The following is a 99,261-nucleotide window of genomic DNA, read 5'->3' on the forward strand; positions in this document are numbered from 1 at the left end:
CGCCGAGCTCGGCGAGGACGGCCGGCGGCTGCGGCCCGGCTTCACCCATCGGGATGCCCTGAAAGGCGCGCTGGACCCAGACCATGCGCTGCTGACCCTCAGCATCCGCCACGTTCTGCCAGAAGCGCTTGCCCTCCGCGGGGAGGAGGTGCGGCAGCGGCAGGGTCGGATCGGCGGCGAGCGCATGATTGATCGCAGCGCATTGCTGCTCGACGAGGGCAGGCTCGCCCTGCGGGCGCATCGCCTTGACGATGACGTCGCCCTCGCTGGTCCGGCCACGGAAGTTGAGGTCGTATTCGCCGCCAACGCGACTCAAATCGCCCACAATGCCAAACTGCGCACAAACGCCACCCAGCCAACTCTCGGTCATGCTTACTCTCCGGGCCCCATCGACCGGCATTGATCGAAGCGCCACCATGCGTGCGGCGGCGCCAGCAAGGCTGGACGCTTAGCGTCGCCTGATCACGGCAGTTCAACTCGCGGCGGACAGTCTCGCCAGGGCATGGCCGTGCAGGCTGCGATCGCCGGCTGCGGCGATCTGGCCCTTCCAGTGCAGATCGATCGGCCTGCCGGCCCAGTCACTCACGACACCGCCGGCGCCCTCGATGATCGCCGCGGTGGCGAAGACGTCATAGGGATCGAGGCCGCCATCGACGGCGAGATCCGTATTGCCGCGCGCGAGGCAGCCATAGGAGTAGCAGCTGCCGCCATACTGGGTGAAGGCGACCGTCCGGTCGAGGCGCCCGACGGCCGCGCGCTCCGCATCGGTGAGGAAGCGCGGGTTGGAGCTCGTCAGGAAGGCCCGCTCCAGGCCGTCGCAGGGCTTGCAGCGCACGGGCTTGCCGTTGTGATCGGCCGAGACGCCGGCGATGCCGGACATGCGTTCCCGCGTCGCCGGCAGATCCATGACGCCGAGCCAGGGACGGGCGGCGCGCGCCACGCCGATCAGGATTCCATAGACCGGAATGCCGGCAATGAAGGCGGCGGTGCCGTCGATCGGATCGATGACCCAGACGAATTCGCGGTCGAGACCATAGGAGCCGAACTCCTCGCCGAGAATGCCGTGATCCGGATAGGCGGCCTCGATGCGTTCGCGCAGGCGCTTCTCGATGGCGCGGTCGGTCGCGGTGACGAAGCTCTGGTCGGCCTTGTAGTCGATCGTATGAGTCGCCTGCACGGCTTCGGCAACGATGGCGCGGCCTTCATCGGCAAGCCGGCCGGCGAAGGCCAGGAGTTCGGTGGCGATGGCGTCGGTCATGTCGGTCACTCAGTGCGAGAGGATCTGGCCGAGGAACTGGCGGGCGCGCTCGCTTCTCGGCTTGGAAAAGAAGTCATGGGGCGTGGCGGTCTCGACGATCTCGCCGGCATCCATGAAGACGATGCGGTCGGCCACCGAGCGGGCAAAGCCCATCTCATGGGTGACGCAGACCATGGTCATGCCGTCGCGCGCGAGATCGGTCATCACGTCCAGAACCTCCGAGATCATCTCGGGATCGAGCGCCGAGGTCGGCTCGTCGAAGAGCATGATCTGCGGGTTCATGCAGAGCGCGCGGGCGATTGCGACGCGCTGCTGCTGGCCTCCCGAAAGCTGGATCGGGTATTTGTCGGCCTGGTCTGCGATGCGGACGCGCTTGAGATAGCCCATGGCGGTCTCGCGGGCCGACTCCTTGTCCTTCCGGCGGACGAGGCGTTGGGCCAGCATCAGGTTCTTCACCACGGACAGATGCGGGAAGAGGTTGAAGCTCTGGAACACCATGCCGACCTCGCGGCGCACGGCGACGGCGCTGCGTTCGTCCGTCAGCGCGGTGCCGTTGACGGTGATGCGACCGCTGTCATGGCTCTCCAGCCCGTTGATGCAGCGGATCATCGTCGATTTTCCGGAACCGGAGGGGCCGCAGACGACGAGCTTCTCGCCCTTGGCGACGTCGAGGCTGACATCCTTCAGCGCCCGGAAGCTGCCGAAATTCTTGGACACCTTGTCCAGCGTGATCTGCGCGGGCGATGTCATGCCGAGGCATCCCTCTTCACATAGCGGCTGGCATAGGCTTCCAGATGGCCGAAGCAGAACTGGAAGAACCAGGCCATGACCAGGTAGATCAGCGCCGCCGCGATGAAGATCTCGAAAGGCGCGAAGGTCTTGGAGACGATGGTGCGTGCGACGCCGGTGATCTCCATCAGCGTCACGGTGCTGGCGAGCGCGGTCGCCTTCATCATCGAAATGAATTCGTTGCTGTAGGCCGGCAATGCCAGGCGCACGGCGATCGGCGTGGTGATGTAGACGAAGCGCTGGCGCGGCGAGAGGCCGAGCGCCCGGGCGGCCTCGTTGACGCCCTTGTCGACGCCGAGCACGCCGCCCCGCAGGATCTCCGATATATAGGCCGAGCTGTTGAGCGTGAGCGCAAGGACGCAGCAGCCGAAAGGCTGGCGCAACAACGGCCAGAAGATGCTTTCCCGCACCGCCTCGAACTGCGGCAGGCCGTGATAGATGATGAAGAGCTGCACCAGGATCGGCGTGCCGCGCAGGAAGTAGATATAGGCCTTCGCCGGCCAGGTCAGATACCAGCGCCCGCTGATGCGCAGGAGCAGGATGACGATGGCGAGCATCAGCCCGAAGAACATCGACAGGAAGAGCAGCTTGAGAGTCAGGCCGATGCCGGCGGCGATCTGCGGCAGGCTCGACAGGATCAGGTCGACATCGAAGCTCATCGCGCCGCCTCCATATGGCGGTTCGCGTAGCGCTCCAGCGCCCAGACGACCAGGGTGATGGCCGTCGTGATGGCGAGGTAGATCGCGGCGACCGTCATGTACATCAGGAAGGGCTTGTGCGTGACGGAGGTGGCCATCTCGCCGACGAACACGATCTCCTCGAGGCCGATGACCGAGATCAGGGCCGTATCCTTCATCACCGACAGCATGTGGTTTCCGAAGTTCGGCAAGGCGAGGCGCCACATCTGCGGCATCCGCACGTAGAAGAAGGTCTGACTCCTGGTCAGGCCGAGGGCCAAGGCGGCCTCGACCTGGCCGTGCGGGACGCCGAGAAAGGCGCCGCGGAAGGTCTCGGTCATGTAGGAGCCGACGATCAGGCCGATCGCGAGCGCGCCGGCCCAGAAGGGCGGCATGTCGACGAATTTGATCTGCGGATCATAGAGATGGGCGAGCTTGGTCAATACGACGGCGATGCCGAAGTAGAACAGCAGCAAGACGACCAGTTCGGGCGTGCCACGGAAGACCACCGTATAGGCCTTCGCCAGCGTCCGCGCGAGGCGGCTGCGCGACAGCTTGGCGCTCGAGCCGACCAGGCCGAAGATCACCGCCAGGATGAGAGCGGCCACAAAAACCCTCAGAACCGTCAGGGTCCCGAAGAAGAAATCATCCCACCAGCCGGAAAGCGCGGCCATTATCCCTCCCCTTCATCCGGAAACGAGCCGGCATTGCCGGCCCGCTGAGCCCGTTGGCGTCAGTTACTGGCCGACGCCCTTCCAATTGTCCGGGCTGATGGAGAAGGGGAAATATTTGCGGCTGTACTTCTCGAGCGAGCCATTCTCGATCAACGTCTTCAGCGCGCCGTCGATCCGGTTCTTCAGCTCGTCCTGGCCCTTGCTGATGCCGATACCGACGCCGATGCCGAAGAATTCGCGCTCGTCGATGGCGGGCGAGACGAACTCGAACTTGGCACCCTGATCGGTGGAGAGAAAGTCGAGATAGGCCTTCATCGGATTGGTGATGGCGATGTCGACGCGGCCGTTGCGCAGGTCGAGCAGCATGGCCTGGGCGCCGTCATAGAGCTGGATGGTGGCGCCCGGCAGCTTGGCTTCGATCCATTTCGCGTAGGTCGAGGCGCGTTCGACGCCGACCGTAAGCCCCTTGAAGGCGGCCGGGTTTGGCTTTCCGGCCTCGTCGAAGAGCTTGAGGTTCTTGCCCTTGGGACCGAGGAAACGGCCGATGGAGACGCGGTAGGGGATGGAGAAATCCATCTTCTGCAGGCGTTCGTCGGTGATCGACATCGACGCGACGATGATGTCGAACTTGTTGGCGAGCAGAGCCGGGACCATGCCGTCCCATTGCTGGCAGACATACTGCAGATCGACTTTGATCAGCTCGGCGACGCCTTTGGCGACGTCGACGTCATAGCCGGCCATCTGGCCGCCGGGCGTGCGGTAGTTGAACGGCGCGTAGGTGCATTCCATGCCGACCCGAAGCGTCTCCGCCTGGGCCGTCACTGCGTTGAGCGTGCCGAGGGCCATGAACGCCGCCGACAGAAGCCAGTTTTTGATCGCCATGCCGCTTCCCCTTCTCGGAATTGTCTTTTCATCTCGATCGTCAGACGGGTTGCGTCTCCTGCGCGCCCTCATCTAGCCGGCGCAGTTTCGACCGATCGAAGAGGGGATGTTATCCCCCTGAGGGAGGATGGTGCGGGGCCGGCGAGGCTGCGTAGGTTTCGGGCAAAGCGATCCGTTGCCTGGGGAGGCAGATCTTGAAATTCGTGCGCATGCCGATTGAAATCGAAGCACCGGAACAGCTCGGTTACGAGACGATCCGGCGCAATCTCTCGGAAAGTTCAGTCGCGGACCGGCGGTTGGGCGATCTCAACGTCAACCTCAACGACGTGCTTCTCTGCTATGGCGACCACAAGGGCAGCATCGACCTGCGCGACACGGTGGCCGGCCTTGGCACGGACCTCGGGGCCGAGGATGTGCTGATTACGGCTGGCGCTTCGGCGGCGCTCTTCATCGTCGCGACATCGCTGCTCGACGCCGATCAGCACCTCGTCGTGGTGCGCCCCAACTACGCCACCAATATCGAGACGCCACGGGCGATCGGCTGCGACATCAGCTTCATCGATCTCGATTTCGAAGCCGGCTTTCGCCTCGATCTCGATAAGATCGAAGCCGCCATTCGGCCGAATACCCGATATGTTTCCGTCACCTACCCGCATAATCCGAGCGGCGTGATGATCAGCGAGGCGGAGCTTCGCGCGCTGGTCGCCCTGGTCGAGCGCAAGGGCTGCCTGCTGCTCTTCGACGAGACCTATCGCGAGATGACCTTCGGACCCGTTCTGCCCGTGGCGGCGTCGCTGAGCCCGCGCGTGATCAGCGTCTCGTCACTGTCGAAGACCTACGGCATTCCCGGCATCCGCATCGGCTGGCTGATCTGCAAGGACCCCGTCCTTATGCAGACCTTCCTGGCTGCGAAGGAGCAGATCGGCATCTCCGGCAGCATGATCGACGAATATGTCGGCTATGTCGCCCTCACCCAGCGCCAGGATTGGCTCGGACCGAACAACCGCCTGATCCGGCAAGGATTCGAGATCGTCCGCGACTGGATCGCGCGCGACGAATTCATGGAATGGGTCGAGCCCGAGGGGGGTTGCGTCTGCCTGCCGCGCATCAGGCCCGATGTGAAGATCGACCTGCCGGCCTTCTACCAGCGGCTCTACAGCGTTCATGGCACCTATGTCGGCGCGGGGCACTGGTTCGAGATGCCCGACAATTATTTCCGCATCGGCTTCGGCTGGCCGACGCTGCCCCAGCTTTCGGAAGGGCTGGACGGGATTTCGGCCTCGATCCGCGAAACCTTGCGGTAAGCCGGCGGCGCTGAGCGCCGCCCCCCGGAGGGCTCCGATCAACCAGACTCCGCTTGGCTCGGAGCCTGGCCACTGCCGACCAACGCTGTTTCCCTCTGCTTCTGCAGGGACATCAGGAACAGCGAGAACAGCTCCTGCTGCGTCGAAAGGCCGAGCTTGGCATAGAGGTTCTGGCGGTGCGTTTTCACCGTCGTGACGGAAATGCCGAGGTTGCGGCTGATCGACTCGCTCGAATGCCCCTTCAGAATCATGTGCGCGACATTGCATTCGCGCGGGCTGAGCTGGCCCTTGCCGAAATCACCGAGCAAGGCGTCGAAGGAGGTCCAGCGCGCCTCGGATTTGCTGTCCTTGCCGCAATGCTGCCAGATGCGCCGGTAGATCGCGCTGACCAGTGGCTCGATGGCGCACAGCGTGTCGCAATCGGTATCGGAGAAGCCGCCGAGGCTGACGCGCCGATAGAAACTGATCTCGGCGAGCTCGTTCTTCGGCAGCTCGATGGCGATGACCACCTCCTCCATGCCGGCCGGCCAGCCATAGGTACGATAGCCTAGCTCTTCGTCGGCCTGCTGCTGGACCTTGAACTGCCGATAGTGATCGGAGCTGAAATAGGCGTCGGGAGCGAGATCGCGCAGGCGATAGACACCGGCTTTCAGGCCGCCGAGATAGGCGTTGTAGACGGGATTCAGGAGGTAGGTGCCCTCGATGTAGAGCTCGAGCGCCCTCTTGCCCGTCCGGTCCGGGAATGTGTCGGCGACATAAACCGGCGCCGCGTCGCGCCGATAGACCACCGACATCGCGAATTTGAACGGCACGACGTGGTTGATGGCGTCGAGCAGGAGATAGGGGGCGTCGGAACGGTCGCAGCGATCGATCGCCTTCGCAGCGCTCGCGTTGAACGCCACGACCTTTTCCGCCAGATGATTCAACGCGACATACCCCCGTTCCGGTGCGCCGCCCGCCGCTTCAGGCTAGCATGCAGGCATCCGCCCCAACAATCTCGGCGATGGCGGCGAGCGTCCGCTCGATCTCCTCGGCCGTGTTGTAATGAGCGATGCCGAGCCGCACCACGCCCTCGTCCTCGTCGAGCCCGAGCAGGCGGGCCGGCTCGAGCGCGAAATTATGGCCCGACCAGGCATAGATCTCGCGCTCGGCCAGGGCCTTGGCGAAGACATGGGTCGAGATCGTGTCGTGAGTGAAGGAAATCGTCGGCACGCGATGGGCGAATGCGGCGGGGTCCGATATGCCCATGATGGTGATGCCGGGCAGCCCCCGGAGCCCGCTGATCAGGCGATGCATCAGCCGATTCTCATAGGCCTCGAAGCTGCGATAGCCCCCGAGGAGCTTGTCACGGCGTGAGCCGCCGTGGCCGGTGATGTCTCCGAGCCAGGCGAGATAGTCGACCGTCGCGGCCAAGCCCGCCAGCAACTCCGTCTGCGGCGTGCCGGTCTCGAAGCGTTCCGGCAGGGCGTCGCTGGCGCAGCGCACCTTGTAGGGTTCGAGCTGCGCCAGAAGCGGCTCGCGCCCCCAGACCATGCCGAGATGCGGGCCGAAGAACTTGTAGGACGAGCAGGCGAGCATGTCGCAGCCGAGCGTTGCGACGTCGGGCAAGCGGTGTGGGACGAGCTGCACGGCATCGACATAGACGAGCGCTCCGGCCTTCCGCGCCATGGCACTCAGGGCCGCGACATCGTTGACCGATCCGGTCATGTTGCTGGCGAAGTTGAGCGCGAGCAGGCGCGTGCTGCTGCTCAGCAGCGGGGCGAGGTCCGCCGGCTCGATGCGCCAGGTCTCGCGGTTGAACGGCAGCCACTTCACGGTCAGACCGAGGTCGCGCGCGAGCAACAGCCAGGGCGAGACATTGCCCTCATGCTCCATGCGGGTGAGGATAATCTCGTCACCGGGGGCGAACAGGCGGCCGATCGAGCGCGACAGATGCAAGGTTAGCGTCGTCATGTTCTGGCCGATGACGATTTCGCGTTCGCTGGCGGCGCCGAGCAGATCGGCGACAGCGCGGTGAGCCGCCAGCCAGATCGCGTCAGCCCGCTTCGAGCCGGCGAAGGAGCCACCGAGATTGCTGCTCGCTTCCGCCATCGCCCCGGCGACGGCATCGATGACGGGCTGCGGCACCAGCGTTCCGGCCGGGTTGTCGAGATAGATCGGCGGGCGGGATGTCTGCGACAGCGCCGGAAAGCGTGCGCGCACGGTCTCGACGGGGAATGTCTGGGGCAGCGCTTGGGAGTTCATTCGATCGCCTCGGACGAGATCTGGAAACCGCATCGGCCTTCGCCATGCTCCTTCCAGCTAGTCCGATCGCGAGGCGGCTGACCATCATCCCCGGGGGGGAGGTCCATGGTGAAGCACCCCGAGCCGCCTTCAGGCCAGATCCAGAATGCTGGCAGGATCGTCATGACCGCGAACGGCAGCATCGCATGCGCGGCCACGCCGAGGCGTCGACGATGCCGAGCGCCAGCGGGAGCTGGTTGGCCGCTCGGTTCCGCCCCGGAAGGATCATCCAGGCGAAGGTCCGAAACTCGTCCAGAACGGCAGGAGGACCCAGATGACCAGCGCGTTGCGGCTTTGGGGTGCGGCGTTGGCGAGGTCCGGTATCGCGTGTTTGCTGCCGACACGAGAATCGGCTTCCCAGAAGCTTCCTTTTTCTTAGAATGTGTAAAATATTGATTTAATTGATATTTTTCCTCGCCCTGCTATTTTGGCCGGGTTACGAGGATATGATGGTTCCCAATCCGCTTCCGTTTCAGCGTCCCACCCCGGCGACGCCGCTTCAGCTCTTCTCGGATAACCTGGCCCTGTCCGCCGGGGCATTCCCGGTAACCTCGGGCGAGCGCATCATCGGGCCGATGCGGCGCGGCCTCAAGATCGCGGTGATGCTCGACGGCCGCCAGTCCCTCGAACTCGACGATCGGCCGCCGCTGACGATCGAGGGCCCGGCCTTGCTGATCGCGGCCAATAGCGGCGAGCACCTCCAGCAGCGCACGGGCATCACCGGCGGCTCGCTGCGCTGCGCGCTGATGCAGCTCGAGCTTAATTTCGTCGAGCAGGAATTTTCGGTGCCGATGAAGCGCCTGTTCGCCCTGGCCGGCTGCGTCGATGCCGGCATCTGGGTGCGCCCGGCCGGAACGGTGCTGCGCGCCCTCGCCCAACAGATGGCCGATTGCCCGGTCGCGGAACCGCTGCGGCCACTCTATCTCGGCGGCAAGGCGCTGGAGCTGGCGGCGCATGCGCTCGACGAGTTGCTCGGCCCGCCGGCCCAGCGCACGCGGCGCCTGCCCGGCCGGACGCGCGAGCAGGTGCATCTGGCGCGCGATCTGCTGCTGGCCGCGATGCGCGAACCGCCGAGCCTCGCCGAGCTGGCGCGCGCCAGCGGCCTCAATCCGACGAAGCTGACCGCCGCCTTTCGCAGCGAATTCGGCGCCAGCGTCTTCGGTTACCTGCAGGAGCAGCGGCTTCAGCATGCGCATGCATTGATCGCGAGCGGCGAGGCAAGCGTCGCCGAAGCGGCCTTCCGGGTCGGCTATACGCCGGCGCATTTTTCCGGGCTGTTTCGCCGCCGCTTCGGCTTGCAACCGAGCGCATTGCGATAGTCGTGCAATGCCGGAATTCGGCCGGCTCTTTGCATTCGAGCCATTCGAAACTGCCCCGAAAGAAATACTGCCGCGAGCGAAAGTCGAACGCATTGCGAGCACGTGCCGGTTCTTGAAAGAAACGCGGTCGGTGGGCCGCGATCCGGCGGCGGGCAAGGATTTGATCATGACAGGAGTTCCGGTCCGGGCGCGTGCAGCGCTGATGTTCGGCGTCGCGGCCGCTGCGATGACGATCGCGGACGGCGCCAGCGCGCAGCAGCAGCAGGCCGGCACGGTCAGCCTCGACACCATCGAGGTGCAGGGCGAGCGCGCCTCCGGCCCCGTCGACGGCTATATCGCGCGGCGCAGCGACACGGCGACGAAGACCGACACCCCTCTGATCGAGACCCCGCAGGCCGTCAGCATCGTCACCCGCGACCAGATGGACGACCAGGCCGCAACCACCGTCAGCCAGGCCCTGCGCTATACGCCCGGTGTTCTCGGCGAAACCCGGCTCTCCTCCGGCGGCCGCTATGACAGCGTCTTCATCCGCGGCTTCGGCGGCGCCGGCACCGGTGCCGGCTTTGTCAATTATCTCGACGGGCTGCGCTATCAGCGCGGCGTCAACTTCCTGGTGCCGAGCTACGAGCCCTGGGGGCTCGAGCGCATCGAGGTGCTGCGCGGCCCGTCTTCTGTCATTTTCGGGCAGGTGAAGCCCGGCGGCCTCGTCAACCTGGTCTCGAAGCGCCCGCTCGACGTACCCCATGGCGAGATCCAGTTCCGGTACGGCACCGATCAGCGTGCGGAGATGGCCTTCGATGTCGGCGGCCCCATCGACCCGGCCAAGACCTGGCTTTATCGCGTCGTCGGCCTGGGACGGGCCGCGGACACCCAGGTCGACTACACCCGGGACGAGCGCATCTTCATCGCTCCCTCCGTGACCTACCGCCCGAACGGCGCCACCAGTTTTACCCTGCTCACCTCGTTCCAGCGCGACCCCGAAACCGGCTTCTACGGCTTCATCCCGGCGATCGGCACGGTGTTGCCGAGCAGGGCCGGCCGCATCCGCAGCGAGTTCTTCCCCGGCGAGCCGAATTTCGAAGGCTACAGCCGCAACCAGCTCAATATCGGTTACACCTTCGAGCACCGCTTCAACGACGTCTTCAGCTTCCGCCAGAACGTTCGCTATTCCGATCTCGAATCACGTTTCCGGACAGTGGCGGTCGGCGGCATCGCAGCGGACCAGAAGACGTTGACGCGCCGCGTCACCATGTCGAACGAGAAGGCGCGCACCGCGGGCGTCGACAACCAGCTCCAGGCCGACTTCCGCACCGGCCCGCTGACGCACACGCTGCTGCTCGGGGCTGACGGCTACTGGACGGATGGCAATGCCTGGACAGGCGCCGGCGGCACGGTCCAGAACCTCGACTTCACCAACCCGGTCTATGGCCGCACGCCCTTCGCCCTGCCGGCACTCGCCGGCACCGACCAGACGACGCAGCAATACGGCCTCTACATCCAGGACCAGATCAAGCTCGACCGGCTGTCGCTTCTGGTCGGCGGCCGCTTCGATCGCGCCATGGCGCGCACCCGCGCGCTGAGCACCGGCGTCCTGACGAAGCAGGATGACGATGCCCGCACCGGCCGCATCGCCCTGATGTACAATTTCGACAATGGCCTTGCGCCCTATGTCAGCTACTCGACCTCCTTCGAGCCGCAGGCGGGCACGACCTTCGCCGGTGCGCCCTTCAGGCCGACGGAAGGGGAGCAGTATGAAGCCGGCCTCAAATACGAGCCGCCGGGCAGCAACATCCTGTTGCAGGGCTCGGTCTACCAGCTCACACAGAGCAACGTGCTGACGACCGACACCGCCCATGTCGGCTTCTCTGTCCAGACCGGCGAGGTGCGTGCCCGGGGCGTCGAGCTCGAAGCCCGCGCCCGCCTGTTCGAGGATCTCGACCTCGTCGCCGCCTATACCTACACCGATGCCGAGGTGACGAAGAGCAGCGGCGTCGATCTCGGCAAGCGGCCTCCGGTGGTGCCGCGCAACATGGCCGCGCTCTGGGCTCATTACACCTTCAGGACGGGCCTCTTCGCCGGCCTCGGCCTGGGAGCGGGCGTGCGCTATGTCGGCGGCGGAGCCGGCGATCCCGGCAACACCTTCTGGACCGACGCCTACACGCTGGTCGATGCCGCGATCAGCTACGAGTTCGGGATCGCGAACCCCGCGCTCAAGGGCTGGAAGCTGCAGGTGAACGCGCAGAACCTCTTCGACAAGGAATATATCTCCGGCTGCTACGCCGCCGTGCAGTGCTCCTTCGGCCTGCGCCGGACCGTGCTGGCGACGCTGTCCTACAAATGGTGAGGGTCTCGCGTGCCTTTGGACGATAATCGGGTTGCCCGGGCGGAACTCGCGCCATTCGCACTGGCGCAGACCGGAACCTTCGACCTGACCGCGCGGGACGGCTCCCCCTATCGCATCCTCGTCGCCTGGCCGGATGCGCCACCGCCGGCCGCGGGCTATCCCACAATCGTGCTGGTCGACGGGCAGGCTCTGTTCGCCACGGCTGTCACAGCGGCGCGGTTGCAGGCCATCCGCACCGACGTGACCGGTATCGAGCCGGCCGTGATCGTCGGTATAGGCTATCCGGGCGAGGCTCCCTTCGATGCCGAGCGCCGGCAGCGCGATCTGCTGCCGGTCGAAGGCGGCGCCGACCGCTTCCTGGCGACCATCGTCGATGAGATCCTGCCGGCAGTGGCCGAACACATTGCGGCCCTCGATCCGAACCGCCGCACGCTCGTCGGCCATTCCTATGGCGGCCTGTTCGCGCTTCATACGCTGTTCACGCGCCCCGGCCTGTTCGGCGCCCACGTCGCCGGCAGCCCGTCGATCTGGTGGAACGAACGGGCGATCCTGCTGGCGGAAGAGCGCTTTCGCTCCGGCACAGGCTTCGCCGGCCGGCTGATGATCGCGGTCGGCGGGGCGGAGCAGGACGAAACTGGCAACGACGATCCGCGCCGGCGCGAGCGGCGGGCCATGGCGCGCATGCGCGACAACGCCGCGGAAATGGCCGCGCGCCTCTCCGCCTCGGGCCGGGTGGAGAGCTCGTTCGTCGAATGGCCCGGCGAGAACCATGTCTCGGTGATCCCGGCCATGCTCTCACGGGCCGTCGGCTTCGCACTCGCCGCACCAGGCTCCTCCGGACGGAGGGCGGCATGAGCTTCGCGCTTTCCCGCCGCTCGCTGATGCTCGGCGCCATTGCTGCGTCGGCGCTGATCCACGCCGCCCGCGCGCAGGCCGTCACCGCGTCCGACGTGCTTGGCCGCACCATCACGCTCAAGGCACCGGCCAAGCGCATCGTCCTTGGGCAGGGCCGGCAGATCAATGCGCTGGGCCTGATCCATCCGGACCCGGTCAGCATCCTCGCGGGTTGGGGCAGCGACTATCGCCGCCAGAGCCCGGACACCTTCGCACGCTATCAGGCACGCTTTCCCGCCATCGAAGCCCTGCCGCTGGTCGGCGACGGCGCGACGCAGGGCGGTTTCTCCTTCGAGCAGGCGATCGCGCTGGCGCCCGACCTGATGGTGCTGAGCCGCTCGCTCGCCGGCACCCGGCGCGGACCGGGCGATCTGGTCGAGCGCTTCGAGGCCGCCGGCATTCCCGTCGCAGTGATCGACTTCTTCCTCGATCCGCTCAAGGACACCGTGCCGAGTCTCAGATTGCTCGGCACGCTGATCGGGCAGGAGAAGCGCAGCGAACAGCTGATCTCCTTCTATCAAGGGCGGCTGCGCATGATCGCAGAGCGCATCAAAGGTGCGCCGGTTCCCGACGTCTTCATCCACGCCCATGCCGGCGGCATCGAATGCTGCATGTCGCCGGGCCGCGGCACGCTCGACGATTTCATCACCGCCGCAGGCGGCCGCAATATCGCGACCGCGCTCGTGCCCGGCGCGACCGGGCAGATCAGCCTCGAACAGCTCCTCGTCTCCGATCCGCAGTTTTACGTGGCGACGGGCGGGACGCATCTGGCGAAGCAGGGCGGGCTGGTGCTCGGCCTCGGCGTCGACCCTGCCACAGCGCAGGAGAGCTTCCGGCGCCTGCTCGCGAGCCCCGGCATCGCGACGCTCAAGGCGGTGTCCGAACGCCGCGCCTACGGGCTCTGGCATCTGTTCAACGACACCCCGCTGCATGTCGTCGCAATCGAGCGATTGGCCAAATGGCTGCACCCCGCCCGCTTTGCCGACATCGACCCGGCCGCGACGATGGCCGAGGCCGCCGCCTTCTCGGCGATCCCGCTCGACGGCACGCTCTGGATCGAGCCTTGAGCCATCCAGCCGCCGCCCCCTCATTCCGCACCTGATGGAGACCGCGATGCTCGCAACCCGCGCCCGGATCGCCCTGGCCGATCCTCTTGCGGTCCTGACGCCGCTCTGCGCCCATCTGGTCGAACACGACGCGATCGTCGAAGCCGGCCCCGAGACGATGCGCATCACGTTGGAAGGTGCCACGGCCACGCTGAAGCCGCATGCCGACGAGCTGGAGGTCATGGTCGAGGCGCCCGGCCTCGCAGCGTTGCGCGCCCTGCGCTCCGCCATCGCCAGCCACGTCATCGCGTTCGCGCAGAACCAGGCCCGACCGGAAATCCGCTGGAGCGGCGACACCACAGGTCCCTCGCTCGCGCCCGATTTCCGAATCCTCGCGGTGACGGCGGTCGAAACGCTGACGCCGCATATGCGCCGCATCCATTTTGCCGGCGAAGCGCTTGATCGCTTCGATTCGCTCGGAGCGTTGCATGTCCGGCTGTTCATCCCGCCGGCCGGGCTCGCCGAGCCGGTCTGGCCGATGCTGGGCGAAGACGGTCTGCCCATCGCCCTGCCGTCGGAGCAGCGCCCTGCGATCCGCAAATACACGATCCGCGCCATCGACCCCGCGGCCGGCACGCTCGCAATCGATTTCGTGCTCCATGACGATGCAGGGCCGGGCTCGACCTTCGCGGCAAAAGCCAGACCGGGCGACCGCATCGGCATGGCCGGCCCCGGTGGACGCGGACTGCGCGAGGCACAGCGCCATATCTTTCTCGCAGACGAGACCGGCCTGCCGGCCGTGGGCCGAATGCTCGCCGCCCTCCCCGCCGATGCCACTGGCCTCGCCATTGTCGAAGTCGCTGGTGCCGCGGAGGAACAGGCCCTGGCCAGGCCCGCCGGCATGGCCCTGCGTTGGTTGCACCGCGGGGCCCAGACTGACTCGCGTCTCGCCGAGGCTTTCGAGGAACTGTCCTGGCCCGTCGACGGCCCCGACGTCTATCTCTGGGCGGCGGCGGAGCACGCGACCTTCCTGCGCCTCCGCGCCGGCGCCCGCACGCGGTTGCGGCCCGACCGGGACCGGCATCTCGTCGTCAGCTACTGGCGCGCCGGCATGGCCGAGGAGCAGCACGCTGCGGAAAAGCGAACGGCGGCCGATTCCGGGAAAGTGACAGCCCCTTCTTAAGTAATCGACCGGCGGATGGAGGTTTTCTGGCTTCGAAGCTCAAGAAAGCACCTGATCGCGCTACCGAAATCCAAGGCGATGCGAGGCGCTCCCGACCTGCGGAAGCGGTCCAACCCGCTGCTCGCTCTCGGCGTAGCCTGTGCCCGAGATCGCGCAGCCTCCGGCGCGGGCAGGGGGTGGTCACGGCCCTACTGCCCTACAATATCGGCGTGGTCGCGGTCCTCGCCATGGCCTGGGGGGGGGTCGGGGCCGGTCGGCGTCGCATTCTGGCCAGTGTTGGCTCACGCCGGGCTAGCGATCTGGTGCATCGCCGGCCTGCTGATGCGTCCCTGGTTCTGTGAGCGGAGTTCGTTCGAATGTCTTGTGCTGGACCGAGAACGGGTCCGCCGATACTCTGCTCGTAACGTCAGCACAGGCAACGAGTTTCCCCAGCGGGGCGCCCCACAGAATGCGGGGATTGCAATCGAGTTGATGTCAGAAATGGGACAGATCGCGAGCAGGCGACGGTGGTGGATCGTTCTGACAGGTGTGCTCGTCGGCTACCTGCTGCTTGCCTATCTGATACTGCCCCTCCTTTGGCGTCACCATGAACATGAGCCGGGCCTCGCCTCCTTGCCCATGGTGACACGCACCGCAAGCGGTATCCCAGGCGACGCGCTTAATGTCGGGTTCGTCGGCAGCAAGGATGATGCCCTCCGCGCCATGCATGCGGCAGGCTGGTATCCGGCAGACCCGATTACGTTGCGGACGAGCATCGAGATTGTCGGCAGCGTGGTACTCGACCGGCCCTATCATGAGGCGCCTGTCAGTCCGCTGTACTACGATGGAAGAAAAGAACAGCTCGCGTTCGAAAAACCCGAGGGTACGAGTGCGGACCGCCGACACCACGTGCGCTTCTGGATGGTCCTTGAGAAGGGGAATGGCGGGCGGCCGGTCTGGCTCGGCTCAGTCACTTTCGACCGGGGCGTCGGCTTCAGCCATGACACCGGTCAGGTGACGCACCACATTGCACCCGACATCGACGCCGAGCGCGATATGCTGATGCGTGACCTCGGCAAGGCCGGCATGGTCCAGGACTTCTTCCAGATTTCCGGAGTGGGCCCAACCTTGTTCGGCCGGAATGGGGAAGGCGACCCCTACTATACCGATGGGGAGATCCACATCGCCACTCTGGTGATCGATGGCATTAGGCGAGTCGAGCCGCCTGTGACGATTCCCGCGCCCCCGCTCATAACGCTCAAGGATCAGATCTGGCACGGCGTCAGCGATGCAATCGCAGATTGAGCTCGGCCTTCGGGTCGAGAGCCGATCTCAGTTCGTGGATGCGCGCGCGGATCAAGCTTTTCAGGTGGTCTTGTTCAGATCAGCCTGATCGAGACGTCTATGTTTCCGCGTGTGGCCTTGGAGTACGGGCAAATCTGATGCGCCTCATCGACCAAGGACTGAGCGACCTGCCGGTCCACGCCGGGGATGCCGACATTGAGGCGTGCGGTCAGAGAATAGCCGTCCTCGTTCGAAAAATTCAGGTCGACCTCGGCGTCGAGCGTGACGTCACCCTCGATCTTGATGCGCTTTTTCTGGGCGACGATTGCGATCGCGCTTTCGAAGCAGGCCGACCACCCGGCCGCGAATAATTGCTCGGGATTCGTGCCCGTCCCGGGTGTGCCTGGCGTGGAAAGCCTGACGTCGAGGTGTCCGTCGGAGCTTCGCGCGACGCCGGCCTCGCGCCCGCCGCTGGTGTGGGTCCGGGCGGTGTAAAGGACCTTGGAATTGTTCATGATGCACTCCTCGTTTGGGGTTGGAATGAGCCATGCGCGGCCTGTCGTCAGGCACTTTCGATCCTGCTTCTGCGATATCCATGATCGCGTCGGCGAAGGCTTCCCGAGGCGTTCATGCGAGAACTCTTCGCTCGGCGCATTGCGATGATGCCGGTGCCCGATTGAACGGTGAGGGAAGCGGGCCGGGCTCTAAAGATCCGCACCTCGCCGGCCGCCCTGCTCGGGCCTAATGAGCGACGGCTTCGGCAGTCGCAACCGACAGAGCGGCGAGGATCTCCCTCGTCGTCACGATGGCGCTGGCGTAGTTGGGCATGTTGATCTCCAGCGCGGCGTGCATCATCTCGTCGGAGTAGTCGGCGACAGCGTCTTTGACGACCGTCACGTCGTAGCCAAGTTCGGCGGCGAAGCGGACTGTCGCCTCGATGCAGGTGTGGGCGACCAGCCCGATCACGATGAGCCGGTGAATACCGTGCCTCTTCAGTTCCAGATCGAGGTCAGTGTTGGCAAAGCCGCTGGAACACCAATGCTCGGATGCGACAACCTCGCCCGACGCCGGAAGGAACTCGGCTTTGAACTCGCCGCCCCAGGTGCCGTATTCGAAGCTTTTGCGCTGCCAGGCGAGACGTTGGACGGGGGCGATATATTTCCAGTTCTCGTAGTCGCCGGGACGATAACGGTGGTGCATGGCGAAGAACACCCGAAGCTTCGCTTCGCGCGCGGCCTTCAGGATCTGCTCCATATGCGGTACACAGTTGTTCGCCTCGGCCACAGCCTTGATACGTGGCCAGATCTTGCCGCCTTCGGAAATGAAGTCGTTGTATGGATCCACCACCAGGAGACCGGTGATGTTCGGGTCGTAGGATAGATCCGTCATGGCACTCTCCCCTCGCGGCGGCGGCCGCCCTGGATCATCAGTCGTTCTCGAGCGCGGCGCGTTCGATGCTGGCTGCGAACAAAGGCGTCTCGCCCTTGTTGTGCGCGATGGACATCGGCTGGCGCTGCATGCGGAAGATGTCGAAGGGGATCCCTTGCCGGTCCAGGAAGGCCAGCATTTCGGCGGTCGCGAACGACTGCACGCGATTGGTGAATTCGCACCGCTCCTTGTCGATCGCCTTGACGCTCAACTCCCAGGTCACATGGATGCTGGTTCGGCCGGTAGGCGTAAAGACGTCGGACTCGGAGTCGAGGATGAGATGGTCCTTGTCGCCACGGGTTTCGACGTAGTGCTGGACCATCAGGCTGCCACCGATCGTCTCGACATTGATCGACATGCGCCTGCCATCCGGCGCCGTCGTGAAACCAGCGGCGATGTGAGCCGGCGAGCATCCCTGATAGTCCTTCTCCGGAAGTGAGAAGCACCATGTCGGAAGGTCGATTTTCTCGATCGGCGCATTGATGATTGCTGAGAAGCTGGAATCGACGATCTGGTTGTCGCTCATGGTCTTTCTCCTTCGCGAGATGGGCGCGCATGCGTAGGAATGGCGGCGCGGATCGAACGCGCGGCTGCAGCCGTCAATTTGATTTGCGAAGCGGCCTGAAAGCGGTCCGCAGGTCGGCGGTCAGCAGCATTGGTTGCTCCCAGGCTGCAAAGTGACCACCCTTGTTGGGTCGGTTGTAGAAAATGAGGTTGGCATAGGCTTTTTCCGCCCAGCTTTTCGGCGCCTGGTAGATCTCGTCCGGAAAGGCACTGACCCCGACTGGAATCTTGATGCCACGCGGATCGAAGAAGCCGCCGCTGGGAAAATGCGCGTTATCCCAATAGAGGCGCGCCGACGAGATCGCGGTGTTCGTCAGCCAGTAGAGCGTGATGTTGTCGAGCACATCTTCGGGGGTCAGTCCCTCTTTTTGGCCATCGAAGGAACGAGCGATCATCTGGTAGCTGCGGATGTCGTGGTCGAGCATCCAGGCGGCGAGGCCGATCGGCGAATCCACGATGCCGTAGAGTGTCTGCGGCCGGTTGTTCATCTCGATCGCATAACCCAACCCGTTCTTGTTGAAATCGTCGAGCTGGTCCCAGGCCCGCTTCTCGTCAGGCGACAGCTCGGCCGGCGCCGGTCCTCCTGCGGCAAGAGCCTTGGAGATCTCGGCTGGCACGGTGGCCGCCATGTTGGTGTGGATGCCTACCAGTCCCGGCGGTTCCTGCACCGCCATCAGTTCAGTGATGGCATTGCCCCAATCGCCACCCTGGGCGACATATTTCGTGTAGCCGAGGCGCTGCATCAGCACGGCCCAGGCCTTGGCGATGCGAGGTGGATTCCAGCCCGGCTCCCGCGGTTTGCCAGAAAATCCATAGCCCGGCAGCGAGGGAATCACGACATGGAACGCATCGGAGGCGCTGCCGCCGTGGGCCGTCGGATTGGTCAGGGGCTCGATGATCTTGAGCTGCTCGATGATCGAGCCCGGCCACCCATGCGTGATGATGATCGGAAGCGCATTATCGTGCCTCGACCGGACATGGATGAAGTGGATGTCGAGACCGTCTATCTCGGTGATGAACTGCGGCAGAGCGTTGAGCCGAGCCTCCACCCGGCGCCAGTCGTAGTCATGCGCCCAATAGGCGGCGAGCTTGCGGGCGGTTGCCAGCTGCACGCCCTGCGTGTCGCCGGCAACCGTCTCCCGATCGGGCCAGCGCGTCGCAGCAACGCGCCGACGCAGGTCGGCAAGCTGCGCCTCCTCAAACTTCACGTGAAATGGACGAATAGCGTCGCGTGCCGGCGCTGCGGAGAGCGGCGACGGCAGCAGGCCCGCCGAGCCGACGGCGGCAATTCCCATCGCGGCCCCCAGAACCATGCGGCGGTCCTGATCGATCTTGCCGATTGAATCCTCAGACATGGCCCGCTCCTCGGTTGGGAAATGCCACCTGCACCCTGGTGCTGCCTGGACACTGCAGGAGAAGGCCGCGCCTGGCTCGTTATGGCTTGTGAGGAACTATTAGGTCTTCGGAGTGGGGGCCAATCTTCCGCCGCGCGGCGACTAACGAAGAGCACTTGCCATCCGGCCGTATCCGGCTCCTAGTTTCTCCGGCCAAAATTTGGCCGGGCGATCGCCCAAACCACGCCAAAGCAAGCGCCGACGCGAAAGATGACGCCATGGCAAGCGCGGTGAGCGGAGACAGCGCGGGATTTCTCTTCGGTCCGTTCAGGCTGTCCGTCAGCGAAAGGTTGCTCACCAAAGACGGCGTGCCCGTCAGAATGGGCGGGCGCCCTCTGGACCTGCTGATTGCGCTCGTGGCCCGGCCCAACGAGATCATCAGCAAGAAGGACCTGATGGCTGAGGTCTGGCCTGATGCGCGTGTCGAGGAAGGCAGCCTGCGGTTTCACATGACGGGCCTACGCAGGGTGCTCGGAGACGGCCAGCACGGGGCACGCTACATCACCACCGTTCCGGGCCGAGGTTACTGCTTCGTCGCTCCTGTTACAGGCAGGCCCGTTGACCGTAACGGCGTGAAGGCCCGCCCACTCCATTTCTCACACGCCAACCTGCCGCCGCGTCTCGGGCGGATGATCGGCCGGGATACCGATGTTCTTGAACTGACCGAGCAACTGGCGCAGTGCCGTTTCGTCACCATCGTCGGCCCCGGCGGCGTCGGCAAAACCACTGTCGCGATTGCCACGGCCCATCGGGTGGCGGAGAGCTTCGCAGAACATGTGCTGTTCGTAGACTTTGGCGTCATCAGCGATCCCAGATTGGCTGCGACGTCTGTAGCGTCCCTGCTGGGCCTGCCGGTGCAGGCCGAGGACCCGACGCAGGACCTCATCCGATTTCTGAAAGACAAGCGTCTCCTGCTGGTCCTCGATACGTGCGAACATCTCGTCGAGGCGATAGCCGCGATGGTGGCGGCCATTCTGGAGGCCGCGCCGCAGCTGCAAATTCTCGCAACAAGCCGAGAGGCTCTGCGCGTCGGGGGCGAGCGCGTCTACAGGCTGGACGCGTTGGCCTGTCCGCCCGAGGCGCCAAGGCTTGCGGTGAGCGATATGCAGCAGTTTCCAGCGACGCAACTTTTCCTCGAGCGCGCAGCGGCAAGCGGCGCGCGCCTCGACGTGGGAGATTTGGAGGTCGCAATCGTCTGTCACATCTGCCGCAAGCTCGATGGTGTCGCGCTTGCCATCGAGCTTGCAGCCAGACGTGTCGAGACGTACGGGCTCGAGCAGACGGCGGCCCTGCTGGAGCAGCGGCTGACGCTCCTCTGGCACGGGCTGCGCACCGCCCCGCCGCGCCAGCAGACGCTGCAGGCGACGCTCGACTGGAGTTATGGCCTCCTCTCCGACCTGGAGCGCGCAGTGCTGCGCCGGCTCGCGGTCTTCGTTGGGCATTTCACGCTTGATGCGGCGTTGGAAGTGGTGACGAACGATACGCTCGACACGGCCGCAGTCTTTGCGGCGATCGACAGCCTCGTCGAAAAATCGATGGTCGCCACGCGTCCCCTTGGCGCGATGATGCGTTACCGTCTGCTCGATACGACACGCTCTTATGCGATTAATCTCACCACGGACAAAGCAGAGCGGACGGAGTTGGCCGCTCGCCACGCCTCGTATTACCGGAGGTGGCTGGAGCAGAACGGAAGCGAGTGGTCGTCGCTATCGACGGGGGTGGAGCGGGCACCGCATTACGCCGCCCTCAACAATGTGCACGCGGCACTGGAATGGTGCTTCACCGATAACGGGGATGCGCAAGTCGGGATTGGACTTGCCGCCGCCGCAGCTCCGGTTTTCCGCGCCATGGGCCTGCTGCCCGAATGCCATCGTTGGACCGAACGGGCGCTGCGGGCCCTCGACGAGACAAACCGGGGCAGCGGCGAGGAAATGCAGCTGCAGGCCTCATTCGGCGTGTCCCTGATGTTCACGCGTGGACACAATGAGGCAACACTTGCGGCGCTGGAGAGAAGCTTCGAGATCGCCGAAACGCGCGGGGACCACCTCAACGCGGTGCGCCTGCTGGGGCCACTGTTCATCTATCATCTGCGAAGCGGGGAGTATGGAAACTGCATGCGATGCGCCGAGCGCTGTTCGGATATCGCGGGCACGCTGGATGATGCCGTCGCGACCTCACTTGCCCATACTCTGCTCGGCCTCACCTTCAGCGTCACGGGTCGGCTTGCCGATGCGCGCTCGGAGCTAAAATCCGCTCTCGAACCTCAAAACCCGGCAACCAGCCGGCAAATTCATTTCGGCTTCGATTACTATAGCTGGGCCGAAATCGGCTGGGTGACTACGCTCTGGATGCAAGGCTATCCCGCACAGGCGCGTAAAGCCGTGGAACAAGCCTTCAGGGAAGCAGAAGCGATCCGTCACCCGATTGCATTCGGGATCGTGCTGAATGCCGTCGCTGCACTCTTGTGGCTCGGCGATCTCGATCTTGCGGAGGAACATCTGAACTCGTTTATTTCCCGCGCAGAAACGCACGCGTTTGAGCCGTATCTTCACATGGGCAATGCGTTCAAGGCCGAACTCGTGATCCGGCGTGGCGATGTCGAAGCGGGCGTGGCGATGCTGCGAAAGCACATCGAGAAGCTTCATGAGGCGCGCTTCGAACTCTTCACGACACGCTTCCAGATCGTCCTCGCCTCGGGGCTCAAGGTAGCCGGTCGCCATGCTGACGCTTGGAGGCTTGTGGAGGAAACGGAACGGATGATCGAAGTGAAGGGCTACAAATCCTACCTTCCCGAACTTCTGCGCCTGAAAGGCGGCATTCTCGCCGCGGCTCCCGAATTGAGCCACACGGAGGCGGAGGCTTACTTCGCGCGGTCCCTGGAACTATCCCGGACCCAGGGAACGAGAGCGTGGGAGGTCCGAGCCGCGACCGACCTTGCATCCCTCTGGGACCGGCAGGGTCGCGCGGCTGAAGCCCATGCGCTCCTGCGACCAGTTGTCGAGCAGTTCACGGACGGCGGCGATACTCCAGACCTGACCGCGGCTGCCAAAGTGCTCGAAAGGTTGGGGTAGCGGGCTCGTTCAGGTCTTCACGAACTCCGGATCTGATCCGGCCCCGGCCGTCGCATACGCTGCCCCGCTCCTGGCGAGAGGTCCGGCTTGTTCATCGGTGGATGGGTCGGCCTATCCCTCCGCCAGAAGCCGGATCCCCACCGCGCCTGTGATCCGGATGGGACGATGGCCCGGCCCGCAACGGTCGGCTTGGCACGAGCAAGGGGATTCCGACGAGCGGAGATTTGACGCAGCAACTGCGTTCGCCACGCCGTCATTCGTGCGGATGATCTGGCGGAGGATCTCCCCACTCCCGATATCTAATTCAGATGCCGGTGCTCGGCCTGTCTGTTCCAAGAACCTGACATGGCGAGACGATGTGCCTTGGCACGATGAGCGCGTCGGCGCAGCGAGAATGGGAACGAACCCAACTCCGAAAGGGGAGTAGCCATGAAGCAGCTGATCATCCGCAACCCGGACGAATGCGTCGCCGCGGTAAAACGCGTCCAGGCTCTGAGCGGCGCCACAGCGGGAAGCGAGCAGGAGCGAGAGCTTGAAGCGCTCTCCCATGCGATCAAGGTCTATGAGGATTCGATCGCGATGATGCGCGGCGTCGGGCGGAAGGCCTCCGAACAGCCGGAAGAGGGCGTCTCCGATATCGCCGGGCAGGAATGATAGCCGGAGCTCCCGAAATCCGCCGGCGGGTCGACGACGGGTCAACCGCCGTTCATATGCGCGCCTCGGGCAGGGACCGGCCCTAGCCGACCTTGATCGGCACGGCACGGCCCTGCCGTCCTCGGCGACTTTGCAGAGCTTGTCTTCTCTTGTCGGCGTTGCGCCATACCGCTTCGCTGTCGTCAACGGCAAGACGATCCCGAGCGAGCCGGGCACGCGCAAGATCATCGAAGTGGTCGAATGATCTCCCCACAGCAAAAGGCGCAATCCCGCTTCGTCTGGGCCAGGCTGACGACTTGCGGCTTGATGCGGTCACACGCTTTCTTGGCACCGCCGCCCGAGACATTCTGCCAGCGATACCCTGAGGACGGGTCGCTTGGGGCAAACAAAACAAAAGAAGGGGGCCGGGATAGGAAGGCCGGCTCCCTTCAGGTGGCGCGGTGCTAGGCTTGTACGCCGCGCAACCGAATAACGCGAATGGGGCGGCGGAAGTTCCCTTTGGGTAACGCTGATGCTCTGGCGACCCACACTTTTCCGGCCATCTCTTCGGCAAGTTGTGCTGCGTTCGATTTCCCTCGGAACCGATCAGTCTTCGAGGGCGAAAGCGCGACCGTTCGATTCAGAAGCAATCCCGGGGCACCGAAGCGGGACCCGGCTTTCGTCGTCCCATCGCGTCCTTGTTCCGGGCCCGGCCTGGCGAGACCGCCATCGGCGATTGACAATGCAAACGGCTATATTTCAAACTTAAAATATTAGACCCAGGGGAACGGGCATATGCGGGTGATCATCGTTGGTGGCGGCATCGGCGGGTTGACGCTGGCGCTGATGCTTCATGCGCGCGGGATCGCAGCAACGGTCTACGAGCAGGCCAGCGAGATCCGGGAGGTCGGCGTCGGGATCAACACGCTGCCGCATGCCATTCGCGAGCTGGCCGATCTCGGCCTGCTGCCGACGCTGGACGAGGCCGGCATCCGCACGCGCGAACTGATCTACATGAACCGCTTCGGGCAGGCGGTCTGGCGCGAGCCGCGCGGCCTGCACGCAGGCGCGCCGGTGCCGCAGTTCTCGATCCATCGCGGGCGGCTCCAGCGCGTCATCCGTGACGCCGTTGCGGAGCGGCTGGGCGAGGACGCGATCCGCACCGGCCGCCGACTGGTCGGCTTCCTGCAGGACGAGGGCGGCGTCACCGCCCATTTCAGCGATGCCCGCTTCGGCGAGGCAGGCGAGACGGCGCGCGGCGACATCCTGATCGGCGCGGACGGCATCCACTCGGCCGTGCGGGCCTTCTATTTCCGGAACCAGGGGCCGCCGCGCTGGCAGGGCGTCCAGATGTGGCGCGGCGCCTGCGAGTGGCCGACCTTCCTCGATGGCGAGAGCATGATCATCGCCGGCGGTATGGCCGGCAAGCTGGTGCTCTACCCGATCGGCAAGGGAGCGACCGCGAAGACGCGGCTGACCAACTGGGTCGTCAATATCCGCAATGGCGATCCCGAGCGACCGCCGCCGAAGGAGGCGTGGTCGAAGCCCGGTCGCCTCGAGGACGTGCTGCCCTTCGCGCGCCGCTTCAGCGTGCCGGGCATGGATATTCTCGGGCTGATCCGCGCGACCTCGACCTTCTGGGAATATCCGATGTGCGACCGCGATCCGCTCCCGCGCTGGACCCATGGCCGCGTCACGCTGCTCGGCGATGCCGCGCATCCGATGTATCCGGTCGGCTCCAACGGCGCCTCGCAGGCGATCCTCGATGCGCGCTGCCTCGCCGACTGTCTGGTGAAAGCCGAGCATCCGCGCCAGGCGCTGGCTGCCTATGAAGCGCAGCGTCTGCCCGCGACGGCCGAGGTTGTGGCGATGAACCGCGTCGGCGGGCCGGAACGTGTCATCGACGCGATAGAGGCGTTGGCGCCGAACGGCTTCGACGATGTCGAGCGCGTGCTCGGCTATGCCAAGCGCGAGCAGATCGTGAAATCCTATGCCGGCAAAGCGGGCTTCTCGGCCGAGCAGCTTGCGGCGCGCAAAGGGTAGAGCCGGTACCGCGCCGTCATTCCGGGGCGCCGCAAGACGGCGAACTCGGAATCCATGAACATGCGGTCCCCGTCATGGTCGGGCTTGCCCCGACCATCCACGTCGTCCTTCGTGCCATGCGGTGTTCAGGACGTGGATGCTCGCCACAAGGGCGAGCATGACTGCGAGGCTTCCCAAGAAGCCATTGTGGCGCCCTGCTCTCAAGCGCCGTCGGGCGGGGGCGGCAGGAAGTCGACCTCGTGCTTGGCCGAGAGCGCGACGACATCGGCCGGCTTCTGCTCGGCCATGGAATGAATGCCCCAGAACAGGTCGTAGAGCCGGCCCGTCGGCGAAACCCAGAACAGGCACTTCACCGTCGCATCGCCCTTGTTGAACAGGCCATGCGGCACGTTGCGCGGCAGGCGGATCAGGTCGCCGGCCGTCGCGAAACTCTCCTGCCCATCGAGGACGAGATCGAGCCGGCCTTCCAGCATGTAGATGAACTCGTCCTGCGTCGTGTGGATATGCGGCGGCACGAAGGTGCCGGGCGGAAGCGTCGCGTGCCAGGAGAAGCTGTCCTCCGTCAACGTCTTCGGCACATAGGTCTGGCCGAGGATGCTCCAGGAGATTCCGTCGAGGCCCTCATTGGCGCGCGTCACGCCGGCGGTCAGCGGCTTCATGGTCTTGCTCTCCTCGTCAGGCCGGCCTGCGGACCGGAAGGCGGTTGGGACAGTCTGCTAGAAATGCAGGAAGCGATCCTTCACGGCGCTGTCGCTGCGCAATTCGGCGCTCGTACCGCGCCAGACGACGCGGCCCTTCTCCAGCACGATATGGCGATCGGCGATCCTGACGAGCGCATCGACGTTCTTGTCGATGACGAGGATCGATTCTCCCTCTGCCTTGAGTGCCGTCAGGCAGTTCCAGATCTCCTCGCGGATTAGGGGCGCGAGCCCCTCCGTCGCCTCGTCGAGGATGGTCAGCCTGGGATTGGTCATCAGCGCCCGGCCGATAGCCAGCATCTGCTGCTCGCCGCCGGAGAGCTGGTTGCCGCGGTTCTCCCGCCTCTCCCTTAGCCTCGGGAAGAAGGCATAGATCCGATCGAGATCCCAGCGCTTCTTGCCGGAGCGGTCCGCCGCCGTGGCGATCAGGTTCTCCTCGACCGAGAGCGTCGGGAAGATCTGCCGGCCTTCCGGCACGAGGCCGATGCCGGCCTGGGCGACGCGGAAGGGCTGGGCGCCCGTCAGGTCGCGCCCGCCGAAAGCGATGCGCCCGGCCCGTGCCGGCAGCAGACCCATGATGGCGCGCACCGTGGTGGTCTTGCCCATGCCGTTGCGGCCGAGCAGGGTCACGACCTCGCCTTCGCCCACAGTGAGATCGATCCCGAACAGGATCTGCGCCTCGCCATAGCCGGCATCGAGCCCTTCGACGGTGAGCATCGCTAGCCCTCCTCGCCGAGATAGGCCTGCCGCACGGCCGGATCGGCCCGGACCGCAGCCGGCTCGCCCGAGGCGATCACCCCGCCATAGACCAGCACGGTGACACGGTCGGCCAGCGCGAAGACGGCGCTCATGTCGTGCTCGACCAGCAGCATGGCGAAGCGGCCTTTCAGGCTCTTCAGCAAGGCGATCAGGCGTTCGCCCTCCTCATGGCCGACGCCTGCGAGCGGCTCGTCGAGCAGGATGAGCTTCGGCTGCAAGGTCAGCGCCATCGCGATCTCGAGCGCGCGCTTCTCGCCATGGGAAAGGCTGCCGGCCGGGGCATGCGCGCGGCCGGCGAGGCCGACCGCTTCCAAGGCTTCCCAGGCGGGAGCGTTGAGCGCCTCGTCGCGTGCGGCGTTGCGGAACACCGAGAGCGGATGGGCGCTCCTCGCCTGCACGCCGAGCGCGACGTTCTCCAGCGCCGAGAGCGAGGCGATGGTCGAGGTGATCTGGAAGGTGCGGGCGAGCCCCGCTTGCGCCCGCTTCTGCGGCGGCAGGTGGGTAACGTCCATGCCGCCGAACAGGATCGCACCGGAATCCGGCCGCAGCGTACCCGAGATCTGGTGGACGAGCGTCGTCTTGCCGGCGCCGTTGGGGCCGATCAGGGCGTGGAGCTCGCCGGGCGCGATGGTGAGGTCGACACCGTTGGTGACCTTGAGCGCGCCGAAGGATTTTGCGAGCCCTTTCAGTGCAAGCGCCGGTTCAGCCATCGCGGCTCCCCCGGAGCTTGGCCATGAGGCCGGCAATACCGCCGCGAGTGAACAGCACGAAGAGCACGATCAGCGGGCCGAAGATCGCCTTCCAGTTCTGGGTCAGCCCGGAGAGCACATCCTCCACGGCAAGGAGAGCAATCGCGCCGACGATCGCCCCGTAGAGCGAGCCGACGCCGCCGAGCACGACCATGAAGATCAGCTCGCCCGAGCGCTGCCAGGACATGAAGGCGGGGCTGACGAAATCGGTCTGGTTGGCGAGCAGGAAGCCGGACAGCCCCGCCATCATGCCGCTGATGACATAGGCGCCGAGCCGGACGCGATCGACATCGTAGCCGGTCACCGTGACACGGACGGAATTCTCGCGCGCCGCCCGCAGCACGCGCCCGAAACGCGAGGCGACCAGCCGGCGCGCCAGCCAATAGCACACCGCCAGCGTGCCGAGCGCGATGTAGTAGAAGCCGGTGCGGTTGCTGAAGATCTCCCGCCCCAGGAACGTGCTCTTCTCGTAGAGCGTCAGCCCGTCGTCGCCGCCATAAGCCGAGAGCGCCTGGGCGAAGTAATAGGCCATTTGCCCGAAGGCGAGCGTGATCATGATGAAGGCGACGCCGCGCGTGCGCAACGAGACGTAGCCGGTCACCGCCGCGAAGACGGCGCAGACGATCAGGATCAACGGCAGCGCGACCAGCAGCTCGGTCTGGCCTTCGGTGATGAGGATGCCGGCGCCATAGGCCCCGATGCCGATGAAGGCAGCGTGGCCGAAGGAAACGAGACCGCCGACGCCGAGAATAAGGTCGAGCGAGAGCGCCGCGACCGCGAAAATCATCGCCCGCGTCACCAGTGTCAGCCAATGCGAGGGCAGGCCGAGCGAGGTCGCGAGGGGCAAGAGCGCCAGCAGGCCGAGGATGAAGAGCGGTGCGAGCCGGCGCAGCGGGGGCGCAGCCGGCCGTGCAATCGGGGGAGAGCCGGTTACCGCGCTCATGAGCGCCCCTTGGCCGGCAGCAGTCCCTCGGGCCGCACGAACAGCACCGCCGCCATGACCAGATAGATCAGCATCGAGGAGAGCGCCGCGCCGGTGGCGCGAGCCGAGGCCGGCGCCATGAACAACCGGAGCAGGTCGTTCATGAAGGAACGGCCGAGCGTGTCGACAAGCCCGACGATCAGCGCTCCGACGAAGGCGCCACGGATCGAGCCGATGCCGCCGACGACGATAACGACGAAGGCGAGGATCAGCACCGTATCGCCCATGCCGGGCTCGACGGAAAGGATCGGCGCCGCCATCGCCCCTGCGAAGCCGGCGAGCATGGTGCCGAAGGCGAAGACGACCATGAACAGCTTGCGGATGTCGACGCCGAGCGCCGAGACCATCGGTGCGTTCGAGGCGCCGGCCCTGAGCAGCATGCCGGTGCGGGTCTTCTCGACCACGAACCAGAGCAGCGCGCCGACGCCCAGGCCCGCCGCGATCAGGGCGAACCGGTAAGTCGGATAGAGGATGCCGTCCATCAGGCGGACATTGCCGGAGAGGAATTCGGGCACCGGCACCGAGAGCGGCGCGGCGCCCCAGATCATCTTGACCGCCTGGTTGAGCAGCAGGATCAGCCCGAAGGTCGCCAGGACCTGATCGAGATGGTCGCGTTCATAGAGATGCCGGAAGACCAGGAATTCGAAGGCAAGGCCGAGCAGCAGCGCGGCTGCGAGCGCCAGCACGAGCCCGAGCATGAAGGAGCCGGTGAGGCCGACGAAGGTCACGGCGAGATAGGCGCCCAGCATGTACTGGACGCCGTGAGCGAGATTGATGAAGTCCATCACGCCGAAGACCAGCGTCAGCCCGGCCGCCACCAGGAACAGCAGGATGCCGAACTGGAGCCCGTTCAGGAGCTGGACGATCAGAAGGCTGGTTGTCATCGCGCGGTCCTACGTCAGGGCCGGTCATGAGACGTCATGCTCGAGCCTGACCCGAGCATCTCGTGACGAAGAGATCCCCGGGCCGAAGCTTCGCTTCGCCCGAGGATGACGCTTTGCGTCACTTCAGCGCGCAATCCTTGGCGTGCGGATCGGCGTAGTCGGCAAACACCTTTTCCGCGATCTCCGTCTGGAACTTGCCATCGGGCCGCTTGGCGACCTTGACGAGGTAGAAGTCCTGGATCGGATAGCCGTTGGTGTTGAACTTGAATTTGCCGCGCAGCGAGGTGAAGTCGGCCTTCTTGATCGCCTCGCGCAGCTTGTCGGGATTGCCGGTGCCGCCGGCCGCCTTCACGGCCGAATCGATCAGCATCGCGGCGTCATAGGCCTGCTGGGCGTATGAGCCCGGCACGATCTTGTAGGCGGCTTCATAGTCCTGGACGAACGCCTTCGTCTGCGGGTTGTCCATGTTGGGCGCCCAGGTCATGCCGCCATAGAGGCCGACCGCCGCATCCTGCTGCGCCGGGAGGGTCGATTCATCGACCGTGAAGGCGGAGAGGAACGGGATCTTGCCCTGCAGGCCGGCCTGAGACCACTGCTTGACGAAGTTGACGCCGAGGCCACCGGGCAGGAAGGCGAAGACCACGTCGGGCTTCGTCGAAGCGATCTTGGCGAGGTCGGCCGAGAAATCCAGCGCGTTCAGCGGCGCATAGACCTCGTCGACGATCTCGCCCTTGAAGTAGCGCTTGAAGCCGGCGAGCGAGTCCTTACCGGCCTGATAGTTCGGCGCGATGATGTAGGCGGTCTTGTACTTCTGATCCTGCGCGTATTTGCCGAGGACTTCGTGCACCTGGTCGTTCTGGTAGGAGGTGACGAAGAAATTCTTGTTGCAGGCCTTGCCCGCCATGGTCGACGGGCCGGCATTCGGGCTGATCAGGAAGGCGCCGGAGTCGAGGACCGGCTTGGCGATGGCGCCAAGGATGTTCGAGAACACCGGGCCGACGACGAAGGCCGGCTTCTCGGTCTCGACATAGGTCCGCACCCGGTCCACCGCGACATCGGGTTTCAGTTCGTCATCGATCACCGTGATCTTGACCGGCACGCCGCCGAGCTTGCCGCCGTTCTTGTCGACCGCGAGCTGGAAGCCGTCTCGGACCTGCTGGCCGAGCGCCGCTCCGGGGCCGGTCAGCACGCTCACCACGCCGATCTTCATCGGCTCCTGCGCCTGCGCGGACGCGATGGAAAATGCCAGCGCTCCGCAGCCCAGCGCGAGTGCGAATTTGAGTGTCGTCATCGATGCCCTCCCGGGACGAACGAACGAGAAATGGATGCGCGACCCGGTTCCCTCAAACTTCTATGGCCTGCGCAGAGGCATATTGTTTCAAGCTTAAAATATCTGCAAGGGTCTGCCCCGCAGAAATTTTCCGCCGCCTCGCCCAAATGATTCACACTCTGGCGCCTGACGCCAGTGGGTCTCGCACATTCCAATGCCGCGGCTTGCGAATTCATGCGGCGCGAATAATCTCGAAAGTACCGTCCTCCGAGCCGGGTACCGCCGTGTCCTTTGTTACACAGCCCGTCGTCGCCCTCTTCATTTCGCTGGCTCTCGGCTACCTCATCGGAAAGATCAAGGTCGGGCCCGTCCGGATCGGCGGCGTCTGCGGGACGTTGTTCGTCGCGCTCGCCCTCGGGCAACTCGGAGTGACGATCAGCCCGGATCTGAAGAACGTAGCCTTCGCGCTGTTCATCTACGCGCTCGGCTTCACGGCCGGGCCGCAGTTCTTCAACAATATCCGCGGCGGGTTGCGCTATGGCGTCCTCTCCTTCGTCGAGGTCGGGACGGTGCTGACCCTGGTCGCGGCAGCCGTCCTGCTGTTCAACCTGGATGCAGGCACGGCATCCGGCCTGTTTGCGGGCGCGGCGACGGAATCGGCCGTGCTCGGTACAGCCTCTGACGCGATCTCGCGGCTGGCGCTGCCCGCAGCCGAGATTTCGCGGCTGCAGGCCAATATGGCCACCGCCTACAGCGTGACCTACCTCTTCGGGCTCGTCGCCATCGTGGTCTTTACGACGCAGATCGGCCCGCTGCTGCTTCGGATCGATCTGCGCGAGGAGGCCGCGGCACTGGCCCGGCAGCTTGGCGCCGAGGGCGACAACGACAAGGAGAACGGCGTCCCTGAGATCGTCTCGCGCACCTTCCGTGCCGGTCCCATCAGCGGCGGCACGGTCGGCGCCTTCGAGAACAGCGTCAATGGCGTCGTCACGATCGAACAGGTCGGGCGCGTCTCGGGCTTCATCAAGGCGACACCCGAAACCCAGCTCGAGGCCGATGACATCGTCCTGATCATCGGCCGGCGTCGCTCGGTCATCGCGGTCAGCGAGCGTCTCGGGGCCGAGGTCCCGATGCCCGCGGGCGACAATGTTCCGCTCGTCGAGCGTCAGGTCGTGCTCGTGCGCCGCGAGGTGGCCGGCCTGCGCATCCGTGACCTGCGCCGCCTCGCCAGTGACGAGCAGCGGCGGGGCGTGTTCATTTCCCGCGTGCGGCGCCTCGGCCAGGGCATCCCCGCTCTGCCCGGCACCGTGCTGGAGCAGGGCGACATTCTCACGCTCTATGGCTCGGAGGAGGCGATCACCCGCGCCGCGACCGAGCTCGGGCATCTGCTGCCAGCGACGTCGACGACGGATTTCGTCATGCTTGGTCTCGGCGTCGTCGCCGGCCTCCTGCTGGGCGAGCTCGCGTTGCAGATCGGCCCGCTCAATCTGACGCTCGGCACAGGCGGTGGCGCGCTGATCTCGGGTCTCGTCTTCGGCTGGCTGCACATGCACCGCCCCCTGCTCGGCGCCATTCCGCCCGAGGCGGCCGAGTTCATGAAGGATTTCGGCCTGGCGACCTTCATTGCAGCCATCGGTCTCTCGGTCGGCCCGGACGCCGTCGCGCTGCTCAAGCAGTACGGGCTGATGCTGCCGGTGCTGTCGATCCTGGTTTCGGCCGTGCCGGGCCTGGTCTCGCTCTATATCGGCCGCCATCTGCTGAAGATCGAGGCGCCGATCCTGCTCGGTGCGATCGCCGGCCAGCACTGCAGCACTCCTTCGATCACTGCACTGGTCTCGCTCGCGGGCAATTCGACCCCGGTGATCGGCTACACCGTGACCTACGCGATCTCGAACGTGCTGCTGCCGCTGATGGGGCCCGTGGTCGTCGGCATGGTCAAGCTGATCCACTGAGACCGCCCCGGCCGCAGCGCGGGAAGACCGGCCACGCGTGATCGTGGCCGGCCCGTCTGCCGCGAGCCAGCCTTGACCTCATTTTCCGTCTTCTCTTTAATTCTGCAGCGGGGGGCGCCGCAGGGAGCATCATGCTACGCGCCATCATTCTCGCCGCCGGGCTGCTGGCTCTTTCAGCGCCCGCGCAGGCTTACAGCAATCCGATCAGCCGCGGCCTCGCCGATTTCCTCAACATCTTCAGCGAACAGCCGATTCCGCGTCAGGTCGTGCCGTGGAGCGGCAAACAGGCTCCCGGCACCGTCGTGATCTCGACGAGTCAGCGGCGGCTCTACTACGTCCTCGGCAGAGGCCAGGCGCTGCGCTACGGCGTCGGCGTCGGGCGCCAGGGTTTCAGTTGGTCGGGCACCAAGACCGTCTCGATGAAGCGCGAATGGCCCGATTGGCGGCCGCCGGCCCAGATGCTGAAGCGCCGCCCGGACCTGCCGCGCCATATGGCCGGCGGCATGGACAATCCGCTCGGCGCGCGCGCGATTTATCTCGGATCGAGCCTCTACCGCATCCACGGCTCCAACGAGCCAGATACGATCGGCGCAGCGGTTTCCTCAGGCTGTATCCGCATGACCAACCGCGACGTCATGGATCTCTACGACCGCGTCCGGCCCGGCACGAAGGTGGTGGTGCTTCGATAGGGTTGCCTAACCGACCCGACGCCCGCTTCAGTGCGCAGCATTCTGCCGCCAGAGCCACCAGGAATAAGCCACACTTCCAGCGACGAGCAGCGCAAGCCCTCCGAGGCTGGCGGCGGCCAGCACATGGGGCGGGACCTTGATGAAGGCGAGCGCGACGAGCGCGAATCCAAGCCCCACCGATGCCCGGCCATAAAGCCTGTGGGTCTTCTGCCAGATGCCGGCATCTGCCAGCGTCCATGGCGTCCGGACGCCGAAGAGCCGCATCGGCCGCGTCTTGCCGGCGACATTGCCGGTCGCCACAAAAAACAATCCGAGCAGCGCAGTCATGAAGCCCGGCACGTCCCGGATCAGGCCGAGCGCATGGCCGATCAGAAGGGCGTGGCAGGCGGCGAGCAGCAGGATGACGGCCCGCCATGTCGCGGCATAGGCCGAGGCTGAGCGAGCGAGATTGCCGGCATGCGGTTCCCATCTCGGCAGGAGGACAAAGAGCACGGTCATCGCCATCGCGAAGCCCGGCATGGCGAGGAAGGCGATCAACGGATCGGCGAATCGGTCCGGCTGGCCGGCTACATCAAAATGGATCGCGATTCGTGCGTCGTGCGGCACCTGCCCGAGCGCGAAGGCGGACGCTGCGAGCATCGCGCCGATTATGAGGCAGCTTTCGAGGAGCGAAGAGCGGGTCACGGCTGGCCTTCCACTGCTTTGGCCGGATGGGAGCGGGCTTCCAGCGAGAAGCCGAAGCGGTCGAGGAACAGGCACATCGCTTCCTCGAGGACCGAGAGGTTCAAGCTGTATGTGACGGTCGTGCCGCGCTTGCCGCTCTGGACGAGATCCGCTTCGCGCAGGACTGCGAAATGGCCGGACAAGGTCGGCTTGGCCAGATCGAAATGCTCGGCGATCTCGCCCGCCGTCATGTCCTTCTCCCGCAGCAGCCGCAGGATCTCGCGCCGCGTCGGATCGGAAAGGGCTTTGAAGACCTGATTCATGTTCGTAATTTAGGCAAACACCAAAATATAGTCAATCGGTCTTCCGCCGAGCCATCCCGATGCATGAGGCAACCCGCTATCGCAGAACGCTCCATGCTTCGGGCCACTGGCGCCAGCATCGCTGTGAAGGCTGCCAATCTTTCCGGATCGCCGAAGACCAGCGGCCCCAGAACGCAAAAAACCAGCCTGCTAAGGGCTGGTTTCGGTCATCGACTAGGACTGATCGAAGAGTGTTTTGGTGGAGCCAGGCGGAATCGAACCGCCGACCTCTTGAATGCCATTCAAGCGCTCTCCCAACTGAGCTATGGCCCCACACGCGACGACCGAGTTGGGAATCGGCCGTCAAAACCGGGTCTTTCGAACCACCTCGGTGGTTCCGTCCGGGCCGCCGTCCAGCGACGCAGCGGTCTATAGGCGGCCCGGGCTGAAGACACAAGCGCTTAATGTCGCCTTGTCGTCATCTTTTTTCGAGGCTGTGGATCAGTTGTCCTCGTCGCCCTCGATATCCCCGTCGATCAGGTCGGCGACGTCGTCGTCGCCTTCCTCATCTTCCTCGAGGAAGGTGTCGTCGTCCTCACCGCCGATGTCGTCCTCGACCTCGATGTCGTCCTCGGTCGTGACCACGGCGTCCTTCTCCGAAGCCTCCGCATCGGCTTCGTCGAGCGAGACGAGCTCGACGGCGCCGTCGGCAACCTCGGTCTCTTCCTCCTCATCGGCCTCTGGCTTGGCCGGCACCTTGGCCTGCGGATCGAACATCGTCCGCGGGTAAGCCTGCCCCGTATAGGGGGAGACGATGGGATCCTTGTTCAAATCATAGAACTTGCGCCCCGTGACCGGGCAAACGCGCTTCGTTCCGAGTTCCGGTTTCGCCACTGCGTCGGACCCTTCAATCATCATGTTCTGAAAAGCAGGCGCGTCCGTTAGTCGGGGCGCGCCGCGCTGTCAAATATTGATTTGAGCCATGCGGCAACTGCGCGCAAGAGCGGGAGCCGTTTCACCCGCCCTCCAGACGGCAACGCGACCGTGCATTGGCGCGGCTTGCGCGAGCGTGCTAGAGCCGAATCCGGCCAGGTTGGAACAACCTGATCGGTATCCGTCTCTCACATACCGATAGAGAACGCGCGATCCGATCAGATTGCATTGCAATCTGATCGGATCGTGCTCTAGGCCGGGCACGCATACGTTCCTTCCCGAGCGCAGAGACCCCGATCCCCGTGTCCCACGACCACGCACCGGTCCCCGTCACCGCCCGCGCGGCAGGCCCGCTCAAGGGCCGCGTCCGGGTGCCCGGCGACAAGTCGATCTCGCACCGGGCGATCATCTTCGGCCTGCTGGCGATCGGCGAGACCAAGGTCAGCGGTCTGCTCGAAGGCGAGGATGTGCTGCGCACCGCCGCTGCGGCGCGGGCGCTGGGTGCGATCGTCCATCACGACGGCGCTGGGGCGTGGCGCGTGCAGGGGGTCGGCGTCGGTGGCCTGCGCGAACCTGCCGACGTGCTCGATTTCGGCAATGCCGGCACCGGCTCGCGGCTGATGATGGGGGTCTGCGGCTCGCATCCGATCACCACGACATTCGATGGGGACGCCTCGCTGCGCAAGCGGCCGATGCGGCGCATCCTCGATCCGCTCGAGCAGATGGGCACGGTCGTCGTCTCGCAGCAGGAGGGCGGGCGCGTGCCGCTGACCCTGCGCGGGCCGAAGGAGGCGATCCCGATCACCTACCGTCCGCCCGTCGCATCGGCGCAGATCAAGTCCGCGGTGCTGCTCGCCGCCCTGGCCGCGCCGGGCGAGACGAGCGTGATCGAGGCAGAGGCGACGCGCGACCATACCGAGAAGATGCTGGCTCATTTCGGAGCCGAAATCATCGTGACGCCGGAAGGCGAACATGGCCGGCGCATCGTACTGAAGGGCCAGCCGGAGCTGCAGGCAGCGCCGATCGCGGTGCCGGCGGACCCCTCCTCCGCCGCCTTCCCACTCGTCGCGGGCTTGATCGTGCCGGGCTCCGACATCCTGATCGAAAGCGTGATGACCAATCCGCTGCGCTCGGGCCTGCTGACGACGCTGCTCGAAATGGGCGCCGATATCACCGTCGAGCGCGAGGCCAATGAGGGCGGCGAAACCGTCGCCGACCTGCGCGTGCGGGCCTCGAGCCTGAAGGGCGTGATCGTGCCGCCCGAACGCGCGCCATCGATGATCGATGAGTATCCGGTGCTGGCGGTGGCTGCGTCCTTCGCCAGCGGCACGACGCGGATGCGCGGATTGCAGGAGCTGCGCGTCAAGGAATCGGATCGCCTCGCGGCGGTGGAGGCCGGACTGAAGGTGGCAGGCGTCACCTGCGCCATCGAGGGCGACGACCTGATCGTCGAAGGCTCGGGCGGCGGGCCGGTGCGCGGCGGCGGGCCGATCGCAACCCATCTCGACCATCGCATCGCGATGAGCTTCCTCGTCATGGGGCTGGCGACGCGCGAGCCGGTCGTGGTCGATGACGGACTGATGATCGCGACGAGCTTCCCGAGCTTCGTCGCCCTGATGAACGGCCTCGGAGGCCAGATCCGATGAGCCTAAACAAGGACGGCCTCGTCATCGCCGTCGACGGCCCTGCCGCATCCGGCAAGGGCACGCTGGCGCGCCGGCTCGCGGCCCATTACCGCCTGCCCTATCTCGATACCGGCCTGCTCTACCGGATGGTGGCCCGCGCCATGCTCGATGCCGGCCACGACATCCGCGACGCCGCAGCCGCCGAGCAGATCGTCAGCAGCTTCGACGAGACCGCCTTTCCGGAAGACCGGCTGCGCGGCCGCGAGATCGGCGAGGCGGCCTCCGTTGTCGCGGCCGTGCCGGCCGTGCGGGCCGGCTTGCTCACAAGGCAGCGGCGTTTCGCGGCGCAGACCGGCGGCGCCGTGCTCGACGGACGCGACATCGGCACGGTGATCTGCCCGGAGGCGCCGGCGAAGCTCTTCGTCACCGCGACGCCCGAAGTGCGCGCCGCGCGCCGGCACAAGGAGCTCGTCGGACGCGGCGAGGCCGTGACCTTCGACGGCATCCTCGCGGATATCCGCCGGCGCGACGCCCGTGATTCGGGGCGCAGCGACGCCCCGCTCAAGGCCGCGGAAGATGCCGTCACGCTCGACACCTCGGCGCTGACAGTCGAGGAGGCCGTCGCGGCCGCCATCGACATCGTCGAGAGGCGCCGCGCCGGCTGAGAACCTCCTGCTCGCGCATTTGCTATCGAAACAGGCGCCGTTAGCGGGATTTTCCGGCTTGGCGATCATCGCAGCCAGAGGCACACTCCTTTCCGCGACAGGACGAAGGAGGTGGCGATGCGGCGCTGGCTGTGCGGTCTCTCATGCCTGGGAGTGGCGGTGCTCTGGCAGCCTGCCCTGCCCCGGGCCCAGACGGCCGGCGCTCCCCCAGAAGAGGTCGATGTCGCGCTCGTGCTCGCGGTCGACGTCTCCTATTCGATGGACCTCGACGAGCTCGCCCTGCAGCGCAACGGCTATATCGAGGCCTTCCGCTCGAAGCAGCTCCACGACGCGATCGCCAAGGGCGCGATCGGCAAGATCGCCGTGACCTATTTCGAATGGGCGGGCAGCAGCTTCCAATACGTCGTGCGGCCATGGAAGGTGATCGATGGCCCGGCCGCGGCCGTCGCCTTTGCCGAGGAGCTGGGTGAGGCTCCGACGCGGCGCGGACGGCGCACCTCGATCTCGGGGGCAATCGATCTCGGCGTGCAAATGCTCGAACAGGTCAACGTCACGGCGATACGGCGCGTCATCGACATCTCCGGTGACGGCGCCAACAATGACGGGCGGCCCGTCACCGCGGCGCGCGACGAGGCTGGCGCCAAGGGCATCGCGATCAACGGCCTGCCCGTGATGCTGAAACAGGCCGGCTATTTCGACATCGACAATCTCGACGTCTACTACAAGGACTGCGTCGTCACCGGAATCGGCGCCTTCGTCATCCCGATCCGCGAGAAGAGCCAGTTCGTCGAGGCGACCAAGACCAAGCTGCTGCGCGAGATCGCCGAGGCACCGGCCGATGCGACCGTTCACAAGGCCCAGGCGGGCGACTCGGTCTCCTGCCTCGCCGGCGAACGGCAATGGCGTGACCGCATGGGGAATTGAGGATTTATCTCCTACCTCGCCGTCATCCCGGGCAAGCGAAGCGCAGACCCGGGATCCATGCCCGGACCCTCATCGGAATCGATCCGGAATGGATCCCGGATCGGCGCCGCTTCGCGGCTTGTCCGGGATGACGACGAGGGAACGGTAAGCCCTCACGTCCCGCGCGGCTTGGCTCGCGTTGTGGGCAATGCTGCAGCGGGATCATCCGGCCAGAGATGGCGGGGGTAACGGCCCTTCATCTCCGACTTAACCGCCGCCCAGGAGCCGCGCCAGAAGCCGGGCAGGTCACGCGTCACCTGGATCGGCCGGTGCGCCGGGGAGAGCAGTTCCAGCACCAGCGGCACCCGTCCGCCGGCCAAGGCAGGATGCGTCGCGAGGCCGTAGAGTTCCTGCACGCGCACCGAAATGGTCGGGCCGGCCTCGGCGGCATAGTCGACCGCGAGCGAAGACCCCGTCGGCGCGGTAAAATGGGTCGGCGCTTCCTGATCGAGCCGGCGCTTCAACTCCCAGGTCAGCAGCATCGCCAGGGCCGAATCGAGATCGGAAGGCTGGATCGAAGCGAGCGAGGCGCGGCCGAGGAGATGCGGCGCCAGCCAGAGTTCCGGCTCTTGCGCCAATCCTTCGTCGGAGAGATCGGGCCAATTTTCCTCCGGTTCCGCCTTGCGCAGGAAGGCGGCGCGCTCGCGGAGCTGGTTCTGGCCTTTCGTCCAGGGCAGGAGGCCGATGTCGAGCGACGCGATGCCCTTGGCCAACGCCTCGGCATTCCCCGGCGTATCCGCGACGGAGAGCGGCCGCTCGGACAGCGCGAGCCCGCCATAGCGGCGCACCGCCCGAACCCGCAGCGCGCGGGCAGTCCGGTCGAAATTCGCCTCCTCGCGCTCCGCGATGCCGAAGGGCGCAAGCCCATGGCCGACGAGCGCCGCGATCTCGGCTTCGGTGATCGCTGCGGCGGCCATGATGCGGGCCTGCTGGGCCGCACCGGTCAATTCCGCAACGACGATATAGGGCTCGCGCGCCAGACGCTGCGACGGTTCCACCGCGCCACCGCGGCCATTGGCGAGGAGATACTGCCCCGACCCCGGAGAGCGGGCCTTGGCGACGCGATCCGGATAGGCAAAGGCGAGCAGAAGGCCGGGCGACAGCGGTTCACCGGCGTCTGCCTTATCCCCGCGGGCGCTTCGCTGGGCGGTTCGTGCCCAGCCTTCGGCGAGGCGGCGCATGTCGCCGGCCCGGCCGCCGCGCTCACGGCTGAGCCGCTCCAGCCTTTCGGCCAGATCGACGGCATCGCCACCGAGCCCGCGCTCGACCAGCACGGCCGCGAGATCGGCCGCGGCGTTCGCCTGCCCGAAGCGGGCGGCAGCCACGACCATGCGCGCGAGCCGCGGCGGCAAAGGCAGCGCCTGCAAGGCTCGCCCGTCCGGCGTGATGCGGCCATCGCCATCGAGCGCACCGATATTGCTCAGCAGGGCGCGCGCTTCCTTGAGGGCCGGGGCGGGCGGAAGGTCGAGGAATGCCAGAGTCGTCGGATCGCCGACGCCCCAGGCGGCGCAATCGAGCAATAGCGGGCTCAGATCGGCCGAGAGGATCTCCGGCCGGGCGAAGGCTTCGAGCGCGCCGGTCGCGGCCTCCTCCCAAAGGCGGTAGCAGACACCCGGCTCGGTACGGCCGGCGCGGCCCCGGCGCTGATCGGCGGCGGCGCGGCTGACACGGCGGGTCTCCAGCCGGGTCACGCCGATATCAGGCTCGTAGACCGGGACCCGGGCGAGGCCGGAATCGATGACGACGCGCACGCCCTCGATGGTCAGCGAGGTCTCGGCGATGGCGGTGGCGAGCACGATCTTGCGCTTGCCGGCGGGCGCCGGCAGCACGGCGCGGTCCTGGTCGCGCTGGTCGAGCGCACCATAGAGCGGCGCGATCTCGACGGCGGGATCGCGTAGCCTCTCGCGCAGGCGCTCCTCGACGCGGCGAATCTCGCCCTGTCCCGGCAGGAAGACGAGTTGCGAGCCCGGCTGCTCGTTGAGCGCGAGCAAAACCGTCTCCATGACCTGATCCTCGATGCGCTTCAGCGGGTCGCGGCCGCGGTAGCGCGTCTCGATCGGAAAGGCGCGGCCCTCGCTCTCGATCACCGGCGCTTCGCCGAGCAGCTTCGCGACGCGGGCGCCGTCGAGCGTTGCCGACATGACGAGGATGCGCAGATCCTCACGCAGGCCGCCCTGCGCGTCGAGCGCAAGCGCAAGGCCGAAATCGGCATCGAGCGAACGCTCGTGGAATTCGTCGAAGAGGACGGCCGCGACGCCTTCGAGCGCCGGATCGTCCAGGATCATCCGCGCAAAGACGCCCTCGGTGACGACCTCGATGCGCGTCTTCGGACCAATCTTGGAGCCGAGGCGCACGCGCAGGCCGACGGTCTCGCCGACACGCTCGCCCAGGGTCTGCGCCATCCGGTTCGCCGCGCCGCGCGCCGCCAGCCGCCGCGGCTCGAGCAGGATGAGCTTGCCGCCCTTTGTCCAGGGCTCGTCGAGCAGAGCGAGCGGCACGCGCGTGGTCTTGCCGGCGCCGGGAGGGGCGACAAGCACGGCGTTCGGCCGACTCCGCAAGACAGCAGCGAGGTCGCCGAGAACGGCATCGATGGGAAGGGCGGTGTCGAAGGCGCGCATGCCCGGCGGATGTGGCGCAGGCTCGCCTCGCGCGCAAGCCACTCGCCAGCCCGCCCGTCCCATGCTAACCGCAAGCCCATGACAGAGACCGGCCAGACCCGCATCCAGAACCGCTTCCAGGCCTGCGCCCGCGAGGGCCGGGCGGCGCTCGTGACCTTCGTCACCGCCGGCGACCCCGATTTCGAGACGGCGAGCGCCATCCTCGCGGCCCTCCCCGCGGCCGGCGCCGACGTGATCGAGCTCGGCGTGCCCTTCACCGATCCGATGGCGGACGGCGTGCCGGTCCAGCTCGCCGGGCAGCGCGCGCTGAAAGCCGGGCAGACGCTGCGGAAGACGCTCGCCATGGTCGAGAGCTTCCGCACGGCCGGCCACGACACGCCGATCGTGCTGATGGGCTACTACAATCCGATCTACGCCTATGGCGTCGAGGCCTTCCTGGCCGAGGCACGCCGCGTCGGTGTCGACGGTCTCATCGTCGTCGATCTGCCGCCGGAGGAGGACGAGGAGCTCTGCCTGCCGGCGCTGAAGGCGGGGGTTTCCTTCATCCGCCTGGCCACGCCGACCACCGACGACAGGCGCCTGCCGAAGGTGCTGCAGAACACCTCCGGCTTCGTCTATTACGTCTCGATGACCGGCGTGACCGGCGGCGCCATCGCCGACTATGGCGCGGTCGGCGACGCGGTTGCCCGGATCAAGCGCCACACCGACCTGCCCGTCGCGGTCGGCTTCGGCGTGAAGACTGCGGCCGACGCCGCCACCATCGCCAAGAGTGCGGACGGTGTCGTCGTCGGCTCGGCCCTTGTGGAGCGCGTCCGGCTCTCGCTCGACAGCGACGGCAAGGCCACGGAAAAGACGGTTTCGGCTGTCACCTCGCTGGTCAGCGAACTCGCCCAGGGCGTCCGTTCGGCGGCCAAGGCGGCCTGAGGCCGGTTTCATTCAACGGTTGCGTCGCTTGCCCGCCGGCAGACGCGACCCCATTTTCGGCGTGACGGCGCCCCGGCGCTGAAAGCCCATCAGGGATTCATCCGATGAACTGGATTTCCGAAGTCGTCCGGCCGCGCATCAAGACGCTGTTCAAGCGCGAGACCCCGGAGAACCTCTGGATCAAGTGCCCCGATTCCGGGCAGATGGTGTTCCACAAGGATGTCGAGGCGAATGGCTACGTCATCCCCGGCTCCGAGCACCATATGCGCGTCACCGCGCCGGAGCGGCTGCGGCTGACCTTCGACGACGGCAAGTGGCTCGACGTCGCTTTGCCGGAGGTTTCCGTCGATCCGCTCAAGTTCCGCGACGAGAAGCGCTATGTCGACCGGCTGAAGGACGCCCGCGCCAAGACCGGCGCGCAGGACGCCTTCAAGATCGGCTATGGCCGGGTCAAGGGTCTGCCGATGACGCTGGCGGTGCAGGACTTCCACTTCATGGGCGGCTCGCTCGGCATGGCCGCCGGCGAGGCCTTCGTCAAAGGGGCCGAAACCGCGCTCGAGAAGAAAACCCCCTATGTCGTCTTCGCGGCTTCCGGCGGGGCGCGCATGCAGGAAGGCATCCTCTCGCTGATGCAATTGCCGCGGACGACCGTGGCGGTGCGCCGCCTGCGCGCGGCCGGCCTGCCCTATTTCGTGGTGCTGACCAACCCGACCACCGGCGGCGTCACCGCCTCCTACGCCATGCTGGGCGACATCCACATCGCCGAGCCCGGGGCGCTGATCGGCTTCGCCGGGCCGCGCGTGATCGAGCAGACCATCCGCGAGAAGCTGCCGGAAGGCTTCCAGCGCTCGGAATATCTCAAGGATCACGGTATGGTCGACATGGTCGTGCATCGCCGCGAGATCCCGGACACGCTGGCCCGGCTCGGCCGCCTGCTGACCAAGCAGCCGGCGGCGAAGAGCGAAGCCGCCGCTCCCGCGCGTCCGGTGGCCGAGGCCGTCTGAGGTTATTCACGGCTGGGGGCCGTCACGTCATGGGGTCTTCCGACGCCTTGCTCGCGCGCTTCATGGCGCTGCATCCCAAGCTGATCGACCTCTCGCTCGGCCGTATCCTCACCCTGCTGGAGCGGCTCGGCGACCCCCAGAAGAAGCTGCCGCCGGTGATCCATGTCGCCGGCACCAACGGCAAGGGCTCGACCATCGCCTTCATGCGGGCGATCCTCGAAGCGGCCGGCCTGTCCGTCCATGTCTATATCTCGCCGCATCTGGTGCGCTTCCATGAGCGCATCCGGCTGGGCGCGCCCGGCGGCGGCCGCTTCGTCGCCGAGGACAAGCTCGTCGAGGCGCTGGAGCGCTGCGAGGCGATCAATGCCGGCGACCCCATCACCTTCTTCGAGATGACGACGGCAGCCGGGCTCCTGCTCTTTGCGGAGAACCCCGCCGACGTGCTGCTGCTGGAGGTCGGACTCGGCGGACGCTTCGATGCGACGAACGTCATCGCGCACCCGGCCTGCACGGTGGTGACGCCGGTCTCGCTCGACCATTCCGAATATCTCGGCGACACCGTCACCAAGATCGCCGGCGAGAAGGCCGGCATCTTCAAGCGCGGCGCGCCGGCCGTGATCGCGCCGCAGGAGCCGGAGCCGACCGCGGTTCTCGAAGCCGCGGCCGAGCGCGCCGGCGCCTCCAAGATCCTCATCGGCGCGCAGGACTTCAACGTCCATGAGGCCGGTGGGCGGCTGGTCTACGAGGATGGCGACGGGCTGCTGGACCTGCCCTTGCCGCGCCTGACCGGGCGCCATCAGCACATCAATGCCGGGACCGCGATCGCGGCACTGCGCGCGGCCGGCTATAGCGCCCTGCCGACACGCGCCTTCGAGGAAGGCATGCGCCATGCCGACTGGCCGGCGCGGCTGCAGCGGCTGGCGCGCGGGCGCCTCGCCGAGATCGTGCCGGAGCGCGCCGAGCTCTGGCTCGACGGCGGCCACAACCCCGATGGCGGGCGCGTGCTGGCCCAGGCCATGGCCGACCTGGCCGACCGCAACCCGGCGCCGCTGGTGATGATCGCCGGCCTGCTCTCGACCAAGGACGCAGCCGCCACTCTCAGCCATTTCAAGGGGCTGGCGCAGGCGCTCTATGCCGTGCCGATCCAGAACTCGCTCGCCGCCCGCCCAGCCGAGGAAGTCGCCGATGCCGCCCGTGGCGCCGGCCTCGCGGCCGAGGTTTCCGGCTCGGTGGAACAGGCGCTCAGAACGATCGCGGCGCGCGACTGGCCGGCACCGCCGCGTATCCTGATCTGCGGCTCGCTCTATCTCGCCGGCGAGGTGCTCTCGGCCAACGGCACGCCACCGGCCTAGAGCCTATGACCCATGGAGAAAGCCGATCCGCTGCAGGAAGGCTTCGACGTCGCCGCGCCAGCTCTCGGTATCGCGGATATAGCGGTGCCCGTCCGTGCCATAGGCGGGCGCCGACACGAAGCGCGCGGCGCCGCCGGCCTCGGTGAAGGCCTTGAGCAGCCTGTTCGCCAGATCCGGCCCGAAGAAGCGGTCGTTGACGCTGTAGATCCAGAGCTCCGGCACATGGGAGTTTCGTCCATAGCGGGCTGCCGCAGCCACGAGTTCGTCAGGCTTGCAGACGTCATCCGGACCGCGCGAGCCGCGCCCGCCTGCGAAGTTCACGACCCCGATCAGCCCTTTGAGCGGCTGCGATGCGGCGGCGATCGACCCCCAGCCGCCGGCGGAGACGCCCATCAGCACGATCCTCGTCGGATCGGCATCGCGACGCGAGGCGACGCTCAACGCAGCGGCCCGGATATCCTCCGCCGTGGCCAGCCCCGCCTGGTAATAGCGCGCACGCTCGCAGCCGCCGTAATCCTCGGCCCAGCGCAAAGGATGCGGGCCGTAGCCGCGCCGGATGGGCACGGCGACCAGAATGCCGCGACGGGCCAGGCTTTCGGCGACCCCGCGGAGCGTGCCTCGGCCGAAATCGCTCCTGCCCGCCGCATCGCGGGGACTGCCATGCGACAGGACGAGCACGGGAAAAGGACCGGCTCCGCTCGGAACGTAGAGATGGACCGGGATCGGCGCGCCGTCGACATGCGCAACGGTGTCTTCGCGTGACTGCGCCCAGAGGGGCGCGCCGGCGAGTATCCACGCAAACGCCAGCGCGAAGGCGGCTGATGCTCTCCGGCGCCGATCAGCGCCAAACCGCCTGAAACGAAGCATATCGAGATTCTCGGGAGCGAGGCAGCGATGACGAAGCAGAATGACACCGGTTGGCGCGATGTCGCAAGGATCGGCCAGGGCAGCTGGTATATCGAGCAAGGCGACAAGAGCGAGGCGATCGCGGCGCTCAGGCGCGGCCTCGATCTCGGTCTCAGCCATATCGACACCGCCGAGATGTATGGCGACGGCCGCTCCGAGGCGATCATCGGCGAGGCCATCGCGGGCCGGCGCGACGAGGTCTTCCTGGTATCGAAGGTGCTGCCGCACAACGCCTCCCGGCAGGGCGTGCGCGCCGCCTGCGAGCGCTCACTGAAGCATCTGAAGACCGACCGGCTCGATGGCTACCTGCTGCATTGGCGCGGACCGCATCCGCTGGAAGAGACCTTCGCCGCCTTCGAGGCGCTTAAGCAGGAGGGCAAGATCCTCTCCTGGGGCGTCAGCAACTTCGACGAGGACGACCTCGACGAGGCACTCGCCGCCGCCGGCAAGGGCAGGATCGCCTGCAACCAGGTGCTCTACCATCTGCGTGAGCGTGCCATCGAGCACGCCGTGATCCCATGGTGCGAGCGGCACGGCGTCGCCGTCACCGCCTACAGCCCTTTCGGCCATGACGATTTCCCCGCCCCCGGGAGCGCTCAGGGCAAGGTGCTGTCCGAGATCGCCAGGGAGCACGATGCGACGCCGCGGCAGGTCGCGCTCGCCTTCCTGACACGGCGATCGAGCGTCTTTGCGATCCCGAAGGCGGGCAGGGTCACCCATATCGAGGACAATGCCGGGGCGCTGCGTCTTGCCCTCTCGGGGACCGACATCGCCCGCATCGACGCCGCCTTCCCGCGCGGCCGCAAACCACAGGCGTTGCCAATGATTTGATCGGTGCCGGAAACCACGTTCCGTCTTCCCACTTTACAGGCTCCGGCGCCCGCGCTTTCCTAGGGTCAAGGGCGACGGCCACCAGAGCCTCACGAGCGCCCGCTCAGCAGTAGCGTCTTCGGAGTTCGGGCGATGCGTCGCGTTCTCGGCATCTTGGCCGTCTTGTTCCTGTCCGTGCTCAGCGCCGCCCAGGCGCAAGCCGGCGTCGACGTCAGGGTCGACATCGCCGCCCAGCGCATGAAGGTCACCACCAGCGACGGCGAGGTCCATGACTGGAAGATCTCCTCCGGCCGCAGCGGCTTCCGCTCACCGAACGGCGTGTATCGGCCGACCCGTCTCGAGAGGAGCTGGTATTCGCGCAAATATGGCGGAGCGATGCCCTACGCGGTTTTCTTCCGCGGTGGCTACGCCATCCACGGCACGACGGCGGTCGGGGCACTCGGCCGCCCTGCCTCGCATGGCTGCATCCGGCTGCATCCCGCCAATGCCGCCAAGCTGTTCGCACTGGTGAAGAAGTATGGTGCCGGCCAGACCCGGATCGCGCTGAACGGCGCTGCGACCGACAATCTCTCGCGCTTCGCCAAGGCATCGACGACATCGAAGGCCAAGTTTGCGAAGGCTGCCCCGTCGAAGCAAAAGATCGCCAAGGCCAAGCCTCGCAGCCAGGACAGCACGATCGCGCAGCAACGCCAGGGCCATGGCTGGGAGGCGGCCCGCGGCCAGATCCTGCTGCGCCCGGCCCTGCCGGCCAATGCCTATGGCTACCAGCCCTATTATCCCAGCGGCTATGGCTACGGCTGGCGCTGAGGAGCAAGCCGAAAGCTAGAGCGCTTCCGGCACGATCCTGAGCCAGCCTTCCAGCACCTCGCCCGGCGCAAGCCGCTTCAAGGGAGCAGCCGCGCGTGCCGCCGGCTCGCTCGGCGCGCCGATGGCGTGGCTCTGCGGCTCGACGCAGAGGAAGTCGGCCCCGGGCGGTGCCCAGACGACCGGACAGTTCAGGCTTTCGCTCGCGGTCAGCGTCACGGAGAGTCCGGCCGAGGGCGTCTCGATCCGGGCGCAATCGTCCCAGCCGAGGAAGCTCCAGGCCGTTACGGCACCGGAACGGAACGGGCGCGGGTCGACAAAGGGGCCGCCCTGCACAAAGGTTTCCTGCCCTGTGGCGCGAAAGGCTTCGCCGAAGATGAGCGCACCGCTGGCGCGCATCACGAGGCGCGTATCGGCTGCGCAGGGGAACCAGGGATGGTGGCCGATCCCGAAGGGTAGTGCCGTTTCCGCCTCGTTCTCGATCGAGAGGCGGATGGTCATACCGGCTTCGTCGAGGGAAATGTCCTGGCGGGCGCGGTAGCGATACGGGTCCGCCCCCTCCGTTCGCCGATGCTCGATGAGGGTATGACCGCGGTCATACCGCAGCACCTCCCAAGCGGACTGCCAGCCGAAACCATGGATGGTGCCGGCCGGATCGTTGGCCGGAACCTGGAAGCGGCTCTCACCGTCATCGATCACGCTGCCGAAAGCCCGGTTGGCGAAAGGCAGCATGGCCCAGGTGCCGAAGAAGTTGGGGGAAGCGGTCGTGGCCTCGCTCCCCTGTGGCCGCAGAACATCGTGCCGGCGCCCATCCGGCCCGGTCCAGATCATGCGCGAGACGATGCCGCCGATCTCCGGAATGACCACGGCCTCCAGGCCGCCCGCTTGCAGCTCCAGCATCGCGCTTGTCCGATTCGTCCGTTATCCGAGGTCACAGCGTTGCCGTGATTGCAGGGCGGGCACAAGCCGGCACGCCTTGACCCGGTCCGGCATGGCGGAGACAGTCGCGCGCTAGATCGCCGCGCGTTCTACCGGACGCGGTTACGGCGATCTATATATTTGTTATCGCATCGGATTCTCCCGAGAAGTGGATTCCACTTTTCGGTCCGATGCTATTACCGGAGCCTAGCATGCCCAAACCTCTGATCGCGCTCGACTGGGGCACGACCCGCGCGCGCGCCTTCCTGATCGCGGAGACAGGTGAGGTTCTGCGGCGGCGGATCGCCGATCAGGGCATCCAGTCCGTACCGGCCGGCGGCTACCCCGCCGCCTTCGAGGCCCTCGCCGGGGATTTCCGGCGCGCCGCGCCCGATGCCGCCATCGTGCTCGCCGGCATGGTCGGCAGCCGCAATGGCTGGATCGAAGCGCCTTATGTCGCTTGCCCCGCCTCGCCGGCTGCGATTGCCGCCGCTGCGATCCGCGTCGAGCTCGACAAGGATACGACGGCAACCATCATTCCCGGCCTGAGCTACGACGACGGCGCCTTCGACGTCATGCGCGGCGAGGAAACTCTCATCGTCGGACTTGGTCTCGATGACGGCATCGCCTGCCTGCCGGGCACCCATTCGAAATGGGCAGAGATCAGAGACGGACGGATCACGCGCTTCGCCAGCTTCATGACGGGCGAGATCTACGGGCTGCTACGCAACGGCTCGATCCTGGGCCGCCTGGCGGAGGAAGCTGCCGAAGGCGATGCCGCCAGTGGCGCAGCGCGCGGACGGGCCGGCGCTTTGCGCCCCGGCGGCCTGCTCAATACGGCCTTCGCCGCGCGCACCGAGGTTCTCGCCGGGCGGATGCGCGGCGGCGAGGTCGGCCCCTATCTTTCCGCGCTTCTGGTCGGCCAGGAGATCGCGGGGGCACAGGCTATCTTCGGGAGGCGAAATCAGGTCCACCTCGTCGCCGACGGCGCTCTGGCAGAAAGCTATGGCGGCGCGCTGGCTGCGGCCGGGCTCACCGTGACCATGGTCACGCCCGAGCAGGCCTTTGTCGCGGGCATCCGGCGTCTTGCGAGCGATATCGCCGGATAATCGTCGCCGACGCGCCCCGCCACCGCTGTGCCAATTGCCGAAGCCTCGTGCCGGTAAGCGTGGATTAAGTCTGCGGACAATCCATACCCGGCGCCCGGCCATTGCGGAAAATCCTGCCGAACCTCTTCACCCTTCTTCAGGGCACCATGTTCATGGTCATGGCCTGGATAAGGCTGGGGAAAGATCGTGACATCGCACCCGATGGTATGGGCCTTGGGCGTGGCTGGCTTCGCCATTGTCGGCTCTCTCGGCTACACGCAATGGCTTGCTCCCCGGATCGGGGACCAGACACCATCGGTAGCGGTCGCCTCCGCCGAGCCAGCCGCGCCGGGGCCGCGCCAGCCCGTGACGCTCGCCGTGGCCGCCGACTATCGCGGGCACTACATCGTCCATCCGAGCGTCGAGAACTACCGGATCAAGATGATGGTCGACACCGGCGCCAGCATCGTCGCGCTGACCGCAGCCGACGCCCAGGCGCTCGGCATCAAGTCGGATGCCAATGCGCGCAAGATGATGCTGAGCACGGCCAACGGCACGGTTACGGGCTATCACACGGTGCTGCGCGAAATCCGCCTCGGCGACATCGTCGTGCGCAATGTCGACGCCGTCGTGCTGCCCGAACGCGCCCTTTCGATGAGCCTGCTGGGCAATTCATTTCTGAGCAAGCTACAGGGCTATGAGGTCCAGACCGGGCGGATGGTGCTGCGCGGCTAGAAAAGCGCGCCGGCCGCCCTGAACGAAGGCAGCCTGCCGGCGTCGGCGCTTAGCGTCAGTTGAACTTGGGGCAGCCCGTCACATCGCTGCGAACGATTTGCTCGATATTGTTGTCCCCCGCGGGCTTGCCGTTACGGGGGCGGGAATAGATCGGGTTGTCGCCCAGCGTGGCGTTCGCAATGAACGAGAAGGCATCCTTCCCGATCGGAGGCACGAAGTCATAGCTCGCGCGTGCCATGATCACGGATGTGCTGGGGACTTTGACGCTGCTCGGCAAGGAAACCGTGTCACCACGCGCCGGCACTGTGGCCCCATTGTATCCGCTGGCCCAGCAAATGCGGCCGATGCCGTTGGCATCGATGACGATACTGGCAATCATCATCTTCACTTTCGCGGAGCTGTAAGGCAGCATGATCGTCTCGCCCGCCTTGAAGATGTTGGTGATCTCGGCCGTCGGAATCGTCTGAAGACGTGCCGTCAAATCGCTCAAGGTCGACGTCAGCTGCGTCACTTTGCGATTGATCATGACCATCTGCGCAAGGTTGACCATGCCGAGATATGCCACAGCCAGCACAGGCAGCACCATCGCGAACTCGATGGCGGCCACCCCCCCGCTGTTGCTGCGAAAGCGGAGCCACAGGCCGGGCGATCCCTCGCGGCTCATCTTCGCTCCGAATCTGATCATGGAACGAACGGCTCCGCCCGGAAGGCCACACTCGCAACGATGCCGCGCCGGCCGGAATCCGCGCTGCCTATGTTGGCGAGGCTGGTCGACGCCCAGCTCGTGAGGAACAACTTGTAGTCGAGTACGGCCCGGACGACGACGATCTGGTTCGCGTCGGGCTGGCGGTAGGAAAAGCTGCTCGTATCAAGATTGCGGCCAGCGAGAGGGTTGCTGCTGGAAGTTCCCGTGCTGGCCGCGGAAAAGTCACCATAGGTGCGGACATCGATAGCCAGTTTGCTGCAGTCGATCATGTTCATCGCCCGCGCGCAGACATCGTCGCGGAAAGCGGCTGTATTGACGGAGGCGGTGGTCGAGCTATAGCGGCTACGCGACTCGCCGGTGAGCAGCACGCGCGACGCTTGCGACAGCGATTCCTCCAGGACCTGATTGGTCCAGAACATCAGCCCCGTCTCGATGATCGCCCAGATCAGCATGAAGAAGGGCAATGCGACGAAGCCGAACTCCACCGCCGTCGCCCCGTTCTCGGAACGCCGGAACCGCCGGATGACGGAATGCCCGGCGCGGCTCTCCCGCTCGGCTGCGATGCTCGCCTTCTCCGCTCGCGCAATAGGATGAAACATTTGCTGGCCTCGTCGAGCCCATTGCTCCGACCCGCCGATATCTACGGCAAAACAATTTCAGATCGGTTAGGAGCGTTTCGCCGGCACACCTGGCGAGGCAAAGGTTTCATTTACCTTGCCCGCGGCAAGGCGCCTACGCGCGTGAATCCACTATAGGACAGGATCGCCTGGCAGCGGCATCGCTGCAATTCCGCCGCGGCTCTCACGCATGGGATGCCGCTTGCCGGATCTCTATTTGGACCCAACGCCGGTTGCCTGAGCGTTGCGGCTCGTGGCCTGCGCCCCGACTTCGCCGAAATATTTCTGAGCGTCGCCCAGTTGGGCCGCAGGCTGGCATGTGGGCGTGCAGGAATAGCTTTCGCGCTCCATGCCGCGCTGCACTGTCAGGACCGTATCAGACGCCGCGCCAACCCGAACCACCGATTCCGCGAGCAATGCGCCGGTGCCATCGAGCGCGATCAGATTGGTCACGCCGAAACTCTTGCCGGTGACCACCATCACTCCGTTGCGCTGCACGGACACATCGGCGATGGCGGGATTGCCGACGATGACTGTCTGGGCCTTCTCGGGCAGGCGCACGACCTTGGCGTGATCGACCAGGACCAGTACGCTCTCGTTCTGGCCGTCCTGGGGCGCGGCGACCGCTGGAGCGATGGCCGGACCAACCATGGCGAGGATCATGGCGACCGCCCGAGGCGCGGACAGACGGCACCTTTCCGGCGGGTGATTGGTCGACATGGCGATGCCCCAAGCTCTGCGATGACACCAGACAAGCGCAAACTGATGAACCGAGTCTTAAAACCGCTGGAGGCAGCGAATTCCTGCGTTGTCATCGCAGTTGACGAAGCGGAATAAGCGCGGCACGCACGGCTCAAACGCCAAATCAATCCAAATACAACGAACGTATGTCGTCAGTTAAATATCTCATTTACCGATTATTTCATAGATCAAGTCTTGGATATTTTACAGAATACTTTCTATATATCCGTTAAATGGCCCGTTAACCACAGCGAAGACATCCCGATAAATCAATCAATTCTTGGGTCGCCTTAACCGATCAGCAAGAGGAGGGGGCTAATGTCGTTCTTGTCGCTGACCGAAGCCGCTTCAGAGCGAAGGCAGCCGTCAAACCGTGGTGTAAAGGAGTTCCATCATGACCAATGTTTTCGCTCGCTTCGTCAAGGACGAGTCCGGCGCCACCGCGATCGAGTACGGCCTGATCGCCGCCCTGATCGCCGTCGTCTGCATCACCGTCTGGACCAATATCGGCTCGAACCTCACCGCCAAGTTCCAGAAGGTCGACGACGCACTCAGCAAGTGATCAGAATTCGCGAGCGTAGAGCGCAGCGTCGCTCCCTCGCTTGAACGCCCCGGGTGACCGGGGCGTTCTGCCCTTTACAGCGTGGCTTTGCCATCGGCGTAAGGCTTTGGTGAGACAGTCCTGACAACATCGTCGCGAGGAATGGAGTAGTCGTCCCATGACCCTGTCGCAGATCGTGATCCTCGGCGTCTTTCCCCTCGCCATGGCTTATGCAGCGGCAAGTGATCTCGTCTCGATGACGATCTCGAATCGACTTTGCCTGTCCCTGGTCGTCGCTTTCGCCCTTTGCGCCGTGCTGTTGGGCCTCAGCCTAGAAGACGTCGCCTGGCATCTGGCAGCCGGCATGATCGTTCTCGTCGGGGCCTTCGGCCTGTTCGCGGCAGGCTGGATCGGCGGCGGCGACGCCAAGCTCGCCGCGGCGACCGCTCTCTGGTTCGGCTTCGACCAGCTCATGCCTTACCTCCTGCTTTCCAGCTTCGGTGGCGGCCTGCTGACGCTGCTGATCCTGCGCTTGCGCTCGCACCCGCTGCCTTCTCCTGCAGTGAATTGGGATTGGGCGCAGCGACTGCACGCGCCGAAGGAGGGCGTTCCCTATGGAATAGCTCTTGCGTTCGCCGCTCTGTTCATCCTGCCGGAAACGGCCATCTGGCGCGCCGCGATCGGCGTGTGAACGAGGATGGCGACGTAACGTTACTCCGCGTCAAAAAATATACGTCCGATTAACCATAAGTTGACGTTTCGCGACGACGATCCGGGATGAGGGCCAGCTCCGTCTGGCTGAGGATCGGACGTCGATGAGTCCCGCACGCATCATCATTCTCGTGGTCGCGCTGGCGGCAGGCGTCGGCGCCGCGCTGCTTGTTCAGCAGCCATCGCAGGCCCCGGCGCCGGTCGCCAAGGTCGAGCAGGCGCCAACCGTGCCCGTGCTCGTTGCAGCCAGCGACATCCCGATCGGCAACACGGTGACAGCCAATGATCTGCGGTGGCTGAACTGGCCGATCGCCGGCGTGCCAGGCGGCGTCATCCGCAAGGACGAAACCCCTGAGGCCGAGAAAGAGATCATCGGCCAGGTCGCCCGCTACGCCATTCTCGGCGCCGAGCCGATCCGTCGCGAGAAGCTGATCAGGACCGACGGAACAGGCTTCCTCTCCGCCGTGTTGCCCTCCGGCATGCGCGCGGTGGCGATCAGCACCGACAGCCGCGGTGCCAACACCGCAGGCGGATTCATCCTGCCCAACGACCGTGTCGACGTCATCTGCACCTGGCGCGGCGAGTCCACCTCCGGCCGCGGCGAGGCCCAGGTCAGCGAAACCATCCTCCGCAATATCCGTGTTCTGGCGATCGGCCAGAATGTGCAGGAGCGCAACGGCGAGAAGGTCGTGGTCGGCGAAACCGCGACGCTCGAGGTCGATCCCGGCCAGGTCGAAGTCCTGATCCAGGCGCAGAAGACAGGGACACTCTCCCTGGCTCTGCGCAGCCTGAAGGACGCCAACGAGCCGGCGCCGCCGCCTTCCGCCGACAACTCGATGACCCTCGTGCGCTACGGTGTCATCTCGAAGAGCGCAAAGCCATGACCAGATGCTCGTTTCGCCTCGCCACGGCTCTTGCGCTCGTCTTGATCGCCGACGGCGCCAGCGCGCAGTCGCCCGGCCGGGATGCCGCTCCGGTGCTCAATGTCGGCACCAGCGAGCACGCGATCTCACGCAAGCTCGACCTCTCGATCGGCCGCTCGCTGATCGTCGAACTGCCGCGCGACGCCAAAGAGGTGTTCGTCGCGAATCCGAAGGTCGCCAATGCGGTGGTGAGGACCGCGCGCAAACTCTTCGTCATCGGCATCGCCGATGGCGCGACCTCGATGTTCGTGATGGATGGCGAAGGCCGCCAGATCACTGCGCTCGAGATCAATGTCGGGCGCGATCTCAACGTCCTGCGCCAGACGCTGCGCACCGCGCTGCCGAACTCGCAGATCGAGATCAAGCCCGCCGGCGATTCGATCCTGCTGGTCGGGACTGTTCCCAATGCCTCTGAGGCGACGCAGGCCGTCGACATCGCCAACGCCTTCGTCGGCGTGTCCGACAAGAGCAACGCCAAGGGCGCGGTGATCAACTCGCTGACGATCCGCGACCGCGACCAGGTAATGGTCAAGGTGACGGTGTCGGAGATCTCGCGCAAGGCGATCAAGCAGCTCGGCATCAATTCAACCGGCGAGTGGAAGCTGGGCAAGTTCTCGATCACGCCGAACATCGACAACCCCTTCTCTCTGTCGCCGCAGGCCCTGTCCGCCACAGCGATCGGGGCCGGTATCGGCAATTCGCAGAACTTCACGCTGCGGGCTCTCGAGCGGGCGGGCCTTGCCCGCGTTCTGGCCGAGCCGAACGTCACCGCGATCTCGGGAGAGAGCGCGAAGTTCACGGCCGGCGGCGAAGTTCCGGTCCCCACCGGCTACACCTGCGACCCTGCCAAGGCCGTCTGCTCGCTCGGCGTCCAGTACAAGCCGATCGGCGTCGCCCTCAACTTCACGCCGATCGTGCTCTCGGCCAACAAGATCAGCATGCGTATCGCGACCGAGGTCACCGAGCTCGACTTCGAGAACCAGATCGTACTCCAGGGCGACCGGAACCAGCCCACCGTCACGGTCCCCGCTTTCCGCGTGCGCAAATCCGACACGACGGTCGAATTGCCGTCCGGCGGCACGTTGGCCACCGCCGGCCTGATCCAGCGCGTCTCCAAGACCTCGCTCAACGGCCTGCCCGGGCTGATGAACCTGCCGATCATCGGCGTGCTGTTCCGCTCGCGCGACTACCAGCGCGAGGAGACCGAGCTGATGATCACTGTCACGCCCTACATCGCCAAGCCGATGCAGCCGAACGAGGTCCAAAGGCCCGATGACGGCTTCGTGGAGTCCCATGACGCCCAGGCCGTCCTGCTCGGCCGCCTGAACAAGCTCTACGGCAGCGGCGGCGGCCCAATCCCGCAGGCCTACAAGGGCCGCGTCGGCTTCATCGCCGACTGACCGAACCGGATGGATAGCACCATGATGGATGGCCCGACCATGACGGTTCCTCTCCGGGAGAAAGCCACCGCCACGCACCTGCTGGCACTTGCGCTGACGTTGGGCGCCCTCGCTGGCGGCTGCGCCGGAAAGGGCGCGCAGGCGGACCCTCCTTCCATCTACCCGCCCGATGTCCGGGAAAGGCATCCGATCGTGTTGCGCGACGCGCCACGCTCGCTCGACGTGTTCGTCGGCCGCGCCGGCACCACGCTCGACAGCCGCCAGGCGGAGGACGTCGCGGATTTCGCACAGGCATTCCGCAAGTCCGGCAAGGGCGGCCTTGTCGCGGAAGTTCCGACCGGTTCGAGGCGCGAGCGGGCGACGCACGATACGCTCGCGGGAATCCGCGCGGCGCTGGCGCGCAACGGCGTCTCGCCGAACGCGCTGAACGTCCGCAGCTACCCGGTCCAGGATCCCGGCCTCGCCTCGCCGATCCGGCTGAGCTTCGCGTCGCTGCAAGCCGTCGTGCCACACCAGTGCGGCCAGTGGCCGACGGACCTCGGCGTGTCCGACTTCAAGTTCTCGACATCGAACGAAGCCTACTGGAACTTCGGCTGCGCCACCCAGGCCACATTGGCCGCGCAGGTCGCCGATCCGATCGATCTGGTCAGGGCCCGCGACGAAGGCCGCCCCGACATCGTCAAGCGGATGGGCGCCATCGCGAAGATCCGCGACGGCAAGGATCCCTCGACCCAGTATCGCCAGCAGACACCGCAGATCAATTCAACTGTCGGAGGCAGCAACTGATGCAGCCCGCGACAAGCGAAACACCGGCGGTCGAGGCGAACGGCGACGAGATCATCGCGCCGCTGCCGCGCATCACGCTGCAGGCCTTCTGCGAGACGCCGGCCGTCGCCGCCACGATGCAGGCGGCCATTGCCGACCGGCGCATGGACAAGACCCATGCCCGCATCCAGATGGGCGGAGCGGCCGCAGCCGTCGAAGCCTTCCGGACGGCGCCGACTCCGAACGTCATCGTGCTCGAGACCATGTCCGATGCGGCAACCCTGATCGGGCATCTCGATACGCTGTCGGAGAGCTGCGACCCCGGCACGAAGGTCGTCGTGATCGGCCATGTCAACGACGTGCAGCTCTACCGGGAGCTGCTGCGCCGCGGCGTCAGCGAGTATCTGATCGCGCCGCTCGAGACGCTCGACCTGCTGCGCACCCTCTCGGAACTCTACATCGCACCGGAAGCCCGCCATCTCGGCCGCGTCATCGCGGTGGTCGGCGCCAAGGGCGGCGTCGGCGCCTCGACCATCGCGCACAACATGTCCTGGGCGATCGCCCGGAATCTCGACGCCTCCACCGTGATCGTCGATCTCGACATCGCGTGGGGCACAGCCGGCCTGAACTTCAACCAGGACCCACCTCAGGGGATCGCGGAAGCGGTCTTCGCCCCTGAGCGCCTCGATTCCAACCTGTTGGACAGGCTACTTTCGCGCTGCAGCGACAATCTGGCCCTGCTTGCGGCTCCTGCGGTCCTCGACCGGACCATCGACCTCGATGAGGACGCGCTGGAGCAGCTGCTGGAACTGCTGCGCGCCAGCGTTCCCTGCATCGTCCTCGACGTGCCGCATCAGTGGAGCAGCTGGGTCAAGCGGACGCTCATCGGCGCGGACGAGATCGTGGTAGTCGCCGAGCCGGAGCTCGCCTCCCTGCGCAATGCCAAGAACATCGTCGATCTGTCGCGCGCGACCCGGCCCAACGACGCGGTCGCCCGTCTCGTGCTGAACAAGGTCGGCGTGCCCAAACGACCGGAGATCAATGCCGCCGAGTTCTCCAAGGCGCTCGGCGTCGACGTCCTCTGCACGATCCCTTTCGACGCCCAGCTCTTCGGCACGGCCGCCAACAACGGCCAGATGATCGCCGAGGTCCAGGCCGGCAGCAAGGCAAGCGAGGCTTTCACCCAGATCGCCAGCGCGCTGACCGGACGCGGCGAAGCCAAGCGCGGCCGGCGCAGCCTGTTCGAGCCGCTGGTCGCGAAGCTGAAACGCCGCAAGGCTTCCTGATGACGCGCAACCGGCCAGACGGACAGCCAGTCAGGGGATCGCGCCGAGGAAGCAGGAATGTGCGCGCGCCCGTGGCACGCGCGGGAGTGTGTTGAGATGTTCGGGAAGCGATCCGCGGGCGCGACCGTCGCGCCGAACCTGAGCGCCAGGAGCCCAGCCGCCCTTCAGCCGGCGACGCGCAAGCCGGAGCAGGTCCAGCCCACCGCCGAGGAACGCAAGTTCGCGCCGGTCGAGGCAGCGACGCGCTCCGAAGAATACTATCAGATGAAGAGCATGATCTTCGGGGCGCTGATCGAGGCGATCGATCTGTCGCAGCTTGCGAAGCTCGACTCGGAATCGGCGCGGGAGGAAATCCGCGACATCATCAACGAGATCATCTCGCTGAAGAATGTCGTGCTCTCCATTGCCGAGCAGGAAGAACTGCTCGACGACATCTGCAACGACGTTCTCGGCTACGGACCGCTCGAACCGCTGCTGGCGCGCGACGACATCGCCGACATCATGGTCAACGGTGCGAACCGCACCTTCATCGAGACCGGCGGCAAGATCCAGCTCACCAACATCCGCTTTCGCGACAATGCGCAGTTGATGAACATCTGCCAGCGCATCGTCAGCCAGGTCGGGCGGCGCGTCGACGAAAGCTCGCCGATCTGCGACGCGCGCCTCGCCGACGGCTCGCGCGTCAACGTCATCGGACCGCCGCTCGCGATCGATGGGCCCGCGCTCACCATCCGCAAGTTCAGGAAGGACAAGCTGACGCTCGACCAGCTCGTCAAGTTCGGCGCGATCTCGCCGCCCGGCGCCGAGATCCTGAAGATCATCGGCCGCGTCCGCTGCAACATCGTCATCTCCGGCGGCACCGGTTCCGGCAAGACGACGCTGCTGAACTGCCTGACCAACTTCATCGACGATGACGAGCGCGTCATCACTTGCGAGGACGCCGCCGAGCTCCAGCTCCAGCAGCCGCATGTCGTGCGCCTTGAGACACGCCCGCCCAATCTCGAAGGCACCGGCGCGGTCACGATGCGCGACCTCGTCAAGAACTGCCTGCGCATGCGCCCCGAGCGGATCATCGTCGGCGAGGTGCGCGGACCGGAGGCCTTCGACCTGCTCCAGGCGATGAACACCGGCCATGACGGCTCGATGGGCACGCTCCACGCCAACTCGCCACGCGAATGTCTCAGTCGTATCGAGTCGATGATCACCATGGGCGGCTTCTCGCTGCCGTCGAAGACGCTGCGCGAGATGATCTGCTCCTCGGTCGATGTCATCATCCAGGCACAGCGCCTGCGCGACGGCTCGCGCCGCATCACTCACATCACCGAGGTGATGGGGATGGAAGGCGAGGTCATCACGACGCAGGACCTCATGCTCTACGACGTGCTCGGCGAGGACGCCGCGGGCAAGCTGATCGGCCGCCACCGCTCGACCGGCATCGGCCGCCCGCGCTTCTGGGAGCGGGCTCGTTACTTCGGCGAGGAGCAGCGCCTCGCCACCGCACTCGACCAGCTCGAGCAGGTAAATGATGGCTTTGCAGCCTGAACGGAGGCCCTTGTCGGGAGCCAAGCCATGAATTCGAGCACGCTCGCCATCGCCGCACTGGCCACGCTCGCCGTTGGCGGCGTCGCCTATGCGCTGCTTTATCCTACGCTGAGCGGCGAAAAGCGTGCCGAGAAGCGGCGCAAGGAATTTGCCGGTCCCAGCACGATGCGCAGCATCGACCGGGAAGCACAGGCCAGGGCCAAGCGCGGGCAGGTCGCGCAAAGCCTCAAGGAGATCGAGAACCGCGAGAACGCCCGCAACAAGCTGACGCTCGAAGCGCGCATCGGCCAGGCCGGCCTGAGCTGGACCCGCCAGAAATACTACGTGATCTGCGCTGTGACCGCCGCCGTCGCCGGCCTCGTCCTGCTGATCTTGAGCGGCAATATGATCATGGGGGCTGTCGGTCTGTTCATCGGGGCGCTAGGCCTGCCGGCCTGGTTCCTGAAGCATTGCAAAACGAAACGTCTGAAACGGTTCGCCATTGAGTTCCCCAACGCGCTCGACGTCATCGTCCGCGGCATCAAGGCCGGCCTTCCAGTCAATGATTGCCTGCGCATCATTGCCTCCGAAGCCGTAGAGCCCGTCAGGGGCGAGTTCCGGCAGATCATCGAGGCCCAGACGCTCGGCTTGCCGCTCGCCGAAGCTGCGGGAAAGCTCTACGAGCGGATGCCCTGCGCGGAAGCAAATTTCTTCGGCATCGTGATCGCCATCCAGCAGAGGACCGGCGGCAACCTGTCCGAGACCCTGGCGAACCTCTCGCGCGTCCTGCGCGAGCGGCGCAAGATGCGCGACAAGATCCAGGCGGTCTCGATGGAAGCCAAGGCCTCCGCCGGTATCATCGCCGCCCTGCCGCCGTCGGTTGCTGTTCTCGTCTATCTCTCCACCCCGAGATATATCGAGCTCCTGTGGCTCACCCAGATGGGCAAGCTCGCCCTCGTCGGCTGCGGCATATGGATGCTGATGGGCGTCCTGGTCATGCGCAAGATGATCAATTTCGAGATCTGAGGTGGATGCGTGATTTCCCAGATCGTCGACAAGCTCACCGATCCGCAATTCATGCTTGCGCTGCTGGCCGCCGTCGCGGCCGCGGCCACGGTGCTGACCGTCGCGATCCCGCTGACCGAGGGCAATACCCTCCAGAAGCGTATGAAGAACGTCGCGACGGAGCGCGAGAAGATCCGGGCACGCGAGCGCGATCGGCTCAACCGCCAGAACGAGAAGGTGAGCCTGCGCCAGGAGCCGAAAGCCTACATGCGGCGCATCGTCGAGCAGTTCAAGCTCGGCGACTGGCTGGGAACCGAGAACGCCAGGAAGCAGCTCACCATGGCAGGCTATCGGGGACCGCAGGCGGAAATCGCCTTCCTGTTCTTCCGCCTCGCCGTACCCGTCGGCTTTTTCCTGTTCACGCTGTTCTATCTTTTCGTCATCAACGGTTTCGGCCAGTCGCTGCTTATGAAGATCGCGATCGCGATCGGCGGCGCCTATATCGGCATCAAGGCGCCGGAAGTCTTCCTGTCCAACCAGATCAGCAAGCGGCAGATCTCGATGCGCCTGGCCTTCCCGGACGCGCTAGACCTGCTGCTGATCTGCGTGGAGTCCGGCATGTCGATCGAGCAGGCGTTCCGCAAGGTCGCGAACGAGATCGGCAGCCAGTCCGTGCCCCTGGCCGAGGAGTTCGCTCTCTGCACGGCGGAGCTCTCCTATCTGACCGACCGCAGGGTCGCCTATGAGAACCTCGCGATGCGGACCGGTCTTGAAAGCGTCAAGTCGGTCTCGACGGCGCTGATCCAGGCCGAACGCTATGGCACGCCGCTCGGCACGGCGCTGCGCACCCTGGCGCAGGAGAGCCGCGATCAGCGCATGAACGCCGCCGAGAAGAAGGCCGCCGCCCTGCCGCCTAAACTGACCGTGCCGATGATCCTGTTCTTCCTGCCGGTACTCTTCGTCATCATCATGTTTCCGGCGCTGGTGCAGGTCTTCGGTTGGAAGTGACTTAAGCCTGAACGAGCGACAGGGGCCATCAACGCGGATCGCCGATGATGGCGAGCCGCAGCTATGTAAATCAGCGGTCGCAGGCGGCCGCGCAAACCGTCCGCGCCTCGGCTGCTCCAGCTTTCGCCCGGAGGTTCTGCCAGGCACACCAAGGGAAGCTTCGCAGCTCGGTCAGCCTCGGCGGTCCGTATCGGCCGACCTGTCCGGAGTCTGCGCCAGCGGAGGCTTGGCGGTGGGCTGCCCCCGGCCCTTCGCGCCCTTGAGCAGGTCCCAGCTGTTCTGCTGGCTGACGCTGCGCTTGAGATAGGCGATCGTCGCCGCCGCCTCGGCCGGACTCTGGTCGCGCCGGGCCATGGCCTCGGCCTCGCCGAAGCGGCCCTGAAGCCCGAGCACCAGAACCAGATTCTGGCGCACACGGATGTCGGCCCCCTGCGAGGCTGCCGCCTCGGTGAGAACCCGTTCCGCCTCAGGCAGATGGCGGGACAAGGCGAGCGACAAGCCGTAATTGGACATGATCGTCGGCTCGCCCGGGGCAAGCTTCAGAGCGGCCTGATAAATCTGCTGGGCTCTCTCATGCTCCCCCAGCTGGTCGGCGACCGTGCCCTGCGCCGAGAGGATGCGCCAATCCGGCCGCTCCGGCGAATGGGCACGGGAAAGCACGTCGTCCGCTTCCCGGAAACGCCCGTTATCGGCGAGCGAGCGGCCATAGGCGCCCAGCAGCTCGCGGTCATCCTGGAAGGTCAGGACGGCGCTCTGGAGCACGGCCAGCGCCTGTGCGTTCTGATCGAGCGCCCGCAGCGCCCGCGCATAGGAGAGAGCGGCGTTGCGATCCTTCGGATTGGCCTCATAGCGCTTCGCCCAATTCTCCCGCTCGGCCTGCCAGTCGGCCGCGGTGCGCGGCTGCGCCGCCGGACTGCGTGCAATCGAGCCCGTGACGTCCCCCGGGCCGCCGCGGCTCTGGCAACCCGCAAGGGCCATTGCTCCTAGGCAGACAGCAATCGTCAATCCAAGTCGGCGGGCACGGAAAATCGACAGGTCGGAGGCGAGTTTCGTTCGAATCATGGGCCGGATCGCCTCGCGACAACGTCGTCTGAATGGGTTCCTCTGGTCGTTCGGTGATAAAACGTTAACCCTAATGCATCCTTAATCCCGGCACCCGCCGCTGTCTCAGAACCGATCGACCGACCCGTGAACAGTCTTCTGATCTCCACCTCCGACGCTGCTGTCTCGATTCACGTGGTTTCGTCCCAGACCTGGCCGGCCTTGCAGGCACGGCTCTCGCCGTCCCATCGCAACTTCGCCCTCGCGCAAGGCTTCGCGGCCGGCGCGGGCCAGCATTGCTTCCTTCCGGATTCACAAGGAGCGCTCGCCGCCGTTCTTCTGGGTGTCGAAACTGCGCAGCGGCAGCGCGATCCCTTTGCGCCGTCGCGGCTGTCGGCCCTGCTGCCGGCGGGCGACTATGCGCTCGAAGGCGAGATCGACGATCCGGCGCTCGCTGCGCTCGGCTGGCTGCTGCAGGGCTATCGCTTCGACCGCTACCGCAAGCCGAAGCCACCGCGCGCGCGCCTGTCTCTGCCGGACGGCGTCCACGGCGCAGAGATCAGCCTGATCGCTGAATCGGCTGCACTGGCGCGCGATCTCATCAACACGCCGGCCAATGAGCTGGGACCGGGCGAGATCGAAGCGGCAATCCGCGGGCTGGCCGCCGAGTGCGGCGCGACGATCACCAGCATCGTCGGGGACGACCTGATCACCCGGAACTTCCCGATGATCCACGCGGTCGGCCGCGCCTCCACGCGTGCGCCGCGCCTGGTCGATCTGGTCTGGGGCGATCCGGCCCATCCCAAGGTCACGCTGGTCGGCAAGGGCGTCGCCTTCGACACGGGCGGGCTCAACCTCAAGCCCGACGCCTCGATGCTGCTGATGAAGAAGGACATGGGCGGTGCCGCGGCGGCGATCGCAGCGGCGCGGATGATCATGCTCGCGAAACTGCCGGTGCGGCTGCGGCTCCTGGTGCCGGCGGTGGAGAATGCCGTCTCGGGCAATGCCTTCCGGCCCGGCGATGTGCTGGCGAGCCGCAAGGGGCTCTCGGTCGAGATCGGCAACACCGACGCCGAAGGCCGGCTGATCCTGGCCGACGCGCTGACGCTGGCCGACGAGGAGATGCCGGAACTGCTGATCGATTTCGCCACGCTGACCGGCGCCGCGCGCACTGCGCTCGGACCGGAGCTGCCGCCGTTCTACACCCATGACGAAGGCCTCGCCGCGGAAATCGCGCGGATCGGCATGGCGGTGAACGACCCGGTCTGGCGCATGCCGCTCTGGCGGCCCTATGACGGCCTGCTCGATTCCAAGATCGCCGATGTGAACCATGTCTCCAGCGGCGGCATGGCCGGCTCGGTGACGGCGGCGCTCTTTCTCAACCGCTTCGTCGAGAAGACGCAATCCTACGCGCATTTCGATATCTACGGCTGGAATCCCTCGCCCAAGCCCGGACGACCCGAGGGTGGGGAATGCCAGGGTGCGCGGCTGATCCATGCGCTGGTGAAGCAGCTCTACCCGGCCGGTTAAGGCTGATCGCCGAAGGCGATTGCGCCGCCGCCGGCACAGGATAATGATACGGACCCGTAACGATCGGGAACCGTGCCATCATGCCCTTGGAGATCAGGCCTTCGCAGGCGCTCAGACTGTGGCGGCAGGTGCATCTCGACCTGGTGCGGGACAGCGAAGCCGATCTCTCGGCGCGCCAGACGGCGATCCTGCTGACGGTATATCTCGAACTCCCGCCGCATACGGTGCGGGGGCTGGCGAAGCAGCTCGGCGTGACCAAGCCGGTGATCACCCGCGCGCTCGATACGCTCGGTAAGCTTGGCCTCCTGACACGCAAGCGCGACGAGACCGACCGCCGCAACGTCGTGATCCAGCGCACTGTCGCCGGCGCACTCGCAGTCGAGAGGCTGGCCGATCTGGTGACGGAGCACGCCAAGGAGATCGGCGGAAGCTGACGGCTCTCCCAGCAAGAGCCTCGCCGCGCTAGATTGCACCCATGACGATTCTCGACCGCCGCATCCACGCCTTTCGCCCCGATCTCGCCGCGCGCCATCTGGCCGGGCAGGTCGAGGCCGCCCGCTTCGCCGATCCGCAGCCGATGCGGGTCGTTGTTCCCTCGGCGCCGCTGCGGCGCGAGCCACGCCCCGACGCAGCGCTCGACACCGAGGCGATCGCGGGCGAGCTGGTCGATGTCTACGAGAGCGAGGAGGGCTGGGCCTGGGTCCAGCTCGCGGGCGACGGCTATGTCGGCTACCTGCCCGACGACGCGTTGCGCCCCGACCAGCCCCTGCCGACGCACCGTGTCGCCGCGCTCAGAACTTTCGTCTATCCGGGCCCCTCGATCAAACTGCCGCCGCTTGCGTCGCTTTCGCTGAATGCAGGCGTCGCCGTGCTGGAGGCCAAGGGCGATTTTGCCATCCTCGCCGATGGCGGGCACATCTTCCTGAAGCACCTCGTCCCGGCCGATTGCTTCGAAGCCGATTTCGTCGCGGTCGCCGAGCGTTTCCTCGGGGTGCCCTATCTCTGGGGCGGCAAGACCAGCCTGGGCCTCGACTGCTCCGGACTGACACAGCTTGCGCTCGCCGCAGCCGGGGTCGCTTCGCCGCGCGATTCAGACATGCTGGAGGCCGCACTCGGCCGCGCCGTTTCCTTCGATGAGAGTCTCTCCGGGCTTGAGCGCGGCGATTTGATCTTCTGGAAGGGCCATGTCGGCATCCTGACCGACCCGGATACGCTGCTGCATGCCAACGGCTACACGATGACGGTCCATCGCGAGCCGCTGCGGGAAGCGCGCGACCGCATCCTGACCAAGAGCTTCGGCGCCATCACCAGCATCAAGCGGCTGGGGTAGGGGTCAGGCGAGCCCCTTCAACCGATACAGTGCTTCCAGCGCCTCCCGCGGCGTCATCTCGTCGGGATCGATGGCGGCCAGCGTCTCGCGCAAGCCGTCCGGCTGGTCTTCCGTGACGGCTGGAGCCGACCGGCGCAGCGGCGCGGCGAAGAGCGGGAGATCATCGACCAGCGAGGCGACCGGCTTCTCCCGCTCGGTCTTCTCCAATTCGCCGAGGATGGCGCGGGCCCGCTCGACCACAGCCGGCGGCAGGCCGGCAAGCTTGGCGACCTGAATGCCGTAGGAGCGGTCGGCCGCGCCCGGCACAACCTCATGCAGGAAGACGACCTCGCCCTTCCATTCGGTGACGCGGACGGTGGCGTTGGCCACGCGGTCGAGCCTGTCTCCGAGCGCCGTGAGCTCGTGGTAATGCGTGGCGAACAGGCTGCGGCAGCGGTTGATCTCGTGCAGGTGCTCGATCGCGGCCCAGGCGATGGAGAGGCCGTCGAAAGTCGCCGTCCCGCGGCCGATCTCGTCGAGGATGACGAGCGCGCGCGGGCCGGCCTGATTCAGGATCGCAGCGGTCTCGACCATCTCGACCATGAAGGTCGAACGGCCGCGTGCGAGGTCGTCGGCGGCACCGACCCGCGAGAACAGCCGGTCGACGATGCCGATATGGGCGCGGGCGGCCGGAACGAAGGCCCCCGTCTGGGCGAGAACGGCGATCAGCGCGTTCTGGCGCAGGAAGGTCGATTTACCGGCCATGTTCGGGCCTGTGATCAGGCAGATGCGCCCGCCCCTGGCGTCGGTGCCGGGCGGCGACAATTCGGTGTCGTTGGCGACGAAGGGCTTTCCGTCGCGCTTCAGCGCCGCCTCGACGACGGGATGGCGACCGCGCTCGATGGTGAAGGCGACGCCATCATCGATCTGCGGGCGGCTCCAGCCCTCGCGGACGGCGAGATCGGCGAGAGCCGCGGCGACATCGAGCTCCGCCAACGCCAGAGCCGCGGCCTTGATCGGCTCGGCCTGGGCCAGCACCGCATCGCAGAGCTGAGCGAAGACGGAGAGTTCCAGCTTGAGCGCCCGATCGGCCGCAGAGGCGATCTTGGCCTCGAGCTCGCCGAGCTCGACCGAGGAGAAGCGCATCGCGTCGGACATGGTCTGGCGATGCACGAAAGTCGCGCGCCAGGGCTCCTTCAGGAACTCCTCGCCCATCGCCTGCGGCACCTCGACGAAATAGCCGAGCATGGCGTTGTGCTTGATCCGCAGCGTGCGGCAGCCGGTCTCGGCAGCATAGCGCGCCTGCAATTGCGCGATGACCTTGCGTGAATCGACCTGCAACAGGCGCAGTTCGTCCAGCGTCGCGTCATGCCCCTCGCGGACGAAGCGGCCGTCGCGGCGATTGAGCGGCAGCTCGTCGGCCAGCGCGGCGTTGAGACGAACCGGCAGATCGGGATCGCTCTCGCCCAGCGCCCGCATGGCGCGCGCCAGCTCGGCAGGCAATTCGCCACGCCGGGCGAGCAAGGCGGCGATCGCGCGGGCGGCGTCGAGCCCGGCGCCGAGCGCGGCAAGGTCGCGCGGGCCGCCGCGATCGAGCGAGAGCCGCGCCAGCGCACGCGCAACGTCCGGCACCTTCTCCAGCGCCTGCTGCAGATCCTCGCGCAGGGCACCATCCGCCACCAGGAATTCAACCGCATCGTGGCGCGCCGCAATCGCGGCCGGATCAGTCAACGGGCCGGCGAGGCGCTCGGCCAGCAAGCGCGCTCCGCCCGGCGTCACCGTGCGGTCGATCGTGGCCAACAGACTGCCCTGGCGCTCGCCGCCGAGGGTGCGCGTCAATTCGAGATTGGCGCGGGTGGCGGCATCGATCAGCATCGTCGCCGAGCCGGAATCCCGCACCGGTGCCGACAAGGGCGGCCGGGCGCCGAGCTGGGTGCGCTCGACATAGGCGAGCGCCGCGCCGGCAGCCGCGATCTCAGCGCGGCTGAAAGCGCCGAAGGCGTCGAGCGTGGCGACGCCGAAAAACTCCTTCAGGCGCCGCTCGGCCGAGGCCGCATCGAGCCCGTCGCGCGCGAGCGGTGTCACCGGCACCGCGATCTCGCGCCAGAACTCCTTGAGTTCGGGATCGTCATGGATCGCGTCGGGGCAGACGATCTCGCGCGGCTCCAGACGCGAAAATTCGATGGCGAGCCGCTCCTGCGGGGCCTCCATCACGGTGAAGCGACCGGTCGAGATGTCGATGGCAGCGAGACCGTAGAGCGAGGCCGCCTCTCCCGTTTTGCGGCGTGCGACCGCGACGAGCAGGCTCGCGCGGCCGGGCTCGAGCAGCCGCTCCTCGGTGATGGTGCCGGGGGTGACGAGGCGGACCACGTCGCGCTTCACCACCGATTTATTGCCGCGCTTCTTGGCCTCGGCCGGGTCCTCGGTCTGCTCGCAGACCGCGACGCGATGGCCGGCGGCGATCAGGCGCTGGAGATAATCGTCGGCGCGCTCCACGGGAACGCCGCACATCGGGATATCGTCGCCCTGATGCTTGCCGCGCTTGGTCAGAACGATGCCGAGGGTGCGCGAGGCGATCTCGGCGTCGCGGAAGAACAATTCGTAGAAATCGCCCATCCGGTAGAACAGCAGGCAATCGGGATTGGCCGCCTTGATCTCGACGTACTGCGCCATCATCGGCGTGACGCGCTCGGCGGCAGCGGCCGGCGCGGCGGATTGGGCGGCTTCGGTGGGGGAGCTGTGACGCATCGGGCGGCACGCTAGCAAAAAGCGGCGCCAAGACCATCCGTTAGGACGGCTTTCAACAATTGAAAGCAAGGTTCTTCGGCTCAATCGGCCGAAAGTCTCGACATTGTTGCTGATCAATCTCGCCGAAAGCCTTTTCTTCCTGCTTCTGGCGGGGCTGCTCCTGACCGTCGCCATGCCCCGGATCGGGGAACGATCCTGGCTGCGGCAGGTGATCGTCGGCGTGCTGTTTGCGGCCGGGGCGCTCATCAGCATGGGCAATCCCTTCGAGATCATGCCTGGCCTCGTCGTCGATTCGCGCAACAGCTTCGCCATTCTGGCCGGTCCGATCGGCGGCCCCGGCGCCGCCGTGCTGACGGCCGCGCCGCTCGTCGTGATGCGCTATCTGACCGGCGGTGTCGGCATGGTCACGGGCATTACCGGCATCGTGGCCCGCGCCGTCATCGGAATTGCCTACGCGATCTGGCTGACGCGCCGCCGGCGGCCGCTCGGCGTCGGCGATCTCGCGGCCCTCAGCCTGATAGACGCGCTCTGCCTGCTTGCCTCGGCGGGCCTTATTCCGGGAGAAGCCGGGCAGCGCTTCCTGCGCGAGGCCGTGCCGATCATGATCTTCGTCGGAACGGTCGGCATCTTCCTGACCGGCATCGTCGTCATCAACGACCGTGAAAGGCGCGAAACCGCCTATCGGCTGCGGACGCTGATCGACCGCGCTCCCGGAACGCTCTACCAGCGGATCGTGAGGCCGGACGGGGTCATGACCTACCGGTTCGCTTCCTTCTCCATCGACAAGGTGCTGGGCATCAGCAAGGAGCAGGTCGAACGCGATCCCGACATCTGGCTCGGCAAGATGCTCGCCGAAGATCGCATCCGCTTCGAGCAATTGCGGCGGGAGCAGCAGGAAAGCGAGACGCTGTGGCGCTTCGAGGGCCGTTACCACGCTCCGGATGGCGGCGTCGTCTGGCTGCGCAGCGAGTCGACCAAGCGCCGGCTCGCCGACGGAACTCTCGTCTGGGACGGCATCCTGCTCGACATCACCGCCGAGAAGACGCTGGAAGCGCGCCGCGCCGAAATCGAGATGCTCCGCAAGACCGCGCTCGACGAACTCGCCGGCGATCTGGAACGCACCGTCGGCAAGGCGCTCGCCGATGTCGGGGTTTCGATGCGTGACATGCACGCCGCCGCCAGCCAGATGGTGCAAAGCGCCAGCAAGACGACCCAGCGCGCCGAAGGCGTGACCCGGGAGGCGGAAAGCGCATCGCAGCGGGTCGGCAGCGTCGCGACCGCGGCGGAAGAGATCGAAGCCTCGATCCGGGAACTCACCCGGCAGACGAGCCATGCCGACGAGACGGTGCGCGCCGCCGCCAGCTATGTCCGCAGCACGCGAAGCGACGTTACGGGGCTGACGGAGGCGGCCGACAAGGTTCGCGCCGTGCTCGATTTCATCGAAGAGATCGCAGCCCGCACCAATTTGCTGGCGCTGAACGCCACCATCGAGGCCGCGCGCGCAGGCGCCGCCGGGCGCGGCTTCGCCGTCGTGGCGGGCGAGGTCAAGACGCTCGCGGAGCAGACCCAGAAAGCGACGCGCGACATCGCCGAAACGCTCACCGACATCCGCGGTGCGGCCGCGACTGCCGTCGAGGCCGTGGCCCATATCGAGGACACGATGACGACCATCGAGCGGACATCCGGCGCGATCGCCTCCGTCGTCAGCCGGCAGGCCGACATCGCCTCGACCATCGCCGCCGATGCGCAGGCCGTCGCTCTCAGCGCTGACGCCGTCACCGCCAATGTCAGCGCGGTCGGCACCGAGGTGCGCGTCACCGGCGACGCCGCCATCGGCGTGGCGGACGCCGCCCGCAGGGTCGATGAGCAGGCCGAAGCGCTCGACCGCTATGTCGGTGATTTCGTCCGCAGCGTGCGCAACCGCCTGTAGCATCCGACGCCGCGGTGGTTCACGCGTTACCCGGCAAGAGTTCTGTGGGACTATAACGGCTTGTGGTCCCGTGGCGGGCGGCCGTATGGTCAGCTCCCCCGAGGAAATGCTCAAGAAAAGACGCTTCGATGAACGACCGCCCGACGACCAAGAGAACGCGCCCGACCTTCACGGACCAGGAAGCCCTGCTGTTCCACTCGCAAGGGCGGCCCGGCAAGCTCGAGGTGGTGCCGACGAAGCCGATGGCGACGCAGCGTGACCTGTCGCTGGCCTATTCGCCGGGCGTGGCCGTGCCGGTGCTGGCGATCGCGGAGGACCCGTCGCGCGCCTATGACTACACCACCCGTTCGAACCTCGTCGCGGTGATCTCGAACGGCACCGCCATCCTCGGCCTCGGCAACCTCGGCGCTCTGGCCTCGAAGCCGGTGATGGAGGGCAAATCCGTCCTGTTCAAGCGCTTTGCCGACGTCGACTCGATCGACCTCGAGGTCGACACGGAGGACCCGGACAAGTTCATCGACGCCGTGCGCTATCTCGGCCCGTCCTTCGGCGGCATCAACCTCGAGGACATCAAGGCGCCCGAGTGCTTCATCATCGAGCAGCGCCTGCGCGAATTGATGGACATCCCGGTCTTCCACGACGACCAGCACGGCACCGCGATCATCGCCGCCGCCGGCCTGGTCAACGCGCTCGACCTGACGGGACGCGACATCAAGTCGACAAGGCTCGTCATCAACGGTGCCGGCGCCGCCGCCATCGCCTGCATCGAGCTCCTGAAGGCGATGGGCTTCAAACCCGACAACGTCATCCTCTGCGACACCAAGGGCGTGATCTACCAGGGCCGCACCGAGGGCATGAACCAGTGGAAGTCGGCCCATGCCGCCGTCACCGACCGGCGGACGCTGGCGCAGGCGCTGGAGGGAGCGGACGCCTTCTTCGGCCTCTCGCAGAAGGGTGCGGTGACCAAGGAGATGGTCGCCGCGATGGCGCCGAACCCGATCATCTTCGCCATGGCCAATCCCGATCCGGAGATCACGCCGGAGGAGGTCGCCGCGGTGCGCGACGACGCGATCATGGCGACCGGCCGCTCGGACTATCCCAATCAGGTCAACAACGTCCTCGGCTTCCCCTTCATCTTCCGGGGAGCGCTCGATGTGCGGGCGACCACGATCAACATGGAGATGAAGATCGCTGCAGCGGAGTCGCTGGCGATGCTCGCCCGCGAGGACGTGCCCGACGAGGTTGCGGCAGCCTATCAAGGCGCGCGGCCGCGCTACGGCAAGGATTACATCATCCCCGTGCCGTTCGATCCGCGCCTGATCCATGTCGTGCCGATGGCGGTTGCCAAGGCGGCGATGGATTCCGGCGTCGCCGGCAAGCCGATAGTCGACATGGGGACCTACAAGGCGCAGCTCTCCGCCCGCCGCGACCCGATCGCCGGCACGCTCAACCGCATCTTCGAGCGGGTGAAGCGCTATCCCAAGCGCGTCGTCTTTGCCGAGGGCGAGGAGGAGCAGGTCATCCGCGCCGCAGCGTCCTTCGTCAATCAGGAGCTGGGCCAGGCCATTCTCGTCGGCCGCGAGGAGCGCATCTACGAGACCGCGACCTTCCTCGGCGTCGATCTCGAAGCCAAGGGCATCTCGATCCAGAACGCGCGGCTCTCACACCGCAACAGCGCCTATGCGCAGTATCTCTACGAGCGGCTGCAGCGGCAGGGCTATCTCTTCCGCGACTGCCAGCGCCTGATCAACCAGGACCGCAACCATTTCGCCGCGGCGATGGTGGCGCTCGGCGATGCCGACGCGATGGTGACGGGCGTGACCCGCAACTATTCGATCGCGCTTGAGGAAGTCCGCCGCGTCATCGACGAAAAGCCCGGCCACCGGGTGATCGGCGTCTCGATCGTGATCTCGCGCGACCGCACCGTCCTCGTCGCCGACACCGCGATCACCGAGATGCCGACGGCCCAGGCGCTCTCCGAGATCGCGATCGAGGCGGCCGGCGTCGGCCGCAGGCTCGGCTACGAACCGAAGGTGGCGATGCTCGCCTTCTCGACCTTCGGGCATCCAGCCGGCGAGCGCTCCGAAAAGGTGCGCGACGCGGTGGCGATCCTCGACGGCCAGCGCGTCGATTTCGAGTATGACGGCGAGATGGCGGCGGATGTCGCGCTCAACCGCGAGATCATGACCCAGTACCCGTTCTGCCGACTGTCTGGGCCGGCAAACGTGCTGGTGATGCCGGCCTTCCACTCGGCCTCGATCTCGACAAAGCTGCTGCAGGAACTCGGCGGCGCAACCGTGATCGGGCCGCTGATCGTCGGCCTCGACAAGCCCGTGCAGATCGTGCCGCTCGGCGCGAAGGATTCCGACATCGTCAACATGGCGGCGCTGGCCTCCTTCAACATCGGCGGCTGAGGCGTGCAACTCCGGGGCGGCAAGCCGCCCCGGTTCAGGACGCCTTTTTCTTCCGCGTCTCGGCCGCCTTCTTCGCCGAGGCCGAGCGCTCGGACTGCCGGCGAGCGGCCGCAGCCTCGCCGCCGATCCGCCCGCCGCGCTTGGCAGAGACATCGGTGTCGGGCTTGCCGCGGCCGGAGCCCGACTTGTTGCCGCCGCCGCTTTCCTTGTTGACGGTAGCCCAAGCCCGGCGCTCGGCTTCCTCATGCGAGACGCCGCGCTCCTCGTAGCCTTCCTCGATGTGCTCGGCCTTGCGCTTCTGCTTGTCCGTATAGGCTGATTTGTCGCCACGCGGCATGATGAGCCTCCCTTCCTGGAGTCGAGCGTTGAACGCCGGCGGGTAGCGGCTGTTCCCCCGTCCCACCCGTGCCGCCCCGAGGCAGCCGGATTCTACGGGAATGCCGGCATGGCGTGGATCGCCGGCGGCTTCTGGTACCGGCGCACGGCCTGAGCCGGTTGTAGCCCGGCTCTCTCATAGGGCTCATTCGCCGCAGCGGCTTGTGCATCGCTGCCAACGCGCTATCTCTCGGGCCGGGGCGCGGCCGCGCCCTCCCGTCCCCCCCGTGTCGCCGCGATCGAGCTGCGGCGCGCAACCCAGAGAGCGCATGTCGTTCGGCCCGCATGAGCCAGGAATGCACCTGCGCAAGCGCAGCCGCTGGTGGTGGCTCGGCCCGCTGGCGAGCACCGTCATCTTCGGCGCTTCGCTCGTGGTGCTCTGGCACATCATCAGCCAGATGGAGCCGGGCCAGCTCGCCGGTGCCTTCGCCAATGCCAGCCTGCGCCAGCTCGGACTTGCGTCGTGCTTCACGGCGCTGAGCTATCTGCTGCTGACGGGATACGATGCGCTGGCGCTGCGCCGGCTAGGGCTCTCCATCGCCTATCGCACCACGGCGCTCGCCTCCTTCACCAGCTATTCGGTTTCCTTCACGCTCGGCTTCCCGATCGTGACGGGCGGCACGGTTCGCTACTGGATCTATTCACCGAAGGGCGTGCGCGCCTCGGAGGTCGCGAGCCTGACGGTGATCGCCGGCATCACCTTCTGGCTCGGGCTCGGCGCCATCCTCTGCGCCAGCCTGGTCTATTCGGCCGGTTCCGTCGCCATGCTGGCGCGGACCTCGCCACTCGTCGTCCAGATCGTCGGCGGCCTCGTCGGCCTCGGCATCATCGGCTACCTGATCTGGATCGCCACGGGCGAGCGCTCCTTGCGCGTGCGGGGCTGGAACCTGCATCTGCCGGGCCTCGGCACCACGCTCGGCCAGATGGCGCTCGGCGCCTGCGAGGTCAGCGCTGCCGCGGCCGTGCTGTTCGTGCTGCTGCCGGGCGGCTACAATCTCGACTACCCGACCTTCCTGGCCGCCTACATCTTCGCCTGCCTGATCGGCATCGCCAGCCACGCGCCCGGCGGCCTCGGGGTCTTCGAGGCGACGATGCTGGTCGCGCTCAACCGGCTGCCCTACGAGCAGGTGCTCGGAGCGCTGCTGATGTTCCGGGTAATCTACTACGTCGTGCCCTTCATCCTGGCGCTGGCCATGCTGGCGCTGAACGAGATCATCCGCCGGATCCGCCGCCACGAGCCGTGAGGCGGACGCCTATTTCAAGGCGACGATGATCATCAGGAAGGCGAGCAGCAGCAGGAGCTGCCTGAAGCTCCAGTTGATCTTGCGCAGCTGCTCGGCACTGCTCTCCTGCCAATCCTCGTCGGAGTCGTGACCGGGCTCGGCCGCAACCTGATGCGCGGGCACGACCTCGACCAACGGCTCGGGACGGGCCTGCGGCATCCACTCGATGCTGTCGATGAAGCCACGGGCCGGGACAACGGCATTTCCATCGCTTCCCGGCGCTAGATACCAGCGGACCGGACTCCCGGCGGGCAGCTCGCGATCCTCCTCCCGCACCCACAGGCTCGTCGTCGCGCTGAGCGAAACCTCCTGTGCAAGCCCTTTGAGGATGTCCGCCTTGAGCGCCTCGAACACCGATGGGGCCAGAAACACATCGGCAAAGGGCATCTCGGCTCCACCCTCATCGCGATAGCCGAGCATCAGCAGGAGTCGCGGCTGCTCGCTCGACGCGGCGAGCGGACGCAAGGTGAGGCCGATCGCCTCGGCCTCGCCATCGAAGCCGGCGCGCCGCAACACGCCATCCGCCACATGGGCCTCGGCGAGGATGCGCTGCGCGTCCTCGAGGCGCCCGTCGCGGCTCTCGAAGCCGCCGACGATGCGAAGCCGCGCGGCCCTCAGCCGGAAGCGCCGGGCCGAGCCCTGGACGTAGCGGGCCAATGAGCCCTCGATCGCCATCCGCCCTTCACTGACGGAGACGCTGCGCAATGCCGATGATTCGTTCATGCTCCCGTCCTGTTTCGCGGCAACGATAGCAGTTCGAACCGGCGTCGTCAGGCGATGGCTCCTGACAGCATCGCGACAGCGTCGCAGGATAGAGCAATACCGCACCTCGAGGAGGCGATATACATGACGGACGAACTCGTGCTGTACACGAATCCCATGTCGCGCGGTCGGATCGCGCGCTGGATGGTGGAAGAGGTCGGCCAACCCTACCGGGCCGAGATCCTCGGCTTCGGCGCGCCCATGAAGAGCGCGCAATACAAGGCACTCAACCCGATGGGGAAGGTGCCGACACTCGTCCATGGCGACACCGTCGTCACCGAATGCGCCGCGATCTGCGCCTATCTCGCCGATGCCTTTCCGCAGGCCGGGCTGGCGCCGGAGGCGACAAGCCGGCTGCGCGGCCCCTATTATCGCTGGCTGTTTTTCGCTGCCGGGCCGGTCGAAGCCGCCGTCAGCAACAAGGCCTTCGGGCTTGAGGTGCCGCCGGACCGGGCACGCGCGATCGGCTACGGGACCTATGCGGATGTGATGGACACGCTCGAACAGGCCGTCAGCCAGGGGCCGTATCTGCTCGGGGACCGCTTCAGCGCCGCCGACGTCTATGTCGGCTCGCAGATCCTGTGGGGCTTGCAGTTCGGCACGATCGAGAAGCGGCCCGCCTTCGAGGCCTATGGCGCACGATTGGCCAGCAGACCGGCCGCAAAGCGGGCCGACGAGATCGACAGCGCGCTCATGGCCGAGATGCAGAAGACCGGCTGAGCCGGGAAGCGCGCCCGGCGCATGGCGCATGGCCGGCTGGGCGGGTTGCCGGTCCCTGCCGGCAGGTCTAATGCTGCCGCCTGATTATTGCCTGCCGCGGCCATCCGCTTGCAGCCGCCGGGCCAGCTTTCGCGATCGCCATGAACGACATGTCCGCCATCGCCCGGCCGCGCCACGGCATGGGCTTCTACACCTTCGTGGGCCTGACCGCCGCGCTGATGGCCACCAACGCGCTGGCCATCGACTCAATGCTGCCGGCCTTGCCGCAAATGGCGGAGGCGCTGGGCATCGCCGAGGCCAACCAGCGGCAGTGGATCATCACGGCCTATCTGCTCGGTTTCGGCGTCTCCCAGATCTTCTACGGCACGATTTCCGACCGCTACGGCCGCCGGCCGGTGCTGCTCGTCGGCCTGATCGTCTACGTGCTCGCGAGCATCGCCGCGGCCTTCGCCGGCTCGTTCGAGGCGATGATGGCAGCGCGCGTGCTGCAGGGTATCGGCGCTGCGGCGACGCGCGTGCTCGTCGTCTCGATCGTGCGCGACTGCTATTCCGGGCGCGAGATGGCGCGCGTGATGTCGCTCGCCATGATCGTCTTCCTGGCCGTTCCGATCCTGGCGCCCTCGATCGGCCAGGCGATCCTCTGGGTCGCGCCCTGGCGCTGGATCTTCGGCGTGCTGACCGCCTTCGGCGGCGCCGTGCTCATCTGGGTCGCGGTGAAGCTGCCCGAAACCCAGCATCCGGAGGACCGCAAGCCGATCGCCCCCCGGAGCGTCGCCGCCGCCTTCCGCACCACGCTGACGAGCCGCATCGGCGTCGGCTACATGCTGGCGATGGCCTTCGTGCTCGGCGGGCTGTTCGGCTTCATCAATTCGGCGCAGCAGGTCTTCGTCGACGTCTTCCACACACCCGAACTGTTCACGACCGTCTTCGCGCTGATCGCGATGTTCATGGCGGCGTCCTCGCTGTTGAACTCACGCATCGTCGGGCGGCTGGGCATGCGCCGGGTCTCGCATACCGCGCTGCTGGGCTACATCGCGCTGACAAGCGTGCACGCGCTCGTTGCCCTGGCGGGCCATGAGTCGCTATGGAGCTTCGCGATCCTGCAAGGCGGCGCCATGTTCTGCTTCGGCCTGCTCGGCCCGAATTTCGGAGCCATGGCGATGGAGCCGCTCGGCCATGTCGCGGGGACGGCATCCTCGGTGCAGGGCTTCGTCACCACAGTGATCGGCGCGCTTCTGGGCTTCTATATCGGACAGCACTTCAACGGCACCGTCATCCCGCTGACGCTGGGCTTCGCACTCTGCGGCATCGCCGCGCTCGTCATCGTGCTGATCGTGGAAAAGGGCCGGCTGTTCCATCCGGCGCCCGGCCGCGCCTGAGCGGCTCCGCCCGATCCGTCGCCAACGGCGACGGGCATGCCTGGAATCGCCTTCAGTCCGCTCGTGAGCGAAAGAGGTTCGCCGTGGCTCGGGAACAGCGCCGCCGTCGCCGTCCCGCTGTCGCTGCCTGCCCTACGCGACCTTCAGATTCACCGCAGCGCTCTTGCCGGTCTTGCGATCAGGTTCGAGGTCGTAGCTGATCTTCTGGCCTTCGTTCAGGCCACGCAGCCCCGCGCGCGTCACTGCGCTGACGTGCACGAAGATGTCGCCGCCGCCCTCGTCGGGCGTAATGAAGCCGTAGCCCTTGGTCTCGTTGAACCATTTCACGGTTCCCGTACTCACATGCCGCTCCTTCCTTGACGCCTGCCGGACCCGCCCGGCTAGGCAGTGTAGGAGGCAAATCGCGGTGGTTGCAATGACGCGCCGCACAAAACCCTTCCGCGCATGCGAAGACCGGGCCGCAATGCCGCCTGCGCAGGCCCGGTGGCGGTGCAAAGCCGCTTGCGGTCGACGCGTCGCTCCCGCATGAACGGCCCAAGCAAGCGCTGGAGCATTGCGCAAAAAAGTGGGTGCCGGTTTTTTGCAGCAGCAGTGCTCTAAACTTTGAGGACCGAGGGAGCTGCCCGATGAGCAATTATGTGATCGATCCGCCGGCCGCCGTGGCCGTTCCGGTCGCGGGAGGCGGTTCCTTCCCCGTGCGGCGCGTTTTCTGCGTCGGCCGTAATTACGCCGAGCACACCCGCGAGATGGGAGGCGACCCTGATCGCGAGGAGCCGTTCTTCTTCACCAAGCCGGCCGATGCGCTGCTGACCAACGGCGCCGACATGCCTTATCCGACGAAGACCAAGGATCTCCATCATGAGATGGAACTGGTCGTCGCAATCGGCACCGGCGGCAAGGACATCCCGGAATCCGAGGCGCTCGCCCATATCTACGGCTATGCCGCCGGGCTCGACATGACCCGTCGCGACCTGCAGAACGCGGCGAAGAAGACCGGGCGGCCGTGGGACATGTCGAAGGGCTTCGACCTCTCCGGGCCGATCGGAGAGATCGTGCCGGCGAGCCAGGCCGGCCATCCGAGCGCCGGCAAGATCGAACTCACCGTCAACGGCGCCGTGCGCCAGAGCTCCGACCTCGCCAAGCAGATCTGGAACGTCGAGGAGACGATCTCCTATCTCTCGGGCCTGGTCGAGCTCAGGCCCGGCGACCTGATCTTCACCGGCACGCCTGAAGGCGTCGCTGCCGTCGGCAAGGGCGACGTTCTCGAAGGCGAAATCGCCGGCGTCGGCACCGTCCGCACCCGTATCGTCTGAGGCGTCATTCTCGGGCTTGCCCCGAGAATCTCATGACCAGCCGCGCTGGTTTCCGAGATGGTCGGGTCAAGCCCGACCATGACGAGGGTCCAGCCTTCCTCCCCGACAAGACCGAGAGCAGAAACCATGCGCCTGACATCCGACGCCAGCGGCGTCTTCCCGATCGCGCCGACTCCGTTCAACCCGGACGGCAGCATCGACTGGACCTCGGCCGACCGGCTCTTCGAGTTCTACCACGGCATCGGCTCCGACGGCGTCACCGTGCTCGGCATCATGGGCGAGGCGCCCAAGCTCGAGCCCGAGGAGTCGGTCGGCCTCGTCAAGCGCGCGGTCGCGAAGATGGGCGGCAAGCCGATCATCGTCGGCGTCTCCGCGCCCGGCTTCGCGGCGATGCGCTCGCTCGCCGGGCAAGTGATGGATCTCGGCGCCGGCGGGGTAATGATCGCGCCGCCGCCGAGCCTGCGCACCGACGACCAGATCACCGGCTATTATGCCCAGGCGGTCGAGGCCATCGGCTCGGACATCCCCTTCGTCATCCAGGACTATCCGCTGACGCTCTCGGTGGTGATGACGCCGGCGGTGATCCGCAAGATCGTCCAGGACAACCCGTCCTGCGTGATGCTGAAGCACGAGGACTGGCCCGGCCTTGAGAAGATCTCGACGCTGCGCAAGTTCCAGGCGGAAGGGTCGCTGCGGCCGATCTCGATCGTGACCGGCAATGGTGGTCTCTTCCTCGATTTCGAGATGGAGCGCGGGGCAGACGGCGCCAATACCGGCTATGCCTTCCCCGAGTTGCTGATCGACGTGGTGCGCCTGCAGAAGGCCGGCAAGCGCGACGAGGCCCATGACATCTTCGACGCGCATCTGCCGCTGCTGCGCTACGAGCAGCAGCAGGGCGTCGGCCTCGCCGTGCGCAAATACACGATGATGAAGCGCGGCATCCTCACCCACGACGCCCAGCGCAAGCCGGGCGCGGCGCTGAGCGCGGCTGCCAAGACCGAGGTCGACTACCTGCTGGCGCGGCTTGCGAAGCACGACCCGCGCGCGAAGGTCTGATCGGCCAGAACGTCATTCTCGGGCGCCGCGCAGCGGTGACCCGAGAATCGCCGGCAAGAGATGCTCGGGTCAAAGACCGGGCAGGACGCACGAGAATCCGGGCTCAGTGGCCCTTGTGCTCACCCTCGCCGCCCTTGGCGGCGATCGAATCCACCTTGAACTCGACATCGACGGTGCCGGCCTTCTCGAAGGTCAGCGTGCCCTTCATCATCTCGCCCTGCTTCAGCGGCTGCTTCAGCTCCATGAACATGATGTGGTAGCCGCCGGGCTTGAACTCGACCTTGGCGCCGGCCGGGACCTCCACGCCCTGCTCCAGCGGGCGCATGGTCATGATGCCGTCCTTCACCGCCATTTCGTGGACTTCGGCGCGGGCCGCGAACGGTACGGAGACCGAAACCAGCCGATCGGGCGTGGTTCCCGTATTCTCGATGCTGAGATAACCGCCGCCGACCTTGGCGCCGGCCGGAGTCGCGCGCGACCAGGGATGGCCGATCTTGAGCGGGCCCGCCTTGAACTCATGGGCGGCAGCGATGCTGGCGGAAAGCGCGAGCACGGCCGCGGCGAGCGAAAGGGAAAGCTTCATAATGGATATCCTGAACGGACGGGCCGCTGACGCAGCCTCATGAGAAGGTGCCGTCGCTCCTCGGGAGCGGACAGGCCGGAATTCGATGTGAATGGACAGGCGGAGGTTTCAGCCGGCCGGCGGAGCGCGCGACCGCGCGAGCCCGGTTGCGAACCGATGCGGCAGCCCCGCGGCGAGCGACATAGGCGAGGCCAGGCGGACGGCCAACCGCACCGGCGCGGGCGTATCCTCCACCGGAGCGCCGGCGAGGACAGGATTGAGCGGACAGCCCTTGCAATGGGCGAGATCGCTGGCCGGGGCCGGCGCACCTTCCTCGGGCACCGGGGCGCCGGAGCAGAGGATGGCGCCGTCCCTTGCCGTGAAGGCCGCCAGGGCCGGAGCCGGCGCAAGCGCCAAGGCCAGCACGCAAAGCGCATAGGCTGTCGCCAGCCAAGCTCCGAGCCCGGAGCGGCGAAGGCGATCGAGAAGGGCGGCGCGAGCCTGCATGGCGGCAGATGGCGCCGCTTCCCCGGCTTCGTCAAGCCGCGCATTGCCGCATCATTGGCGGAGCGCAAAGAGCGTCTGGAGAATATTATTCTCCGACGTATAGTTTCTTTAAAAGAACAGACCGGTTGACAAAGAGGACGATCCCCGCCAGATTGCGAACGTTCCCGGAGCGATCCGGGCACCGCGGAGATTTGAGCGAGCAGCTTGCGCCGCGTCACCAAACGCTAAAGCGCCACGACCGGGTCGTGGGCTCCAGATTGAGGAGACTGACATGGCCGTTGCCAAAGCAAGCCGAAGCCCGATCCGCTTCCGCCCGACCCTCTGCTGCTGTCGACGCTGAGATCGCAAGGGCCGCAAGGCCGTTTCCATCCGATCGTTTCGACGAACACGCCGCAAGATGCGGCGAAAGGCAGAGCCATGTCCCCGCTTCATTCCGCCTCCAGCCGGCCCCGCCCGGCACTGCAAGCCTATGTCATCGAAATCGGCGAGGATCAGGTCGGCCTCGTCAGCCGCCGCACCGACGAGCGCGACTTCACCTTCATCGCCGCCTCCTCGGCTTTCCGGGCCCTGGACGGGCAACGCTTCGCCACGCCCGGCGCGGCAGAGAACGCCGCGCGCCGGCTTGCCCGGCCGCGCCGCCACGGCCCGCTGCGGCTGGCCTCGTGAGGCAGTGATGCAAATCCTGTCATCCCTCTGGAACGCCGCCGCAGCCTGGTTCAACCGGGCCGTGCCAGCGGCCTTCGACCCGCTCGACGCGACAAGCGCGGACGACCGGCGCCGCTCGATCCACGACCTGACCATCGAGCAGCTCGGCATCGCCCACTGGTCCTGCCACACCCATTTCTGAGGACATGATGAACGCCCCCGTCAGCCCCGGCGCGTTGAGCGCCGGCGCCTTGCCCATCGCCATTGCAGAGCCAGCCATCCGCTTCGAGCAGGTCGGCAAGACCTTTGCGGCGCGCAGCGGCCAGCAGGCCGTGAGCGCGCTCGCCGGCATCGATCTCGACGTGCCCGCCGGCAGCATCCTCGGCGTGATCGGTCGCTCCGGCGCCGGCAAGTCGACGCTGATCCGCCTCGTCAACGGGCTGGAGCGCGCCACGGCGGGCCGCATCCTGATCGAGGGCAAGGAGGTCACGAACCTCACCGAGGCGGGCTGGCGCGCGCAGCGCCGCCGCATCGGCATGATCTTCCAGCACTTCAACCTGCTGTCCTCGCGCACGGTCTTCGACAACGTCGCGCTACCACTGGAGATCGCCGGCACGCCGCGCGCCGAGATCACCGCGAAGGTCGAGCGGCTGCTCAAGCTCGTCGGCCTCGCCGACAAGACCGCGCGTTATCCGGCGGAACTCTCGGGCGGGCAGAAACAGCGCGTCGGCATCGCCCGCGCGCTCGCCACCGATCCCAAGGTACTGCTCTGCGACGAGGCGACCTCGGCGCTCGACCCGGAGACGACCCGTTCGATCCTGGCGTTGCTGAAGCAGGTCAATCGCGAGCTCGGCATCACCATCCTGCTGATCACCCACGAGATCCCCGTCATCAAGGAGATCTGCGACCGTGTCGCGGTGATCGAGGACGGGCGCATTGTCGAGCAGGGCGAAACCTTCTCCGTCTTCACCAACCCGCAGCACCCGACGACGGCACGCTTCGTCGAGGCGGTGACCGGCGTCGAGGTGCCCGAGCATCTCGCCGGCCGCATCCGCACGCAGGCTCGCCCGGGCGACAACCTGGTGCTGCGCATCACCTTCATCGGCGAGAACGCCACCGCCCCGGTGATCAGCCGGCTGAGCGCGGTCGTAGGCGTCGACGTCAACATCCTGGCCGGGCGGATCGACGCCATCGCAGGCCAGCCCTTCGGCAGCCTGCTCGTCAGCGTGCCCTCGCGCGCGCCGGAAAGCGACGCCGTGCTCGGCGCGCTGAAGGGCCTCGGACTCAAGGCGGAGGTCATCGGCCATGTCTCCTGAACTCATCCGCCTGATCTGGCAGTCGACGCTGGACACACTCGCCATGGTGGCCGTCTCGGCCGGCATCGGCACGCTGCTGGGGCTGCCGCTCGGCGTCTTCCTGGCCACCAGCAAGCGCGGCGAGCTTTTTGCGGCGCCCGCGGCCAACGCCCTGCTCGGCGTGCTGGTCAACGCTACCCGCTCGACGCCCTTCATCATCCTCGTCGTCGCGATCATCCCCTTCACCCGGCTGCTCGCCGGCACCTCGATCGGCACCGCAGCCGCCATCGTGCCGCTGACCGTCGCAGCGACGCCCTTCATCGCCCGTCTGATCGAAGGCGCGGTGCGCGAGGTCGACCAGGGGCTGGTCGAGGCCGCGCGCGCCATGGGCGCCACGCCCGTCCAGATCGTCCGCAAGGTGCTGGTACCCGAGGCGCTGCCTGCCATCGTGCTCGGCCTCACCCTCGCCGTGGTCAGCCTGATCGGCTTCTCGGCCATGGTCGGCGCGGTCGGCGGTGGCGGACTCGGCGACCTCGGCATCCGCTACGGCTACCAGCGTTTCATGCCCGACGTGATGGCGACCGTCGTCGCCGTGCTCATCGTCCTCGTCCAGCTCGTGCAGAGCTTCGGCGACCGCCTCGCGCGCCGCCTCAACAAGCGCCTGCGCCACGCCTGACCCGTCATTTCTTCTGCTTCACATCGAAGGAAACCACTATCATGACGACCTCTTTCAGCCGCCGCGCCGCTCTCGTCGCCGGCTTCTCCCTGGCGCTCGCCGCCGGCCCGGCCTTCGCCCAGCAGAACCAGGTGATCCGCATCGGCGCGACGCCCGGCCCGCATGCCGAGATCCTCGAGAAGGTGAAGCCGCTCGCGGCGCAGAAGGGCCTGGATCTCAAGATCACCGAGTTTTCCGACTATGTCGTGCCCAATCAGGCGCTCGATGCCGGCGAGCTGGAGGCCAACTCCTTCCAGCACGAGCCCTATCTCGACAACCAGGTGAAGGACCGCGGCTACAAGATCGTCAAGGCCGGCCTCACCGTGAACTTCCCGATCGGCATCTACTCGTCGAAGTACAAGAGCTGGGCCGAGATTCCGGACGGCGCCACCATCGCCATCCCGAACGACCCGACCAATGGCGGGCGCGTGCTGCTGCTGCTGCAGGACAAGGGCGTAATCAAGCTCAAGGACGGCGTCGGCTTCAAGCCGACCGTCGCCGACATCACCGCCAACCCGAAGAAGTTCAAGATCATCGAGCTCGAGGCCGCCCAGACGCCGCGCTCGCTGGCCGATGTCGCCGCCGCGGCGATCAACACCAACTACGCTGTCGACGCCAAGATCGACCCGGCCTCCGCCATCCTGCGCGAGGACGCCAAGGGCCCCTATGTCAACCTGATCGTGGTCCGTGCCGCCGACAAGGACAAGCCCTGGGTCAAGACGCTGGTGGATGTCTATCACAGCCCGGAGATCAAGAGCTTCATCGCCGAGCGCTACAAGGGCGCCGTCCTCGCCGGCTGGTGACCATTTCCTCCCACCTGGCTCTCCAGTCATATGGCCAGGCGCCTTGCCCCGGATGCACCGCATCCGGGGCTTTTCTTTTTATCGCGTCATGGCCGGGCTTGACCCGACCATCTCGGAAACCAGCGTGCTCTGGTCATGAGATTCTCGCGTCTGCGCTTCGCTTCGCCCGAGAATGACGCGGGCGGTTCGTCAGTTGCCGATCTTGCCGAAGGCGAAGAACTGGGTCTCGCCGGAAGAGTCGTCGACGCCGTCATTGTCGGTGACGACGAAGAGGTGCCCGGCCTTGTCGACCGCCATGCCCTCGACCTTGTCGAGGCCGTAGCCGCCGGCCTTCATCAGATCGGGCGTCAGGTCGCGCAGCAGGGTCTTCTCGACGGTCGGGATTTCCGCCGCGCCGATCGCGGCGGGCTTCAGGCCCTTCATCGAGAAGGTCTGGAGCGTCTTCACAGCCTTGGCGCCGAAGCCGTTGTCGCGCTCGATCACGGCGAAGCGATCATCGCCAAGGGCAACCAGCTCGGAGAGGCCCATCCAGAAGCCGGCAGCCGGCTGGGACAGCGGATAGTGCAGTACACCCCATTCCTTGGTCGCCGGCTTGTAGGAGAGGATCTTGGTCCTGCCCTTGGGGTCGTCCTTCCACTCGCGCTGCACGGCAAGCGAGACCGTCTCGTCGGCGCCCGTGCCTGTCACAGCCACGCCCTCGAAGCCGAAGCGGACCGCATGCTTCGCCAGAGCTTCCGGCAGGACGATCTCCTCCTCAACCTCGCCCTTGGCCGAGACGCGCAGCAGGATATCGGCGAGCGGTGCGTCCTTCTTCTCGGGATTGCCCTCGGAAGCCAGCCAGAAGCCGCCGCCCTCGCGCGTCGCGATGCCTTCGAGATCGTAGGAGGCGGGCTTGCCGTCCTTGGTCACGGTGATCGCGCCGGTGATGCGGGCCGGCTTCTGCGTCGCGTCGATCTGAAGGATGCGCGAGGGCGCATAGGCGCTGTCGGTGATCGAGAAGAGCTTGCCTGGCGCGGTCCGATCGGCGGCCAGACCGGAGAGCGCGCCCCAGCCGATCGGCAGGCCGTTCTCGTCCTCGGACTGGATGGTCGGGTAGATAGCCGCCTGCTCGGAGCGGCGATAGATCATCACGGCCGAACGCGCCCCGCCCTTCTCGCCGGCATCGGTTTCCGAGGCGGAAACGAAAAGGTCGCGCTGCGGGATTGCAAGCAGTCCCTCCGGGCCGATGCCGGTCGGCAGCGCCTGCAGGAAGCGCGGCGCCTTGCCGGCACCCTCGTCCTTGTAGACCAGCACCAGCGAGGCGCGCTCCAGCCCGACGAAGATCAGCCGGTCATTGCCGTAGGTCGCGACCTCGATGCCCTCGGGCTCGCTGCCCTTGGCGGCGGAGCGCTTCTCGGGATAATGGCCGAGCCGCATGGCGAGGTGGTCGACATCCGAGCCGGAATCGAACTCGACCGTCCCATCCTTCCGAAAGATCGTGAAGCCGCGTGAGCCGCCCTTCCAGTCGCCCTCATTGGCGGTGACGAAGCGGTCATTGTCGATCCAGCGCACGGCGTCGGGCTCACGCGCGACGCCCTTCAGCTCCTCTGTCGGGCTGATCTTGCCGTCGCGGGTCTTGTCGATGTTCTTCAGATCGACCGAGCCGGCCGAGAAATGGGTCACCACCTTGCCGGTCTTCGAATCGACGATGATGAGGTGGTTGTTCTCCTGCAGCGTCACCACGACGAGTCCGTCCTGATTGACGTCGACGAATTCCGGCTCCGGATCGGTCGGCTCGACGGTGGCGAGGCCGGTCAGATCGACGACCTGGCGGGTGGCGCAGTCGATGGCGCCATCCTTGATGCCGATCAGGGTCAGGTTGCCGGCGGGGAGTTGCGGCAGGGCGCCCTTGTTGAGCTTCTCGTCGCGCTCGTTCTCGATCGCGATGGCGATCCTGCCCTTGTCCTTGGTGAGCGTCACCGAGTCGGGCTGGCCACCGAGATCGCATTTCGCCACGACCTGTTTGGTCTTGAGGTCGACGGTGGCGAGATGGCCGGCCGGCTCCTTGAAATTGTCGCCGGAGGTGACGACGGCGACGAAGGCCTTGTCACCGAGGATCGTCACGGACGTGGACTCGCCTTCAAGCGGCACGAAGCCCGCGGGCTTCGGGTTGGCCGGATCGGCGATGTCGATGATGCCGAGCGCCTTTTGCTCGGCATCGGTATAGGCGAGCAGCATACCGTCCTCGCTAGCCGCGATGATCTCGGAGACGGTCTTCTTGGCGGGATCGCGGTCGGTCGGCAGGTTCTGCGGCACCGAGAAGGTGGCGATGCGGTTGAACAGCGGCTCCGCGCCGGCGGTGCCGGCGAGGAGCAGGGAGGCGAGAGCCGCGAGGACGAGAGGCTGGCGCATGGAACAGACCCGCTGACGGAAAAGGATATCCGCGGCTAGAGAGCCCATGCGACAGCCGCGTGACAATCTCAGCGCAGGCCCGCGCCATCCATGCCCAGCAGGGCTTCGGCCTGCACCGGCGAGCGCCGGAAACCGATCATCTCCAGCTCGGTGACGACGGCGACGGCCACAGCCTGGGCGAGCACGAAAGCGATGCCGAGCCCGGTCGGCGCGAACCAGCCGAGCAACAGGATCGCGATGCTCTCGACAATCCAGAGCAGGTTGACGCCGATGATCGCATAGACGGCGAGGCGCGGCAGGAGCCTGCGGCTGGCGAGGAAGCCCAGCAGCACCGCGCAAGGCAGCAGCACGGCCCCCGCGCCGAGCAGGAAACCTTCCGGCAGGCCGAGCGGACCGGCGAGCGGACCGGCGGCGGTGGCGAGCAGGAGGCCCATGCCGGCACAGGCGGCGGCATCGAGCGCAAGAGCGTTACGCAGCAGAGGCGAGGACTGGATGAGCGACATGACATTCTCCTTGCGGCTTGCCGGGCGGTCAGCCCGTTGTCGATGCCGGAGATGCTGCCGCTTTCTGGGAGAGGCGTCGATTAAGCGGGAGGTAATTGGAACGGCCGGCGGGGATCGCTAGCTTGGCTGCCATGAACACGCATCACGCCCCATCCATCGGCGCCCTGCTCCGTGACTGGCGCCAGCTTCGCCGCTTCAGCCAGCTCGACCTCGCGCTCGAAGCCGAGATCTCTCAGAAGCATCTGAGCTTCATCGAAAGCGGCCGCTCGCGCCCGAGCCGGGAGATGGTGCTGCTGCTCGCCGAGCATCTGGCCGTGCCGCTGCGCGAGCGCAATGCGCTGCTGTTCGCCGCGGGCTATGCGCCGATCTATCTGGCGCGCTCGCTGGAAGACCCGTCGCTGAAGGCGGCGAAGGGCGCGATCGACCTCATCCTCAGGGGGCACGAGCCCTATCCGGCGCTCGCGGTCGACCGGCACTGGACGCTGCTCGCCGCCAATGGTGCGGTGACCCGGCTGCTCGGCCTCGTCGCCGACGCCGAGTTGCTGCGGCCGCCGGTGAATGTGCTGCGCCTGTCGCTGCATCCGGACGGGCTCGCTCCGTTCATCGCCAATCTCGGCGAATGGCGGGCCCATCTGCTCGCCCGGCTGCGCCAGCAGGTGCGGGCGACGGCGGATGGCACTCTGGGCGCCCTGCTGAACGAGCTTTCGGAATACCCCTATCCGGCCGAGGCGAAGAAGGCGCGCCATGATGCCGAGATGGAAGCCGGTATCGTCGTGCCGATGCAGTTGCGGCTCGGGGATGTAGTGCTGTCGCTGATCTCGACGACGACGGTGTTCGGCACCCCGGTCGACATCACGCTGTCCGAACTCGCCCTGGAAACCTTCTTCCCAGCCGACGCCGAAACGGCCGAGGCGCTGCGGGCGCTCGCGGCGAACGGCAGCGGAACGGCGTGATCGCCCGGAACCTTTCCGCCCAGGCTCCGTTCCTTATGCGACGCGACGGATGTCGCACCAGGACCAGAAGGAGCTTCGCTATGGGCAGCACGACCGACAAGATCAAGGGCATGGCCAACGAGGCCGCCGGCAACGTCAAGCAGGCCGCCGGCAAGGCGCTCGACAAGCCCGACCTCCAGGCCGAGGGCAAGGCCCAGGAAATGAAGGGCGAGGCCCAGCAGGCAATCGGCAAGGGCAAGGACGCCGTCAAGAAGGCCGTCGACAAGATCTGAGGCTTCGGTCTCAAAAGCAAAGGGCCGCCGAAAGGCGGCCCTTTTCATGTTTGCCTACGTGCGGCTCAGGCCGTGCCGCCGAGCCCGCCCAGGAAATCCTTGACCCGGCCGAAGAAGCCGGCCGTCTCGGGGTGGTTATTGTGCGAGCTCTCGCGCTCGAACTCCTCCAGGAGCTCGCGCTGGCGCGCTGTGAGCTTCTGCGGCGTCTCGACCACGACCTGGATGTAGAGATCGCCGACGTCGCGCGAGCGCAACACGCTCATGCCCTTGCCCTTCAGGCGGAACTGCTTGCCGGTCTGGGTACCCTCGGGAATCTTCACCCGCGCCTGCTCGCCCGAGAGCGTCGGCACCTCGATCTCGCCGCCGAGCGCCGCCGACACCAGGCCGATCGGCACGCGGCAGAACAGGTCCGCGCCGTCGCGCTGGAAGATCGCGTGCGGCTTGATCGAGAGGAAGATGTAGAGATCGCCCGCGGGCCCGCCGCGCAGACCAGCCTCGCCTTCGCCGGCAAGCCGGATGCGGGTGCCGTCCTCGACACCAGCCGGAATATTGACCGAAAGCGTCCGCTCGCGCGTGACGCGGCCGGCGCCCTGGCAGTTCTTGCAGGGATCGTCGATGATCTCGCCGCGGCCGGAACAGGTCGGGCAAGTCCGCTCGACCGAGAAGAAGCCCTGATTGGCGCGGACGCGGCCATGGCCGCCGCAGGTCGGGCACTGCCGCGACTTCGAGCCGGGCTTGGCGCCGGTGCCCGAGCAAGCCTCGCAGGAAACCGAGGTCGGCACGCGGATCGAGGCGTTCTTGCCGGTGAAGGCCTCTTCCAGCCCGATCTCGAGATTGTAGCGCAGATCGGCGCCGCGCTCGCGGCCATTGGCACTGCGTGGGCCACCCCGCCTCGCATCGCCGAAGAAGGAATCGAAGATGTCCGACATGAAGTCGGAGAAATCGGCGTTGCCGCCTGGGCCGCCGCCGCCATTCTCGAAGGCCTGGTGGCCGAAGCGGTCATAGGCGGCGCGCTTCTGGCCGTCGGAGAGGACCTGATAGGCCTCGTTGATTTCCTTGAACTTGATCTCGGCTTCCTTGTCGCCGGGATTCTTGTCCGGGTGATGCTGCATCGCGAGCTTGCGGAACGAGCCCTTGAGCTCGACTTCGGTCACGGTCCGGCTGACGCCGAGGATCTCGTAGTAATCGCGCTTCGACATCGATCGAACAGCCCCTTCGCCTCCCATGCGTCATGGCCGGGCTCGACCCGGCCATCTCCGGCAGGAAGGCGCTTCCTTCTTCGCGACGCCTTCTCGGGAACGAGATGGCCGGGTCAAGCCCGGCCATGACGTTCCCGAGGAAGGCGGGCGCGGGTTACGCGCTCTTCTTCTTGTCGTCCGAGACGTCCTTGAAGTCGGCGTCGATGACGTCGTCCTTCTTGGCGTCTGCCGCCGCTTCGCCTTCGGCCGCGGCGCCATTCGTCTCGGCCTGGCTGGCGGCATACATCGCCTCGCCGAGCTTCATGGAGGCCTGCATCAGCTCGTTGGTGCGAGCCTGGATGGCCTCGGCGTCCTCGCCGGTGAGCGCGGTCTTCAGCGCCTCGACCGCGGTCTCGATCGCCGACTTGTCGGCCTCGGTGACCTTGTCGCCATAGTCCTTCAGCGACTTCTCGGTCGAGTGAACGAGGCTCTCGCCCTGGTTCTTGGCCTCGACCAGCTCGCGGCGCTTCTTGTCCTCGGCCGCATTGGCCTCGGCGTCCTTCACCATCTTCTGGATGTCGGCCTCGCTGAGGCCGCCCGAAGCCTGGATCTTGATCTGCTGCTCCTTGTTGGTGGCCTTGTCCTTCGCCGTCACCGAAACGATGCCGTTGGCGTCGATGTCGAAGGTCACCTCGATCTGCGGCATGCCGCGCGGGGCCGGCGGAATGCCCATCAGGTCGAACTGGCCGAGCAGCTTGTTGTCGGCCGCCATCTCGCGCTCGCCCTGGAAGACCCGGATCGTCACCGCGTTCTGGTTGTCCTCGGCGGTGGAGAAGACCTGGCTCTTCTTGGTCGGGATCGTGGTGTTGCGGTCGATCAGGCGCGTAAAGACACCGCCAAGCGTCTCGATGCCGAGCGACAGCGGGGTCACGTCGAGCAGCAGCACGTCCTTGACGTCGCCCTGGAGCACGCCGGCCTGGATCGCAGCGCCGATGGCGACGACTTCGTCAGGGTTGACGCCCTTGTGCGGCTCCTTGCCGAAGAACTGCTTCACGACCTCCTGCACCTTCGGCATGCGGGTCATGCCGCCGACGAGGACCACCTCGTCGATCTGGCCCGCCGAGAGGCCGGCATCCTTGAGCGCCTTCTTGCAGGGCTCGATGGTGCGCTGGATCAGATCGTCGACCAGGCTCTCGAACTTGGCGCGCGAAAGCTTGATGGCGAGGTGCTTCGGACCCGAGGCATCCGCCGTGATGTAGGGCAGGTTGATCTCGGTCTGCGAGGCGCTCGATAGTTCGATCTTGGCCTTCTCGGCCGCTTCCTTCAGGCGCTGGAGAGCGAGCTTGTCCTTCTTCAGGTCGATGCCCTGCTCGCGCTTGAACTCGTCCGCGAGGTACTCGACCAGGCGCATGTCGAAATCCTCGCCGCCGAGGAAGGTGTCGCCGTTGGTCGACTTCACCTCGAACACGCCATCGCCGATCTCGAGGATCGAGACGTCGAAGGTGCCGCCGCCGAGGTCATAGACCGCGATGGTGCCGGCCTGCTTCTTGTCGAGGCCATAGGCGAGCGCTGCCGCCGTCGGCTCGTTGATGATTCTGAGCACCTCGAGGCCGGCGATCTTGCCGGCATCCTTCGTCGCCTGGCGCTGGGCGTCGTTGAAATAGGCGGGAACCGTGATGACGGCCTGGGTGACGGGCTGGCCAAGATAGGCCTCCGCCGTCTCCTTCATCTTGGTGAGCGTGAAGGCCGAGATCTGCGACGGCGAATAATCCTTGCCGTCGGCGGACACCCAGGCATCTCCGTTCGAGGCCTTCGTGATCTTGTAGGGGACCAGCTTGAGGTCCTTCTGCGTCATCGGGTCGTCGTAGGTGCGGCCGATGAGGCGCTTGATCGCGAAGAAAGTGCGCTCCGGATTGGTGACGGCCTGGCGCTTCGCAGGCTGGCCGACAAGGCGCTCGCCGTCATCCGTGATGGCGACGATTGAGGGCGTGGTGCGCGCGCCCTCGGAATTCTCGATGACCTTGGGCGTCGAGCCTTCCATCACTGCAACGCAGCTGTTGGTCGTGCCGAGGTCGATACCAATGACTTTACCCATGGATGGGATCCCTTTCGATTGAGCAGATCGCCGACCTGCGACGCATTCACGCCGCCTGCCGGCCCATGGACCGGGCCGCCCCCGCTTCAGCGGCGAACGAACCGGCATTCCACGTTTGACGGTGGTTAAACCGCCCCTTGGCGGCGTATATAGTGAGGGTGTTCCTACCCTTGCAAGACAGGCGAGCCGATTAAGAATCGGGGATTGTGGGGTTTTGGGCTGCACCGGCGCTTTCCGCCGCGACTGTGTCCTTGCGGCCCTTGCGCCCGCTCGCACCTGCCTTCATGCAGGAAGGCCGTTCCGTTTGCGCATGGACACCATGAGCCGATCGACGCGCATCGCCCTTTCTCTGGCGGCTATCTCAGCCGCAATGACGGCGCTCGCGCAGGCGCAGCCCCTGCAATTGCCGGGCGCGCAGCCGTTCAATGCGCCGGGCACGCAGCAGGGCGCCCCCTCGCAGCCCGGCACGCCCGCCGCGCCGCGCCCGCCGAGCATGCCTGCGATCAAGATCCCGACCGAGGAGGGAATCCTCGGCAGGCCCCTTCACCGGAACGGCCATCACGGCGAGGCGACTTTCACGAAAATCGCCAGCGGCTTTGGGATGAAGCTCGACCTCGACGGCTTCCAGCCTGTCAATCTCGTCGAGCCCTGCTCCGTTTCCTTCGGCGATGCGCCCGTCCCGGTCACGGCGCTCGGGCGCCCGGCCGGGGTGCCGCGCTACCGGCTGGAAGCGCCGATCTGCCCGATCGTCTTCGATGTGCTCGATGGCGCCGTCCTCGTCGTGGAACCGAGCGAACCCTGCGTCGTCGAGGCAGCCCAATGCCGGATCGATCCGCGTGGCCTGTGGGGGCCGGACGCGCGGACGATCGCCGCGCAGGCGAAAGAGATCGAACGGGCGCGCGGCGCCGCCGAGCGCGCCGTCCGCGAGGGCTACCGGACCCTGACGGCCAAGTCGGACGCCGTCGAGCAGCGCTCGATCGCCCGCGAGCAGGCGGGATTCTCCTCCGAGCGCGAAACCATCTGCCGCGATTTCCAGCGCGAGGGCCAGATGGGCTTCTGTGCTGCCCGGATCACGGAAGCACGCGCCGCCGCGCTACGCGTCCGGCTCGGCCTCAGCGCCGACCCCAAGCCTGCCGCCAAGCCGAAGCCGCGCCCGGCGCCAAAGCCCGCGCCGCTCTCGCTCACGCCGACGCAGTAGAAGGCTGGCGGACCTCTCCCGCGGCCCCCGGCGCCCCCTGCGATTAAGGCTGCGTTCACTACCTTTTCCGGCTTCCTCGCCGGCCGCACAAGGCAGCGCGCATCTTTACGATTGCTCCGGGACTGGCTGCTTACAAGCCGGAGCACACTGCTTTTGGGGGACCGAATAGAATGCGCCTTTTTGATTGGGGATTTGCAAGGAAAGGTCTGGCGGCAGTGCTCGCCGGCCTGCTCGCCAGCGCCGCGCCGGCCCAGGCCTGCACGAACATTCTGATGATCGCCGCCGACGGCACGCCGGTTTACGGCCGCACCCTCGAATATGCGCTCCAGACACCGTCCGACGTCGTCGTGGTCCCGCGGAACTATGCCTTCGTCGGGACCCGTCCCGCCAACATGCCGGCCCCCAAGTGGAACACGCGTTATGCTTTCGTCGGCGTGATGAGCTTCGGCCAGCCTTTCGTCTCCGACGGCATGAACGAGAAGGGGCTCGCCGGCGGTGCCCTGTATTTCCCGGACTTCGTGGGCTACACGCCGGTGGCGCAAGCCGATCCGAACACTGCGCTCGCGCCCTGGGAATTCCTGAGCTGGGTCCTGTCGAACTTCGCCACGGTCGCGGAGGTCAAGGAAGCCCTCAACAAGGCCGTGATCGTCGACCTTCCGGCGCCGATCGTGAATTTCACACTACCGTTCCACTTCCCGATTCACGATGCGACAGGCGCCTCGATCGTGATCGAGCCCGTGGACGGCAAGCTGAAAGTCTATGACAATCCGCTCGGCGTGCTGACGAATTCTCCGACCTTCGACTGGCACCTCAACAATATCCGCAACTACGTCAAGATTTCGCCGGTCTCGGCCGATCCGCTCAAGATCGGCGGCACGACGTTCGAACCCTTCGGACAGGGGTCCGGACTGCTCGGCATCCCCGGTGATCCGACGCCGCCGTCGCGCTTCATCCGCGCGCTCGGCTACGTCGCCTCGGCGAAGCAGGCTCCCGATGGTCCGCAGGCGGTGCGTCTCGTCGAGCACATCATGAACAACTTCGACATCCCCGTCGGCTTCATCAACTCGGCGGCGAAGGGCGGAGAGCTCGAGTATACGCAGTGGACCTCGGTCGCAGATCTGCGGGCCAAGAAGTACTACATCAAGAGCTATCAGGATCAGGTCCTGCGCATGGTCGACCTGACCAGCTTCGACCTCGACGCCAAGGCACTTCAGGTTGCACCGTTCAAACCGAACCCGGTGCCTCCGGCGCTTCAATTCGCGAAGCCGTAAGCTCAAAGCCGCCCCCGCTCACTCCGTGAGATCGGGGGCGGCTCTTCCCTGGATCATCAACCGACCGGCCCAATGGGCCAAAGCCCGCGCCCGATCGGCCCCGTCGTCAGGGCGAGACCGTCAGCGGCAGCGAGACCGTAAGCAGGCCGACGGTTCCACGCGCGCGGTTCTCGACGGCAAACTCGCGCAGGACCTTGATGCGAGTCGATATCGGCGTCTTTCCGACCGTGAAATTGTAGGCGAGCGTGCCGCCGAGCGCCGTCACGCGCCCCTTGTAGGGACCGAGCTGTGCGCCGGACCCGCTATCGCCGGTGACCTGCTGATAGTGATAGCCGATCACGCCGGCGGAAAGCGCGCTGGTCAACGCCTTCGAGGCGGCCCATTCCAGGTGGAACTCGGTGCCCGTCCGGTAATCAGTGGCCGGATTGGTGCCGTTGAACGTCACGCCGGCGACACCGGACAGATCGACACCGGTTTCCGGATCGAACCAGGTGAGGGCACCGGACAGGTCCGTTGCCCAGCGGTGGAAGGCAAGATTGGCGAGTTCGCCGTTGCGGTACTCGCCCGCCGGTGCGTTCACCATGACGGTCGCGTTCCAATGGAACTTGCCGGCATGCCAGCCGAGCATCGTCGAGAACACGGGATCGCCGACCATCGTCGCATTGTCGCGCACATTGGAGCCGATCAGGCGGTTCGTTCGTGGCGAATCGTATTCGACACCGGCCCCGACCCTGACGCGGCCGACAGGCAGGGTGGCTCCAAACGCGAGATTGCCGCCGGCGATCTCCCAGGGAGTCACCCACGTGCCGCTCAGGAAATCGGCCCGTGCCTGGCTGCGCACATCGGCGACGAAGCGGCCGCCGGAAGGCAGGGACTTCCGGGCATCGAGCTTCGCGTCGTAGCTATAGGTATCACTCTCGAAATAGACCCCGGGCGGCGGCAGGTAACCCGCCATCGGGCCGCGACCGCCAAGCAGGTAGAAGCCCGTGCCGTTCTCGGCCGCGCGCGCATCTCCCTGAGCCCCGAAAACACCGGCAACAAGGCCGAGCGCCATCACGCCGAACCGGACTGGCCGGCGCGATTCGCAGGCTTGGTTAGTCATCATGTCGTCTATCGCCCCCCGGCGCGGTCGCCGCCAGCCGGGCGAATCAGCTGGGCGAGCCTAGAGCGCTTGCGGGCGGCGGTGAATCCCCAATCGGCCTTGTCCCACTAGCGTCGGGCGCGCGCCATTCGGGCTTGCAGCGATCGCTCATCCAGCGTCGCAACCGCATCGATCAGCTCGACCGCGAAGCTGCCAGGGCCATGGCAGCGCTCGGCCGCGATTTCGCCCGCAATGCCATAGGCCGTCAGCGCGGCTCCGGCCGCGATCACCGGGTCTGGTTCGACCGCAAGACAGGCTGCGGCCAGCGCGCTCGAAGCGCAGCCGAGCCCGGTCACGCGGCTCATCAGCGGATGCCCGAAGGCAACAGAGAGCTTTCCGGAAGGCCCGTCGATCATGTCGACAGCCCCTGTCGTCGCGCGCGTGACCCCGGAGGACTGTTCAAGCAGTCCGGCCAACGCCGCCATCTCGACCGCATTGCCGCGCACGACGACGCCCGGTAGCCGCAACACCTCCCCGGCCAGCTTCAACCGGAGTGGCGACAGCTCGACGAAGACAGGGTCGAGCACGAGCGGGATGCCGCCGTCCCGCGCCGCAGCAAGGAGCTTCGGGATGGCGCGCTCGCCCTCCGGACTGATCGTCCCGAGATTGATCAGGATCGCGCCGGCACCGGCTGCAACAGCCGCAACCTCCTCGGGATGACCAGCCATCGAGGGCACGGCTCCGAAGGCGAGCAGCATGTTGGCGGTGACGTTCTGCGCCACCGTATTGGTCAGGCAATGGACGCGCGGGCGGCGCTCGGCCACCCGCGCGAGGATCGACGCGACCTGGGCCGCGTCGAGGCTGTCGTTCATACCGCTCATTCGGCCGCAGGTAGATAGATGCTGCCGCCCTTGTCGAGGAATTCCTTCGACTTGGCGGCCATGCCTTCGTCGGCCAAAGCCTCCAGTGCCTTGCGTTCGTTTTCACCCATCGCCTGCACCTCGGCGCGCAGATCCTGCGTGATCTTCATCGAGCAGAATTTCGGCCCGCACATCGAGCAGAAATGGGCGACCTTGTGGGCGTCCTTCGGCAGGGTCTCGTCATGGAACTCGCGCGCCGTGTCGGGGTCGAGCGCGAGGTTGAACTGGTCCTCCCAGCGGAAGTCGAAACGGGCACGGGAGACCGCGTCGTCCCGGATCTTCGCCGCCGGATGGCCCTTGGCGAGGTCGGCGGCATGGGCCGCGATCCGATAGGTGATGACGCCGGTCTTGACGTCGTCGCGGTTCGGCAGCCCGAGATGCTCCTTCGGCGTGACGTAGCAGAGCATGGCGCAGCCATACCAGCCGATCATCGCAGCCCCGATGCCGGAGGTGATGTGGTCATAGCCCGGCGCGATGTCGGTGGTCAGCGGTCCGAGCGTGTAGAACGGCGCCTCGCCGCATTCGCGCAGCTGCTTGTCCATGTTCTCCTTGATCTTGTGCATCGGCACATGGCCGGGGCCCTCGATCATCACCTGGCAGCCCTTGTCCCAGGCGACCTTGGTCAGCTCGCCGAGCGTCTCGAGTTCTGCGAACTGAGCCCGGTCGTTGGCGTCGGCGATCGAGCCGGGGCGCAGGCCGTCGCCGAGCGAGAACGAGACGTCATATTTGCGCATGATCTCGCAGATCTCGTCGAAGCGCTCGTAGAGGAAGCTCTCGCGGTGATGCGCCAGGCACCAGCGCGCCATGATCGAGCCGCCGCGCGAGACGATGCCGGTGACGCGGTTGGCGGTCAGCGGGACGTAAGGAAGCCGCACGCCGGCATGGATGGTGAAATAGTCGACGCCCTGCTCGGCCTGCTCGATCAGCGTGTCCTTGAACACCTCCCAATCGAGCTTGATCGGATCGCCGCCGACCTTCTCCAACGCCTGATAGATCGGCACGGTGCCGATCGGCACCGGCGAATTGCGCAGGATCCAGGAGCGGATGTTGTGGATGTTGCGGCCGGTGGAGAGGTCCATCACCGTGTCGGCGCCCCAGCGGATCGCCCAGACCAGCTTCTCGACCTCCTCGGCCGCGCCGGAGGTGACGGCGGAGTTGCCGATATTGGCGTTGATCTTGACCAGGAAGTTGCGGCCGATCGCCATCGGCTCCAGCTCGGGGTGGTTGATGTTGGCCGGGATGATCGCGCGCCCGCGGGCGATCTCGTCGCGGACGAATTCGGGCGTCACGAATTCCGGCACGCTGGCACCGAAGCTCTCGCCATCGGCATGCCGCTCCCGCGCGCCTTCCAGCATGGCGGCACGACCGAGATTCTCGCGATGGGCGACATAGATCATCTCGGGCGTGATGATGCCCGCCTTCGCGAACTCGTACTGCGTCGTCATCTGGCCCGGCTTCGCCTCGAGGATCGGGCGCTGCGCCGGGCAGGCGGGCACGAGCTGCGCTTCGCTGATATGGCCGTTGTCGGCAGCGGTGACGGCCCGGCCGGGCACGGTCTGGAAGCCGCGGGCATCGAGCCAGGCCCGGCGCGGCTGCGTCAGCCCGGCGTTGAGGTCGATTTTCGCCTCGGTCTCGGTATAGGGGCCGGAGGGATCATAGATGCGCACCGGCGGCTCGGCATCGGTGGTCAGCACGACCTCGCGGAACGGCACGCGCATTTCGGGATGTTCGGGGGCTGCGACATAAATCTTGCGCGAGCCGATGATCGGGCCGGTCGTCACGCTTTGCGGCGCGGTTTTGACGCTGTTCTTCTGGGGTTTGATATGGGCATTCATGGGGATCTCCTCCTTGGTACAGGTCAGGAGATCCGGCGTCGAAGCGGTTCAGTCGCTGTCTGCGGGCAAGGCTTTGCGCCCTGCGATCGCGTTCCAGTCCCTCCGCCGGTATGACCCGGATCAGGTTCGACGGGTTCGGCTTCGGAAGCCATCTCAGCCCTTGCGGGCACCCCTCGGAACGGTACGGAGGTTAGGCGCAGCGAGGCCGCTTGGCAACGGGTGATGCGGCAGACGATCAGAAGGCGGGAATTCTTCAGGCGGAGCGGTCGACAAGGGCGCCCTGCCCGGCCGGGAGCATCGCCTTGCTCTGGTCGACGCTCTGCTGGAGCATGGTGACGAGGCTATGATCGGCCTGCGCGTTCTGTTTGATCATCTCGGCGGACAGCGCCTGCTGCGTCGAGGCGGCCTGCATCGTGACGATGCTGCGGGCAAGGGAGACGGCGTCGCTCATGCCGGCGACGCTAATGCGCCCGCCTTGCCAAATCCTGAACGGCCTCAGGGCCTGATGATCGACGGCACCGCACGCGGCATCGGCAGGTCGCGACCGGGCTGCGGCGGGCCAGCCTGTGCTCCGTCATCGCGCTGTTCACGCCTGTCGGCGCGCGGCGGCGCGGCCCGTTCGCCGGCCGGCGGCCGCACGGCCCCATCTGCCCGGGGCCTCACCGGCACGCCAGGAGCACGCTGTTTCACGGCGGGAGGAACATTCTGAGCCGATGCCGGAAACGGCGCGAAGTAACCCGCGAGCATCAGGCCTGCCATCGCCAGAGCGGACATCTTCATGGCTGCATCTCCCATCGGCTCTCCCTGCGGAAGAGGAACCGCCACGGGCGTGCGGGGGTTCCTCGCGCGCCGCAAAGAACGGGGCTGCCCATGGAGCAGCCCCGTGCGGGATCAGCGGTTCTGACCGGTCAGCAGCGGCGTGATGCGCCGCAGCGTCACGCGCCGATTCTCGCGCGCGGCGTCCTGGGTCTGAACCTTCAGATACTGCTCGCCATAGCCCTGGGTGGTCAGGTTTTCAGGCGGGATCTGGAAGTCGCGCGTCAGGATCTCGGCGACCGACTGGGCCCGGCGATCCGAGAGCGAGAGATTGTCGACATCGGAGCCGACGGCATCGGTATGCCCCTCGACGAGGAAGACCTCGTTCGGCGAGCTCTGCAGGGCCCGCCGGACCGAATCCGCGATCACGGCCAGACGCTGACCCTGGTCCGGCGAAACCTGCCAGGAACCGGTGTCGAAGTTGATCGTATCGATATCGACGCTGCGCATGCGGGCACGCAGATCCGGCGAGTAGCGGACCTCGTCGAGCGTGTAGCGGCGCGGGATCGCGGCGATCGGCGGCGCCATGATCGTCTCGTAGATCAGTGCCTCGTCGGCCTGGTCGGCATCGACGATATAGCGCTCGCGGGGGATCGGCAGCGGCGGCGGCGGCAGCACGACGACATCATCGGCGAAGCGCCCGGGACGGTCACGCAAGGTGTTGTCGATGATCACCACCTCACGGTCGTCGCGATCGATGCGGATACGGCGGATCAGGCGGCCCTCCTCATCGGTGACGGTGACGATACGCGTGCCGTCGGGACGCTCGAACACGGTCCGCATCTCGCCGTCGCGGCGCTCGGAGCGGCCTTGCCAGCCGAGATCGCGGAAGCGCTGGTCCTCGTCGCGGCGGATGATGGCGCGTCCATCGTCGTCGCGGATGATGGTGCGGCCAGGCTCGCGGATGACGGTGACATCACCTTCGCGCCGTTCCTCGCGCCGCGCCCGGATATCGTCGAAGCGCTGCGCTCCCTGAACGGCCATGATGCCGCCGATCGCGCCGACCCCGAGACCGATCGCCCCGGCCACACCCGGCGAGATTCCGCCGCGACGGCCTTCGCGCTGTGGCGGCTGAGTGGGGAAGACGCCGCCGGCCGGCGGCTGCGCCGGCGCCATGCCGGGCTGGGTCGGTGCGACACCGGGTTGCACCGGCGCCGAGGCGCCAGGAACCGCGGCGGGAGGCGCGCCCGGAGCGGGGCGACCGGGCTGAGCGGGCACCGCTCCTGCAGGCGGCGTGGCAGGGGGCGGGGGCGAAGGCGGAGAGGCAGCGCCGGGTTGCGCCGGGGCTGGGACGACGGGAGCCGCGGCCGGAGGCGTTGCCGGGCGCAGCGGCTGCGCCGGAGCTGCGCCGGCCGGCGGTACCGGAACTGCGGCGCCCGGCTGAGCCGGAACGCCGGGAGCAACAGCAGGCGGCGTCGCCGGGCGCGGCTGCCCGGCCGGGACCGTGGGAGCCGTGCCAGGCTGCGGCGCTGCGCCCGGCGGGCGCTGGAACGGAGCAGCCGACGGAGGGACGGCCGGCCCTCCGCGCGGAACCACGGAGGGTGGCGCGCCGGCGCCGGGCTGAACCGATGTGCCGGGAGCAGCGGAAGGTGGCGCCCCGGGCGGGCGAGGCTGCCCTGCGGGAGCCGAGGGAGCCACACCCGGCTGCGGTGCAGCCGCCGGAGGACGCGCTTGAGGCGGAGCAGCGGAGGGCGGAACAGCCGGGCCGCCGCGCGGCACGACCGAAGGCGGCGAGYCGGGCTGGGCCGGAGCCGGCGGCGGAGCGGCCTGCGGG

93 protein-coding genes, 1 tRNA gene, 1 pseudogene and 1 riboswitch are annotated in these 99,261 nt (G+C 66.5%); of the genes and pseudogenes, 50 read left to right on the forward strand and 45 right to left on the reverse strand.

Annotation, left to right across the window (positions count from 1 at the left end):
• The 6 genes and pseudogenes from AC1DNE_RS24980 to AC1DNE_RS25005 all read right to left on the reverse strand — a co-directional run.
• Positions 1 to 370: pseudogene (locus tag AC1DNE_RS24980) on the reverse strand (hypothetical protein); the annotation flags it as partial.
• A gap of 102 nt (positions 371 to 472) precedes the next feature.
• Positions 473 to 1,258: an inositol monophosphatase family protein gene (locus AC1DNE_RS24985; protein WP_441472218.1), complete on the reverse strand. Its 786-nt coding sequence runs from the start codon at positions 1,256 to 1,258 to the stop codon at positions 473 to 475.
• A gap of 9 nt (positions 1,259 to 1,267) precedes the next feature.
• Complete coding sequence (locus AC1DNE_RS24990; RefSeq protein WP_441472217.1) at positions 1,268 to 2,008, reverse strand: amino acid ABC transporter ATP-binding protein; 741 nt, start codon at positions 2,006 to 2,008, stop codon at positions 1,268 to 1,270.
• Positions 2,005 to 2,706 (reverse strand): ABC transporter permease, encoded by a 702-nt coding sequence (locus AC1DNE_RS24995; protein ID WP_441472216.1) that lies wholly within the window; start codon positions 2,704 to 2,706, stop codon positions 2,005 to 2,007. The genes AC1DNE_RS24990 and AC1DNE_RS24995 overlap by 4 nt, the downstream gene beginning before the upstream one ends.
• The gene (locus tag AC1DNE_RS25000; RefSeq protein ID WP_441472215.1) at positions 2,703 to 3,398 is read right to left on the reverse strand and encodes an ABC transporter permease; all 696 of its coding nucleotides are present in this window, start codon (positions 3,396 to 3,398) and stop codon (positions 2,703 to 2,705) included. Before AC1DNE_RS25000 ends, AC1DNE_RS24995 begins: the two co-directional genes overlap by 4 nt.
• A 63-nt stretch (positions 3,399 to 3,461) precedes the next feature.
• The gene (locus tag AC1DNE_RS25005) at positions 3,462 to 4,280 is read right to left on the reverse strand and encodes a transporter substrate-binding domain-containing protein (protein WP_441472214.1); all 819 of its coding nucleotides are present in this window, start codon (positions 4,278 to 4,280) and stop codon (positions 3,462 to 3,464) included.
• Positions 4,281 to 4,483: 203 nt separating this feature from the next.
• On the opposite strand from AC1DNE_RS25005, the gene AC1DNE_RS25010 reads away from it, so the two are divergent.
• Positions 4,484 to 5,584: a pyridoxal phosphate-dependent aminotransferase gene (locus tag AC1DNE_RS25010; RefSeq protein WP_476765275.1), complete on the forward strand. Its 1,101-nt coding sequence runs from the start codon at positions 4,484 to 4,486 to the stop codon at positions 5,582 to 5,584.
• Positions 5,585 to 5,622: 38 nt separating this feature from the next.
• Here the strand turns inward: AC1DNE_RS25010 and AC1DNE_RS25015 are convergent, their stop codons facing one another.
• Positions 5,623 to 6,486: a helix-turn-helix domain-containing protein gene (locus AC1DNE_RS25015; protein ID WP_441472213.1), complete on the reverse strand. Its 864-nt coding sequence runs from the start codon at positions 6,484 to 6,486 to the stop codon at positions 5,623 to 5,625.
• A 61-nt stretch (positions 6,487 to 6,547) separates the two neighbouring features.
• Positions 6,548 to 7,828, reverse strand: coding sequence for a cysteine desulfurase-like protein (locus AC1DNE_RS25020; RefSeq protein ID WP_476765235.1), 1,281 nt, complete (start codon positions 7,826 to 7,828; stop codon positions 6,548 to 6,550).
• 488 nt (positions 7,829 to 8,316) lie between these two features.
• Here AC1DNE_RS25020 and AC1DNE_RS25025 point away from each other — a divergent pair, with 488 nt between their 5' ends.
• From AC1DNE_RS25025 to AC1DNE_RS25050, 6 genes are all read left to right on the forward strand, one after another.
• Positions 8,317 to 9,186, forward strand: coding sequence for a helix-turn-helix transcriptional regulator (locus tag AC1DNE_RS25025; protein WP_441472211.1), 870 nt, complete (start codon positions 8,317 to 8,319; stop codon positions 9,184 to 9,186).
• Between the two features lie 166 nt (positions 9,187 to 9,352).
• The gene (locus AC1DNE_RS25030) at positions 9,353 to 11,530 is read left to right on the forward strand and encodes a TonB-dependent siderophore receptor (protein ID WP_476841263.1); all 2,178 of its coding nucleotides are present in this window, start codon (positions 9,353 to 9,355) and stop codon (positions 11,528 to 11,530) included.
• Between the two features lie 9 nt (positions 11,531 to 11,539).
• Entirely contained in the window at positions 11,540 to 12,385 is an 846-nt protein-coding gene (locus tag AC1DNE_RS25035) for an alpha/beta hydrolase (RefSeq protein WP_441472209.1), read from the forward strand.
• Positions 12,382 to 13,491: an ABC transporter substrate-binding protein gene (locus tag AC1DNE_RS25040; protein WP_441472208.1), complete on the forward strand. Its 1,110-nt coding sequence runs from the start codon at positions 12,382 to 12,384 to the stop codon at positions 13,489 to 13,491. Before AC1DNE_RS25035 ends, AC1DNE_RS25040 begins: the two co-directional genes overlap by 4 nt.
• Positions 13,492 to 13,537: 46 nt before the next feature.
• Entirely contained in the window at positions 13,538 to 14,653 is a 1,116-nt protein-coding gene (locus AC1DNE_RS25045) for a DUF2218 domain-containing protein (RefSeq protein WP_441472207.1), read from the forward strand.
• 480 nt (positions 14,654 to 15,133) lie between these two features.
• On the forward strand, positions 15,134 to 15,937 hold the full coding sequence (locus AC1DNE_RS25050; protein ID WP_441472206.1) for an LssY C-terminal domain-containing protein: 804 nt from the start codon (positions 15,134 to 15,136) through the stop codon (positions 15,935 to 15,937).
• Positions 15,938 to 16,011: 74 nt separating this feature from the next.
• Here AC1DNE_RS25050 and AC1DNE_RS25055 read toward each other — a convergent pair whose 3' ends face one another.
• From AC1DNE_RS25055 to AC1DNE_RS25070, 4 genes are all read right to left on the reverse strand, one after another.
• Entirely contained in the window at positions 16,012 to 16,434 is a 423-nt protein-coding gene (locus AC1DNE_RS25055; RefSeq protein WP_441472405.1) for an organic hydroperoxide resistance protein, read from the reverse strand.
• 223 nt (positions 16,435 to 16,657) lie between these two features.
• Positions 16,658 to 17,305: a cysteine hydrolase family protein gene (locus tag AC1DNE_RS25060; protein WP_441472205.1), complete on the reverse strand. Its 648-nt coding sequence runs from the start codon at positions 17,303 to 17,305 to the stop codon at positions 16,658 to 16,660.
• A 37-nt stretch (positions 17,306 to 17,342) separates the two neighbouring features.
• On the reverse strand, positions 17,343 to 17,870 hold the full coding sequence (locus AC1DNE_RS25065; protein ID WP_441472204.1) for a hypothetical protein: 528 nt from the start codon (positions 17,868 to 17,870) through the stop codon (positions 17,343 to 17,345).
• Between the two features lie 73 nt (positions 17,871 to 17,943).
• On the reverse strand, positions 17,944 to 19,221 hold the full coding sequence (locus AC1DNE_RS25070; protein ID WP_441472404.1) for an epoxide hydrolase family protein: 1,278 nt from the start codon (positions 19,219 to 19,221) through the stop codon (positions 17,944 to 17,946).
• Between the two features lie 299 nt (positions 19,222 to 19,520).
• Here AC1DNE_RS25070 and AC1DNE_RS25075 point away from each other — a divergent pair, with 299 nt between their 5' ends.
• The 3 genes from AC1DNE_RS25075 (at position 19,521) to AC1DNE_RS25085 (ending at position 25,049) form a co-directional block, all read left to right on the forward strand.
• A complete protein-coding gene (locus AC1DNE_RS25075; RefSeq protein ID WP_476765232.1) occupies positions 19,521 to 22,373 on the forward strand; it encodes an ATP-binding protein in 2,853 nt (950 codons plus the stop codon).
• A 429-nt stretch (positions 22,374 to 22,802) separates the two neighbouring features.
• Entirely contained in the window at positions 22,803 to 23,027 is a 225-nt protein-coding gene (locus AC1DNE_RS25080; protein ID WP_441472202.1) for a hypothetical protein, read from the forward strand.
• Positions 23,028 to 23,801: 774 nt separating this feature from the next.
• Complete coding sequence (locus AC1DNE_RS25085) at positions 23,802 to 25,049, forward strand: flavin-dependent oxidoreductase (protein WP_441472201.1); 1,248 nt, start codon at positions 23,802 to 23,804, stop codon at positions 25,047 to 25,049.
• Between the two features lie 200 nt (positions 25,050 to 25,249).
• Here AC1DNE_RS25085 and AC1DNE_RS25090 read toward each other — a convergent pair whose 3' ends face one another.
• The 6 genes from AC1DNE_RS25090 to AC1DNE_RS25115 all read right to left on the reverse strand — a co-directional run bounded on the left by AC1DNE_RS25090 (position 25,250) and on the right by AC1DNE_RS25115 (position 30,412).
• On the reverse strand, positions 25,250 to 25,708 hold the full coding sequence (locus AC1DNE_RS25090) for a cupin domain-containing protein (RefSeq protein WP_476765231.1): 459 nt from the start codon (positions 25,706 to 25,708) through the stop codon (positions 25,250 to 25,252).
• Between the two features lie 57 nt (positions 25,709 to 25,765).
• Positions 25,766 to 26,464 carry an ABC transporter ATP-binding protein gene (locus AC1DNE_RS25095; RefSeq protein WP_476765230.1) on the reverse strand — a complete coding sequence of 233 codons (699 nt, stop codon included), beginning with the start codon at positions 26,462 to 26,464 and terminating at the stop codon, positions 25,766 to 25,768.
• A gap of 2 nt (positions 26,465 to 26,466) precedes the next feature.
• The gene (locus AC1DNE_RS25100; RefSeq protein ID WP_476765229.1) at positions 26,467 to 27,216 is read right to left on the reverse strand and encodes an ABC transporter ATP-binding protein; all 750 of its coding nucleotides are present in this window, start codon (positions 27,214 to 27,216) and stop codon (positions 26,467 to 26,469) included.
• Entirely contained in the window at positions 27,209 to 28,198 is a 990-nt protein-coding gene (locus AC1DNE_RS25105) for a branched-chain amino acid ABC transporter permease (protein WP_476765228.1), read from the reverse strand. The genes AC1DNE_RS25100 and AC1DNE_RS25105 overlap by 8 nt, the downstream gene beginning before the upstream one ends.
• The gene (locus AC1DNE_RS25110; protein WP_441472196.1) at positions 28,195 to 29,121 is read right to left on the reverse strand and encodes a branched-chain amino acid ABC transporter permease; all 927 of its coding nucleotides are present in this window, start codon (positions 29,119 to 29,121) and stop codon (positions 28,195 to 28,197) included. The genes AC1DNE_RS25105 and AC1DNE_RS25110 overlap by 4 nt, the downstream gene beginning before the upstream one ends.
• Before the next feature lie 118 nt (positions 29,122 to 29,239).
• Complete coding sequence (locus AC1DNE_RS25115; protein ID WP_441472195.1) at positions 29,240 to 30,412, reverse strand: ABC transporter substrate-binding protein; 1,173 nt, start codon at positions 30,410 to 30,412, stop codon at positions 29,240 to 29,242.
• 263 nt (positions 30,413 to 30,675) lie between these two features.
• Here AC1DNE_RS25115 and aspT point away from each other — a divergent pair, with 263 nt between their 5' ends.
• The gene (aspT, locus tag AC1DNE_RS25120; RefSeq protein ID WP_441472194.1) at positions 30,676 to 32,343 is read left to right on the forward strand and encodes an aspartate-alanine antiporter; all 1,668 of its coding nucleotides are present in this window, start codon (positions 30,676 to 30,678) and stop codon (positions 32,341 to 32,343) included.
• Positions 32,344 to 32,474: 131 nt separating this feature from the next.
• Entirely contained in the window at positions 32,475 to 33,032 is a 558-nt protein-coding gene (locus tag AC1DNE_RS25125) for a L,D-transpeptidase (protein WP_441472193.1), read from the forward strand.
• A gap of 27 nt (positions 33,033 to 33,059) precedes the next feature.
• Here AC1DNE_RS25125 and AC1DNE_RS25130 read toward each other — a convergent pair whose 3' ends face one another.
• The 4 genes from AC1DNE_RS25130 to AC1DNE_RS25145 form a co-directional block, all read right to left on the reverse strand.
• Positions 33,060 to 33,716 carry an SdpI family protein gene (locus AC1DNE_RS25130; protein WP_441472192.1) on the reverse strand — a complete coding sequence of 219 codons (657 nt, stop codon included), beginning with the start codon at positions 33,714 to 33,716 and terminating at the stop codon, positions 33,060 to 33,062.
• Positions 33,713 to 34,018 carry an autorepressor SdpR family transcription factor gene (locus tag AC1DNE_RS25135; protein WP_476765226.1) on the reverse strand — a complete coding sequence of 102 codons (306 nt, stop codon included), beginning with the start codon at positions 34,016 to 34,018 and terminating at the stop codon, positions 33,713 to 33,715. The genes AC1DNE_RS25130 and AC1DNE_RS25135 overlap by 4 nt, the downstream gene beginning before the upstream one ends.
• 236 nt (positions 34,019 to 34,254) lie before the next feature.
• Positions 34,255 to 34,330 (reverse strand) — tRNA-Ala (locus tag AC1DNE_RS25140).
• A 168-nt stretch (positions 34,331 to 34,498) separates the two neighbouring features.
• On the reverse strand, positions 34,499 to 34,891 hold the full coding sequence (locus AC1DNE_RS25145; protein ID WP_441472403.1) for a TIGR02300 family protein: 393 nt from the start codon (positions 34,889 to 34,891) through the stop codon (positions 34,499 to 34,501).
• 341 nt (positions 34,892 to 35,232) lie between these two features.
• Between AC1DNE_RS25145 and aroA the strand changes: the two genes are divergently transcribed.
• The 3 genes from aroA to AC1DNE_RS25160 all read left to right on the forward strand — a co-directional run bounded on the left by aroA (position 35,233) and on the right by AC1DNE_RS25160 (position 38,144).
• Positions 35,233 to 36,576 (forward strand): 3-phosphoshikimate 1-carboxyvinyltransferase, encoded by a 1,344-nt coding sequence (gene aroA / locus AC1DNE_RS25150; protein ID WP_441472190.1) that lies wholly within the window; start codon positions 35,233 to 35,235, stop codon positions 36,574 to 36,576.
• A complete protein-coding gene (cmk, locus tag AC1DNE_RS25155) occupies positions 36,573 to 37,220 on the forward strand; it encodes a (d)CMP kinase (RefSeq protein WP_441472189.1) in 648 nt (215 codons plus the stop codon). The genes aroA and cmk overlap by 4 nt, the downstream gene beginning before the upstream one ends.
• Positions 37,221 to 37,337: 117 nt before the next feature.
• Positions 37,338 to 38,144 carry a DUF1194 domain-containing protein gene (locus tag AC1DNE_RS25160; RefSeq protein WP_441472188.1) on the forward strand — a complete coding sequence of 269 codons (807 nt, stop codon included), beginning with the start codon at positions 37,338 to 37,340 and terminating at the stop codon, positions 38,142 to 38,144.
• Positions 38,145 to 38,296: 152 nt separating this feature from the next.
• Here AC1DNE_RS25160 and hrpB read toward each other — a convergent pair whose 3' ends face one another.
• Positions 38,297 to 40,801, reverse strand: coding sequence for an ATP-dependent helicase HrpB (gene hrpB, locus AC1DNE_RS25165; protein ID WP_441472187.1), 2,505 nt, complete (start codon positions 40,799 to 40,801; stop codon positions 38,297 to 38,299).
• Positions 40,802 to 40,879: 78 nt separating this feature from the next.
• On the opposite strand from hrpB, the gene trpA reads away from it, so the two are divergent.
• The 3 genes from trpA (at position 40,880) to AC1DNE_RS25180 (ending at position 44,081) form a co-directional block, all read left to right on the forward strand.
• Positions 40,880 to 41,725 carry a tryptophan synthase subunit alpha gene (gene trpA, locus AC1DNE_RS25170; RefSeq protein ID WP_441472186.1) on the forward strand — a complete coding sequence of 282 codons (846 nt, stop codon included), beginning with the start codon at positions 40,880 to 40,882 and terminating at the stop codon, positions 41,723 to 41,725.
• 104 nt (positions 41,726 to 41,829) lie between these two features.
• On the forward strand, positions 41,830 to 42,729 hold the full coding sequence (gene accD / locus AC1DNE_RS25175; RefSeq protein ID WP_441472185.1) for an acetyl-CoA carboxylase, carboxyltransferase subunit beta: 900 nt from the start codon (positions 41,830 to 41,832) through the stop codon (positions 42,727 to 42,729).
• A gap of 29 nt (positions 42,730 to 42,758) precedes the next feature.
• Positions 42,759 to 44,081, forward strand: coding sequence for a bifunctional folylpolyglutamate synthase/dihydrofolate synthase (locus tag AC1DNE_RS25180; RefSeq protein WP_441472184.1), 1,323 nt, complete (start codon positions 42,759 to 42,761; stop codon positions 44,079 to 44,081).
• Between the two features lie 3 nt (positions 44,082 to 44,084).
• On the opposite strand, the gene AC1DNE_RS25185 is transcribed toward AC1DNE_RS25180, so the two are convergent.
• The gene (locus AC1DNE_RS25185; protein ID WP_441472183.1) at positions 44,085 to 44,948 is read right to left on the reverse strand and encodes an alpha/beta hydrolase family protein; all 864 of its coding nucleotides are present in this window, start codon (positions 44,946 to 44,948) and stop codon (positions 44,085 to 44,087) included.
• 27 nt (positions 44,949 to 44,975) lie between these two features.
• Between AC1DNE_RS25185 and AC1DNE_RS25190 the strand changes: the two genes are divergently transcribed.
• Positions 44,976 to 45,818, forward strand: coding sequence for an aldo/keto reductase (locus AC1DNE_RS25190; RefSeq protein ID WP_441472182.1), 843 nt, complete (start codon positions 44,976 to 44,978; stop codon positions 45,816 to 45,818).
• A gap of 132 nt (positions 45,819 to 45,950) precedes the next feature.
• Positions 45,951 to 46,625 carry a L,D-transpeptidase gene (locus AC1DNE_RS25195; protein WP_476765224.1) on the forward strand — a complete coding sequence of 225 codons (675 nt, stop codon included), beginning with the start codon at positions 45,951 to 45,953 and terminating at the stop codon, positions 46,623 to 46,625.
• 15 nt (positions 46,626 to 46,640) lie between these two features.
• Here AC1DNE_RS25195 and AC1DNE_RS25200 read toward each other — a convergent pair whose 3' ends face one another.
• Positions 46,641 to 47,522, reverse strand: coding sequence for an aldose epimerase family protein (locus AC1DNE_RS25200; protein WP_441472180.1), 882 nt, complete (start codon positions 47,520 to 47,522; stop codon positions 46,641 to 46,643).
• Between the two features lie 230 nt (positions 47,523 to 47,752).
• On the opposite strand from AC1DNE_RS25200, the gene AC1DNE_RS25205 reads away from it, so the two are divergent.
• Positions 47,753 to 48,649 carry a 2-dehydro-3-deoxygalactonokinase gene (locus tag AC1DNE_RS25205; protein WP_441472179.1) on the forward strand — a complete coding sequence of 299 codons (897 nt, stop codon included), beginning with the start codon at positions 47,753 to 47,755 and terminating at the stop codon, positions 48,647 to 48,649.
• Between the two features lie 186 nt (positions 48,650 to 48,835).
• Complete coding sequence (locus AC1DNE_RS25210; RefSeq protein WP_441472178.1) at positions 48,836 to 49,363, forward strand: retropepsin-like aspartic protease family protein; 528 nt, start codon at positions 48,836 to 48,838, stop codon at positions 49,361 to 49,363.
• A gap of 55 nt (positions 49,364 to 49,418) precedes the next feature.
• On the opposite strand, the gene AC1DNE_RS25215 is transcribed toward AC1DNE_RS25210, so the two are convergent.
• From AC1DNE_RS25215 to AC1DNE_RS25225, 3 genes are all read right to left on the reverse strand, one after another.
• Complete coding sequence (locus AC1DNE_RS25215; protein ID WP_441472177.1) at positions 49,419 to 50,027, reverse strand: TadE/TadG family type IV pilus assembly protein; 609 nt, start codon at positions 50,025 to 50,027, stop codon at positions 49,419 to 49,421.
• 17 nt (positions 50,028 to 50,044) lie between these two features.
• Complete coding sequence (locus AC1DNE_RS25220; protein ID WP_476765221.1) at positions 50,045 to 50,668, reverse strand: TadE/TadG family type IV pilus assembly protein; 624 nt, start codon at positions 50,666 to 50,668, stop codon at positions 50,045 to 50,047.
• 231 nt (positions 50,669 to 50,899) lie between these two features.
• Positions 50,900 to 51,349 carry a pilus assembly protein N-terminal domain-containing protein gene (locus AC1DNE_RS25225; protein ID WP_441472175.1) on the reverse strand — a complete coding sequence of 150 codons (450 nt, stop codon included), beginning with the start codon at positions 51,347 to 51,349 and terminating at the stop codon, positions 50,900 to 50,902.
• Between the two features lie 472 nt (positions 51,350 to 51,821).
• Between AC1DNE_RS25225 and AC1DNE_RS25230 the strand changes: the two genes are divergently transcribed.
• From AC1DNE_RS25230 to AC1DNE_RS25270, 9 genes are all read left to right on the forward strand, one after another.
• Complete coding sequence (locus AC1DNE_RS25230; RefSeq protein WP_441472174.1) at positions 51,822 to 51,989, forward strand: Flp family type IVb pilin; 168 nt, start codon at positions 51,822 to 51,824, stop codon at positions 51,987 to 51,989.
• 157 nt (positions 51,990 to 52,146) lie between these two features.
• Positions 52,147 to 52,659, forward strand: a complete 513-nt coding sequence (locus AC1DNE_RS25235; protein ID WP_441472173.1) for an A24 family peptidase — start codon at positions 52,147 to 52,149, stop codon at positions 52,657 to 52,659.
• A 124-nt stretch (positions 52,660 to 52,783) separates the two neighbouring features.
• Positions 52,784 to 53,563 carry a Flp pilus assembly protein CpaB gene (gene cpaB, locus AC1DNE_RS25240; RefSeq protein ID WP_441472172.1) on the forward strand — a complete coding sequence of 260 codons (780 nt, stop codon included), beginning with the start codon at positions 52,784 to 52,786 and terminating at the stop codon, positions 53,561 to 53,563.
• Entirely contained in the window at positions 53,560 to 55,002 is a 1,443-nt protein-coding gene (locus AC1DNE_RS25245; protein ID WP_441472171.1) for a type II and III secretion system protein family protein, read from the forward strand. The genes cpaB and AC1DNE_RS25245 overlap by 4 nt, the downstream gene beginning before the upstream one ends.
• A 39-nt stretch (positions 55,003 to 55,041) precedes the next feature.
• The gene (locus AC1DNE_RS25250; RefSeq protein ID WP_441472170.1) at positions 55,042 to 55,788 is read left to right on the forward strand and encodes a CpaD family pilus assembly protein; all 747 of its coding nucleotides are present in this window, start codon (positions 55,042 to 55,044) and stop codon (positions 55,786 to 55,788) included.
• On the forward strand, positions 55,788 to 57,053 hold the full coding sequence (locus AC1DNE_RS25255) for a CpaE/TadZ family protein (RefSeq protein WP_441472169.1): 1,266 nt from the start codon (positions 55,788 to 55,790) through the stop codon (positions 57,051 to 57,053). Before AC1DNE_RS25250 ends, AC1DNE_RS25255 begins: the two co-directional genes overlap by 1 nt.
• A gap of 96 nt (positions 57,054 to 57,149) precedes the next feature.
• Positions 57,150 to 58,595: a TadA family conjugal transfer-associated ATPase gene (locus AC1DNE_RS25260; RefSeq protein ID WP_441472168.1), complete on the forward strand. Its 1,446-nt coding sequence runs from the start codon at positions 57,150 to 57,152 to the stop codon at positions 58,593 to 58,595.
• Between the two features lie 27 nt (positions 58,596 to 58,622).
• Positions 58,623 to 59,600, forward strand: a complete 978-nt coding sequence (locus tag AC1DNE_RS25265; protein ID WP_441472167.1) for a type II secretion system F family protein — start codon at positions 58,623 to 58,625, stop codon at positions 59,598 to 59,600.
• Positions 59,601 to 59,609: 9 nt separating this feature from the next.
• Entirely contained in the window at positions 59,610 to 60,587 is a 978-nt protein-coding gene (locus AC1DNE_RS25270) for a type II secretion system F family protein (protein ID WP_441472166.1), read from the forward strand.
• A gap of 171 nt (positions 60,588 to 60,758) precedes the next feature.
• On the opposite strand, the gene AC1DNE_RS25275 is transcribed toward AC1DNE_RS25270, so the two are convergent.
• A complete protein-coding gene (locus AC1DNE_RS25275) occupies positions 60,759 to 61,649 on the reverse strand; it encodes a tetratricopeptide repeat protein (protein WP_476841264.1) in 891 nt (296 codons plus the stop codon).
• Positions 61,650 to 61,775: 126 nt separating this feature from the next.
• On the opposite strand from AC1DNE_RS25275, the gene AC1DNE_RS25280 reads away from it, so the two are divergent.
• The 3 genes from AC1DNE_RS25280 (at position 61,776) to AC1DNE_RS25290 (ending at position 64,488) form a co-directional block, all read left to right on the forward strand.
• Positions 61,776 to 63,158 (forward strand): leucyl aminopeptidase family protein, encoded by a 1,383-nt coding sequence (locus tag AC1DNE_RS25280; RefSeq protein ID WP_441472164.1) that lies wholly within the window; start codon positions 61,776 to 61,778, stop codon positions 63,156 to 63,158.
• A gap of 80 nt (positions 63,159 to 63,238) precedes the next feature.
• Positions 63,239 to 63,592: a MarR family winged helix-turn-helix transcriptional regulator gene (locus tag AC1DNE_RS25285; RefSeq protein WP_441472163.1), complete on the forward strand. Its 354-nt coding sequence runs from the start codon at positions 63,239 to 63,241 to the stop codon at positions 63,590 to 63,592.
• Between the two features lie 41 nt (positions 63,593 to 63,633).
• Positions 63,634 to 64,488: a C40 family peptidase gene (locus AC1DNE_RS25290; RefSeq protein WP_441472162.1), complete on the forward strand. Its 855-nt coding sequence runs from the start codon at positions 63,634 to 63,636 to the stop codon at positions 64,486 to 64,488.
• Between the two features lie 3 nt (positions 64,489 to 64,491).
• Here AC1DNE_RS25290 and mutS read toward each other — a convergent pair whose 3' ends face one another.
• Positions 64,492 to 67,215, reverse strand: coding sequence for a DNA mismatch repair protein MutS (mutS, locus tag AC1DNE_RS25295; protein ID WP_441472161.1), 2,724 nt, complete (start codon positions 67,213 to 67,215; stop codon positions 64,492 to 64,494).
• A 103-nt stretch (positions 67,216 to 67,318) separates the two neighbouring features.
• Here mutS and AC1DNE_RS25300 point away from each other — a divergent pair, with 103 nt between their 5' ends.
• Both AC1DNE_RS25300 and AC1DNE_RS25305 read left to right on the forward strand, forming a co-directional pair.
• Entirely contained in the window at positions 67,319 to 69,145 is a 1,827-nt protein-coding gene (locus tag AC1DNE_RS25300; protein ID WP_476765218.1) for a methyl-accepting chemotaxis protein, read from the forward strand.
• Positions 69,146 to 69,273: 128 nt separating this feature from the next.
• Positions 69,274 to 71,559: an NADP-dependent malic enzyme gene (locus AC1DNE_RS25305; RefSeq protein ID WP_441472159.1), complete on the forward strand. Its 2,286-nt coding sequence runs from the start codon at positions 69,274 to 69,276 to the stop codon at positions 71,557 to 71,559.
• A gap of 34 nt (positions 71,560 to 71,593) precedes the next feature.
• Here the strand turns inward: AC1DNE_RS25305 and AC1DNE_RS25310 are convergent, their stop codons facing one another.
• On the reverse strand, positions 71,594 to 71,896 hold the full coding sequence (locus AC1DNE_RS25310; protein ID WP_441472158.1) for a plasmid stabilization protein: 303 nt from the start codon (positions 71,894 to 71,896) through the stop codon (positions 71,594 to 71,596).
• 334 nt (positions 71,897 to 72,230) lie between these two features.
• Between AC1DNE_RS25310 and AC1DNE_RS25315 the strand changes: the two genes are divergently transcribed.
• Entirely contained in the window at positions 72,231 to 73,178 is a 948-nt protein-coding gene (locus AC1DNE_RS25315) for a lysylphosphatidylglycerol synthase domain-containing protein (RefSeq protein ID WP_441472157.1), read from the forward strand.
• Between the two features lie 9 nt (positions 73,179 to 73,187).
• Here the strand turns inward: AC1DNE_RS25315 and AC1DNE_RS25320 are convergent, their stop codons facing one another.
• Positions 73,188 to 73,940, reverse strand: a complete 753-nt coding sequence (locus tag AC1DNE_RS25320) for a hypothetical protein (RefSeq protein WP_441472156.1) — start codon at positions 73,938 to 73,940, stop codon at positions 73,188 to 73,190.
• A gap of 123 nt (positions 73,941 to 74,063) precedes the next feature.
• Between AC1DNE_RS25320 and AC1DNE_RS25325 the strand changes: the two genes are divergently transcribed.
• Entirely contained in the window at positions 74,064 to 74,699 is a 636-nt protein-coding gene (locus AC1DNE_RS25325; protein WP_441472155.1) for a glutathione S-transferase family protein, read from the forward strand.
• Between the two features lie 140 nt (positions 74,700 to 74,839).
• Positions 74,840 to 76,078, forward strand: coding sequence for a multidrug effflux MFS transporter (locus AC1DNE_RS25330; protein WP_441472154.1), 1,239 nt, complete (start codon positions 74,840 to 74,842; stop codon positions 76,076 to 76,078).
• A gap of 132 nt (positions 76,079 to 76,210) precedes the next feature.
• Here AC1DNE_RS25330 and AC1DNE_RS25335 read toward each other — a convergent pair whose 3' ends face one another.
• Entirely contained in the window at positions 76,211 to 76,420 is a 210-nt protein-coding gene (locus AC1DNE_RS25335) for a cold-shock protein (RefSeq protein ID WP_441472153.1), read from the reverse strand.
• A gap of 284 nt (positions 76,421 to 76,704) precedes the next feature.
• On the opposite strand from AC1DNE_RS25335, the gene AC1DNE_RS25340 reads away from it, so the two are divergent.
• Both AC1DNE_RS25340 and AC1DNE_RS25345 read left to right on the forward strand, forming a co-directional pair.
• On the forward strand, positions 76,705 to 77,391 hold the full coding sequence (locus tag AC1DNE_RS25340; protein ID WP_476765217.1) for a fumarylacetoacetate hydrolase family protein: 687 nt from the start codon (positions 76,705 to 76,707) through the stop codon (positions 77,389 to 77,391).
• Between the two features lie 126 nt (positions 77,392 to 77,517).
• Positions 77,518 to 78,447, forward strand: coding sequence for a dihydrodipicolinate synthase family protein (locus AC1DNE_RS25345; protein ID WP_441472151.1), 930 nt, complete (start codon positions 77,518 to 77,520; stop codon positions 78,445 to 78,447).
• 103 nt (positions 78,448 to 78,550) lie between these two features.
• On the opposite strand, the gene AC1DNE_RS25350 is transcribed toward AC1DNE_RS25345, so the two are convergent.
• On the reverse strand, positions 78,551 to 79,030 hold the full coding sequence (locus tag AC1DNE_RS25350) for a copper chaperone PCu(A)C (protein WP_441472150.1): 480 nt from the start codon (positions 79,028 to 79,030) through the stop codon (positions 78,551 to 78,553).
• Positions 79,031 to 79,138: 108 nt separating this feature from the next.
• On the reverse strand, positions 79,139 to 79,516 hold the full coding sequence (locus AC1DNE_RS25355) for a hypothetical protein (protein ID WP_441472149.1): 378 nt from the start codon (positions 79,514 to 79,516) through the stop codon (positions 79,139 to 79,141).
• A 417-nt stretch (positions 79,517 to 79,933) separates the two neighbouring features.
• On the opposite strand from AC1DNE_RS25355, the gene AC1DNE_RS25360 reads away from it, so the two are divergent.
• The 5 genes from AC1DNE_RS25360 to AC1DNE_RS25380 are packed head-to-tail and all read left to right on the forward strand — an operon-like array spanning position 79,934 to position 82,974.
• Entirely contained in the window at positions 79,934 to 80,182 is a 249-nt protein-coding gene (locus AC1DNE_RS25360; protein ID WP_441472148.1) for a hypothetical protein, read from the forward strand.
• 7 nt (positions 80,183 to 80,189) lie between these two features.
• Positions 80,190 to 80,363 carry a hypothetical protein gene (locus AC1DNE_RS25365; protein ID WP_441472147.1) on the forward strand — a complete coding sequence of 58 codons (174 nt, stop codon included), beginning with the start codon at positions 80,190 to 80,192 and terminating at the stop codon, positions 80,361 to 80,363.
• A 7-nt stretch (positions 80,364 to 80,370) separates the two neighbouring features.
• Positions 80,371 to 81,477, forward strand: a complete 1,107-nt coding sequence (locus AC1DNE_RS25370; protein WP_441472146.1) for a methionine ABC transporter ATP-binding protein — start codon at positions 80,371 to 80,373, stop codon at positions 81,475 to 81,477.
• Positions 81,467 to 82,132 carry a methionine ABC transporter permease gene (locus AC1DNE_RS25375; RefSeq protein ID WP_149131599.1) on the forward strand — a complete coding sequence of 222 codons (666 nt, stop codon included), beginning with the start codon at positions 81,467 to 81,469 and terminating at the stop codon, positions 82,130 to 82,132. The genes AC1DNE_RS25370 and AC1DNE_RS25375 overlap by 11 nt, the downstream gene beginning before the upstream one ends.
• A gap of 41 nt (positions 82,133 to 82,173) precedes the next feature.
• The gene (locus AC1DNE_RS25380; protein ID WP_441472145.1) at positions 82,174 to 82,974 is read left to right on the forward strand and encodes a MetQ/NlpA family ABC transporter substrate-binding protein; all 801 of its coding nucleotides are present in this window, start codon (positions 82,174 to 82,176) and stop codon (positions 82,972 to 82,974) included.
• Between the two features lie 189 nt (positions 82,975 to 83,163).
• Here the strand turns inward: AC1DNE_RS25380 and AC1DNE_RS25385 are convergent, their stop codons facing one another.
• Together AC1DNE_RS25385 and AC1DNE_RS25390 are read right to left on the reverse strand one after the other, a co-directional pair.
• Complete coding sequence (locus tag AC1DNE_RS25385) at positions 83,164 to 85,365, reverse strand: esterase-like activity of phytase family protein (protein WP_476765215.1); 2,202 nt, start codon at positions 85,363 to 85,365, stop codon at positions 83,164 to 83,166.
• A 68-nt stretch (positions 85,366 to 85,433) separates the two neighbouring features.
• Positions 85,434 to 85,868, reverse strand: coding sequence for a hypothetical protein (locus tag AC1DNE_RS25390; protein WP_441472143.1), 435 nt, complete (start codon positions 85,866 to 85,868; stop codon positions 85,434 to 85,436).
• Between the two features lie 131 nt (positions 85,869 to 85,999).
• Between AC1DNE_RS25390 and AC1DNE_RS25395 the strand changes: the two genes are divergently transcribed.
• Together AC1DNE_RS25395 and AC1DNE_RS25400 are read left to right on the forward strand one after the other, a co-directional pair.
• Positions 86,000 to 86,821, forward strand: coding sequence for a helix-turn-helix domain-containing protein (locus AC1DNE_RS25395; RefSeq protein ID WP_441472402.1), 822 nt, complete (start codon positions 86,000 to 86,002; stop codon positions 86,819 to 86,821).
• Between the two features lie 80 nt (positions 86,822 to 86,901).
• Positions 86,902 to 87,093 (forward strand): CsbD family protein, encoded by a 192-nt coding sequence (locus tag AC1DNE_RS25400; protein ID WP_441472142.1) that lies wholly within the window; start codon positions 86,902 to 86,904, stop codon positions 87,091 to 87,093.
• A 65-nt stretch (positions 87,094 to 87,158) separates the two neighbouring features.
• Here the strand turns inward: AC1DNE_RS25400 and dnaJ are convergent, their stop codons facing one another.
• Entirely contained in the window at positions 87,159 to 88,292 is a 1,134-nt protein-coding gene (gene dnaJ, locus AC1DNE_RS25405; RefSeq protein WP_441472141.1) for a molecular chaperone DnaJ, read from the reverse strand.
• A gap of 154 nt (positions 88,293 to 88,446) precedes the next feature.
• The gene (gene dnaK, locus AC1DNE_RS25410) at positions 88,447 to 90,366 is read right to left on the reverse strand and encodes a molecular chaperone DnaK (RefSeq protein ID WP_441472140.1); all 1,920 of its coding nucleotides are present in this window, start codon (positions 90,364 to 90,366) and stop codon (positions 88,447 to 88,449) included.
• A 319-nt stretch (positions 90,367 to 90,685) separates the two neighbouring features.
• Here dnaK and AC1DNE_RS25415 point away from each other — a divergent pair, with 319 nt between their 5' ends.
• Complete coding sequence (locus AC1DNE_RS25415; protein ID WP_441472139.1) at positions 90,686 to 91,564, forward strand: hypothetical protein; 879 nt, start codon at positions 90,686 to 90,688, stop codon at positions 91,562 to 91,564.
• Between the two features lie 170 nt (positions 91,565 to 91,734).
• Positions 91,735 to 92,835 carry a linear amide C-N hydrolase gene (locus AC1DNE_RS25420; RefSeq protein WP_476765214.1) on the forward strand — a complete coding sequence of 367 codons (1,101 nt, stop codon included), beginning with the start codon at positions 91,735 to 91,737 and terminating at the stop codon, positions 92,833 to 92,835.
• A 106-nt stretch (positions 92,836 to 92,941) separates the two neighbouring features.
• On the opposite strand, the gene AC1DNE_RS25425 is transcribed toward AC1DNE_RS25420, so the two are convergent.
• The 6 genes from AC1DNE_RS25425 to AC1DNE_RS25450 form a co-directional block, all read right to left on the reverse strand.
• On the reverse strand, positions 92,942 to 93,940 hold the full coding sequence (locus AC1DNE_RS25425; protein WP_441472137.1) for a SphA family protein: 999 nt from the start codon (positions 93,938 to 93,940) through the stop codon (positions 92,942 to 92,944).
• A gap of 104 nt (positions 93,941 to 94,044) precedes the next feature.
• Positions 94,045 to 94,788, reverse strand: coding sequence for a hydroxyethylthiazole kinase (locus tag AC1DNE_RS25430; protein WP_441472136.1), 744 nt, complete (start codon positions 94,786 to 94,788; stop codon positions 94,045 to 94,047).
• Between the two features lie 5 nt (positions 94,789 to 94,793).
• A complete protein-coding gene (gene thiC, locus AC1DNE_RS25435) occupies positions 94,794 to 96,671 on the reverse strand; it encodes a phosphomethylpyrimidine synthase ThiC (RefSeq protein WP_441472135.1) in 1,878 nt (625 codons plus the stop codon).
• Between the two features lie 79 nt (positions 96,672 to 96,750).
• Positions 96,751 to 96,855: riboswitch (TPP riboswitch) on the reverse strand.
• Between the two features lie 69 nt (positions 96,856 to 96,924).
• Positions 96,925 to 97,122: a hypothetical protein gene (locus AC1DNE_RS25440; protein WP_441472134.1), complete on the reverse strand. Its 198-nt coding sequence runs from the start codon at positions 97,120 to 97,122 to the stop codon at positions 96,925 to 96,927.
• Positions 97,123 to 97,166: 44 nt separating this feature from the next.
• The gene (locus AC1DNE_RS25445) at positions 97,167 to 97,451 is read right to left on the reverse strand and encodes a hypothetical protein (protein ID WP_441472133.1); all 285 of its coding nucleotides are present in this window, start codon (positions 97,449 to 97,451) and stop codon (positions 97,167 to 97,169) included.
• A 111-nt stretch (positions 97,452 to 97,562) separates the two neighbouring features.
• Positions 97,563 to 98,636 carry an OmpA family protein gene (locus AC1DNE_RS25450; RefSeq protein WP_441472132.1) on the reverse strand — a complete coding sequence of 358 codons (1,074 nt, stop codon included), beginning with the start codon at positions 98,634 to 98,636 and terminating at the stop codon, positions 97,563 to 97,565.
• Positions 98,637 to 99,261: the final 625 nt, after the last annotated feature.

Source organism: Allobosea sp. 05L423 (assembly GCF_056397745.1).

What these genes read in the sequence shown, in the direction of transcription:
- AC1DNE_RS24985 (WP_441472218.1), bottom strand. Translation starts at nt 1,258, where the DNA reads ATGACCGACGCCATCGCCACCGAACTCCTGGCCTTCGCCGGCCGGCTT.
- AC1DNE_RS24990 (WP_441472217.1), bottom strand. Translation starts at nt 2,008, where the DNA reads ATGACATCGCCCGCGCAGATCACGCTGGACAAGGTGTCCAAGAATTTC.
- AC1DNE_RS24995 (WP_441472216.1), bottom strand. Translation starts at nt 2,706, where the DNA reads ATGAGCTTCGATGTCGACCTGATCCTGTCGAGCCTGCCGCAGATCGCC.
- AC1DNE_RS25000 (WP_441472215.1), bottom strand. Translation starts at nt 3,398, where the DNA reads ATGGCCGCGCTTTCCGGCTGGTGGGATGATTTCTTCTTCGGGACCCTG.
- AC1DNE_RS25005 (WP_441472214.1), bottom strand. Translation starts at nt 4,280, where the DNA reads ATGGCGATCAAAAACTGGCTTCTGTCGGCGGCGTTCATGGCCCTCGGC.
- AC1DNE_RS25020 (WP_476765235.1), bottom strand. Translation starts at nt 7,828, where the DNA reads ATGAACTCCCAAGCGCTGCCCCAGACATTCCCCGTCGAGACCGTGCGC.
- AC1DNE_RS25025 (WP_441472211.1), top strand. Translation starts at nt 8,317, where the DNA reads ATGGTTCCCAATCCGCTTCCGTTTCAGCGTCCCACCCCGGCGACGCCG.
- AC1DNE_RS25030 (WP_476841263.1), top strand. Translation starts at nt 9,353, where the DNA reads ATGACAGGAGTTCCGGTCCGGGCGCGTGCAGCGCTGATGTTCGGCGTC.
- AC1DNE_RS25040 (WP_441472208.1), top strand. Translation starts at nt 12,382, where the DNA reads ATGAGCTTCGCGCTTTCCCGCCGCTCGCTGATGCTCGGCGCCATTGCT.
- AC1DNE_RS25045 (WP_441472207.1), top strand. Translation starts at nt 13,538, where the DNA reads ATGCTCGCAACCCGCGCCCGGATCGCCCTGGCCGATCCTCTTGCGGTC.
- AC1DNE_RS25050 (WP_441472206.1), top strand. Translation starts at nt 15,134, where the DNA reads ATGGGACAGATCGCGAGCAGGCGACGGTGGTGGATCGTTCTGACAGGT.
- AC1DNE_RS25060 (WP_441472205.1), bottom strand. Translation starts at nt 17,305, where the DNA reads ATGACGGATCTATCCTACGACCCGAACATCACCGGTCTCCTGGTGGTG.
- AC1DNE_RS25065 (WP_441472204.1), bottom strand. Translation starts at nt 17,870, where the DNA reads ATGAGCGACAACCAGATCGTCGATTCCAGCTTCTCAGCAATCATCAAT.
- AC1DNE_RS25070 (WP_441472404.1), bottom strand. Translation starts at nt 19,221, where the DNA reads ATGGTTCTGGGGGCCGCGATGGGAATTGCCGCCGTCGGCTCGGCGGGC.
- AC1DNE_RS25075 (WP_476765232.1), top strand. Translation starts at nt 19,521, where the DNA reads ATGGCAAGCGCGGTGAGCGGAGACAGCGCGGGATTTCTCTTCGGTCCG.
- AC1DNE_RS25080 (WP_441472202.1), top strand. Translation starts at nt 22,803, where the DNA reads ATGAAGCAGCTGATCATCCGCAACCCGGACGAATGCGTCGCCGCGGTA.
- AC1DNE_RS25085 (WP_441472201.1), top strand. Translation starts at nt 23,802, where the DNA reads ATGCGGGTGATCATCGTTGGTGGCGGCATCGGCGGGTTGACGCTGGCG.
- AC1DNE_RS25090 (WP_476765231.1), bottom strand. Translation starts at nt 25,708, where the DNA reads ATGAAGCCGCTGACCGCCGGCGTGACGCGCGCCAATGAGGGCCTCGAC.
- AC1DNE_RS25095 (WP_476765230.1), bottom strand. Translation starts at nt 26,464, where the DNA reads ATGCTCACCGTCGAAGGGCTCGATGCCGGCTATGGCGAGGCGCAGATC.
- AC1DNE_RS25100 (WP_476765229.1), bottom strand. Translation starts at nt 27,216, where the DNA reads ATGGCTGAACCGGCGCTTGCACTGAAAGGGCTCGCAAAATCCTTCGGC.
- AC1DNE_RS25105 (WP_476765228.1), bottom strand. Translation starts at nt 28,198, where the DNA reads ATGAGCGCGGTAACCGGCTCTCCCCCGATTGCACGGCCGGCTGCGCCC.
- AC1DNE_RS25110 (WP_441472196.1), bottom strand. Translation starts at nt 29,121, where the DNA reads ATGACAACCAGCCTTCTGATCGTCCAGCTCCTGAACGGGCTCCAGTTC.
- AC1DNE_RS25115 (WP_441472195.1), bottom strand. Translation starts at nt 30,412, where the DNA reads ATGACGACACTCAAATTCGCACTCGCGCTGGGCTGCGGAGCGCTGGCA.
- AC1DNE_RS25125 (WP_441472193.1), top strand. Translation starts at nt 32,475, where the DNA reads ATGCTACGCGCCATCATTCTCGCCGCCGGGCTGCTGGCTCTTTCAGCG.
- AC1DNE_RS25135 (WP_476765226.1), bottom strand. Translation starts at nt 34,018, where the DNA reads ATGAATCAGGTCTTCAAAGCCCTTTCCGATCCGACGCGGCGCGAGATC.
- cmk (WP_441472189.1), top strand. Translation starts at nt 36,573, where the DNA reads ATGAGCCTAAACAAGGACGGCCTCGTCATCGCCGTCGACGGCCCTGCC.
- AC1DNE_RS25160 (WP_441472188.1), top strand. Translation starts at nt 37,338, where the DNA reads ATGCGGCGCTGGCTGTGCGGTCTCTCATGCCTGGGAGTGGCGGTGCTC.
- hrpB (WP_441472187.1), bottom strand. Translation starts at nt 40,801, where the DNA reads ATGCGCGCCTTCGACACCGCCCTTCCCATCGATGCCGTTCTCGGCGAC.
- trpA (WP_441472186.1), top strand. Translation starts at nt 40,880, where the DNA reads ATGACAGAGACCGGCCAGACCCGCATCCAGAACCGCTTCCAGGCCTGC.
- accD (WP_441472185.1), top strand. Translation starts at nt 41,830, where the DNA reads ATGAACTGGATTTCCGAAGTCGTCCGGCCGCGCATCAAGACGCTGTTC.
- AC1DNE_RS25180 (WP_441472184.1), top strand. Translation starts at nt 42,759, where the DNA reads ATGGGGTCTTCCGACGCCTTGCTCGCGCGCTTCATGGCGCTGCATCCC.
- AC1DNE_RS25185 (WP_441472183.1), bottom strand. Translation starts at nt 44,948, where the DNA reads ATGCTTCGTTTCAGGCGGTTTGGCGCTGATCGGCGCCGGAGAGCATCA.
- AC1DNE_RS25190 (WP_441472182.1), top strand. Translation starts at nt 44,976, where the DNA reads ATGACGAAGCAGAATGACACCGGTTGGCGCGATGTCGCAAGGATCGGC.
- AC1DNE_RS25195 (WP_476765224.1), top strand. Translation starts at nt 45,951, where the DNA reads ATGCGTCGCGTTCTCGGCATCTTGGCCGTCTTGTTCCTGTCCGTGCTC.
- AC1DNE_RS25200 (WP_441472180.1), bottom strand. Translation starts at nt 47,522, where the DNA reads ATGCTGGAGCTGCAAGCGGGCGGCCTGGAGGCCGTGGTCATTCCGGAG.
- AC1DNE_RS25205 (WP_441472179.1), top strand. Translation starts at nt 47,753, where the DNA reads ATGCCCAAACCTCTGATCGCGCTCGACTGGGGCACGACCCGCGCGCGC.
- AC1DNE_RS25215 (WP_441472177.1), bottom strand. Translation starts at nt 50,027, where the DNA reads ATGAGCCGCGAGGGATCGCCCGGCCTGTGGCTCCGCTTTCGCAGCAAC.
- AC1DNE_RS25220 (WP_476765221.1), bottom strand. Translation starts at nt 50,668, where the DNA reads ATGTTTCATCCTATTGCGCGAGCGGAGAAGGCGAGCATCGCAGCCGAG.
- AC1DNE_RS25225 (WP_441472175.1), bottom strand. Translation starts at nt 51,349, where the DNA reads ATGATCCTCGCCATGGTTGGTCCGGCCATCGCTCCAGCGGTCGCCGCG.
- AC1DNE_RS25230 (WP_441472174.1), top strand. Translation starts at nt 51,822, where the DNA reads ATGACCAATGTTTTCGCTCGCTTCGTCAAGGACGAGTCCGGCGCCACC.
- AC1DNE_RS25235 (WP_441472173.1), top strand. Translation starts at nt 52,147, where the DNA reads ATGACCCTGTCGCAGATCGTGATCCTCGGCGTCTTTCCCCTCGCCATG.
- cpaB (WP_441472172.1), top strand. Translation starts at nt 52,784, where the DNA reads ATGAGTCCCGCACGCATCATCATTCTCGTGGTCGCGCTGGCGGCAGGC.
- AC1DNE_RS25245 (WP_441472171.1), top strand. Translation starts at nt 53,560, where the DNA reads ATGACCAGATGCTCGTTTCGCCTCGCCACGGCTCTTGCGCTCGTCTTG.
- AC1DNE_RS25250 (WP_441472170.1), top strand. Translation starts at nt 55,042, where the DNA reads ATGACGGTTCCTCTCCGGGAGAAAGCCACCGCCACGCACCTGCTGGCA.
- AC1DNE_RS25255 (WP_441472169.1), top strand. Translation starts at nt 55,788, where the DNA reads ATGCAGCCCGCGACAAGCGAAACACCGGCGGTCGAGGCGAACGGCGAC.
- AC1DNE_RS25260 (WP_441472168.1), top strand. Translation starts at nt 57,150, where the DNA reads ATGTTCGGGAAGCGATCCGCGGGCGCGACCGTCGCGCCGAACCTGAGC.
- AC1DNE_RS25265 (WP_441472167.1), top strand. Translation starts at nt 58,623, where the DNA reads ATGAATTCGAGCACGCTCGCCATCGCCGCACTGGCCACGCTCGCCGTT.
- AC1DNE_RS25275 (WP_476841264.1), bottom strand. Translation starts at nt 61,649, where the DNA reads ATGATTCGAACGAAACTCGCCTCCGACCTGTCGATTTTCCGTGCCCGC.
- AC1DNE_RS25285 (WP_441472163.1), top strand. Translation starts at nt 63,239, where the DNA reads ATGCCCTTGGAGATCAGGCCTTCGCAGGCGCTCAGACTGTGGCGGCAG.
- AC1DNE_RS25290 (WP_441472162.1), top strand. Translation starts at nt 63,634, where the DNA reads ATGACGATTCTCGACCGCCGCATCCACGCCTTTCGCCCCGATCTCGCC.
- mutS (WP_441472161.1), bottom strand. Translation starts at nt 67,215, where the DNA reads ATGCGTCACAGCTCCCCCACCGAAGCCGCCCAATCCGCCGCGCCGGCC.
- AC1DNE_RS25305 (WP_441472159.1), top strand. Translation starts at nt 69,274, where the DNA reads ATGAACGACCGCCCGACGACCAAGAGAACGCGCCCGACCTTCACGGAC.
- AC1DNE_RS25310 (WP_441472158.1), bottom strand. Translation starts at nt 71,896, where the DNA reads ATGCCGCGTGGCGACAAATCAGCCTATACGGACAAGCAGAAGCGCAAG.
- AC1DNE_RS25315 (WP_441472157.1), top strand. Translation starts at nt 72,231, where the DNA reads ATGCACCTGCGCAAGCGCAGCCGCTGGTGGTGGCTCGGCCCGCTGGCG.
- AC1DNE_RS25320 (WP_441472156.1), bottom strand. Translation starts at nt 73,940, where the DNA reads ATGAACGAATCATCGGCATTGCGCAGCGTCTCCGTCAGTGAAGGGCGG.
- AC1DNE_RS25325 (WP_441472155.1), top strand. Translation starts at nt 74,064, where the DNA reads ATGACGGACGAACTCGTGCTGTACACGAATCCCATGTCGCGCGGTCGG.
- AC1DNE_RS25330 (WP_441472154.1), top strand. Translation starts at nt 74,840, where the DNA reads ATGAACGACATGTCCGCCATCGCCCGGCCGCGCCACGGCATGGGCTTC.
- AC1DNE_RS25340 (WP_476765217.1), top strand. Translation starts at nt 76,705, where the DNA reads ATGAGCAATTATGTGATCGATCCGCCGGCCGCCGTGGCCGTTCCGGTC.
- AC1DNE_RS25345 (WP_441472151.1), top strand. Translation starts at nt 77,518, where the DNA reads ATGCGCCTGACATCCGACGCCAGCGGCGTCTTCCCGATCGCGCCGACT.
- AC1DNE_RS25350 (WP_441472150.1), bottom strand. Translation starts at nt 79,030, where the DNA reads ATGAAGCTTTCCCTTTCGCTCGCCGCGGCCGTGCTCGCGCTTTCCGCC.
- AC1DNE_RS25355 (WP_441472149.1), bottom strand. Translation starts at nt 79,516, where the DNA reads ATGCAGGCTCGCGCCGCCCTTCTCGATCGCCTTCGCCGCTCCGGGCTC.
- AC1DNE_RS25360 (WP_441472148.1), top strand. Translation starts at nt 79,934, where the DNA reads ATGTCCCCGCTTCATTCCGCCTCCAGCCGGCCCCGCCCGGCACTGCAA.
- AC1DNE_RS25365 (WP_441472147.1), top strand. Translation starts at nt 80,190, where the DNA reads ATGCAAATCCTGTCATCCCTCTGGAACGCCGCCGCAGCCTGGTTCAAC.
- AC1DNE_RS25370 (WP_441472146.1), top strand. Translation starts at nt 80,371, where the DNA reads ATGAACGCCCCCGTCAGCCCCGGCGCGTTGAGCGCCGGCGCCTTGCCC.
- AC1DNE_RS25375 (WP_149131599.1), top strand. Translation starts at nt 81,467, where the DNA reads ATGTCTCCTGAACTCATCCGCCTGATCTGGCAGTCGACGCTGGACACA.
- AC1DNE_RS25380 (WP_441472145.1), top strand. Translation starts at nt 82,174, where the DNA reads ATGACGACCTCTTTCAGCCGCCGCGCCGCTCTCGTCGCCGGCTTCTCC.
- AC1DNE_RS25385 (WP_476765215.1), bottom strand. Translation starts at nt 85,365, where the DNA reads ATGCGCCAGCCTCTCGTCCTCGCGGCTCTCGCCTCCCTGCTCCTCGCC.
- AC1DNE_RS25390 (WP_441472143.1), bottom strand. Translation starts at nt 85,868, where the DNA reads ATGTCGCTCATCCAGTCCTCGCCTCTGCTGCGTAACGCTCTTGCGCTC.
- AC1DNE_RS25395 (WP_441472402.1), top strand. Translation starts at nt 86,000, where the DNA reads ATGAACACGCATCACGCCCCATCCATCGGCGCCCTGCTCCGTGACTGG.
- AC1DNE_RS25400 (WP_441472142.1), top strand. Translation starts at nt 86,902, where the DNA reads ATGGGCAGCACGACCGACAAGATCAAGGGCATGGCCAACGAGGCCGCC.
- dnaJ (WP_441472141.1), bottom strand. Translation starts at nt 88,292, where the DNA reads ATGTCGAAGCGCGATTACTACGAGATCCTCGGCGTCAGCCGGACCGTG.
- dnaK (WP_441472140.1), bottom strand. Translation starts at nt 90,366, where the DNA reads ATGGGTAAAGTCATTGGTATCGACCTCGGCACGACCAACAGCTGCGTT.
- AC1DNE_RS25415 (WP_441472139.1), top strand. Translation starts at nt 90,686, where the DNA reads ATGAGCCGATCGACGCGCATCGCCCTTTCTCTGGCGGCTATCTCAGCC.
- AC1DNE_RS25420 (WP_476765214.1), top strand. Translation starts at nt 91,735, where the DNA reads ATGCGCCTTTTTGATTGGGGATTTGCAAGGAAAGGTCTGGCGGCAGTG.
- AC1DNE_RS25425 (WP_441472137.1), bottom strand. Translation starts at nt 93,940, where the DNA reads ATGATGACTAACCAAGCCTGCGAATCGCGCCGGCCAGTCCGGTTCGGC.
- AC1DNE_RS25430 (WP_441472136.1), bottom strand. Translation starts at nt 94,788, where the DNA reads ATGAACGACAGCCTCGACGCGGCCCAGGTCGCGTCGATCCTCGCGCGG.
- thiC (WP_441472135.1), bottom strand. Translation starts at nt 96,671, where the DNA reads ATGAATGCCCATATCAAACCCCAGAAGAACAGCGTCAAAACCGCGCCG.
- AC1DNE_RS25440 (WP_441472134.1), bottom strand. Translation starts at nt 97,122, where the DNA reads ATGAGCGACGCCGTCTCCCTTGCCCGCAGCATCGTCACGATGCAGGCC.
- AC1DNE_RS25445 (WP_441472133.1), bottom strand. Translation starts at nt 97,451, where the DNA reads ATGAAGATGTCCGCTCTGGCGATGGCAGGCCTGATGCTCGCGGGTTAC.